At 71.4% G+C, this 113077-nt stretch carries 108 protein-coding genes, 2 tRNA genes and 1 pseudogene (1 of these 111 cut by a window edge); 65 read left to right on the forward strand and 46 right to left on the reverse strand.

The features are described 5' to 3' along the window. Positions 1-10: 10 nt before the first annotated feature. Positions 11-1075 (reverse strand): hypothetical protein, encoded by a 1065-nt coding sequence (locus tag BUE48_RS02145; protein WP_286988588.1) that lies wholly within the window; start codon positions 1073-1075, stop codon positions 11-13. Between the two features lie 605 nt (positions 1076-1680). Between BUE48_RS02145 and BUE48_RS02150 the strand changes: the two genes are divergently transcribed. Beyond that, positions 1681-1866, forward strand: a complete 186-nt coding sequence (locus tag BUE48_RS02150) for a hypothetical protein (RefSeq protein WP_012850815.1) — start codon at positions 1681-1683, stop codon at positions 1864-1866. Then, entirely contained in the window at positions 1863-2726 is an 864-nt protein-coding gene (locus BUE48_RS02155) for an oxygenase MpaB family protein (RefSeq protein ID WP_012850816.1), read from the forward strand. Before BUE48_RS02150 ends, BUE48_RS02155 begins: the two co-directional genes overlap by 4 nt. A gap of 168 nt (positions 2727-2894) precedes the next feature. Here BUE48_RS02155 and BUE48_RS02160 read toward each other — a convergent pair whose 3' ends face one another. After that, positions 2895-3125: an oxygenase MpaB family protein gene (locus BUE48_RS02160; RefSeq protein ID WP_148232896.1), complete on the reverse strand. Its 231-nt coding sequence runs from the start codon at positions 3123-3125 to the stop codon at positions 2895-2897. Between BUE48_RS02160 and BUE48_RS02165 the strand changes: the two genes are divergently transcribed. Further along, the gene (locus tag BUE48_RS02165; RefSeq protein WP_169312979.1) at positions 3112-3780 is read left to right on the forward strand and encodes a TetR/AcrR family transcriptional regulator; all 669 of its coding nucleotides are present in this window, start codon (positions 3112-3114) and stop codon (positions 3778-3780) included. The genes BUE48_RS02160 and BUE48_RS02165 overlap by 14 nt on opposite strands. A 17-nt stretch (positions 3781-3797) precedes the next feature. On the opposite strand, the gene BUE48_RS02170 is transcribed toward BUE48_RS02165, so the two are convergent. The 6 genes from BUE48_RS02170 to BUE48_RS02195 form a co-directional block, all read right to left on the reverse strand. After that, on the reverse strand, positions 3798-6038 hold the full coding sequence (locus BUE48_RS02170) for an ArnT family glycosyltransferase (protein ID WP_286988589.1): 2241 nt from the start codon (positions 6036-6038) through the stop codon (positions 3798-3800). Positions 6039-6074: 36 nt separating this feature from the next. Further along, positions 6075-8150, reverse strand: coding sequence for an ArnT family glycosyltransferase (locus tag BUE48_RS02175; RefSeq protein ID WP_286988590.1), 2076 nt, complete (start codon positions 8148-8150; stop codon positions 6075-6077). Then, a complete protein-coding gene (locus BUE48_RS02180) occupies positions 8147-9424 on the reverse strand; it encodes a bifunctional glycosyltransferase family 2/GtrA family protein (protein ID WP_012850821.1) in 1278 nt (425 codons plus the stop codon). The genes BUE48_RS02175 and BUE48_RS02180 overlap by 4 nt, the downstream gene beginning before the upstream one ends. 122 nt (positions 9425-9546) lie before the next feature. Further along, positions 9547-10779 carry a CaiB/BaiF CoA transferase family protein gene (locus tag BUE48_RS02185; protein WP_012850822.1) on the reverse strand — a complete coding sequence of 411 codons (1233 nt, stop codon included), beginning with the start codon at positions 10777-10779 and terminating at the stop codon, positions 9547-9549. Positions 10780-11786: 1007 nt separating this feature from the next. Further along, complete coding sequence (locus BUE48_RS02190) at positions 11787-11978, reverse strand: DUF397 domain-containing protein (RefSeq protein ID WP_012850823.1); 192 nt, start codon at positions 11976-11978, stop codon at positions 11787-11789. Beyond that, the gene (locus BUE48_RS02195) at positions 11975-12829 is read right to left on the reverse strand and encodes a helix-turn-helix domain-containing protein (protein WP_286988591.1); all 855 of its coding nucleotides are present in this window, start codon (positions 12827-12829) and stop codon (positions 11975-11977) included. Before BUE48_RS02195 ends, BUE48_RS02190 begins: the two co-directional genes overlap by 4 nt. A 217-nt stretch (positions 12830-13046) precedes the next feature. Between BUE48_RS02195 and BUE48_RS02200 the strand changes: the two genes are divergently transcribed. The 16 genes from BUE48_RS02200 (at position 13047) to BUE48_RS02275 (ending at position 34584) form a co-directional block, all read left to right on the forward strand. Next, positions 13047-14282, forward strand: a complete 1236-nt coding sequence (locus tag BUE48_RS02200; protein ID WP_286988592.1) for a metallophosphoesterase family protein — start codon at positions 13047-13049, stop codon at positions 14280-14282. Next, positions 14282-17731 carry a YhaN family protein gene (locus tag BUE48_RS02205; protein ID WP_286988593.1) on the forward strand — a complete coding sequence of 1150 codons (3450 nt, stop codon included), beginning with the start codon at positions 14282-14284 and terminating at the stop codon, positions 17729-17731. Before BUE48_RS02200 ends, BUE48_RS02205 begins: the two co-directional genes overlap by 1 nt. A 624-nt stretch (positions 17732-18355) precedes the next feature. Beyond that, positions 18356-18499: a hypothetical protein gene (locus BUE48_RS02210; RefSeq protein ID WP_169312980.1), complete on the forward strand. Its 144-nt coding sequence runs from the start codon at positions 18356-18358 to the stop codon at positions 18497-18499. A 266-nt stretch (positions 18500-18765) separates the two neighbouring features. Then, positions 18766-19701: a hypothetical protein gene (locus BUE48_RS02215; protein ID WP_012850827.1), complete on the forward strand. Its 936-nt coding sequence runs from the start codon at positions 18766-18768 to the stop codon at positions 19699-19701. Positions 19702-20601: 900 nt separating this feature from the next. After that, complete coding sequence (locus BUE48_RS02220; RefSeq protein ID WP_012850828.1) at positions 20602-21660, forward strand: ABC transporter substrate-binding protein; 1059 nt, start codon at positions 20602-20604, stop codon at positions 21658-21660. Beyond that, a complete protein-coding gene (locus BUE48_RS02225) occupies positions 21657-22562 on the forward strand; it encodes an ABC transporter permease (protein ID WP_012850829.1) in 906 nt (301 codons plus the stop codon). The genes BUE48_RS02220 and BUE48_RS02225 overlap by 4 nt, the downstream gene beginning before the upstream one ends. Further along, a complete protein-coding gene (locus tag BUE48_RS02230) occupies positions 22559-23386 on the forward strand; it encodes an ABC transporter permease (protein ID WP_012850830.1) in 828 nt (275 codons plus the stop codon). The genes BUE48_RS02225 and BUE48_RS02230 overlap by 4 nt, the downstream gene beginning before the upstream one ends. Position 23387: 1 nt before the next feature. After that, positions 23388-24488 carry an ABC transporter ATP-binding protein gene (locus BUE48_RS02235; protein ID WP_286988594.1) on the forward strand — a complete coding sequence of 367 codons (1101 nt, stop codon included), beginning with the start codon at positions 23388-23390 and terminating at the stop codon, positions 24486-24488. Positions 24489-24509: 21 nt separating this feature from the next. Beyond that, entirely contained in the window at positions 24510-26114 is a 1605-nt protein-coding gene (locus BUE48_RS02240) for a thiamine pyrophosphate-binding protein (protein WP_286988595.1), read from the forward strand. After that, on the forward strand, positions 26111-27076 hold the full coding sequence (locus BUE48_RS02245; protein ID WP_286988596.1) for a C-terminal binding protein: 966 nt from the start codon (positions 26111-26113) through the stop codon (positions 27074-27076). The genes BUE48_RS02240 and BUE48_RS02245 overlap by 4 nt, the downstream gene beginning before the upstream one ends. 85 nt (positions 27077-27161) lie before the next feature. Further along, a complete protein-coding gene (locus BUE48_RS02250; RefSeq protein ID WP_012850834.1) occupies positions 27162-27785 on the forward strand; it encodes a TetR/AcrR family transcriptional regulator in 624 nt (207 codons plus the stop codon). Between the two features lie 132 nt (positions 27786-27917). Continuing rightward, entirely contained in the window at positions 27918-29081 is a 1164-nt protein-coding gene (locus tag BUE48_RS02255) for an acyl-CoA dehydrogenase family protein (RefSeq protein WP_286988597.1), read from the forward strand. 11 nt (positions 29082-29092) lie between these two features. Next, positions 29093-31165, forward strand: coding sequence for an acetate--CoA ligase family protein (locus tag BUE48_RS02260; protein ID WP_286988599.1), 2073 nt, complete (start codon positions 29093-29095; stop codon positions 31163-31165). Positions 31166-31388: 223 nt separating this feature from the next. Then, positions 31389-32198 carry an SDR family oxidoreductase gene (locus BUE48_RS02265; RefSeq protein ID WP_012850837.1) on the forward strand — a complete coding sequence of 270 codons (810 nt, stop codon included), beginning with the start codon at positions 31389-31391 and terminating at the stop codon, positions 32196-32198. Next, positions 32195-33646 (forward strand): aldehyde dehydrogenase family protein, encoded by a 1452-nt coding sequence (locus tag BUE48_RS02270; RefSeq protein WP_286988601.1) that lies wholly within the window; start codon positions 32195-32197, stop codon positions 33644-33646. Before BUE48_RS02265 ends, BUE48_RS02270 begins: the two co-directional genes overlap by 4 nt. Next, positions 33643-34584 (forward strand): DMT family transporter, encoded by a 942-nt coding sequence (locus tag BUE48_RS02275; protein ID WP_286988602.1) that lies wholly within the window; start codon positions 33643-33645, stop codon positions 34582-34584. The genes BUE48_RS02270 and BUE48_RS02275 overlap by 4 nt, the downstream gene beginning before the upstream one ends. Positions 34585-35515: 931 nt before the next feature. On the opposite strand, the gene BUE48_RS02280 is transcribed toward BUE48_RS02275, so the two are convergent. Beyond that, positions 35516-37138 (reverse strand): tetratricopeptide repeat protein, encoded by a 1623-nt coding sequence (locus tag BUE48_RS02280; protein WP_286988604.1) that lies wholly within the window; start codon positions 37136-37138, stop codon positions 35516-35518. Between the two features lie 152 nt (positions 37139-37290). Then, positions 37291-37731, reverse strand: a complete 441-nt coding sequence (locus tag BUE48_RS02285; RefSeq protein WP_286988605.1) for a hypothetical protein — start codon at positions 37729-37731, stop codon at positions 37291-37293. Between the two features lie 354 nt (positions 37732-38085). On the opposite strand from BUE48_RS02285, the gene BUE48_RS02290 reads away from it, so the two are divergent. Next, a complete protein-coding gene (locus BUE48_RS02290) occupies positions 38086-38835 on the forward strand; it encodes a site-specific integrase (RefSeq protein ID WP_286988606.1) in 750 nt (249 codons plus the stop codon). A 107-nt stretch (positions 38836-38942) separates the two neighbouring features. On the opposite strand, the gene BUE48_RS02295 is transcribed toward BUE48_RS02290, so the two are convergent. The 4 genes from BUE48_RS02295 to BUE48_RS02310 form a co-directional block, all read right to left on the reverse strand. After that, positions 38943-39016 (reverse strand) — tRNA-Phe (locus BUE48_RS02295). Positions 39017-39029: 13 nt separating this feature from the next. Then, positions 39030-39107, reverse strand: a tRNA-Asp gene (locus BUE48_RS02300). Between the two features lie 133 nt (positions 39108-39240). After that, a complete protein-coding gene (locus BUE48_RS02305) occupies positions 39241-40602 on the reverse strand; it encodes a sensor histidine kinase (RefSeq protein WP_286988607.1) in 1362 nt (453 codons plus the stop codon). 139 nt (positions 40603-40741) lie between these two features. Then, positions 40742-40900 carry a hypothetical protein gene (locus BUE48_RS02310; protein WP_286988608.1) on the reverse strand — a complete coding sequence of 53 codons (159 nt, stop codon included), beginning with the start codon at positions 40898-40900 and terminating at the stop codon, positions 40742-40744. 925 nt (positions 40901-41825) lie between these two features. Here BUE48_RS02310 and BUE48_RS02315 point away from each other — a divergent pair. The 6 genes from BUE48_RS02315 (at position 41826) to BUE48_RS02335 (ending at position 46413) form a co-directional block, all read left to right on the forward strand. Continuing rightward, on the forward strand, positions 41826-42065 hold the full coding sequence (locus tag BUE48_RS02315) for an EF-hand domain-containing protein (RefSeq protein WP_012850844.1): 240 nt from the start codon (positions 41826-41828) through the stop codon (positions 42063-42065). Between the two features lie 521 nt (positions 42066-42586). Next, positions 42587-42667, forward strand: a complete 81-nt coding sequence (locus tag BUE48_RS24440) for a putative leader peptide (protein ID WP_353745268.1) — start codon at positions 42587-42589, stop codon at positions 42665-42667. A 47-nt stretch (positions 42668-42714) separates the two neighbouring features. Beyond that, the gene (locus BUE48_RS02320) at positions 42715-43536 is read left to right on the forward strand and encodes an ABC transporter permease (protein ID WP_012850845.1); all 822 of its coding nucleotides are present in this window, start codon (positions 42715-42717) and stop codon (positions 43534-43536) included. Beyond that, positions 43512-44246 carry an ABC transporter ATP-binding protein gene (locus BUE48_RS02325; RefSeq protein WP_286988609.1) on the forward strand — a complete coding sequence of 245 codons (735 nt, stop codon included), beginning with the start codon at positions 43512-43514 and terminating at the stop codon, positions 44244-44246. The genes BUE48_RS02320 and BUE48_RS02325 overlap by 25 nt, the downstream gene beginning before the upstream one ends. Further along, positions 44243-45235, forward strand: a complete 993-nt coding sequence (locus tag BUE48_RS02330; protein WP_286988610.1) for an ABC transporter substrate-binding protein — start codon at positions 44243-44245, stop codon at positions 45233-45235. Before BUE48_RS02325 ends, BUE48_RS02330 begins: the two co-directional genes overlap by 4 nt. Positions 45236-45249: 14 nt before the next feature. After that, positions 45250-46413 (forward strand): LLM class flavin-dependent oxidoreductase, encoded by a 1164-nt coding sequence (locus BUE48_RS02335; protein ID WP_012850848.1) that lies wholly within the window; start codon positions 45250-45252, stop codon positions 46411-46413. 123 nt (positions 46414-46536) lie between these two features. On the opposite strand, the gene BUE48_RS02340 is transcribed toward BUE48_RS02335, so the two are convergent. The 7 genes from BUE48_RS02340 to BUE48_RS24445 form a co-directional block, all read right to left on the reverse strand. Further along, positions 46537-47241 carry a dienelactone hydrolase family protein gene (locus tag BUE48_RS02340; protein ID WP_012850849.1) on the reverse strand — a complete coding sequence of 235 codons (705 nt, stop codon included), beginning with the start codon at positions 47239-47241 and terminating at the stop codon, positions 46537-46539. A gap of 73 nt (positions 47242-47314) precedes the next feature. Beyond that, a complete protein-coding gene (locus BUE48_RS02345) occupies positions 47315-47599 on the reverse strand; it encodes a putative quinol monooxygenase (RefSeq protein ID WP_286988612.1) in 285 nt (94 codons plus the stop codon). A 242-nt stretch (positions 47600-47841) separates the two neighbouring features. Further along, the gene (locus BUE48_RS02350) at positions 47842-48354 is read right to left on the reverse strand and encodes a flavin reductase family protein (protein ID WP_012850851.1); all 513 of its coding nucleotides are present in this window, start codon (positions 48352-48354) and stop codon (positions 47842-47844) included. Next, positions 48351-48863, reverse strand: a complete 513-nt coding sequence (locus BUE48_RS02355; protein WP_012850852.1) for an NADPH-dependent FMN reductase — start codon at positions 48861-48863, stop codon at positions 48351-48353. Before BUE48_RS02355 ends, BUE48_RS02350 begins: the two co-directional genes overlap by 4 nt. After that, positions 48860-49351 (reverse strand): rhodanese-like domain-containing protein, encoded by a 492-nt coding sequence (locus tag BUE48_RS02360; protein WP_012850853.1) that lies wholly within the window; start codon positions 49349-49351, stop codon positions 48860-48862. The genes BUE48_RS02355 and BUE48_RS02360 overlap by 4 nt, the downstream gene beginning before the upstream one ends. Beyond that, the gene (locus tag BUE48_RS02365) at positions 49345-49803 is read right to left on the reverse strand and encodes a cysteine dioxygenase (RefSeq protein ID WP_012850854.1); all 459 of its coding nucleotides are present in this window, start codon (positions 49801-49803) and stop codon (positions 49345-49347) included. The genes BUE48_RS02360 and BUE48_RS02365 overlap by 7 nt, the downstream gene beginning before the upstream one ends. After that, the gene (locus tag BUE48_RS24445) at positions 49800-49940 is read right to left on the reverse strand and encodes a putative leader peptide (RefSeq protein WP_353745266.1); all 141 of its coding nucleotides are present in this window, start codon (positions 49938-49940) and stop codon (positions 49800-49802) included. Before BUE48_RS24445 ends, BUE48_RS02365 begins: the two co-directional genes overlap by 4 nt. A 111-nt stretch (positions 49941-50051) precedes the next feature. Between BUE48_RS24445 and BUE48_RS02370 the strand changes: the two genes are divergently transcribed. The 5 genes from BUE48_RS02370 (at position 50052) to BUE48_RS02390 (ending at position 55025) form a co-directional block, all read left to right on the forward strand. Continuing rightward, positions 50052-51311 carry an ABC transporter substrate-binding protein gene (locus BUE48_RS02370; protein WP_286988618.1) on the forward strand — a complete coding sequence of 420 codons (1260 nt, stop codon included), beginning with the start codon at positions 50052-50054 and terminating at the stop codon, positions 51309-51311. Then, positions 51311-52219 carry a carbohydrate ABC transporter permease gene (locus BUE48_RS02375; protein ID WP_286988619.1) on the forward strand — a complete coding sequence of 303 codons (909 nt, stop codon included), beginning with the start codon at positions 51311-51313 and terminating at the stop codon, positions 52217-52219. The genes BUE48_RS02370 and BUE48_RS02375 overlap by 1 nt, the downstream gene beginning before the upstream one ends. Continuing rightward, the gene (locus BUE48_RS02380; RefSeq protein WP_286988621.1) at positions 52219-53049 is read left to right on the forward strand and encodes a carbohydrate ABC transporter permease; all 831 of its coding nucleotides are present in this window, start codon (positions 52219-52221) and stop codon (positions 53047-53049) included. The genes BUE48_RS02375 and BUE48_RS02380 overlap by 1 nt, the downstream gene beginning before the upstream one ends. A 7-nt stretch (positions 53050-53056) precedes the next feature. After that, a complete protein-coding gene (locus BUE48_RS02385; RefSeq protein ID WP_286988623.1) occupies positions 53057-54277 on the forward strand; it encodes an ABC transporter ATP-binding protein in 1221 nt (406 codons plus the stop codon). Between the two features lie 295 nt (positions 54278-54572). Further along, on the forward strand, positions 54573-55025 hold the full coding sequence (locus BUE48_RS02390) for an SUKH-3 domain-containing protein (protein ID WP_286988625.1): 453 nt from the start codon (positions 54573-54575) through the stop codon (positions 55023-55025). A gap of 249 nt (positions 55026-55274) precedes the next feature. Here BUE48_RS02390 and BUE48_RS02395 read toward each other — a convergent pair whose 3' ends face one another. Then, positions 55275-55427: a hypothetical protein gene (locus BUE48_RS02395; protein ID WP_286988627.1), complete on the reverse strand. Its 153-nt coding sequence runs from the start codon at positions 55425-55427 to the stop codon at positions 55275-55277. 553 nt (positions 55428-55980) lie between these two features. Between BUE48_RS02395 and BUE48_RS02400 the strand changes: the two genes are divergently transcribed. Further along, entirely contained in the window at positions 55981-56409 is a 429-nt protein-coding gene (locus BUE48_RS02400; RefSeq protein WP_286988629.1) for a hypothetical protein, read from the forward strand. Positions 56410-56517: 108 nt separating this feature from the next. Here the strand turns inward: BUE48_RS02400 and tnpA are convergent, their stop codons facing one another. After that, complete coding sequence (gene tnpA / locus BUE48_RS02405) at positions 56518-56934, reverse strand: IS200/IS605 family transposase (protein ID WP_286988631.1); 417 nt, start codon at positions 56932-56934, stop codon at positions 56518-56520. Between the two features lie 22 nt (positions 56935-56956). Here tnpA and BUE48_RS02410 point away from each other — a divergent pair, with 22 nt between their 5' ends. Beyond that, positions 56957-58108: an RNA-guided endonuclease InsQ/TnpB family protein gene (locus BUE48_RS02410; protein ID WP_286988633.1), complete on the forward strand. Its 1152-nt coding sequence runs from the start codon at positions 56957-56959 to the stop codon at positions 58106-58108. Between the two features lie 462 nt (positions 58109-58570). Here the strand turns inward: BUE48_RS02410 and BUE48_RS02415 are convergent, their stop codons facing one another. The 3 genes from BUE48_RS02415 to BUE48_RS02425 are packed head-to-tail and all read right to left on the reverse strand — an operon-like array spanning position 58571 to position 59784. Beyond that, entirely contained in the window at positions 58571-58768 is a 198-nt protein-coding gene (locus BUE48_RS02415) for a DUF397 domain-containing protein (protein ID WP_286988635.1), read from the reverse strand. 48 nt (positions 58769-58816) lie between these two features. Next, positions 58817-59008 carry a DUF397 domain-containing protein gene (locus BUE48_RS02420; RefSeq protein WP_286988636.1) on the reverse strand — a complete coding sequence of 64 codons (192 nt, stop codon included), beginning with the start codon at positions 59006-59008 and terminating at the stop codon, positions 58817-58819. Beyond that, complete coding sequence (locus BUE48_RS02425; protein WP_286988637.1) at positions 58996-59784, reverse strand: helix-turn-helix domain-containing protein; 789 nt, start codon at positions 59782-59784, stop codon at positions 58996-58998. The genes BUE48_RS02420 and BUE48_RS02425 overlap by 13 nt, the downstream gene beginning before the upstream one ends. Before the next feature lie 524 nt (positions 59785-60308). Here BUE48_RS02425 and BUE48_RS02430 point away from each other — a divergent pair. Next, complete coding sequence (locus BUE48_RS02430) at positions 60309-60488, forward strand: ATP-binding protein (protein ID WP_286988638.1); 180 nt, start codon at positions 60309-60311, stop codon at positions 60486-60488. Continuing rightward, entirely contained in the window at positions 60485-60736 is a 252-nt protein-coding gene (locus BUE48_RS02435) for a hypothetical protein (protein WP_286988639.1), read from the forward strand. Before BUE48_RS02430 ends, BUE48_RS02435 begins: the two co-directional genes overlap by 4 nt. 21 nt (positions 60737-60757) lie before the next feature. Here the strand turns inward: BUE48_RS02435 and BUE48_RS02440 are convergent, their stop codons facing one another. Both BUE48_RS02440 and BUE48_RS02445 read right to left on the reverse strand, forming a co-directional pair. Next, positions 60758-61822, reverse strand: coding sequence for a rod shape-determining protein (locus BUE48_RS02440; RefSeq protein WP_012850872.1), 1065 nt, complete (start codon positions 61820-61822; stop codon positions 60758-60760). Between the two features lie 184 nt (positions 61823-62006). Continuing rightward, the gene (locus BUE48_RS02445) at positions 62007-63050 is read right to left on the reverse strand and encodes an effector-associated domain 2-containing protein (protein WP_012850873.1); all 1044 of its coding nucleotides are present in this window, start codon (positions 63048-63050) and stop codon (positions 62007-62009) included. Positions 63051-63384: 334 nt separating this feature from the next. On the opposite strand from BUE48_RS02445, the gene BUE48_RS02450 reads away from it, so the two are divergent. Next, complete coding sequence (locus BUE48_RS02450; RefSeq protein WP_286988641.1) at positions 63385-63741, forward strand: DUF488 domain-containing protein; 357 nt, start codon at positions 63385-63387, stop codon at positions 63739-63741. 6 nt (positions 63742-63747) lie between these two features. On the opposite strand, the gene BUE48_RS02455 is transcribed toward BUE48_RS02450, so the two are convergent. Both BUE48_RS02455 and BUE48_RS02460 read right to left on the reverse strand, forming a co-directional pair. Then, the gene (locus tag BUE48_RS02455) at positions 63748-65949 is read right to left on the reverse strand and encodes a tetratricopeptide repeat protein (protein WP_286988643.1); all 2202 of its coding nucleotides are present in this window, start codon (positions 65947-65949) and stop codon (positions 63748-63750) included. A gap of 8 nt (positions 65950-65957) precedes the next feature. Beyond that, complete coding sequence (locus BUE48_RS02460) at positions 65958-67814, reverse strand: HSP90 family protein (RefSeq protein WP_353745267.1); 1857 nt, start codon at positions 67812-67814, stop codon at positions 65958-65960. 115 nt (positions 67815-67929) lie between these two features. On the opposite strand from BUE48_RS02460, the gene BUE48_RS02465 reads away from it, so the two are divergent. Further along, positions 67930-69801, forward strand: coding sequence for a CASTOR/POLLUX-related putative ion channel (locus tag BUE48_RS02465; RefSeq protein WP_286988646.1), 1872 nt, complete (start codon positions 67930-67932; stop codon positions 69799-69801). Between the two features lie 225 nt (positions 69802-70026). Then, positions 70027-70866: a metallophosphoesterase family protein gene (locus BUE48_RS02470; protein WP_286988648.1), complete on the forward strand. Its 840-nt coding sequence runs from the start codon at positions 70027-70029 to the stop codon at positions 70864-70866. On the opposite strand, the gene BUE48_RS02475 is transcribed toward BUE48_RS02470, so the two are convergent. The 3 genes from BUE48_RS02475 to BUE48_RS02485 form a co-directional block, all read right to left on the reverse strand. Continuing rightward, positions 70867-71388 carry a pyridoxamine 5'-phosphate oxidase family protein gene (locus BUE48_RS02475; protein ID WP_083789749.1) on the reverse strand — a complete coding sequence of 174 codons (522 nt, stop codon included), beginning with the start codon at positions 71386-71388 and terminating at the stop codon, positions 70867-70869. 95 nt (positions 71389-71483) lie between these two features. After that, positions 71484-71912 carry a pyridoxamine 5'-phosphate oxidase family protein gene (locus BUE48_RS02480; RefSeq protein ID WP_012850880.1) on the reverse strand — a complete coding sequence of 143 codons (429 nt, stop codon included), beginning with the start codon at positions 71910-71912 and terminating at the stop codon, positions 71484-71486. 88 nt (positions 71913-72000) lie between these two features. Next, entirely contained in the window at positions 72001-72681 is a 681-nt protein-coding gene (locus tag BUE48_RS02485) for a response regulator (RefSeq protein ID WP_286988650.1), read from the reverse strand. 156 nt (positions 72682-72837) lie between these two features. Here BUE48_RS02485 and BUE48_RS02490 point away from each other — a divergent pair, with 156 nt between their 5' ends. The 3 genes from BUE48_RS02490 to BUE48_RS02500 all read left to right on the forward strand — a co-directional run bounded on the left by BUE48_RS02490 (position 72838) and on the right by BUE48_RS02500 (position 75910). Beyond that, complete coding sequence (locus BUE48_RS02490) at positions 72838-74553, forward strand: sensor histidine kinase (protein ID WP_012850882.1); 1716 nt, start codon at positions 72838-72840, stop codon at positions 74551-74553. Between the two features lie 179 nt (positions 74554-74732). After that, positions 74733-75308: a membrane protein gene (locus tag BUE48_RS02495; protein ID WP_012850883.1), complete on the forward strand. Its 576-nt coding sequence runs from the start codon at positions 74733-74735 to the stop codon at positions 75306-75308. Between the two features lie 152 nt (positions 75309-75460). After that, positions 75461-75910 (forward strand): hypothetical protein, encoded by a 450-nt coding sequence (locus BUE48_RS02500; protein ID WP_012850884.1) that lies wholly within the window; start codon positions 75461-75463, stop codon positions 75908-75910. A 193-nt stretch (positions 75911-76103) separates the two neighbouring features. Here the strand turns inward: BUE48_RS02500 and BUE48_RS02505 are convergent, their stop codons facing one another. Further along, entirely contained in the window at positions 76104-77498 is a 1395-nt protein-coding gene (locus BUE48_RS02505; protein WP_286988654.1) for a WS/DGAT/MGAT family O-acyltransferase, read from the reverse strand. 132 nt (positions 77499-77630) lie between these two features. On the opposite strand from BUE48_RS02505, the gene BUE48_RS02510 reads away from it, so the two are divergent. From BUE48_RS02510 to BUE48_RS02520, 3 genes are all read left to right on the forward strand, one after another. Continuing rightward, positions 77631-80294 carry a bifunctional acetate--CoA ligase family protein/GNAT family N-acetyltransferase gene (locus BUE48_RS02510; RefSeq protein WP_012850886.1) on the forward strand — a complete coding sequence of 888 codons (2664 nt, stop codon included), beginning with the start codon at positions 77631-77633 and terminating at the stop codon, positions 80292-80294. Between the two features lie 87 nt (positions 80295-80381). Then, positions 80382-81359 carry a CapA family protein gene (locus BUE48_RS02515; protein WP_012850887.1) on the forward strand — a complete coding sequence of 326 codons (978 nt, stop codon included), beginning with the start codon at positions 80382-80384 and terminating at the stop codon, positions 81357-81359. Between the two features lie 139 nt (positions 81360-81498). Continuing rightward, on the forward strand, positions 81499-82404 hold the full coding sequence (locus tag BUE48_RS02520) for an LLM class F420-dependent oxidoreductase (protein ID WP_286988656.1): 906 nt from the start codon (positions 81499-81501) through the stop codon (positions 82402-82404). 58 nt (positions 82405-82462) lie between these two features. Here the strand turns inward: BUE48_RS02520 and erm are convergent. Then, positions 82463-83266 (reverse strand): annotated as a pseudogene (gene erm, locus BUE48_RS02525) (ErmE/ErmH/ErmO/ErmR family 23S rRNA (adenine(2058)-N(6))-methyltransferase); the annotation flags it as partial. Positions 83267-84051: 785 nt separating this feature from the next. On the opposite strand from erm, the gene BUE48_RS02530 reads away from it, so the two are divergent. Together BUE48_RS02530 and BUE48_RS02535 are read left to right on the forward strand one after the other, a co-directional pair. Continuing rightward, entirely contained in the window at positions 84052-84915 is an 864-nt protein-coding gene (locus tag BUE48_RS02530; RefSeq protein WP_012850890.1) for a L,D-transpeptidase, read from the forward strand. 75 nt (positions 84916-84990) lie between these two features. Further along, positions 84991-85656, forward strand: a complete 666-nt coding sequence (locus tag BUE48_RS02535) for a choice-of-anchor P family protein (protein WP_012850891.1) — start codon at positions 84991-84993, stop codon at positions 85654-85656. Positions 85657-85732: 76 nt separating this feature from the next. Here the strand turns inward: BUE48_RS02535 and BUE48_RS02540 are convergent, their stop codons facing one another. The 10 genes from BUE48_RS02540 to BUE48_RS02585 all read right to left on the reverse strand — a co-directional run bounded on the left by BUE48_RS02540 (position 85733) and on the right by BUE48_RS02585 (position 95692). Next, positions 85733-86410, reverse strand: coding sequence for a TetR/AcrR family transcriptional regulator (locus tag BUE48_RS02540; RefSeq protein WP_012850892.1), 678 nt, complete (start codon positions 86408-86410; stop codon positions 85733-85735). A 292-nt stretch (positions 86411-86702) separates the two neighbouring features. Further along, a complete protein-coding gene (locus BUE48_RS02545; RefSeq protein ID WP_012850893.1) occupies positions 86703-87575 on the reverse strand; it encodes a hypothetical protein in 873 nt (290 codons plus the stop codon). A gap of 16 nt (positions 87576-87591) precedes the next feature. After that, positions 87592-88884 carry an MlaD family protein gene (locus BUE48_RS02550; RefSeq protein ID WP_286988658.1) on the reverse strand — a complete coding sequence of 431 codons (1293 nt, stop codon included), beginning with the start codon at positions 88882-88884 and terminating at the stop codon, positions 87592-87594. Beyond that, the gene (locus BUE48_RS02555) at positions 88881-89903 is read right to left on the reverse strand and encodes an MCE family protein (protein WP_012850895.1); all 1023 of its coding nucleotides are present in this window, start codon (positions 89901-89903) and stop codon (positions 88881-88883) included. The genes BUE48_RS02550 and BUE48_RS02555 overlap by 4 nt, the downstream gene beginning before the upstream one ends. Next, positions 89900-90928: an MCE family protein gene (locus BUE48_RS02560; RefSeq protein ID WP_012850896.1), complete on the reverse strand. Its 1029-nt coding sequence runs from the start codon at positions 90926-90928 to the stop codon at positions 89900-89902. The genes BUE48_RS02555 and BUE48_RS02560 overlap by 4 nt, the downstream gene beginning before the upstream one ends. Next, positions 90925-91962 carry an MlaD family protein gene (locus BUE48_RS02565; protein WP_286988661.1) on the reverse strand — a complete coding sequence of 346 codons (1038 nt, stop codon included), beginning with the start codon at positions 91960-91962 and terminating at the stop codon, positions 90925-90927. The genes BUE48_RS02560 and BUE48_RS02565 overlap by 4 nt, the downstream gene beginning before the upstream one ends. Continuing rightward, entirely contained in the window at positions 91962-93029 is a 1068-nt protein-coding gene (locus BUE48_RS02570) for an MCE family protein (RefSeq protein WP_286988663.1), read from the reverse strand. Before BUE48_RS02570 ends, BUE48_RS02565 begins: the two co-directional genes overlap by 1 nt. A 1-nt stretch (position 93030) precedes the next feature. Then, on the reverse strand, positions 93031-94044 hold the full coding sequence (locus BUE48_RS02575; protein WP_286988665.1) for an MCE family protein: 1014 nt from the start codon (positions 94042-94044) through the stop codon (positions 93031-93033). After that, positions 94041-94907, reverse strand: a complete 867-nt coding sequence (locus BUE48_RS02580) for an ABC transporter permease (protein ID WP_012850900.1) — start codon at positions 94905-94907, stop codon at positions 94041-94043. The genes BUE48_RS02575 and BUE48_RS02580 overlap by 4 nt, the downstream gene beginning before the upstream one ends. Continuing rightward, a complete protein-coding gene (locus tag BUE48_RS02585; RefSeq protein ID WP_012850901.1) occupies positions 94904-95692 on the reverse strand; it encodes an MlaE family ABC transporter permease in 789 nt (262 codons plus the stop codon). Before BUE48_RS02585 ends, BUE48_RS02580 begins: the two co-directional genes overlap by 4 nt. A gap of 528 nt (positions 95693-96220) precedes the next feature. On the opposite strand from BUE48_RS02585, the gene BUE48_RS02590 reads away from it, so the two are divergent. The 11 genes from BUE48_RS02590 (at position 96221) to BUE48_RS02640 (ending at position 105310) form a co-directional block, all read left to right on the forward strand. After that, a complete protein-coding gene (locus BUE48_RS02590) occupies positions 96221-96424 on the forward strand; it encodes a cold-shock protein (protein WP_012850902.1) in 204 nt (67 codons plus the stop codon). Positions 96425-96592: 168 nt separating this feature from the next. Beyond that, the gene (locus BUE48_RS02595) at positions 96593-98281 is read left to right on the forward strand and encodes a DEAD/DEAH box helicase (protein WP_012850903.1); all 1689 of its coding nucleotides are present in this window, start codon (positions 96593-96595) and stop codon (positions 98279-98281) included. 136 nt (positions 98282-98417) lie between these two features. Then, on the forward strand, positions 98418-98846 hold the full coding sequence (locus BUE48_RS02600; RefSeq protein WP_012850904.1) for a hypothetical protein: 429 nt from the start codon (positions 98418-98420) through the stop codon (positions 98844-98846). 11 nt (positions 98847-98857) lie between these two features. Further along, a complete protein-coding gene (locus BUE48_RS02605) occupies positions 98858-99886 on the forward strand; it encodes a ferritin family protein (RefSeq protein WP_012850905.1) in 1029 nt (342 codons plus the stop codon). Continuing rightward, entirely contained in the window at positions 99883-100188 is a 306-nt protein-coding gene (locus tag BUE48_RS02610; RefSeq protein WP_012850906.1) for an MmoB/DmpM family protein, read from the forward strand. The genes BUE48_RS02605 and BUE48_RS02610 overlap by 4 nt, the downstream gene beginning before the upstream one ends. A gap of 5 nt (positions 100189-100193) precedes the next feature. Continuing rightward, positions 100194-101702 (forward strand): YHS domain-containing protein, encoded by a 1509-nt coding sequence (locus BUE48_RS02615; RefSeq protein WP_012850907.1) that lies wholly within the window; start codon positions 100194-100196, stop codon positions 101700-101702. Positions 101703-101705: 3 nt separating this feature from the next. Continuing rightward, positions 101706-102029: a phenol hydroxylase subunit P4 gene (locus tag BUE48_RS02620; RefSeq protein WP_012850908.1), complete on the forward strand. Its 324-nt coding sequence runs from the start codon at positions 101706-101708 to the stop codon at positions 102027-102029. A 1-nt stretch (position 102030) separates the two neighbouring features. Continuing rightward, entirely contained in the window at positions 102031-102378 is a 348-nt protein-coding gene (locus tag BUE48_RS02625) for a 2Fe-2S iron-sulfur cluster-binding protein (protein WP_012850909.1), read from the forward strand. After that, the gene (locus tag BUE48_RS02630; protein WP_012850910.1) at positions 102378-103292 is read left to right on the forward strand and encodes a catechol 2,3-dioxygenase; all 915 of its coding nucleotides are present in this window, start codon (positions 102378-102380) and stop codon (positions 103290-103292) included. The genes BUE48_RS02625 and BUE48_RS02630 overlap by 1 nt, the downstream gene beginning before the upstream one ends. Positions 103293-103424: 132 nt before the next feature. Next, complete coding sequence (locus BUE48_RS02635) at positions 103425-104483, forward strand: NADH:ubiquinone reductase (Na(+)-transporting) subunit F (protein ID WP_286988669.1); 1059 nt, start codon at positions 103425-103427, stop codon at positions 104481-104483. A gap of 5 nt (positions 104484-104488) precedes the next feature. Then, entirely contained in the window at positions 104489-105310 is an 822-nt protein-coding gene (locus tag BUE48_RS02640) for an alpha/beta fold hydrolase (protein WP_012850912.1), read from the forward strand. A 49-nt stretch (positions 105311-105359) separates the two neighbouring features. Here the strand turns inward: BUE48_RS02640 and BUE48_RS02645 are convergent, their stop codons facing one another. Continuing rightward, positions 105360-106121 (reverse strand): IclR family transcriptional regulator, encoded by a 762-nt coding sequence (locus BUE48_RS02645; RefSeq protein ID WP_286988670.1) that lies wholly within the window; start codon positions 106119-106121, stop codon positions 105360-105362. 94 nt (positions 106122-106215) lie between these two features. Between BUE48_RS02645 and BUE48_RS02650 the strand changes: the two genes are divergently transcribed. From BUE48_RS02650 to BUE48_RS02685, 8 genes are all read left to right on the forward strand, one after another. Further along, positions 106216-107016 carry an IclR family transcriptional regulator gene (locus tag BUE48_RS02650; RefSeq protein ID WP_148232904.1) on the forward strand — a complete coding sequence of 267 codons (801 nt, stop codon included), beginning with the start codon at positions 106216-106218 and terminating at the stop codon, positions 107014-107016. A 108-nt stretch (positions 107017-107124) separates the two neighbouring features. Continuing rightward, positions 107125-107928: a 2-keto-4-pentenoate hydratase gene (locus BUE48_RS02655; RefSeq protein ID WP_012850915.1), complete on the forward strand. Its 804-nt coding sequence runs from the start codon at positions 107125-107127 to the stop codon at positions 107926-107928. Continuing rightward, positions 107928-108839 carry an acetaldehyde dehydrogenase (acetylating) gene (locus BUE48_RS02660; protein WP_012850916.1) on the forward strand — a complete coding sequence of 304 codons (912 nt, stop codon included), beginning with the start codon at positions 107928-107930 and terminating at the stop codon, positions 108837-108839. Before BUE48_RS02655 ends, BUE48_RS02660 begins: the two co-directional genes overlap by 1 nt. A gap of 20 nt (positions 108840-108859) precedes the next feature. Next, positions 108860-109927 carry a 4-hydroxy-2-oxovalerate aldolase gene (dmpG, locus tag BUE48_RS02665; protein ID WP_012850917.1) on the forward strand — a complete coding sequence of 356 codons (1068 nt, stop codon included), beginning with the start codon at positions 108860-108862 and terminating at the stop codon, positions 109925-109927. Then, on the forward strand, positions 109924-110706 hold the full coding sequence (locus tag BUE48_RS02670; RefSeq protein WP_012850918.1) for a 2-keto-4-pentenoate hydratase: 783 nt from the start codon (positions 109924-109926) through the stop codon (positions 110704-110706). The genes dmpG and BUE48_RS02670 overlap by 4 nt, the downstream gene beginning before the upstream one ends. A gap of 1 nt (position 110707) precedes the next feature. Further along, positions 110708-110941 carry a tautomerase family protein gene (locus tag BUE48_RS02675; RefSeq protein ID WP_012850919.1) on the forward strand — a complete coding sequence of 78 codons (234 nt, stop codon included), beginning with the start codon at positions 110708-110710 and terminating at the stop codon, positions 110939-110941. A 3-nt stretch (positions 110942-110944) separates the two neighbouring features. Then, on the forward strand, positions 110945-112381 hold the full coding sequence (locus BUE48_RS02680; RefSeq protein WP_286988676.1) for an aldehyde dehydrogenase: 1437 nt from the start codon (positions 110945-110947) through the stop codon (positions 112379-112381). Positions 112382-112454: 73 nt separating this feature from the next. Then, a protein-coding gene (locus BUE48_RS02685) for a PEP-utilizing enzyme (RefSeq protein ID WP_286988678.1) crosses the window boundary here: on the forward strand, positions 112455-113077 show its start. Its footprint extends 1054 nt past the window's final position; 623 of the gene's 1677 nt are visible here — the first part of the coding sequence; the start codon lies at positions 112455-112457; the stop codon falls past the right edge of the window.

Raw genomic sequence — 113077 nt, forward strand, 5'->3', positions numbered from 1 at the left:
AAAGGTCCGCTCAGTTCCGTGAGCGTACGTTCTCGCCGTCCGGCTTCGGGCTTCTTGGGGTGAAGGCGAATTTCTCGTATCCGATGTGCGAGGAGCCCGCGGAGGGAGCCGACGCCTGCCCGGCCAGGGAGTACTTGGGGACGATGCGCCGGGGCTCCCGCTGCACGGGGCCGTTGGTGGGAGGGGGCGGAGGCTCCTGCTTGGGCTTGGGAGGGTCGTAGTAGGGAGGGACGGCGGCCAGCGCTGCCGCCGACAGGGCCAGGCCGGTCACCAGGAGGAGCACGGACCGGCCGCCGGGCCAGCCGTAGCCGTACAGGATCAGGGAGACGGTCAGCAGGTAGGTCTTGGCGGTCACCGTGGCGATGACGCCGATCATGGCGAGCCGGCAGCGCTGCAGGCTGATCTGCAACTGGGCGATCCCCAGGGCGCCGGCCAGGACGAGCAGGTAGGGGTAGGGGGTGGCCATGATCGGGGTGCCGGCGTCGTGGAAGAGGGCGATGCCCGCCAAGGCCAGCTCGGCGGTGCCGATCAGGATGCCGATGCTCAGGCCGTAGGCCACGCCGGTGGGCCGGCGGGCGTGCACGCCGATGGGGGAGAGCTCACCGAAGTTGAACATGGCCACCGGCAGGGAGAGCGCGGGCAGCGTCAGCGCGACGACCACCCATGGCGAGGGCGGCTGTCCGGCCGAACCGAAGCCCGTTGAGGACAGGGCGACCAGGAGGGTGGCCAGAGCCGCCAGCGCGACGCAGCCCCATTCACGGGGGGTGAGGCGCTCACCGAGCAGGACGGTGGCAAACAGCAGCAGCGGCACCAGCCCCGAGACGAACGCCGGCTGAGCGGCAGGCAGGGACAGCGACGACATGGCGATCCACTGCAGGGCCAGGCCCGCTGCGGCGAGGAAGCCCCCGGCGTACCAGATGGGGGTGATGAGCATCTGCCGGGCCAGCTTGAAGGGGTGGGACCCGTGCAGCGGCTCCATGCGGTTGGCCGCCACCTTGAACAACGCGACGCCGAGCAGGTAGGCCCCGCTGGAGAGCATGGCGACGACGGTCGCCGCGAGTGCGCCCAGGTCCATGGCGACTCCGGTTCCGCTTCTGGCGGCCTGGCTGCTCCACGGGGAGGAACGGGGTGATCCAGGCCACCTCATGATCAATCACCAGTAACGGTAAATGATTGTTGGCGATTCGCCAATAGCTCTTGGCGTATCGCTAATTAGCTTCTATGGTTCGGGTAGCCGAGGAAGCGGGGGGCGGCGTCCGGGATCCACCTCCGAAGGCACGAGCATGACCGAGCAGAAGAGTTGCAGGCGCCCTCCGGGCAAAGCGGCGGCCGCCGCAGCGCCACTTCCCGCCCGGCGGGGGGACACCGGACGGACGACGGCGACCGCACCGCGACTGGCCGGACGCGGCTTCGGCACAGCCGTCCACGGACACCGGGCACTGAACGTTTTTCAACGCAAGGCCTGGGGTGTCGGCAGCGGGAACCTCGGCGGCACCCGACTGCCGGCCCTTGCCGGACCCCGTCTCGACGCAGGGGAACGGCGTGTTGAGAAAAGTTCACCTGGCCGCAAGGCAGGCGCCCTCGACCAGTGATCCGCCCCCGACCGGCATCGGTCGTGCCCGGGTACTCCCCTCCGGCGGGCACGACCGATGCCGCACCACCCGTCGCAGGGAGACCACGGTGCTCCACGAACCTTTCGTCCCGCGGCCTTGGGGCGAGCCGTCATCTGAGACGGCCGGCCCCTCGCTGGCCAGAATCTTGCTGCCGCTGTCGGACCAGGACCTTGCCACCGGCGCCCGGATCCTCAACGGCGCCGACCCGGGACCGCCGGAGCCGCCGGCGCGCCGGGCGGAGCACAGGCCATGACGGCGCCGGAAGAGCCCGTGCCCCCGGCCCCGCTCGGGCCAGGCTCGTTCCTGTGGGACTACAGCGGCCTGCGCCTGGCGGCGATCACCGACATCAGCGCGTTCGTGCTGCAGGCCATGCACCCGGCCATCGGCGCCGCCGCCGAGCGGCTGACCGACCTGGACACCCGCCGGCTGAGCCGGGCCGTGCACGACTTCGTCTCCATACGGCCCTGGGTGTACGGGGAGCAGGGGACGCGTCATCTCCTGCCCGCCGGTCCTTTGGCCTGGGCGCACCTTGCGACCTTCTACGTCACGGTCACCGCGGCGCGGTACTTTTCCGCCGAACCGATGACTTTGGACCGGGAGCAGCGGATCTTCGAGGAGTTCCTCCTGCTGGGACGGCTTCGGGGAGTGCCGGCGCGGATGCTGCCGTCCACGATGGCCGACTACTGGGCCTACTTCGAGGACATGCTGACCCACACCCTGGTACCGCACCCGGTGGCGCATCGGGTGCTGGACCGGCTGGGCGGCTTCTCCTCGACTGTCCCGGTGACGCTGCGCCCGCTGCTCGTCCCGTTCGGCCTGAGGGGCGGCTGGTTCACCCACCTGGTCACCGTCGGCACCCTTCCGCAGGCGGCCCGCACCAAGCTCGGCCTGACCTGGACGGCAGACGACGAACACCGGCTGCGCGCTGTTGGAACGCTCTTTACCCGCGTCCTTCCCCACCTGCCCGAACGCCTCCGCTACGCCCCTTCCGCCTACCAGGCCCGCCGCACCTCCCGGATGCAGCGGAGCCCACGGGGACCTCGGCATCTGCGGCTTACCGACACATGCCCGGTGGTGGCCGGGTGCCGGGGCGTCCGGCGAGCGGTGCGCTGAGAGGGACCGCAGCGGACGCAGGCGGTGCGCAGCGTGCACTGTCCCAGGCAAACCCTGCGCCCCGCCCCGATCTGGGGGCGCGGTGGGTCAGCACGGGGCACAGGGCCACTGGTCGGCAAAGGAGCAGGTCTGCGCGACCGGCGGTGGCCGCATGCGGCGGGCGGGATGTCACATCGGGCGTTCGGCCAGGGCCTTCTCCAGGCGCTGGGCGGCACGGGCGGCGACACGGGCGCGGTAGGCGATCGGCATGTAGCGCAGCCGTTCGGGCAGGGCGCTTTGGCCGCGGCCCAGCAGCCGCAGCCGGCGCTCGTCGGTGTCGCTCCAGGAGATACCGAGTTTTTCGCGGGCGGCCGGCGGCAGCATGCCGATGATCAGGAAGAACCGGGTGCGTGACGTCACCTGCGCGCCCCTGCCGCGGGGCCTCAGCGGAGGACGACGCGCCCGCCGCCGGGCCGCGCTGCTGGAGGCGGGGCTGGAACTGTTCGGCACCCGAGGATGTGCCGGCACCACTGTGCGCGGCGTCTGCACACTGGCCGTCCTCAACGACCGCTACTTCTATGAAAACTTCCCCGACCTGGACGCCCTGCTGGTGGCGGTGTTCGACGAGGTGGCCCGGCGGGGCGAAGAAGCCATCTTGGCCGCGGTCCGCTCAGCCCCCCGCGACCTGCCGCTGCGGGTGCGCGCCGTGGCGAACGCCGGCCCCGGCTTCCTGATCGCCGACCCCCGCCACGCCCGGCTGCTGACCCACGAAATCCAGGTCGAACCGGCGTTGCGGGGACGCCGCAACGCGCTGATCCGCCGCCTGGCCGGTATCTTCACCGCCCAGGCCCACGAGCTGGCCGAGGACATGCCGCTGTCAGACACTGACGTGGAGATGACCGTCCTCACCCTGGTCGGCGGGGCGATGGAACTGGTCTCCACCTGGCTGCGCGGCGAACTGGCCGTGGATCGCGAGCACTTGATCGACTTCCTGGTCGCCCTCATCGTCACTTCCGACGGCCTGCCGGCGTCCCCGGCCAGAAAGTCCCAGGCCGTCCGCCGCGCACCCGCCTGACCACCGGGGCCGGCCGATCATCGCGCGGCGGTCAGATCGTAGAGCGTTACTCCGTCGATCACCTGGGCGGTGAAGTTCTCCTGCACCCACTCGGCGATCCGCTGGGCGGCGTCGCTGCCGCTGCCCGCCCGGCCCGGCATGCCGCCGCCGATGAAATAGTGGATCTTCTTCTCGCGCACGTACCGCTGGAACTGTTCCAACGTCGGCGCCGGATCGGTGCCGTTGAAACCACCGACCGCCATCACCGGTTTCCCGGTGGCCAGCTGGTAGCCCGCCGCCCGGTTGGACCCCACCGCCGCCGCCACCCATGTGTAGGCGGAGGCATCGGCCTTGAGCAGGGCGGTCAGCTCGGCACTGGGCGTGGACGCGTTCAGCAGACCCCCGGCCCCGCCCATACCGCCGCCGGGACCGAACCCACCGAAACGTGGACCGAACCCGCCGGGCCGCCGGCCCGGCCCGAACCAGCCGAACCCGCCGCCCGGGCCGAATCCGCCGGGCCATCCGCCCGAGCCGTCACCCGGGCTGAGCCCATCGGATCGGCCATCCGAACCGGAATTGCCGGAGTCGTTGTCTGAACCGGACCTGTCGGAACGGCTGCTCGAACCGGGGCCGCCGAGACCAGCGTCCGGACCGGAGCCACCGGTTCGACCGGCTGAGCCGGAGCTGCTCGAACCGTTGCCCGGGCCGAATCCGCCGGGGGCGCTGTTTGGAGCCGGGCGGCGCGCTTGCGGTGGCCGGATGCCGTCGGGGAGGGACGGCGGGCGCCGGAACCGGTCGCCGGGGAAGCCCGGGCCTCGTGACACCTGCGGGCCTGCGATGGGGATCGCCCCCTGGTGCGGGGTGGAGGCCGTCTCCACCGCGTACGCCGCCGGTCCCGCCAGCGACGCCAGGACGGCCAGTGCCGCCCCGCCGCCCAGCAGCCGCGGCGCCGAGCGGCCCGGCGCCATCAGCGCCACCGCCGCGACCCCGGCCGCCACGATCGCCCACCGCAGCCACGGCACGAAATCCGGTGTCCGCTCCAGCAGCGCATACGACCACAGGGCCGTCACCGCGACCGTGCCGGCCAGTACCGCCGTCCCGGCGGGCCGCCGCCACAGCACCCCGGTGCCAAGGCCCACCAGCGCGCCGATCGCCGGGGCCAGCGCCACCGTGTAGTACTCGTGGAAGATCCCCCGCATGTGGCTGAAGACCAGCACGTGCACGGCCAGCCACCCGCCCCACAGCAGCAGCGCCGCCCGCACCGCGTCGGTCCGCGCCCTGCGGCGGGTCGCCCACAGCCCCGCCGCAGGCAGGATCAGCGCCGCCGGCAGCAGCCAGGAGACCTGGCCGCCGATCACCCGGCCGAACATCCGGCCCCAGCCGGCGTCCTGGTCGGTGTTGCCCAGCCCGCCGACCTCATCGCCGTTCAGCCGGCCCAGCCCGTTGTAGCCCAGCGTCAGCTCCAGCACGCTGTTGTGCTGCGAACCGCCGATATAGGGGCGCGAGTCGGCCGGGATCAGCGTGACGATCGCGACCCACCAGCCCGCCGCGACCGCCATCACCGCGCCCGCCGCCAGCAGGTGCCCGATCCGCCGCCGCACCGTCGCCGGCGCCGCCACCAGGTACACCAGGGCGAAGGCCGGGACGACCAGGAACGCCTGCAGCATCTTGGCCAAAAAGCCCAGCCCCACGCAGCCGCCCGCCACCAGCAGCCACCGCAGGCCCCCGGGCTCCAGGGAACGCACCATCGCGTACGCGCCGAGCGTCAGCAGCAGCACCAGCAGCGCATCGGGGTTGTTGAACCGGAACATCAGCGCCGCCACCGGCGTCGTCGCCGGCACCAGCCCCGCCAGCAGCCCGCAGGCCGCCGCCACCTGCGGCCCGGCCTCCGCCGCCAGCGACCGCCGCACCGCCGCGTGCAGCACCCCGACGGCGGCCACCCCCATCAGCGCCTGCGGCACCAGGATGCTCCAGGAGTTCACCCCGAACACCCGGGCCGACAGCGCCATCGGCCACAGCGCCCCCGGCGTCTTGTCCACGGTGATCGCCCCGGCCGCGTCCGAGGCGCCGAAGAAGAACGCCTTCCAGCTGACCGAACCGGCCTGCGCCGCCGCCGAGTAATAGGCGTTGGCCCAGCCCGATGCGCCCAGCCCCCACAGGTAGAGCACGGCGGTGGCCGCCAGCAGCACCAGCAGCCCCGGCCCGGCCCAGCGCGGATCTTCGGGACGTCCCAGCAGCGGCCGCCGCACCGGGCGGGACGGTGAGTCGATCGTCGTCATCGGTTCGCCGACCTTGTCGTTGCGCGTGTTTGTTCGTCAGGCGAGCCGGTACAACTGCCCCGAGCCGCCGAAGGGGTCGCCGTACTCACCGGCGTCCACCGGGGTGGCGTGCTGCCGCACCCACTCCGCCACCTCGGCGCCGCCTCCGCGCCCGCCGAGGAGGATGAAGCGCAGCCTGCCTTCCTTGACGTACCGCTGCAGCTTGGCGACGGTCATCGCCGGGTCGCTCCCGGTGAACCCGCCCATCGCGATCACCGGCGCCCCGGTGCGCAGCATCAGGGACGAGGCCTGCTGGGCGCTGCCCACGGCCACCAGCCAGGTCGCCTTCCCCCGGTTCTGCACCAGGTAGGCCGCCATCGCGTCGCTGACCCGGCCGCCGCCCGGCCCGCCGAACATGCGCCCGCCGAAACCTCCGCCGGGAGGCTGCCCGCCGAACATGCCGCCCCCAGGTCCCCGGCCGCCGCGCCGCATGCCCGGCGGTGGACCGCCCGGGTCGCGGCCGGGACCCCCGCCCAGGCCGCCGCCGGCAGGAGGCCCGCCGAACATGCCGCCCCCAGGTCCCCGGCCGCCGCGCGGCACACTCGGCGGAGGACCGCCCGGGCCACGGCCCATGCCACCGAAACCCGTCGCCGGACCGGCCAGCGGATTGGTGCCGTTGACCGGCGAGCCGGCCGCGTCCACCGCGTACGCCGCCGGACCGGCCAGCCCGGCGACCAGGCCCGCTGCCGTCGCGACCACGGCGGCGCCCCGCGTCCCCCGCCGCAGCGCCACCAGCGCCGCCACCGCGGCCACCGTCGCGGCGGCCACCGCCCAGCGCAGCCAGGGAAGCCACTGCGGGGTGCGCTCCAGCAGCTGAAACGACCACGCCCCGGTCACCGCGACCCCCGCCGGCAGCACCCACGCCCAGGCCGCCGACCGCCGCTGCGCCTCCGCCATGAGCACCACGCCGCCGCCGACCAGCCCGGCGATCCCCGGCGCCATCGCCGTGGTGTAGTACGGGTGGAAACCACCGGCGGAGTAGCTGAACACCACAAAGTGCACCGCCGCCCAGCCGCCGAACAGCAGCACCCCCGCCCGCCGCACATCGGTGCGGGGCCGCCGCCACAACCACACCAGCGCGGCCGCCAGCAGCAGCCCCGCCGGCGGAAGCAGCCAGGAGATCTGCCCGCCCAAGATGTCGTTGAACATCCGGCCGCCGCCCGGCTCGCCGCCGAAGTTGGCGCCGCCCCCGCGGCCGAACCCGCCCGGCCCGTCCCCGCCGAAGATGCGGCCCAGCCCGTTGTAGCCGATCACCAGGTCCCAGGCCGTGTTGTCGGTGCTGCCGCCGATGTAGGGACGGCGGTCTTCGGGGATCGCATCGACCAGCAGCACCCACCACAGGCTGGAGGCCACCAGCACCGCCCCGGCCGCCAGCAGGTGCGCCACCCGCCGCGGCCACGACGGCCGGGCCGCCACCAGGTACACCAGCGCCAGCGCCGGCACCACCACCCACGCCTGCAGCATCTTGGTGTTGAAGCCGCAGCCGACGAAGAACGCCGCCGCCGACAGCCACCCCAGCCCGGCCCGCCCGCTGCGCGCCTGGACCGCCCGCAGCGTCGCCCACCCGGCCAGCACCATCCACAGCACCAGCAGCGTGTCGGGGTTGTTGTCCCGGTTGATCGCCACCGTGATGGGGGTCAGCGCCAGCACCAGCGCGCTCAGCAGCCCGGCCACCGGCCCGAACGCCCGGCGCGCCGTCGCATGCACCACGCCCACCGCCGCCGTGCCCGCCAGGGCCTGCGGCAGCAGCATGCTCCACGTCCCGAACCCGAGCACCCGCCCCGACAGCGCCATCAGCCACAGCGCCATCGGCGGCTTGTCCACCGTGATGAACGAGCCCGCATCCAGCGACCCGAAGAAGAACGCCTTCCAGTCCTGCGTCCCCGCCTGCACCGCCGCGGCGTAGTACTCGTTGGCGTAGCCGTTGTCCGGCAGCTTCCACACGTGCAGCGCCAGCGACAGCACCAGCACCCCGTACAGGGCGGGCCGGACCCAGCGCGGGTCCTCGGGCCCGCCCCACAGCAGCCGCCTCGCCGCACCGGCGGCCTGGGCGGGGATCGTGGCCGCGCTCACGGCGTCTGCTCCTGCGCATCGATCGACGCCGCATCGACGGGGGTGCTCGTCCCGGACCGGGCGGGGCCGCGCAGCCGCCGCGGGTGGAACACCCAGGCCCGCATGGCCACGAAACGCAGCACGGTCGCCGTGCTGTTGGCGGCGATGAGCGCGGCCGCCTCCAGGGCGCGCGAGGCGTCCGGCACCAGCGCGTGCACCAGGGCCAGCCCGCCGCTGCTGAGCCCCAGCCCCAGCAGGAACACCGCGAAACCCTCCAGGTGGTGGCGGGCCATCCCCTGCCGGCCGCGCACCCCGAAGGTGAAGCGCCGGTTGGCGGCGGTGTTGCCCACCGTGGCCACCACCAGCGAGACCGCGTTGGCGGCCAGCGGCCCCATCACCGTGCGCAGCAGCAGGAACAACACCAGCTGGACGACCGTGCTCACCCCGCCGACCAGGGCGAACCGCGGCAGCTGGCGGGCCATGCCCGGCGGCGGGCCGCTGCGGGCGCGGCCGGGCACCGGGGCGGCGAACCCGCCGGTCAGCATCCGCCGCGCCACCCGGGCCATGCCGCGCAGGTCGTCCAGGGCGGTCCGCCACACCTCCACCCGGCTGTCGGGGTCGTCCACCCAGTCCACCGGCACCTCATGGATCCGCAGCCCGTTGCGCTCGGCCAGCAGCAGCAGTTCGGTGTCGAAGAACCACGCCTCGTCCTCCACCTCGGGCAGCAACGCCCAGGCGATCTCGGTCCGCACCGCCTTGAAGCCGCACTGGGCGTCGGAGAAGCGCGCCGCCAGCGCGGTGCGCAGCAGCAGGTTGTAACAGCGGGAGATCACCTCCCGCTTCACGCCGCGGGCCACCGCCGCCCCCCGGGTCAGCCGGCTGCCGATCGCCAGGTCCGAATGCCCGGAGATCAGCGGCGCCACCAGCGGCAGGAACGCGTCCAGGTCGGTGGACAGGTCCACGTCCATGTAGGCGACGACGTCGGCGTCGCTGCGGCTCCACACGTGCCGCAGCGCCCGTCCCCGCCCTTTCCGGTCCAGGCGCACCGCCGTCACGTGCGGCAGTTCCGCGCACAGCGCCCTGGCGACCCGCCAGGTGCGGTCGGTGCTGGCGTTGTCGGCGATGGTGATCCGGAAACGGTAGGGGAAGGTCGCCGTCAGGTAGCCGTGCAGCCGGCGCACGCTGGCGGCCAGCACGTGCTCTTCGTTGTGGACCGGGATGACCACCTCGACCAGGAACCGGCACCCGGCGTGCCCGGCCGGGGACGGAGGCATCCGCGTGGTCGCCTGACTCATGGCGACCACGGTCGGCGGTGATCCTGGGAGCTCCCTGAGCCCTTCCTGAAAGAATCATGAAAGCCCGTGCCGGAACCGGCCCGGCTCCGGGAGCCGGTTCCCGGCGCCCGGCGGGTCCGGGCTCAGATGACGCCGTCCTCGGCGAGTTCGCGGATGTGCTCTTCGGAGTAGCCCAGCAACCCGCCGTAGACCTCGGCGTTGTGCTCGCCCAGGTCCGGCGCCGGGGTCTCCAGCCGCGCCCGCGCCGCCGAGAACCGGATCGGCACACCGGTCCCGTACAGCTCCCCGGCGTGCTCGTAGCGGGGGTGCGACAGCGGCACGACCTCTTCCCGTTCCAGGACGAGCGGGTCGCGCACGGCCGTCGCCGGGTCGCGCACCGGCGCCGCCGGCACCCCGTGCTCGGTGAGCAGGTCGAGGATCTCCCGCAGCGGACGCGCCGACGACCACTCGGCGACCAGCTCGTGCAGCCGGTCGGCGCGCTCCACCCGCCGGTCCCGGGTGCGGAACTCCTCGATCAGGTCCTCTCGTCCCATCGCCTTCAGCAGGCCGTGGGCGAACCCGTCGGTCGGCGCGCACACCGCGAACCACCCGTCGGCGGCCGGGAAGATCCCGAACGGGGCGAGCCGGGGCATCACCGGCCCGGTGCGCGCCGGCAGCCCGACCGCCTCCAGGGCGTCGAACGGCTCGCAGGCCACCAGCGAGGTCAGCGCCCCCAGCATGGACACGTCCACATGCTGGCCGCGTCCGGTCCGCTCGGCCTGCATCAACGCCGCGAGCGTGCCGACCACCGCAAAAAGCGGGGCGGTCAGGTCGGCCAGCGGCAGCCCCGACCGCACCGGCGGCCCGCCCGGGTCCCCGGAGGTGGCCATCAGCCCGCTGAGCGCCTGCACGATGGTGTCCATCGCCTTGCCGGAGCCCGGACCGCCCTGCGCCCCGAACCCGCTGATCGAGGTGTAGACGATCTTCGGGTTGAGCCGCGCGGCGAAGTCGTAGCCGATGCCGAGCCGGTCGGCGACCCCGGCGCTGAAGTTCTCCACCACCACATCGGCCCGCCGGACCAGATCGCCGAAGACCTCCCGCCCCCTGGGGTGCTTGAGGTTCAGCGTCACGCTCTGCTTGCCCCGCCCCCGCACCAGCATGGACACCGACATGTCCCGCGGGCTGCGCCGCGTCAGCGTCAGCCCGTCCTCGCTCAGATACGGCGCGTTCCCCCGCGCCTGATCGCCCCCGTTCAGCGGGTTCTCCACCTTGATGACCCGCGCCCCCAGCCCGGCCAGCAGGAGGGTCGCATACGGCCCGGCCAGCGCGCTGGTCAGGTCGATGACGACCCTGCCCGCCAGCGGACTGTCGGCCAAGTCGGCCCCCTCCCCCCGGGGACGCCCACCCGCGGTCACGCCCCGCACGATCGGTGACTTTTCGGACGTCACGATAACTGACCCCTTTCGGGCCCCGGCTGCGGGAGGCAGGGGTGGGGCTCAGCGGGGCGGACCTTGGGGCCGGTGCCGTCCCCGGCTGTGAGGTGCCCGCTTTGAGCTGCGAGAACGCCGGGCACAGGTGGGCCAGTGAGATCTTTTCGGAACGCGGCTTCGGCACCGCGCTTTGCGGGCCGTGCCGTCGCGGCGGCACCGGCGCGACGCTGAAGGGAGCACCGGAAGCGGCTCCCGTGGCCGTCCCCGCAGGTGTGCTGTGCGACGGCCTTGCTCATCGCCTGCGAAGACGGCGAGCCGGAAGGGTTCTTTGCCGCACCGGTGCCCTCGGCCGCGCAGGTCCTGCGCTGACGAGAGGTGCCGGTTCTTCTCGACGCGCCGTGCACGCAGACCGGGCGAGCTGCACGGCGGGTCGGGACGATGCGCAGGACGAGAGCCCTGATCTTGGAAAACCGCCCTGGGGTTCGGCGTGTCCCAAGGCCGCCGAAGACGGTGCGTTCACCGTGGGCGCCGACCGCCGAAGCCGAACCTTTTCTGCACGGTCAAGGCGGTCATTGATCGACGGGACGAAGAATCCAACCGTGGATCAACGCTGAATCACCTCTGTGCCCGCTGAACCGGGCTGCTCGGATTCGAGAGACGGCCGGCCCGCACCGTCACTGGGCGATCGGGCGTGAATCAGGAAGTCGTTGCCGAAGACCTGCGGCATCGGGCGTTGCCGAGACCCCGGCCCTTGAAGCGGTGCGGTGAGAAGACGTATGAGCAGATGAGCGAGCGCCCGGAAACCCCGGACGATCGGTTGCGTGCCGATCTTTCGCCTTCATCGCATGCGGAACGCCTCAGTGAACCTCCCGGCGGCCGTCTGATCGTCTCCTGGCCCATGAATATGCGGACCCCCGGACGAGCCGTCCAGGGGTCGATGCCCGCCGATCGAGTCAGGCGCTGCGGCGGGCGGCCTCGAGCATGCGGGCCAGGCCGTGGCGGCTCACCTGCAGGATGGGGCCGTTGGGGTTCTTGCTGTCGCGGATGCCGACGGCCGTGCCGAGGTCGGCGAGTTCGACGCAGTCATTGCCGGTCGCCGCTGATCGGCTGCTCTTGCGCCACTGTGGTTGTGAAAAGTGTGTCACTCCAGCTCCTTGCGGATGCGGGCGAGGAACTTCGCCGTCTCTTCCGTGGATAGTGCCACACGCGCAATCTGATCGAAACGTCTGCGGCACTCTCGTATACTCGCGACGTCCTCGACGTACCAGCCGCCATTCATTGCTTCGAAATAAGCGACTGATAGGTCGAGGCCGGCTTCAGAGACTTGGAACATGGTCAGGCCACCGCGGCCCTGACCAGGGAAAGCACCGGCTTCGAGCGGTACGATCCGGATCGACACATTCGGCCGTTCAAGGTCACGCAATAGCGCGGTGACCTGCTGTCGCATCACTGGCCGGCCACCCACCATCCTCCGCAGCACCTCTTCGGTGAGCATGACGTCGAGGATGGGCGCGTCGCTGCGTTCGAGCCGGGCGCGGCGCGTTGCACGCGCCTGCACTCTTCGTTCGATTTCAGTGGGGTCGTCGATCTCAGCGGTGATGAGCTCGCGTGTGTAGGCAGGGGCTTGGAGAAGTCCCGGCACAGTTTCCGGTTGCCATATTCGGATGGTTGTGGCGGCGTCCTCAAGCTCGGCGAAGCCGCCGTCAAGCACGTCATCGAACGCGACCCACCAGCCGCGCTTGCGGACGTTGCGTGCGAGCTCTACCAGGGCCAGGCCGAGGGCGCTGTTACGTCCGCCGTAGGCGGCGAGGATCGCCTCAACGTCAGCAACCGTGGGTATCTGCCGGGCAGTTTCGATCTTGGTGAGTTTGCTGCGAGGCCGGCCCAGGTTTCCGGCGGCCACCTCAGCGGTGAGCCCGGCGGCTTCACGCAGCTTACGCAGTTCGGACGCGAGCCGGCGCTGTCGGACGGGTGGCCCGTGTCCTGTGGGCGTCACCGGGCATCCGTCAGCCCGTGCGGTCGCTTGGCGAGGCGGTGGGAACCGCTCTCCGCCGTGCGCGTGATGGGCGGCGTTCTCGGTGGACCGGCCTGTTGCGGCCGTCCGGCTCGTATCCTCGGTGGACGTCACGGAAGTCCTCTACTCTCACAAACTGTCCACAGGCTCCGGCCGTCACACCCGTCGCAGCCGCTCCCCCGAGCGAAGGAACCCGCCGGTGAAACTGCTGCACGCCGCAGACCTCCACATCGACAGCCCGCTGCGCGGTCTGGCCTCTTACGAGGGCGCGCCGGCGCAGGAGCTGCGCACCGCTTCGCGGCGGGCACTGGAGAACCTGGTCGAGCTGGCCCGCACCGAGGATGTGGACGCGGTGCTGCTGGCCGGCGACATCTATGACGGGGACTGGCTGGACTACCAGACCGGGCTGTTCTTCGCCCGGCAGATGTCGGCGCTGGGCAAGGCCGGAATCGACGTCTACTTGATCTCCGGCAACCACGACGCGCAAAGCTCGATCACCCGGCGGCTGCGGCTGCCCGGCAACGTCCGCGTCTTCGACACCGCGCAGCCGCAGACCTTCCGCGACGAACGGCTCGGCCTGGCCGTGCACGGGCAGGGCTTCGCCCGGCGCGAGGTCAAAGACAACCTGGCGGTGCGGTATCCGGCCCCGTTGAGCGGGCTGTTCAACGTCGGCCTGCTGCACACCGCGCTGACCGGACGGGAAGGGCACGAGGAATACGCCCCGTGCAAGGTCGGTGAGCTGCAGGCCAAGGGCTACCAGTACTGGGCGCTGGGCCACGTCCACACCCGTGAAGTGGTCTGCGAAGACCCCTGGATCGTCTTCCCCGGCAACATCCAGGGCAGGCACGCCCGCGAGACCGGCCCCAAGGGCTGCACCCTGGTGACGGTCGACGACCTGCAGGTGACCGGGGTGGAGCACCGGGACCTGGACGTGGCCCGCTGGGAGCACCTGCGGGTGGACGTCACCGGCGCCGAGGACCTGGACGAGGCCGCCACGCTGGTGGCCAAGCGCCTGCGGGACCTGCCGGCGGAGCGGTTGCACGCCGTCCGCGTCAGCCTCACCGGCCGCACCCCCGCCCATCTGGAGCTCAACCGGGAACGGGAACGGCTGGTCAACCAGATCCGCCTCATCGCCACCGACCTGGGCGCGCTCTGGGTGGAAAAAGTGCGGGTGGAGACCCGGCCGCCGGACACCCCGGGCGAAGGGACGGCCGGGCTGCTGGCCGACCTGCAGCGCACCGCGCGGGAGCTGCGCCTGGACCACGGCCGGCTGCACGACCTGGTCGCCCGCAGCGAGCTGCTGCGCAAAGGACTGCCCGCCGACGTCGCCGAGCGGGGCGGCATCGACCCCGGCGACCCGCAGTGGCTGACCCGCATCGCCGAGGAGGCCATGGACCTGCTGGCCGCCATGGTCGCCGAGTCCCGGGAGACCTGATGCGCATCCTGCGCTACGACCTGACCGCCTTCGGGCCCTTCACCGGGCTGTCGCTGGACCTGGCGGCGCCCGGGGTGCACCTGGTGGTCGGCCCCAACGAGGCGGGCAAGTCCACCGCCCGGCACGCGCTCGGCCAGCTGCTGTACGGCATCGACGAGCGCACCCCGTATGACTTCGTGCACGCCAAGCGGGACCTGCGGCTGGGCGCGCTGATCGGCCGCCGCGACGGCGGCACGCTGGAGATCGTCCGGGTCAAATCCCGCAAGGCGCCGCTGCGCACCCCGGACGGCGACCCGATCGACCAGTCCGTGCTCTCGGCCGTCCTCGGCGGGATCGACCGGCAGACCTTCACCGCCGAGTTCGCCCTCAGCAGCACCGAGTTGCGCGAAGGCGGCAAAGCCCTGGTGGCCGGCAAAGGGGAGCTGAGCCAGGCGCTGGCCGCCTCCCGCTCCGGGCTGCGCCTGACCCGCGTCCAGGAGGCCATCAAGGCCCGCATGGAGGAGCTGTACAAGCCGCGCGGCACCAGACCGGCCATCAACACCAAGCTCAGGGAGCTGAAGGAGACCAACGCCCGCAAAAGAAAGGCGTCGCTGCGCCCCGACGACTACCTCGCCCGGGAACGGGAGGTCGAACGGGCCCGGCAGGAACTGGAGCGGCTGAAGAAGGAACTGCTGGATCTTCGTGCCGACCATCTGCGGCTGGAACGGCTCGACCAGGCCCTGCCCCAGCTGAATCGCCGCCGCCATCTGCTGGAAGAACTCGACCGGATCCGCGCCGAGGGCCCACTGGCCCCGCCGGATGCGGCCGAACGTTTCCCGCACCTGATGGAGGAGCTGCGCCAGGCCCGCCGCAGCGAAGAACAGGCCGGGACCCGGATCGAGAACATCGACCGGCAGCTGGCGGAACTGCACGTCGATGAGACGCTGGCGGCGCACGCCGACGCCATCGAGGCCCTCTTGCAGGACATGGGCGCCGCCCAGGAGGCCGCCGAACGGCTGGAGCACCTGGCCGGGAGGGCCGCCGAGCGGCGGGAGGAGGCCGCCGCCCTGCTGGCCCGGGTGCACCCGGACGCCGCCCTCGCCGACGAGCGGCGCTACCGCATCCCCCAGGCCGTCCGGGAGCAGGCCCGGGAACTGAGCGAAAGGCGCACGGCCCTCGACGCGGAGCTGCGGGAGCGGCGGCAGGCCCGCGACGACCGGCACCGCAAGCTGCAGCAGGCCCGGCGGCGCCTGGCCGGGCTGCCGCCCGTCCCCGACGACCGGCCGTTGCGCTCGGCCCTGGACGCCGTCCCCGACGACCTGCTCCACCGCCTGACCACCACCGCCGCAGAGGTCAACCGGCACCGCAACCGGGCGGCCGCGATCCGGGAGCGGCTGGGGCTGCCCGAGGACGGGGCCGTGGCCGTCCCCTCCCGCGAGCAGGTCGATGCCCACCGGCAGGAGGCCGACCGGATCGCAAACGACCGGCGCAACCTCGCCGACCGCATCGCCGAGCTGACCGAACGCCTGGAAGAACAGCGGCTGGAACTGGAGGGCCTGCGCGCCCACGACCCGCCGCCCACCCCCGAGGACCTGGCCGCGGCCCGCACCCGGCGCGATGAGCTCTGGGACGGCCTCCCCGGCACCGAGTCGGAGTACCTGCGGGCCGTCCGCCACGCCGACGAGATCGCCGACCGGATGTTCCGGGAGGCCGAACGGGTCAACCGGCTCCGCGAGACGCGCCTGGCGATCGAACGGGACGAGCGGAGACTGGCCCGCCTCCAGGCCGACCACGACGCCCTGGCCTCCCGGGAAGCGGAGCTGGAGGCCGCCTGGCGGCGCCTGTGGGAGGGCTACGCCGGCCCCGTCCCCCCGCCCGAGGCCGCCGCGGACACCTTGGAGGAGGTGCGGCGGCTGCAGGAGACGCAGCGGGAGGGGGACGACGCCGCAGCCCTCTTCGAGGCGCTCGCCGACCGGGCCGCCCGCCATGCGGCCCGGCTGCGGGACCTGCTCGACCATCCCGCCGGCTCCGACGACCCCTGGACCGAGCTGCCGGAACTGCAACGGCTCGGCCGGCAGCGGCTGGAGGAGTGGCAGGAGACGGCCGCCGCCTGCGCCGCCGCCGAGGAGAAGGTCGCCGCCGAAGAGCACGAGCTGGAAGAGGCCGAGGCCGCCTGCGCCCACTGCGAGCGGCGGCTGGAGGAGTGGCGGGAACGCTGGGAGCGCCTGCTCGGTGAGGCCGGGCTGCCCGCCGGCCGCGAGCCCGTCGGCGCGCTGGCCGACCTGGACCTGCTGGCCAGGGCCGAAGAGGCGCTGGCCGACGCCGACCGGATCGACCGGGAGGCGCAGGAGGCCGAACGGAAGGTCGCGCGCTTCCACGAAGAGCTGACCCGCCTGGCCGACCGGTGCGGCAGGGAGGTCCCCGCCGACCCGGCCGAGCGCCGCCTGCTGGTCCGCGCCCTCCACCAGGACGCCAAGGACAACCGGGACCGCGCCGCAGAACGCGACCGGCTGCGGCGGGACCGGGAGGAGCACCGCGCAGAACGCGACCAGGCCGCCCAGGCCGTGGCGCTGCTCCAGGCCGAGCTGGAAGAACTGATGCGCGCCACCGGGGCCTGTTCGGTGGAGGAACTGGACGCCGCCGTCCGCCGCCGCGACCGCCACACCGAGCAGGAGCGCAAGCTCAAGGAGCTCACCGAGACCATCGTCTGCGGCCCCCACTCCCTGGAGGAGCTCATGGCGGAGGCCGCGGAGACCGACCCCGTCCGGCTCCGGGCCGACCTGGAGGAGCTGTCGGGACGCATCGAGGAACTGGAGAGCCTGCGCACCCGGCTCCAGGACACCTTCACCCGCAGCAAGGCCGAGCTGGACCGGCTGGACGGCTCCGCCGAGGCGGCCCAGGCCGCGGCCGAGGCCGAGACGCTGGGCGCCGCCCTGGTCGAGGAGGCCGAAGAGTACCTGCGGCTGGAGATCGCCCACGCGATCCTGCTGGAGTGCGCCGAAACCTACCGCAGCGCCCAGCAGGACCCGGTGCTGGAACGGGCCGGGCACCTGTTCGGCGAGCTGACCCGCGGCCGTTTCAGCGGCGTCGAACTCGACCCGGACGAAGACCCTCCGGTCATCGTGGCCCGCCGCAGCGGCGGTGAGCTGCTGCGCGTCCACCAGCTCAGCGAGGCCACCGCCGACCAGCTCTACCTGGCGCTGCGCCTGGCCTCCCTGGAACGCTACGCGCAAGAGGACCGGGCCCTGCCGTTCACGGTCGACGACATCTTCATGACCTTCGACGACGCCCGCACCCGTGCCGCCCTGCGGGTGCTGGACGGCATGGCCGACCGCTTCCAGGTGATCGTGTTCACCCACCACGAGCACCTCGCCGCCCTCGCCCGCCAGGCCCTGCCGCCCGGCCGCGTCCACGTCCACACCCTGCCGGAGTACCGGCCCGGGGAGCTCGCACCGGCGGCGGGGGCCTGAGGCCTTCCCGCCGCGCCGGGACGAAACGGGCCCGGCCGTCGGGGTGCCGTGCGACCCCGCGGCGTCCGGCGGGAACACCGGGCGGCAAAGGCGGCTTCGGCTCACCGAACCGCAGACGGATGTGCTCTTCGCCCCCGGGCCGCCGCGCCACGGCGGGCCCGACCAGCAGGGTCAGCGCCGGGCCGGGCGCGGTGAGCAGATCCCGCGCGGCGCTCGCCACCTCTTCGTCGACCACCCGGCTCATCAGCCAGAACGCGACCGCTCCGGACGGGAAGAGGGCGGCGAAGAACAGCAGCGGCGCATCCCGCCACAGGCTTCCGGCGTGCACGCCGAACGGCCCTGCCTTTGCCGCGACGGCCTTCCCCGGTGGTCGCCGCCTGTGTGCGCGATCTCGGCCGAGTGCCGCTTCCCCTGCGCGTCGGTCCACGATCCATGGCACGTCCAGCCGGAACGCGAGTGCGAGCATCTTTCGATCGTCACGCGCACCTCCTGGCCCAGGAGGTGGGTGTGGACCGCCGTCCCCGCCCACAGGAAGGGAACGGCCAGGAGGATGCCCCTCCGGCGCAGGGCCGACCCGATCAACCGGCCGGGGGCCGCCGCGTAAGGGCGGGGTCGATGTCACGCATGAACACCATGGTCGAAAAGCGCGGTGCGCTTGGGAAGACCGCCGGTGACGGCCGTTTGCCCAAAGCCGTGGGCCGTCGCCGTTCCGGCATGCCGTTCTGGCAGGTCAAAACGGGTTCACCGCAGCCGGAGAAAACGCCGTGAGCTGGAGATACGCCATCCAGGGCGCTGCGTGCCGAAGCAGGAGCCATATCTTGAAGAAGACCTGGTCTCGATGAGATGCCGATATGTGCCGGGAAGTTCGGATTCAGGGGTTCCCGGCCGCGCGTCCCCTCAAGTTAAGGGATACATCCCCTCATGTTCGGGGTGGTTTCCCGATGTGCCCCCCATGTACCGATCTGCACCCTGGGGGTGCGAACACAGCAGATCGGCACGGGGTTTTCCGCCCCGGAAAAGACGAAGGAAGAACCATGAGGGGGAAGACGATCCGCTCTCTTGCGGTGGCGGCGCTGGGCCTGGGGGGCCTGGCGGCACTGGCCGGCACCGCCGAGGCGGCCCGGGCCGGTGCCCTGGCGGCACCGAAGATCACCGGGGTGGTGCGGGTGCCGGCCGAGTCGGCCGATCCGGAGTCGGACAAGAAGACCGCCGTGGCCACCTGCCCGGCGGGTAAGCGCGTCATCAGCGGCGGCGGCTGGGTGAGCGCGGAGCAGAGCGGGGACGTCGCGAAGCTCGCGCTGATCGAGCTGAGGCCCTTCTACAGCTCTCAGGTCGGGTCGAGCGGGTACCACGCCTCCGCCGTGGAGACCTCGGTCGTGCCCAGCGCCAAGTGGAAGGTCCACGCATACGCGGTGTGCGCCGACATCTCCTCGCTGAAGGGCTGGGACCTCAGGCTCGACTACACCGACACGACCGACCGGCCCAAGCACAGCAAGGAGGTCGGCTGCGCGGATCCCGCCAAGCAGCGGGTGGTCGGCACGGGCGCCGTGGCCGTGACCGCCCGGGGGCAAGAGGACAAGGTCACCCTGCAGATCGCGCGGCCCTCGGCGAACGGCGACATCGCCCGGGCCCAGTCGCAGAAGGTCGACCCCGCCTACACCGGCCTTCACCGGCTGGACGTTTACGCGATCTGCGTGGACAAGCCCCAGGGCTACGAGGTGAAGGTCGCCCCGTCCCCGCAGAAGGACTCTGAGAGCATCAAGGTCGCTTCGGCGAACTGCAGCAGCGGCCGGCGGCCGCTGGGCGCCGGCGGCGGGATCTCCAACGTCGCCCCGCCCCACATCTCGCTCAAGCGGATCATCCCGAGCAACCCCGACGAGGGCTACGCGCAGGTGATCGCGGGTGAGCACACCCCGACCAACGCGAACTGGGACTTCATCACCGCCTACGCCATCTGCGCCGCCAAGTGAACCCCGTCCCGGGCCAGTGGCTCATGACCTGACCCGGTGAAACGGCCACCGGGCCCTTCCCGGCAGTCCACGAGGACGACCGGGTACGGGCCCGGTGGTCTCCTGTTTTCATGGCGCGGTCCCCGCCGTGCCGGCTCAGGCGAAGCGCCGTCTCCGCCGCGCCCACGGCCTTTCGTTCCAGGACGGGTCCCTGACCTTGACTGGGGACCTGTCTGCAAGACCTGAGACACATTACGTCTCGGCTCTCAAGAAGCCGGGTGGCCTTCCTGCGGGCGCTTTCGAGCCGCAGACCTCAACCATGGTCGAGGTCGACTTTCCGGAACCGGGATCGCGACGGTGCCCACCGCACATGCCGGCCTCCCGGATGAGCGGTGGAAGCGCGCATCGTGCAGAGATGATGTGAACCTTTTTCAATCCATTGCTCCGAAACCTCGGGCAAGAGCCCTGGACAACGAATAGAACCTTTTTCAGTGCCCGGCCTTCGGCGCCGAGGACGAGTTCCGGCGGCGCCCGGTTCCGCGCCGTCCCGGCTCGCCGCATCGCTCCTGGCGACGCCCTTTCGGCCTCGAAAGACGGGCGGCCCCGCGCCGGACCGTGGTGTCTCCACATGACGCCGGGGCGAGATCCGCAGGCGCCGGTCCTGCCCGGTCGGCCGGCCGCCGGCGGCCCCACGTCCGGAGCCGCCGCCCGGCCGTCCGGGCCGGGAAGCCGCCCGCCCCGGACGGCCCTCCCAGAGCCCTCCAGCCCCGATGGGATCGGCCTTGGAGAGCCGTGAGCTGGGGCGATGCGGGAGGACTTCGGCAAAGAAGTCGCTGGTGACCCCCTTGACATCGGACGTGTCATACGTCACGGTGTACGCACTTAACTGACGCATCAGTCAAAGAACTGGCGGGAGGGTCGATGAAGACCAAGTTGCTGGCCATCGCCTCGGTGACGGGTCTGGCCGTCGCGCTCAGCGGCTGCGGCGGCGGTGACTCGGGCGGGTCCGACTCGACGCTCACGGTGACCATGTGGGGCGGCGCTGCACAGAAGGCCCACGTCGACTCCTACTTCACCCCGTGGGCCGAGGCCAACGGCGTCACCATCAAGCAGGACTCGCCGACCGACTACGCCAAGATCAAGGCGCAGGTGGAGGCGGGCAAGGTCACCTGGGGCCTCACCGAGGTGGAGCCGAACTTCGCCAACACCGCCTGCGAGTCGGGCCTGCTGGAGAAGCTCCCGCAGGACATCATCGACAAGGCCAAGGCCTCGGGCGTCGCCGAAGAGCAGATCGGCGAGTGCGCCATCCCGATCCTGCAGTACTCCTTCACGATCGCCTACAACACCAAGACCTTCTCCGGCGATCACCCCAAGACCTGGGCCGAGTTCTTCGACACCCGGCGCTTCCCCGGCAAGCGGGGCTTTTGGAAGTACGCCACCGGCGGCATGTTCGAGGCCGCGCTGCTGGCCGACGGCGTCAAGCCCGACGAGCTCTACCCGCTCGACATCGACCGGGCCTTCAAGAAGCTGGAGACGATCAAAAAGGACATCGTCTTCTACGACACCGGCGACCAGATGACCCAGATGCTGGCCAGCGGCGAGGCCCCGCTGGTGCAGGCCTGGAGCGGCCGGATCTACCAGGCCCGGCAGGAAGGGGAGAAGGTCGCCAACGAGTGGAACGAGAACCTGGTCTCCTACGACCAGATCGCCGTTCCCAAGGGCTACCCGAACAAGGAACTGGCCTTCCAGTGGATGCGCTGGTTCCTGGACAACCCCAAGGCCCAGGCCGCCGATGCCGACGCCTCGATCTACGGCCCGGCCAGTGAGAACGCCCTCCAGTACGTCTCCGCCGACGTCCGCAAGGAACTGCCCGGCCACCCGGCCAACGCCGAGAAGGCCATCGGCCTGGTGAACTACGACTACTGGGCCGAGCACTACGACAGCGTCACCGAGCGTCTGAACGCCTGGATCGCCCAATGACCACTGTGGCCACCGATTCGTCGATGGACACGATGCAGGGCCGGCCCCGCCCGTTGCGGCTGCCCCAATGGCTGCGCTTCGACGGGTGGGGCGCCCTGGTCCTGCCGCTGCTGCTGTTCCTGATCCTGATCTTCGTGGCGCCGCTGGTCGTCATGCTGTCGCGCAGCCTGACGGACCCGAGCCTCGGGCTGCAGAACTACCGCGACCTGTTCGCCAACTCCGTCTACCTGCGGGTGCTGGGCAACACGTTCCTCATCGCGACGATCGTCACGGCGGTGACGCTGGCGCTGGCCTACCCGTACGCCTACCTGATGACGCTCGTCGGCCCCACCTGGCGGATGATCATGCTGGGGCTGGTGCTGGTGCCGTTTTGGACCAGCATCCTGGTGCGCAGCTTCGCCCTCGTGCTGTTCCTGCGGGACACCGGCGCCTTCAACGCCACCCTCCAGTCGCTCGGCGTCATCGACGAGCCGATCCCGCTGATCCGCACACTCCCCGGCGTGGTGTTCGGCATGGTCCAGGTCGCGCTGCCGTTCGCGGTGCTGCCCATCTTCGCGACCATGCAGAACATCGACCGGCGGCTGCTGCTGGCGGCCGAGTCGTTGGGCGCCCGGCCCTCCGGCGCCTTCTGGCGGATCTTCGTCCCGCTCAGCGCGCCCGGCGTCGCGGCGGGACTGCTGCTGACCTTCATCCAGGCGCTCGGGTACTACATCACCCCGGCGCTGCTCGGCGGCCCGAAGAACATGATGATCGGCGAGCTGATCGTGCAGCAGGTCAGCAGCGTGCTCCGCTTCGGCTTCGCCGCCGCCCTGGCGACCCTGCTCCTGGTGACCACCCTCCTGCTGCTTTTGGTGGCGAGCAGGTTCGTGGACCTTCAAAAACACCTGATGCGGCAGACATGACCAAGATCCTCACCCGTACCGGGCTGGCCGTCCTCGCCGCCCTGATCGGCGTCTACCTCATCCTGCCGATCCTCATCGTCGTCCCGATGTCCTTCTCCGACAGCTCCTTCCTGTCGTTCCCGCCGGAGAAGCTGTCGCTGCGGTGGTTCCGCAACCTCGTCGACGACCCGGTCTGGCTGGAGTCGGCCTGGGCGAGCCTGAAGGTGGCGCTGGCGTCGTCGGTGTGCTCGGTGGTGTTGGGCGTGCTGGCCGCTCTCGCCCTGGTGCGCGGACGCATCCCGTTCCGCAACACGATCATCGCGGTGCTGCTGGCCCCGCTCATCGTGCCCTACGTCATCATCGGCCTGGCCGCCTACATCGCCTTCCTCCAGCTCGGCCTCACCCAGACCACGCTCGGCTTCGTGCTGGTCCACACCTGCCTGGCCGTCCCCTATGTCGTCATCAACGTGGTGGCGGGGCTGGTCGCGGTGGACCGAAGGCTGGAGATGGCCGCGATGAGCCTGGGCGCGGGCCCGGTCACCACCTTCTTCCAGGTGACCCTCCCGCTCATCCTGCCCAGCGTGCTGGCCGGCGGGCTGTTCGCCTTCTTCACCAGCTGGGACGAGGTGGTGACCGCGATCTTCCTGTCCGGCCCGGAGGTGACGACGCTGCCGGTGCAGATGTGGTCGGGCATCCGGGTCCAGATCGACCCCACCGTCGCGGCCATCTCCACGCTGGTGCTGCTGGTCGTCTTCGGCTCGTTCCTCATCCTCGGCCTGACCCGGCTGATCCGCCGCCTCGCCCGCCGCCGGGTGACGGGTCCCGCAACGAACACAGGTGCATGACATGACCGCAACGCTCCAGACAGCCTCTCCCCGGAAGTCGACCGGAGCGTCGATCTCCATCGACGCGGTGAGCAAGAAGTACGGCGACAACACCGTGCTCGAGGCGGTCGACCTCGACATCCGGGCGGGGGAGTTCCTCACCCTGCTCGGCGCCTCCGGCTCGGGCAAGTCCACCCTGCTGAACATCATCGCCGGCTTCATCCGGCCCAACTCCGGAACCGTCAAGGTGGACGGCCGGGACATCACCTCGCTGCCGCCCCACAAGCGCGGTTTCGGGATGGTGTTCCAGCACTACGCGCTCTTCCCGCACATGTCGGTCGCCGACAATGTCGCCTTCCCGCTCAAGCGGCAGAAGGTCGCAAAAAACGAAATCCGCACCAGGGTCGCCGAGGCCCTGGAAATGGTCGAGCTCGGCCATCTCGGCAACCGGCGGCCTGCGGAGCTTTCCGGCGGCCAGCAGCAGCGGGTGGCGCTCGCCCGGGCCATCGTCTTCCGCCCCCGCGTGCTGCTCATGGACGAGCCGCTGGGCGCCCTGGACAAGCTGCTGCGCGAGCAGCTCCAGCTGGAGATCCGGCGGCTCCACCAGGAAATGGGCATCACCTTCGTGTTCGTGACGCACGACCAGGACGAGGCGCTGATGATGTCCGACCGCATCGCCCTGCTGCGGAACGGGCGCATCGTCCAGCTCGGCACGCCCGAGCAGCTTTACGCCGAGCCGAACTGCCGCTACAGCGCGGAATTCGTCGGCGCCTCGAACATCTTCACCGGAACGATCCAGGCAAACGGCTTCATCGACGACGCCGACGGTCAGCACTACCGGATTCCCGAAGGCGCCGACCGCGACGGCAGGTCGCTCATGATCCGCCCCGAGCGCCTCCACATCGCCACCGAGACCGCCTTCGTCCCCGAGAGCATGAACCGGGTCGAGGCGATCGTGGAGGACTGCATCTACCTCGGCAGCAGCCGCACCGTGCAGCTGCGCACCCCCGCGGGCCGGCGGCTGCTGGCGCGCACCGACGTCCCCCGCGTCCCGGACGGGGTCGTCCCCGGCGCCCGGGTGCACGCCTACTGGGACGTTCACGACTCCCGCGTCCTCGACTGACCTGGAAGGACTCAAAGCGGCATGGCGACGATGACGGGCGGCGAGGCGCTGATCGCGGCACTGGCCGCCCACGGCGTGGACACGATCTTCGGGATTCCCGGCACGCACAACCTCTCGGCCTACGCGGCCATGAAGCGGCACGGGATCCGGCACATCTCCCCGCGGCACGAGCAGGGCGCCGGGTACGCCGCCGACGGGTACGCCCGCTCCTCCGGGCGGCCGGGCGTCTGCCTGACCACCACCGGCCCGGCGATCCTGAACGCGGCCTCGGCCGCGCTGCAGGCCTACTCGGACTCGGTACCGGTCCTGTTCGTCTCCCCGGGCATGCCGCTGCGTCACCCCGGCCGGGGCAACGGCCTGCTCCATGAGGTCAAGGACCAAAGCGGAGCCATGGCCGCGATCCTCGGCCGAAGCCACCGGGTGACCAGCGTGGCGGAGATCCCGCTCGCGGTGGCGCAGGCGTGGACCGACCTGACCGGCGGCCGGCCCCGCCCCGTCCACCTGGAGATCCCGCTCGACCTGCTGGAGGAGCGGGCGGAGGTGACCGTGGTCGATCCCGTCCCGGCCACCGCGTGCACCCCCGCGCCGGAGTCGGTCACCGCCGGCGCGGCGGCCTGCGCCGGTGCCCGCCGCCCGGTGCTCGTGGTCGGCGGGGGAGCCAGGCGGGCCGGCGCGGAGGTGATCGCCCTGGCGGAGGCCGTGGGGGCCCCGATCCTCGCCACCTCCAACGGCAAGGGGATCGTCCCCGAGGACCACCCGCTCTTCGTGGGCGCGGGGCTGCAGCACCGCTGCGTCCTGGACCTGATGGACGACAGCGACCTGGTCATCGCGGTGGGCACCGAGTTCGCCCCCTCCGACTGGTGGATCGGGCTGCCCGACCTGTCCGGCAAGGTGCTGCGCATCGACGTCGACCCCGCGGGGATCGTCACCAACGTCGTCCCGGCGGTGCCGGTGGTGGGGGACGCCGCGGTCGCGCTGCGCGCCCTGCGCGCGGAACTGGACCGCCCGGCCCCGGCCGGGGCGGCGCAGCGGGCCGCGCAGTGGCGGGACCGGCACCGGCAGGCCGCCCGCGCCGAGGGCGAGCCCTGGCTGCCGATCGTCTCCGCGATCGCCGAGGCGCTGCCCCGCGACGCGATCGTGGCCGCCGACAGCGCCATGGCCTGTTATTACGGCGCGCTGTCGAACCTGCCGCTGCACCGGCCGGGCGCCTTCCTCTACCCGACCGGGGCCGGCACGCTCGGGTTCGGCCTGCCGGCGGGCATCGGCGCCAAGATCGCCGACCCGGACGCCGCGGTGCTCGTCCTGCAGGGCGACGGCGGCACCATGTTCACCGTCGCCGAGCTGGCCGCCGCGGCCGAGCTGGGCATCGCGCTGCCGGTCGTCGTCGTCGACAACGGCGGCTACGGCGAGATCCGCAACGAGATGGCGGACCGGGGCGAACCGGTCCACGCCGTGGCGCTGGGCCGCCCCGACTTCCCCGCGCTCGCCCGGTCGCTGGGCTGCCATGGCGTCCGGGCCGCCGACCCCGCCGAGCTGACCGGGGCGGTCAAGGCCGCCCTGGAGGCGGACCGGCCCACGCTGATCCACGTCCGTGAGGAAAGCCGCGCCGCCAGGGGCATGGCATGAGGAAACCCGTCGCGGTCTACACCGACGTGGTGGACACCGACCCGGCCCCCGGGGTGAAACTGCTGGAGGAGGCCGGGTTCACGGTGCGGTTCGCCGCCTCCGCGGCGCCCGCCGACATCGTGGCCGCCGCCGCGGACGCCGACGCGCTCCTGCTCGGCTACGCCGAGATCGACCGGCCGCTCCTGGAGGCCCTGCCGGCGGTGCGCATCGTCGCCACGCAGTCGGTGGGCTATGACATGGTCGACCTGGACGCCTGCCGGGAGCGCGGCATCTGGGTCACCAACGTTCCCGGCGCCGCGACCGAGGAGGTCGCCTCCCACGCGCTGGCCATGACGCTCGCGCTCCTGCGGGGACTGCCCTACCTGGATCGCGACGTCCGGGCCGGGATATGGGACGGCACCCGGCACGATCTGCGGCGGCTTTCGGAGGTGACCGTCGGCGTCGTCGGGCTCGGCCGCATCGGGCGGCGCTATGCGGAGTACGTCCGCCCGCTCGTCGGCCGTGTCGTCGGCTACGACCCCGCCGTCACCGCCATGCACGGCGTCCAGTGGCTGGCCCTGGACGAGCTGCTGGCCTGCAGCGACGTCGTGAGCCTGCACCTGCCGCTCACCGCACAGACCCGGGGGCTGCTGGATGCGCGGCGGCTCGGTCTGATGCGCGAGGGCGCGTCGCTGGTGAACGTGTCGCGCGCCGGTCTCATCGACCACCGTGCGCTTGTGCGGTGCCTGGACGAGGGGCGCCTGTCGGGTGCGGCGCTCGATGTGCTGCCGCAGGAGCCCCCGGAGCCCGGCGACCCGATCCTCGCCCATCCCCGGGTGCTCCTCACGCCGCACGCCGCCTACCTGTCGGCGGCCAGCAGCCGCGATTACGTCCTCCAGCAGGCCGAGAACGTCGTTCTTTGGCATGCCCGGGGCAGGCCCGTCTCCGTCGTCGTGGAGGGACGTCCGATGGCACCGAGATGATCTTCGCGCCGAATGCCGGCCGGCGCTGGACCGAGCCGTGATCGTCTGACAACCTGACCCATACAGCCACACGAGGTGAGAACGGATGCCACGCCCGAGCGTTGAAGCCGAGCGCCGCGAGCAGATTCTCAAAGCGGCGTGCAGGGTCATCAGTGAAAAGGGCTACAAGGCGCTGCGTGTGACTGATGTGGCCAGGTACGCCAAGCTCAGCGCCGCACTGGTCCACTACTACTTCGAGACCAAGCGCGACCTGGTGCACGCCGCGTTCGAGTGGAACTTCTCCCGTTCGCTGGAGCGGCGCAAGTCGATACTGGACCGGCACTCCAACGCCCGGGACCGGCTGCGCGCCTTCATCGACTCCTATCTGCCGCGCGATGAGGAGACCGAGGCCGCCTGGCGGGTGTGGGCCGAAACGTGGGTGGAGGCCCTGCACGACCCCGACCTGCGCAAGCTGAACGAGCGGATCTACGGCGAGTGGCGGAGCATCATCACCGAGATCATCCGCCTCGGCCAGGCAGAAGGGCTGATCGTGCCGGGAGATCCGGTGCTGCTGGCCAACGTGCTGGTCAGCACGATCGACGGGCTGGCGATCCAGGCCCTGGTCGGCTCGGAGCACATGACGATCGCCCGCATGCAAAGCGTCTGCGACCACTTGGTGAAGACGATGTCCGTGCAGTCCGCCGAGCCGGTTCAGGCCGCCCTCGGCTGATCGCGCCCCCTGACCGGGGCACCCGCGCGGACCTGCGGCGATTCCCCTCTTGACAGCGCACCGAGCGCTGTCCCACGATCATCAAAACATAACTGACGGATCAGTCAAATATTCGGAGCAGGAGCCCCTTCCGTGTTCTACGAGCTCACCGACGGGATCGAACTGACCGACGAGCAGCGCGAGTTCGTCGCCCTCGCCCGCGACTTCGCCCGCAACGAGATCCGCCCCCGCGCGCGCGAGGTCGACGAGGCCGACACCGAGGCGCCCATGGACCTGTGGTACAAGGCCGCCGAGGTCGGGCTGACCTCCTACATGCTGCCCGCCGAGTACGGCGGCGGCGGCGTGACCGACCTGGTCACCCAGTGCCTGGTCCAAGAAGAGCTGTGCCACGGCGACATCGGCATCGCCAACTTCCTCACCTCCAGCTCCTTCTTCGCCGACCCGATCCTGGAGCTGGGCACCGAGGAGCAGAAGAAGAAGTGGATCACCCCGCTCACCGGCTCTGAACCCCCCGTCACCAGCGTCGCCGTCACCGAGCCGGGCGTGGGCTCGGACGCGGCCGGCCTGCAGACCCGCGCCGTCCGCGACGGCGACCACTACGTCCTCAACGGGGTGAAGACCTGGATCTCCAACGCCCCGCTGTCGCAGTACTTCGTGGTGTTCGCCACCGTCGACCCCAGCAAGCGCGCCCGCGGGGTCACCGCCTTCCTCGTCGAACGCGACCGCGAGGGCGTCACCGTCGGCGCCCCCATGAAGAAGTACGGCCAGCGCGGCACCCTCAACGCCGAGGTCTTCCTGGAGAACGTCCGCGTCCCCGTGGAAAACCGGCTCGGCGAAGAAGGCAAGGGCTTCTACGGCCTGATGCGCACCTTCGACGCCTCCCGCATCCTCATCGGCGCCGCCGCCACCGGCCTGTCCCGGGCGATCCTGGAGGACGCCGTCCAGTACGCCAAGGAGCGCACCCAGTTCGGCAAGCCGATCATCGAGCACCAGGCGGTGGCCTTCCGGCTGGCCGACATGGCCGCCAAGACCGACATCTCCCACCTGGTCACCATGCGGGCCGCCCGGCTGTTCGACGCCGGCAAGCAGGTCACCGCCGCCTCCGCCATCGCCAAGGTCGTCGCCTCGGAGAACACCACCTGGGTGGCCAACGCCGGGCTGCTCACCCACGGCGGCTGGGGCTACTCGCGGGAGTTCATGGTCGAAAAGTGGCTGCGGGACGCCAAGCTCGAAGAGCTCGAGGAAGGCACCTCCGACATCCAGCGCCTCATCATCTCCCGGTCCCTGGCGAAGTGAGCGGAGCCCCCGTGTCCCTGTCGGTCTTCTCCGACCCGGCATCCGTCGCCGTCGTCGGCGCCTCGGCCGATCCCGCCAAATGGGGCTACTGGATCGCCCGCGGCGCCCTGCGCGGCGCCCACCGCCGGGAAGTGCACCTGGTCAACGCCAAAGGCGCGGTCATCGAGGGCGTCCAGTCGGCGCGGTCGCTGTCGGAACTGCCCTCGGTGCCGGAACTGGTGGTGCTGACCGCCCCCGCCCGCACGATCCCCGCCGTGATCGACGAGGCCCTGGCCCTCGGCGTCAAGGGCTTTCTGGGGATCACCGCCCACATCGACGCCGCCAACGGCGAAGCGGGCCTGGAACGGCGGCTGGCCGAACGCATCCGGCGGGCCGGCGCCCGCATCGTCGGCCCCAACTGCCTGGGCCTGTACGACGCCGGCAGCGAGCTGGAGCTGGCCTGGGGCACCTTCGTCCCCGGCAGCATCGCGATCGTCTCCCAGTCCGGCCAGCTCGGGCTGGAGCTCGCCGGGCTCGCCGCCCACGCCGGGCTGGGGGTCTCCCGCTTCGTCTCCATCGGCAACCAGGTCGACGTCACCGCGGCCGAGCTGCTGGAAGACCTGATCTCCCACGAGACGACCCGCACGGTCGTGCTCTACCTGGAGAACTTCGGCGCCGGCCGGGAGCTGGCGGCGGTCATGGCGCGGCTGCGGCAGGCGGGCAAGCACGTCATCGTGCTCACCGTGGGCGCCAGCGACGCCGGCCGGGCCGCGGCCCGCTCCCACACCGGCGCCATGACCGCCGCCACCGACGTGGTCGCCGCGGCCTGCCGGGCCGCCGGCGCGGCCTTCGTGGAGACCCCCGCCCAGGCGATCGACCTGGCGCACCTGCTCATCGACGGCCCGCTGCCGGCCGGCGACCGGGTCGCGATCGTCAGCGACAGCGGCGGCCAGGGCGCCATCGCCGCCGACACCCTCAGCCGCCACCGCCTCACCGTGCCGGCCCTCTCCGAAGGCACCCGGGCCGCCGTCGCCGCCCTGCTGCCGGAGGGCGCCGGGACGGCCAACCCCATCGACCTGGCCGGGGCCGGGGAACAGGACCTGGCCACCTACGCCCGCCTGGTGGACGTGCTGCTGGGCAGCGGCGAGGTCGACACGGTGGTGCTGTCGGGCTACTTCGGCTGCTACGGCGCCGACACCCCGTCCCTGGTGGACCGGGAACTGCAGGTGGCCGACGCCATCGCCGCCTCCGCCGCCCGGCACGGCCGCCCGGTGATCGTCCACAGCATGAGCCACGACTCCCAGGCGGTGCGGCGGCTCCGCTCCCGCGCCGTCCCCACCCTGTTCACCATCGACGCGGTGGCCAGGTCACTGGGGATCGCGGCCGAGTTGGCGCGCTCGGCGCCGGCGGACCCCGCCCGCCTGGCCGCCCCCGCCGCCCCGCTCGGCGACACCGGCAAGGCCCTGCCCTACCTGGCGGGACGGGACCTGCTCGCCAAGGCGGGCCTGAGCTACCCGCGCGCCATCGCGGTCTGGACCCCCGAGGAGGCCGGCACCGTGGCGCGCTCCATGACCGGGCCCTTCGTCCTCAAAGCCGGGTGGCTGGAGCACAAGACCGAACTCGGCGGCGTGGCCGTCGGGCTGCCCGACGCCGACGCCGTCCGCGCCGCCCTCGCCGACATGATCTCCCGGCTGGGGGAGGGCGACTACGTCCTGGAGGAGATGGACACCCGCACCGGCGCCGTGGAGCTCATCGTCGGCGCCCGGCGGGATCCGGCCTTCGGACCGGTCGTCCTGGTCGGCCTGGGCGGGGTCACGGCCGAGCTGTACCGGGACGTGGCGCTCGCCCTCGCCCCGGTGGACGTGGCCGAGGCCCGCCGCCTGCTGGAATCGCTCGCCGGGCTGCCGCTGCTCACCGGGTTCCGCGGCCGCCCGGCCGTCGACGTGGACGCGGTCGCCGAGAGCGTGGTGGCCGTGTCCCGCCTCATCGCCGAGGACGGTCGCGTCCTGGAGTGTGAGGTCAACCCGCTGCGGGTCGGTCCCGACGGGGCGATCGCCGTCGACGCCCTCGTCGTGGCCGCCGCAGGGGACCAACCCGATTGGTGAACCCCTTTCCATCACCTGGTCCCGGGGGCCGGGGCGGGCGCGTCGCGACGGCATCGAACGCCGCCGGCCCCCGGGACCGCCCGGTGAGCCCTCCCGGAAGCGGCCTTGTCAGACCCCGGGGCCGGGGCCGGCCACGTCCCCGGGCCGGTCCAGCGGCCCCGGCCCCGGCCCCACCTCGCGTGAACAGGCGTGCCGAAACGGCACGGTAAGGAGACATCAACCCATGACCGAGAAATCTCCGCTCGCGGAGTTCGACGGGCGGCTCGCCATCGTCACCGGCGGCGGATCGGGCATCGGCCGCGCCATCGCGCTGCGCTATGCCGCCGGGGGAGGCGACATCGTCGTCATCGGACGGCGGCCCGAACCCCTGGAGGAGACCGCCCGCATGGCCGAGCGCTTCGGCGTGAGGGCCTCCGTCATCCCCTGCGACGTGCGCGACGCCGACGCCCTCACCGAGGCGATCGACGGCGTGGCGGCCGAGCACGGCCGCATCGACGCGCTGGTGAACAACGCCGCCGGCAACTTCGTCTGCCCCGCCGAGAACCTCTCGCCCGGCGGCTGGCGCGCCGTGGTCGACATCGTCCTCAACGGCACCTTCTACGCCACCCGCGCCGCCGCCCGCCACATGCTCGCGTCTGGGGGCGGCGCCATCCTCAACGTCATCGCCAGCTACGCCTGGCACGGGCACCCCGGAACCGTCCACAGCGCCGCGGCCAAGGGCGGCGTCCTCGCCATGACCCGCACCCTCGCCTCCGAATGGGGCGGCCGCGGCATCCGCGTCAACTGCATCTCCCCGGGCCCCACCGAGACGGAGGGCGCCGGGGCCGCGCTGTGGCCGACCGACGAAGACCGGCGCCGCGTGCTCGCCAGCGTCCCGGCGAACCGGTTCACCACCCCTAAGGAGGTGGCCGAATCGGCGGCGTTCCTGCTCGACCCGCAGCGCGCCGCCTACATCAACGGCGCCGTGCTCTCGGTGGACGGCGGCCAGTGGCTCGGCAAGGTCATCTACTCCGACTCCTCGGCACGTTCATGAGCGACCCGAAGACAGCCGGCGGCCTTCGCCCCGAGTGGGCGCGCTCGCAGGTGTACATCGGCGGCCGGTGGCGCGAACCGGCCGCCGGGCGGATCACGCCGGTCGAGAACCCGGCGACCGAAACGGTGATCGGGACCGCCGCGGACGCCGACGCCGCGGACGTCCAGACCGCGGTGTCCGCGGCGGCGGCCGCCTTCCCCGCCTGGTCGAGCCTGCCGCCGGCCGGGCGGCTGGAGGCGCTGGAGCGGTTCCACGCCGCCCTGGAGCGCCGCCGGCACCTGCTGGTGGAGACCACGGTCGCCGAGGTCGGCGCGCCGGTGCGGGTGGCGCGGGAGGCGCACGTGGACACCGGGCTGGCCGTGCTGCGCGCCTACCTGGACGCCGCCGCGGAGGTGGCCTGGGAGGAGCGGGTCGGCAACTCCCTGGTGGTGCGCGAGGGCATCGGCGTCGCCGCCTGCATCACCCCGTGGAACTACCCCTTCTACCAGGTCCTCGCCAAGATCGGCGGGGCGCTGGCGGCCGGTGCCGCGGTGGTGCTCAAACCGGCCGAGCTGACGCCGCTGTCGGCGTACCTGATCGCCGATGCCGCCGACGAGGCGGGCCTGCCCCCGGGGGTGTTCAATCTCGTTCCCGGGACGGGACCGATCGTGGGGGAGGCGCTGGTGGCCCACCCGGCCGTCGACGCGGTGTCCTTCACCGGGTCCACCCGGGTCGGCTCCCACGTCGCGGCCCTTGCCGCCGCCACCGTCAAACGCGTCAGCCTGGAGCTGGGCGGCAAGTCCGCCAGCATCATCCTCCCCGGCGCCGACCTCGAACCGGCCGTCCGGGCGTCCGTCGAGGCGGCCATGCTCAACTCCGGCCAGACCTGCACGGCGTGGACCCGGCTCCTGGTGCCGCGCGCCGCCTTCGAAGCGGCGCTCCGGCTCGCCGCGGCGCGCGCCGAAGAGTTCACGGTCGGCGACCCGACCCGGCCCGAGACGGACCTCGGCCCTCTCGTCTCCGCGGCCCAGCGCCGCACCGTCACCGGGTTCATCGAACGGGCCGCCGCCGGCGGCGCCCGCATCGTCACCGGGGGCCCGCAGCGCCCCGCGGGCCTTGTACGCGGCCACTACGTGCAGCCGACCGTCGTCACCGACGTCGCCCCCGACGCCGAGATCGTCCAAGAGGAGGTGTTCGGCCCCGTCCTGACCGTCCAGCCCTATGAGGACGTCGACGAGGCGATCACCCTCGCCAACGGCACCCCCTACGGCCTGGCCGGCGCGGTATGGGGAGACCGGGACGCGGCCGTGGCGGTCGCCCGCCGCCTGCGCACCGGCCAGGTCGACATCAACGGCGGCGCCTTCAACCCGGCCGCCCCCTTCGGCGGCTACCGGCGTTCCGGAAACGGCCGCGAACTGGGACGGTGGGGGATCGAAGAGTTCCTGGAGACCAAGGCCCTGCAACTGTGACGCCGATACCCGCCCGACACGACCTCCGCGGGGCGCTGGCCATCGGCGCGCTCGTGGCCATCACCGCGATATGGGGCTCCACCTTCCCCATCTCCAAGGACCTGCTCACCCGCCTGCCGGTCCCGGACTTTCTGGCGCTGCGGTTCCTAACGGCCGCACTGGTCGTCGGTCTCGTCCGCCCACGGGCGCTGCCGCGCGCCGGATGGCGGGTGATCGGCGTGGGCGCCGCGCTGGGGCTGCTGTACTTCATCGGCCAGTACCTGCAGTTCGTCGGCCTGCAGCACACCGCCCCCACGGTGTCGGCGTTCGTGGTGTCGATGTACGTGGTGTTCACGCCTCTGCTGGCCGCCCTGCTCACCCGGAAACCACCCTCACGGCGCACCGTCGTCGCCACGCTCCTCGCGACCACGGGCGTCGCCGCCATGTCCCTGCGCGGCTTCGCCCTCGGCTGGGGCGAGATGCTCACCCTTTTCGCCGCCTCGCTGTATGCCGCCCACATCCTCGCCCTGGAACGCTGGTCACGAGCCCAGATCGCCTACACCCTCACCGTGGTCCAACTGGGCACCATGGGCCTGGCCTTCCTGGCCGTCGCCTCCATCGACGGCTTGCAACTACCGGCGACCCGGGACGTCCCGGTCTTCCTCTACCTGGCACTCCTGGCCGGCGGCCTCGCCCTGCTCGGCCAGACCTGGGCCCAGGCCCACCTGCCGGCCCCAACGGTCTCGATCACTTTGGTCCTCGAACCGGTATGGGCCGGCATCATCAGCGTCCTTTTCTTCAACGAACGCCTGGACGCCCGGATCATCATCGGCGCAGCCCTCATCCTCTGCGCCCTGCTCGTCATCACCGGCCGCGCCCGGAACGCACCTCAAGACGGCCTCCGCCGCCCTCAACGGCGAAAAGTCCCACGGGTGCCGCTCCTCAGACGATCACGCTGACGGCCGGAGCCCTGGTGAGACGCGCGGCGGCACGGCTGGGACGGAACGCGCTGAGTCGCTGTCCGGACGGCGATGCGTTCCCGCACAGAGGGCTCATGTCGGATCACCGGTCTTTCACCGGCGGCGCGGTCCCACCGCTGCCCGGGTGGGCCATCGCGCGCCCCGGCTGCTGGAACGTCTGCACAAAGGCGCTGGCGGGCCGCCGCGGACGCGTTCGTGTCCCGGCTGCAGCTCCCCTGGCCGTGGTGATCGACAGCCTGCGCGCGGAGCAGGCCGGCTTCGCGACCGGTCTGCTCGAACGCGCCGGCCCCGGACTGCACCTGATCATCACCGCCCGCGGGCGCCGCAGCTTGGTGTTTTGGGCGGCGAAGGAACCGCTCTTCCAGCCGGTGCAACTCCCTCCTCGACCAAAGCCTGCACTCCCGGCGCAGGGGCGAGACCATCAACGGCGACGGTTTCAGCCTCGCAGAGAACCTCAAAACACGTCGGCTCTCATGACGTGTGGGACACTTCGCCGAGTGCTGGTGCCTGAGTGAGAAGCAGCCGGACGGCAGCGTGTTTTCCGAGTATCGGCGATCCGGCGGCGCTTGCTGAGGAGCGCTTTACCTCACGCGCTGCGTGCACCGCTTGATCGGCCTCGGGAATTGGCCGGCACTCGTGCCTTTGACAGCCGAACGGCTTGCAGGACGCCAAAGCGGAAACACTGTGGCGGGGTCGAACCGCCGATCTTCCGCTTTTCAAAAGTGATGATCCCGCACTCCAGCCACGTCAGCCGTGCGCACAGGACTGCCGGGGTGTGCCGCAGGTCGGCGATGGCTGTGTACGTTGCCGTCACCAGCATCCGCGTAATTTGGTGACAAGCCGACCGCGAGCGCAGCGAAGCGAGCACCGGCAGCGGCGCATCCTCCTTGAGCCTCAGCCATCGCGACAGCTAGGCTTTCCGTTTGATGCGTTGGTAAGCCGTGGAGCATTGGTTGGCCTGCTCGGTGAAGCCAATTTCTGTGTAGAGCGTTGCGGCGGATTGGTAGGCCTGGGCTGCGCTCTGGGGCTGTCCCTGGCCTTCGGCCAGTAGCGCAAGTCCCAGATGGGCGTTGGCTTGGCCGAGTCGGTCGTCGATGTCCTGGTAGATCTGTAGAGCTTGGTGGTGGTAGTCGGCTGCCCGCCCATACTCGTTCTGCAATCGGGCGGTAATTCCTAGGCCTTGGAGGGCGTTGGCTTGGCCGCGCTGGTCGCCGGTGGTTTGGGCTGTGGTGTGCAGGGCGGTGTAGAGACCGGCGGCTTGCTCGTACCTGTCATCCAGTCTCAGCCAGCGGGCGACGTGGTGGGCGAGGGTGGGGGCTTGGGACCAGTGGTCGGTGAGGGCGGTATAAGCGGCGGTGGTGAGTTCACCGGTGGCGGCACTCAGCCAGGTGCGGGCTTGGGTGGGAGTGGCGAAGGCGTTGCCTGTGTGGTTGGTGCTCTTGGTGGTGAGAGTGCTGATGGCGGTGTCGGTTGTGGCGGTCAAGTGCTGGTAGAGCCGGTGACGAGCCTGCCGCACCCCAGGGTCATCAGCGCTGTAACCGGTGTGGTGGCGGGCATAGCCAAGGAACAAGTCATGAAAGGTGTAGCGGCCATGAGGCAGACCGATGAGCATATTGCGCTGCAGCAACTCAGCCAGGCGTACCGCTGCTAGCGGGCGCGGTTTGGCGGTGAGCGCGGCCAGGGAGCCGGCGTCAAAGTCCGGTCCCGGATGCCAGGCACAAGCCCCAAGCACCTCCCGCAGCGCGGGGGAGAGGGCTTGGTAGGAGACGGTGAAGGCGGTACGGGCGGCCCGATCGGCCTCGTCCAAATAGTGCAGGGGGTGGTCGGCTGCGCGCATCACCTCAATCAACTCCGCAGCGCTCAGCCGGGCCAGCAGCGCTCCCACCGGCCGCAACGCCAGCGGCAGATACCCGCACAACCGGGCCAGCTCAGCCAACTCCTCACCGGTAGCGCGTATCTCCGCTCGGGACCGGCCAGCCGCTTCCACCAGCAGCGCCGCCGCATCTTGTGGGGGCAGGGTGTCCACCCGGATACGAGCGGCAGCATCCAGCTCGGTGAGCTGGTTGCGGCTGGTCACCACCACCAAACACCCCCCGGCCGCCCCTACTCCCGGCAGCAGCGGCTGAACCTGGGCGGCATCCCGGGCGTTGTCCAAGATCAGCAACACGCGGCGGGAGGCCAGCCAGCTCCGCCACAACCCCACCTTGGCCTGAGGGTGGGCGGGGATGTCGGCCGGATCAAACCCCACCTGGGCCAGCAGCTCACCCAGCACCTCACCCGGATCCCGCGGCTCGTGCCCAGGGGTGAAGCCGAACAGATCGACCTCGATCCGCCCATCGGGATAATCGGCGGCGACCTCGGCCGCCAACGCGCGAGCCAACGCGGTCTTACCAGCCCCGCCCATCCCATGCACGGCCGAGAGCACCACCGGCCGCCCGGCTGCTTGCGCCTGCCGGCGGGCTTGGCGCAACCGGTCCAGCTCTTCCTCCCGGCCCACCCAAATGGCCGGTGGCGGCACCAGCGTGTCCGCCACCACCTCAGGCCTGACAGCCCGGACTCTGGACTCGCCACCGACGTAGAAGTGATTGTGCTGGATCCCTTGGCCAAGGTTCGCCTGCTGAGCCTGGTCAGACGCCTGCGCCTTGACCCTGCCGCCGGGTGGGGGCGGGGAAGGAGCCTGATCGGTCACTGTGCCTGCGGGGAGCCGAAGGTGTTGTTCTGCACCCCTTGGCCCAGGTTCGCCTGCTGTGCGTGACCGGAAGCCTGAGCGTTGACCTGCACCGCCCCCGCCGCAGCAGCAGGAGCAGCATGCTTGGCCAAGAACGCCACCAACTCCCGCACCTGAGCTTCTGCCTGGGGTGTGTCTTCCAACAGGTCGGCGAACCGGGTCCGCCACGCCTCACCCTGGCGTCGCCGCACCTCCTCGGCCTGCCCCTCTGGGGCCTGGAGCACCTCTCGGCGAGCCCGCTCCAGCCGCTCCTGCTGCCGCTCCTCCTCCCGGGCATCTCCGCGGCCCAGCACTCTGGCCGCCCGGGTGCGGACCTGCTGCCACACATCGGTGGTCATCGCGGTGACCAGTCCCGTGCCCGCCGCCCCCGCCAACGCGGCCAACGCCTCAGTCAGCATTCACCAACACCCCCTGCCACGGAACAGTAAACCCACAGTATTACCTGCGGTGCTCCAGCAGTAAGGCAAAACCACGCATCCTCAAAAACCACTGATAAGGGCAGCGGTGAATGATGGAAGTGTATTAACCGATACTCGTCGCAGATGAGCAGGCGAGTGTAGGGGGACCGGCCGGAACAGGCCGCACGCCCGCCGCACCGACCCGCTCACCCGGCGGCCCGCGTCAGCGGGCCGCCCTTGATCATCCGCTTTCGCTCGCTGTGCTTGTGTTGCAAGCACGGGGTGGACGCCGCCCGTCCGGTGCCGCGTTGCTGTGCTCGCAAGGGCGGGGAGTGCTGCCGGTCCCATCTGTCCATGCGGATGGTCCAGTTCATTCATGCTGTGCTGCGGAACGCCCTGGAAAACGCGGTGCGTGAGGAGATCATCCCGCGCAACGTCGCCAAGCTGGTCCGGGTCGGCGCACCGAAGTACAAGGTCAATCGCGGCCTCACCGTCGATCAGGCCCGCGCGGTTCTCCAGGCGGCCAGAGGCGAACGGCTGTATGTCCTCTACGTCCTGGCGCTGTGTCTGGGCCTGCGGTGCGGGGAGCTGCTCGGCCTGCGCCGGCAGGACATCACCCTCGTCCCCTGCCGGGCCTGCGATGGGGAGGACGGCGAGATCGGCGGTGCCGACTGCGAGGTCTGCGCCGGCAACGGAGTGGAAAGCGGCACGCTTGAAGTGGTTCAGACCCTGCAGCGGGTCGGGGGAGCGCTGCGGTTCGTCCGTCCGAAGACCGAAGGCTCGGAGCGGACCATTCCGCTGCCCGCTCTGTGCATCACGGCGCTATGCGAACACAGGATCCGCCAGCAGGCCGAACGGGCGGACGCCTGGCCGGACTGGCAGGATCACGGGCTGGTTTTCCCCCGCGTCGGCACCCCCATGGAGCCGGACAACCTTCGCCGGAGCTGGGGGCGTATCCGCCGCGCCGCTGGCCTGGAGGGGGTGCGTTTTCACGACATGAGGCACACGTGTGTGTCCCTGCGCTTCACCTGGGTGTCGCGCCGGATGTCGTCCGCCAGATCGCCGGGCACAGCGATCTCTCTACACTCACACGTCCCTGGATGAGAAATGGGCGGCGCTGGGGAAGCTGGGGGTGTTCTCAGCTGAAGACGTTGCCGTCAAAAACGCCCCGGGCCCGGTGGCTTCGGGGCGTTTGTGCTGGTGGATGGGTGTGGGCAGGGGCGGGGTCGAACCGCCGACCTTCCGCTTTTCAGGCGGACGCTCGTACCAACTGAGCTACCTGCCCAAGGCTTGCGCCTTGGCGGTCCTGACGGGATTTGAACCCGCGACCTCCACCTTGACAGGGTGGCGAGCACTCCTAACTGCTCCACAGGACCTTGGGTTTTGCCGAGGCTGTGTCTCGAGGGGTGTTCCCCGAACGAGTGGTGCTGCCGGGCAACGATCGAGAGCATACGCGATGGCCGGGACATGCGCCAAATCGATATTGCGGGGGCGTGAGGGGAGCGGAGATCAGCGCGGCCGGTCGTGGGTTGCCAGCAGGGGCAGGCGCAGGACCAGGCGGGCGCCCTGCGGGCTGTCCTCGGCGGCCAGGGTGCCGCCGTGGGCGGCGGCGGTCTGGCGGGCGATGGGCAGGCCCAGGCCGGTGCCGCCGGCGTCGCGGTTGCGGGCGGCGTCCAGGCGGGCGAAGCGCTGGAAGACGGTTTCGCGGTGTTCGGGGGGGATGCCCGCGCCGTCGTCCAGGACCTCCATGACGGCCGTGCCGTTTTCGGCGCGCAAGGTGACCCGGATCTCGGAGTTGGCGTGGCGTTCGGCGTTGTCCAGCAGGTTGACCAGCAGGCGGGTCAGGCGCAGCGGGTCGCCGCGGACCATCACCTCGGGGGCCAGGTCGGTGTGCACGGGGACCCGGCGGGGCTGGCGGGCGATCTCGGAGGCGATCAGGCCGGTCAGGTTCACCTCCTCGCCGACGTGCTCGGGTTTGGAGTCCAGGGCGGCCAGCTCCAGCAGGTCGGTCACGATGGCCTGCAGGCGGTTCAGGCTTTCCAGGACGTCGGTGGCCATCGCCGGCCAGTCGGTCTCGTCCGGGTACAGCAGCGCCTCCTCGACCCGGGCGCGGGCGGCGGCGATGGGGGTGCGCAGGTCGTGGGAGGCGTCGGCGGTGAAGCGCCGCATCTGGACGAGCGCGGCGTCCAGGCGTTGCAGGGTGGCGTTGACGGTCTGGGCGAGCAGCCTGATCTCGTCGCGGCTTTCCGGGACGGGGACGCGGCGGCCGGCGTCGGAGGCGGTGATCTCGGCGAGCTCGGCCCGGATCGCCTCCACCGGCGCCAGCGTCCGGTTGATCGTGCGGGAGGTGACGGCCATGACGAGCAGGATCAGCAGCAGGGACAGCGCCACCAGGAAGGCCACCAGCGCCCCGCTCACATACCAGGGGACGGTCCGGTTCGCCGCGTACACCGTCCGTTCGCCGCTCGGCGTGTAGACCTGGAAGCCGACGACGTCCATGCACGCGTCCATGCCTCGCGGCGGGCACAGTTCCCGGTGGGCGACGGCGCTGGTGCCGGTGGGCCGGAAGTCGGCCATCGGCGGCTTGCCGGCCAGTTGCCCGGTGGCCGAGATCACCCGGCCGGAGGGGTCGACCACTTGGATGGCGGTGCCGTCCGGCTGGGCGGGCAGGACGCGGGGCGGGTCCTCGCGCTGGAGGTGGCGGGTCACCGACAGCGCCGTCTCGAAGGTCTGGGCGCGCTGCTGGTCCGCGGCCTCGCCGCGGATGCCCATGATGACCAGCAGGCCGGCCAGCAGGCACATCAGCGCCATGCTGCCGCCGGCCATCAGCGGCAGCCGCGCTCGCAGCGGCCATCCCTTCGTCGTGATCACCAGCGCCTCCCGTGGATGGCTCACGTCCACCCTTATCGGCTGGGGTGACCGGAGGAACGCCCCCAAAGACCATGAACGGGCAAATAATTCGGCGTCGGGGCCACGGCGGGAGGCGCAAGGCGATCATGAGGTGGAGGGGTCAGCGGGTGCGGCGCAGGGCGGCGTATTGCACCGCCGCGAAGCCCGCGACCACCGCGGCCTGGAGCGGCGCCCACACCCGGCCCGCCGGGTTCGGTGCCGGCCATCCGGCGGCGGCCGCCGTGACGCTGAGGACCGTCCACAGCAGGTTGATCTCCACGACGGCCGGGGCGGCGCCGCGCCTGATCCGGGGGCGGGCGTGGACACCGCCCCCATGGCGACCGCATAGAGCAGCAGGAACGCCCCGACGGCCCGGGGGCCGGTCCCAGCAGGTCCTCCAGCGGCCCGGCCAGTGCCAGGTAGGCCGGCCCGTTGACCCCGGTGATCAGGGCGGCGGCCCGCGGCAGCCTGCGGCCGTCGGTGAACAGGCCTCCGGCGGCGGGACGGAGGGTGCTCATGACGTTCTCCTTCCGGCGGGTTCGCTGCGACGCCATGGACGCGCCGTGAGGGCCGCGATTACCCGCCGGGTCATCGGTGGACGTCGCGGCGGGGGCGCCTGCGAGCCGGCCGGCGGGGCGGCAGGCGCCCGAGGGCCGTGGGGGCTGTGCGAGGAGGCGGTGTCCTTGCCGCTTGGGGGCACGGTGCGGCACCGGGCCTTTTCAGCACGCCGTTTCCGCAGCTCAGTACGGGTGCGTCGCGGTCAGGGAGGAGGCGGTGACCGGCACCGTGCGTGGTTGGGGCTCCCGCCCAGCCGCCTGAGGCCGCGTGTTGAAAAGGGCCACCGCGTCGAGGCGCGTCGGTGTTTCGTCAGGGCCGCCGGTAGGAACGGGTCGGCTCATCGGGCGCCGCGCCCGGCGCCCGCGGATCCGAACCGGCGGGCAGCGGCGTTGACGCTCTGACACGGCCGTCATCCCGCCGGTCCGCGCCGTGACGTTGTGCGCCGTCACAGCCTTGCCGCCCCCGGCGGCTGCCGTATGACGGATTCGGCTTCGAAACGAGCACGGAACGTCATCGCGGTCCCGCACGTCATAGCCGTAAACGTCGTCCGTGTGCAGTCCGTTGGGGGGATATGAACGTGTTGCCGCTGGTACGCCCGCTCAATGTGTCATGATGCCGAGAATTACCCGGACACAGTGAGGAGTGATATGACCGCCGAATCGATCGAGGGTGGCCTCAGCAACGCGTTCCGGCGGGTTGACGTGGACGGCGACGGCAAGCTGGACCTGATGGGCTTCACGCTGGTCCTGGAAGAGCTGGGCCTGTCGTGGTCCAGGGCCGAGACCCAGGAGCGCTTTGAGCGGGCCGACAGCAACCGCGACGGCTTGATCTCCCTGGACGAGCTGCGCGCCATGCTGGCCTCCTACAACCTGACCGGCGCCGCCTGACCGGCCCGAACCGGCGCCATGGCCCGGTCGCGCAGCTGCGGAGAGCGGATGCGTCCAGTTGCCGGGGACGCATCCCTTCCGCACCGCTCTCACGGCGTTCCCAAGAGCATCCGGCTGGGGCGCCGGGGAGAGCGGACGGCCGGGACCGACTGCGGCGCATCGAGGCGTCCTGGCCGTTGCCGGACGAAAACGATACGCCATCGCCCCGTACCGGCGTCACCGGGGGTGGATGCTCCGTCCCTCGGCACGGGTGCCGGACGTGCCCGCCGTGGGGACGGAGACTTCCCCGGGAGCCCATCGGCCCGGTTCGAACGCCGGGACCGGGCCGGGGCGCAAGGCGCTGCCTGACGGGTAGCGGGCCGGCGTCGCCGGCCTTTTGAACCGCTCTCCGCCCAGAGAAGCCCGTGATGGGGGATTTTCAAAGTATCTCTATTGATTTGGTAGGAAAAGTTGGGCATTCTGGTGGAGTGCGTACCACCCAGCACCCCCCGTCCGGCCCCTCGGCGGCGGCCGGGTCCGGCATGACCTTCGCGGCCTTGCGGCTTGTCGCGCGCCTGCACGTCGACCTGCGGCGGCAGGCCAGCGCGCTGTGTCCGCGCTGAACCGTCCCGACGTCCCCTGACCGGCTCATCGGAAGGCTTGCTCGACCATGTCCGCACCCTCGATCGACCTGGCCCGCCCGGCCGGCCGCGTTCGGAACGTTCCGATCCGGCTGCCGCGCGGAGCCCTGCTGCGCGCGGCCAGCCCGCTGGCGCTGCTGGTGCTCTGGCAGCTCGCCAGCTCCACCGGCCTGCTGTCGGACCGGCTGCTGGCCGCCCCGTCCACCATCGCCGCCACCGCCCTCGACCTGCTGCAGGACGGCACGCTGACCGGCGCGATCGGCGTCTCGCTGCGGCGGGCCGCGCTCGGCTTCGCGCTCGGCGCCATCGCCGGCATCGGGCTGGCCCTGATCGCCGGGCTCAGCCGGCTCGGCGAACACGCCGTCGACCCGCCCATGCAGATGCTGCGCGCCCTGCCGCTGTTCGGGCTGATCCCGCTGTTCATCCTGTGGTTCGGCATCGGGGAGACGCCCAAGATCGCCCTGGTCGCCTTCGGCGTCGCCTTCCCCCTGTACCTGAACACCTACGCCGGCATCCGCGGGGTGGACGCCAAGCTCGCCGAGCTGGGCAAGGTGCTGCGGCTGAGCCGCGCCGCCCTGATCCGGCACATCGTGCTGCCCGGCGCGCTGCCGCAGACCCTGGTGGGGCTGCGGCAGAGCCTGGGCGTGGCCTGGCTGGCCCTGATCGTCGCCGAGCAGATCAACGCCAACCAGGGCCTGGGCTTCATGATCAACGACGCCCGGGAGTTCCTGCGCACCGACATCGTCGTGGTCGGCCTGCTCACCTACGCGGCGCTCGGCCTGCTCACCGACGCCTTCGTGCGGCTGCTGGAAAGGAGGGCGCTGTCGTGGCGACGTCAGTTCCTGGGGTGACCACGCAGCCGGCCGCCCGGGTGTCCGGGCTGGTCAAGCGGTTCGGCGACCGCACCGTCCTGGACGGGGTGGACCTGCGGATCGAACGCGGGGAGTTCGTCGCCCTGCTGGGCCGCAGCGGCTCGGGCAAGTCCACCCTGCTGCGCGCCCTGGCCGGGCTGGAGCCGATCTCCGGCGGCGAGCTGGAGGTCCCCGGCACGGTCTCGGTGGCCTTCCAAGAGCCCCGCCTGGTGCCCTGGAAGCGGGTGGCCGCCAACGTCGCGCTCGGCCTGGACGTCCCCGACCCGCGCAAGGCGGCCGAGGAGGCGCTCGCCGAGGTCGGGCTGCGCGGCCACCGCGACGCCTGGCCGCTGACGCTGTCCGGCGGCGAGGCCCAGCGGGTCTCGCTGGCCCGCGCCCTGGTGCGCAACCCCAGCCTGCTGCTGCTGGACGAGCCGTTCAGCGCCCTGGACGCGCTGACCCGCATCAACGTCCACCGCCTGGTGCTGGACCTGTGGGAGCGGCACCGCCCGGGCGTGCTGCTGGTCACCCACGACGTGGACGAGGCGCTGCTGCTGGCCGACCGCGTCCTGGTGCTGGAAAGCGGGCGGATCGGCCACGAGACCGCCGTCGGCCTGGAACGCCCCCGCCACCGCGACAACACCGAACTGATCAGACTGCGCGCCGTGCTGCTGGAGCGGCTCGGCGTCAACCCTGAAGGAACCGCATGAAAAGGCGCATCATCGCCCTGCTGGCCGCACTGTCCCTCACCGTGACGGCGGTCTCGGCCTGCGGCGGCTCCGACGAGGAGGCCGCCTCCGGCACCGGTGACCCCTCCAAGGTGACGCTGACCATCGGCGACCAGAAGGGCGCCAGCCTGCAGTCCCTGCTGAAGGCCGCCGGCCAGCTCGATGACACCCCCTACAAGGTGAACTGGTCGCTGTTCACCTCCGGGCCGCCGATCCTGGAGGCCATCAACGCCGGCTCGGTGGACTTCGGCCTGGTCGGCAACGCCCCGCCGGTGTTCGCCGCGGCCGCCCGCTCCAAGATCGTGATCATCGGCGCCACCGAGATCTCCCTGGAGGGCCAGGCCGTGGTGGTGCCCGGCGACTCGGCCATCAAGACCCCCGCCGAGTTGCGCGGCAAGAAGGTCGCCGTGGCCAAGGGCAGCTCCGCCCACTACCACCTGGTGCAGGTGCTGAAGAAGAACGGCCTGTCCTACGGCGACATCCAGCCGCAGTACCTGCAGCCCGCCGACGCCCTGGCCGCGCTGTCGGGCGGACGGGTGGACGCCTGGGCCATCTGGGAGCCCTACACCGCCCAGGCCGAGGCCCAGGAGGGAGTGCGGATCATCGCCGACGGCAACGGCTACGTCAACGGCTACAACTTCCAGATCACCTCCGAGGCGGCCCTCAAGGACGCCGACAAGACCGCGGCCCTGAAGGACTTCCTCGGCCGCTACCACAAGGCGGTGCTGTGGGCCAACGACCACCCCAAGGAGTGGGCCGAGCTGTGGGCCGCCGACACCGGCCTGCCCGTGGACGTCGCCGAGCAGGCCCACCGCCGGCGGCTGGCCACGATCCTGCGCATCGACGACGAGGTGGTCACCGAGGAGCAGCGGGTGGCCGACGCGTTCAGTGAGCTGAAGCTGATCCCCGGCAAGGTCGAGATCGCCGACTTCTTCGATCGCCGCTTCAACGACATCGTCGAGGCCAAGTAAAGGACACACACCCCATGACGCTGAAATTCCACTGGTTCCTGCCCACCTTCGGCGACGGCCGCACCCTCAACGGCGGCGGCGGGCACAACGTCCCCCGCGACGCATCGGGGCTCGCCGCGCGCCCCGGCACCGCCGACCGCGAGCGCCGTCCCACCCTGGAGTACCTGGCCCAGATCGCCCGTGCGGCCGAGAACCTCGGCTTCGACGCCGTCCTCACCCCCACCGGCACCTGGTGCGAGGACGCCTGGATCACCGCCTCGGCGCTGATCTCCGAGACCCGCCGGCTGCGTTTCCTGGTGGCCTTCCGCCCCGGCCTCACCTCGCCCACCCTGGCCGCCCAGATGGCCGCCACCTACCAGCGGATGTCGGGCGGGCGGCTGCTGATGAACGTGGTCACCGGCGGGGAGAAGACCGAGCAGGCCCGCTTCGGCGACCACCTCTCCCACGCCGAGCGCTACGCCCGCACCGACGAGTTCCTGACCGTGGTGCGCGGCGCCTGGAGCGGCGAGCCGTTCGACTTCAGCGGCAAGTACTACCAGGTGGAGGGCGCCACCGTCGCCGGCGGCGTCGACCCGGTCCCCGAGCTGTACTTCGGCGGCTCCTCCAAGCCCGCCGGCCCCGTGGCCGCCCGGCATGTGGACGTCTACCTGACCTGGGGCGAGCCGCCGGAGCAGGTCGCCGAGAAGATCGCCTGGATCCGCAAGCTGGCCGCCCAGGAGGGCCGCATCCTGCGCTTCGGCATCCGGCTGCACGCCATCACCCGCGACACCTCCGAGGAGGCCTGGAAGGAGGCCGACCGGCTGCTGAAGGCCATCGACCCGGCCACCTTCGCCAAGGCGCAAAAGGCCCTGGCCGCCAGCGAGTCGGTCGGCCAGCAGCGGATGCTCGCCCTGCACGAGAACTTCCGGGCCTTCGGCGGCTCCACCCGCGACCTGGAGATCTACCCCAACCTGTGGGCGGGCATCGGCCTGGTGCGCGGCGGCGCCGGCACCGCCCTGGTCGGCAGCCACTCGGAGGTCGCCGACCGCATCGAGGAGTACGCCGAGCTGGGCATCACCGAGTTCATCATGTCCGGCTACCCGCACCTGGAGGAGGCCTACTGGTTCGGTGAGGGCGTCCTGCCCGAGCTTCAGCGTCGCGGCTTCCTGGCCTCCGAACCCTTGAAGGCCACCGCCTGACCGGGACGATCCGCGCCCGGGTCGGGCGATCCTCCTCACGGGCGCCGAAGTATCGCCCGACCCGACGATTGAGCGCCGCCCCCGCTTCTGGGGGGCGGCGCTCGCCCGTTTTCCGCGTCCCGTTCAGCAGGGCAGGTGGCGCTCCAGGAAGCGCTCGGTGAGCGACCAGGCCCGTTCGGCGTGCTCCGGCTGGTGGAACATGGGGGCCTCCCAGTTGTGGAAGGCGTGCCCGGCCTCTTCCTGGACGTGGATCTCGACGTTCGGCATCGGCGCCACCGCCTCCTCCACCGCGGCGATCTGCTCGCGCGGGATGTAGGGGTCGGAGCCGCCGAAGTGGAACTGCAGCGGGCAGGTGATCCGCCCGGCCAGCTCCAGGGCGGAGGGCACGCCCGAGCCGTAGAAGGAGACCGCGGCGGCCAGCTCCGACCGCCGCGCCGCCAGGTGGTAGGCCATCGTCCCGCCCAGGCAGAACCCGAGCACGCCCGCGGCCCCGGTCACCTCCGGCAGCTCCCGCAGGCGGTCGAACGCGGCGCTCAGGTCGGCCACCCCTGCCTCGAGCTGGAAACGGGAGGCGAGCTTCAGCGACTGCTGCAGCCCTTCCTCGTCGTGCTCGGCGGCCCACCCCGGCTGCAGCCGCCAGAACAGGTCGGGCGCGCCGACCACGTACCCGCGCGCGGCCAGCTTCTCGGCCACCCCGCGGATGTACTTGCCCACCCCGTAGATCTCCTGGATGAGCAGCAGCCCCGGCCCGCGCCCCCGCTCGGGCACCCACAGGTGCATGTCGAACGCGCCGTCGTCCACGGCCACCGATTCGGTCCGGGTCTGCATGGGGGGCTCCTCGAGGTCGGCTCTCACTTTGTGGATCTTCGATGGTACGGACGGGCGGCCGCCCGCGGGGCGCTCACGCCGGTTCCACGGCGGCGATCCGGTACCTGTTGACCTGGGCGTCCCTGATGGCTGAGGTCTGGTCCTCGTCCGGCCCCGTGCCGCGGAAGGCCTCCAGGGCGGCGTCGGACTCCCAGCGTTCGAACACGTTGATCCGCTCGGGGTCGATGGGGTCCGCGGACAGCGTGAAATCCAGGCAGCCGGGCGCCGAGCGCGCCGCCTCGATCACCGGGCGGCACCCGGCCAGGTAGTCCTCCCGCGCCCCGGCCCGGAGGCGTATCCAGCCGGCCACGATGATCATGCGTCCTCCCTCGGGCCGCGACGGCGCAGGACGCCGCTGCGCTTTTGGGGCGCATGCTCTCATAAGCCCATGACAGCGGCCTTCGGCGCTGCAGGCGTCCCGGGCCGACCGCGATGTACCCGCCCCGAGCCGCACGAGCGGCGCATTGAAAGCCGCCCGCACGCGCTTCGGCCCGGTCACCCAAGCCATGACCGGGCCGAAGCAGGAGACACCGCGGCGTCCACCCCCGCCGCGGTGGGCCTTTAAGGGTGCGGGATGAAGCGTCCGAAGCGGCCGTGGTGGTACAGCAGCGGGGTGCCGCCGTGGCCGGTGCGGGCGCCGATGACCAGGCCGACCATCAGGCAGTGGTCGCCGATCTCGGTGACGCTGTGGGGGACGGCCAGCAGGTGGGCGGTGACCTCCTCCAGCAGGGGGACGCCGCCGGGGCCGGGCCGCCAGGCCGTGGGGACGCCGAAGCGGTCCACGTCGTCGCGGGTGAAGCGGGTGGCGATCGGTGCCTGGTGGCCGGCCAGCAGGTTGACCGCGAGCAGCTCGGCCTCGGCCAGGCCGGGCCAGGCCGGCGAGGAGCGCTCGATGCAGAAGGACACCAGCGGCGGGTCCAGGCTGACGGAGGAGAAGGAGGTCGCGGTCTGCCCGATGGGGTGCCCGTGGGCGTCCCGGGCGGTGACCACGACGACCCCGGAGGCGTGCTTGGCGATCGTGCGGCGGAACCGGCGGGTGCTCACCGGCGGGTGGCGGGTCAGCGTCCTGGTCATGACGCCGCCTCCCGGGGGATCTGCGGGGCGGTCCGCTCGGCCCACTCGCCCAGCACCTTCTCCAGCTCGGGCAGCTGGGATTCCAGCAGGGCCAGGCCGGGGGTGGGCACGTGGGCGCCCAGCTCCACCAGCAGCGGGCGCAGGTGGACCTCCACCGCCAGGGCGTGCTGCGGGGCGCCCATCACCAGCAACGGCAGCGCGGTCGTCCCCGCCAGCGCCCCGGAGGGCAGCAGGTCCAGGAACGACTTGAGCAGGCCCGTGTAGGTGCCCTTGTAGGTGGGGCTGGCGACCACCAGCACGTGGGCGTCGGCGACGGTCTTGAGCGCGGCGTCCAGGTCGGCGGTGGGGTCGGAGGCGTACAGCTGGGCAGCGAGCGCGGACAGGTCGATGACCTCCCGCGGGCCGTCCCAGCCGATGCGGTCGGCGATGGCGCCGGCGGCCGCGGTGGCGGCCCGGTGGGTGCGGGAGGCCGCGCGGGGGTTGCCGACCAGCGTGACCAGACTGCTCATCGCGACCTCCGTGCGGGACGGGCGTTCATCACAGGCTCCGGGGGAAGGGTCGGGTAGGTGGGGTCGGGGGCGGCCGCATGGGGCGCGCCGGTGGTGGGCAGCCCGGCGGCCCGCCAGGCGCGGTAGCCGCCGATCACGTCGGTGGCGCGGGTCAGGCCCAGCTCGTGCAGGGACGCGGCGGCCAGGCTGGAGGTGTAGCCCTCGGCGCACAGCACGATGACGCGCACGTCGTAGCCGGTCGCCTGGGGCAACCGGGCCGGGCTGGCCGGGTCGAACCGCCACTCCAGCACGTTGCGCTCGATGATCAGCGAGCCGGGCACCTCGCCTTCGGCGGCGCGGTGGGCCTGCGGGCGGATGTCCACCAGCAGCGCCTGGCCCCGGCTGAACTCCCGGTGGGCCTCGGCGGGCTCCAGCCGGTCCAGGCGCCGCCGCGCCGCCTGGAGGATCTCTTCGATGGAGCGCGCTTGCGGCGGACGGACGGTCACCATTGGTCGGCCCGTTCCACGGCGAGGCGCACCAGCCGGCCGGCGGGGGTGAGGTCGTAGCGGTTCATCGAGGTCAGCGGCGGCGAGTAGACGTGCACGCTGACCGCCGGGGCCTGGGTGGTGTTGGCGACCTCGTGGATGTGGTCGGCGCCGAACTCGCGGAACTGGCCCACGGTGAGGGTGCGCCGGGTGTGCAGGTCGTATTCGTCCAGGCTGCCGAGGGCCACCGCGAAGGCGCCGCGGGAGCCGCCGTGGTCGTGCAGGCCGGTGGACTGGCCGGGCATCCAGCTCAGCAGCCAGACCTCGTGGTGCTCGTCGTGGTGCAGGCGTTCGTACCAGCGTTCGGGGATGTTGAGCCGGACCCGGTGGATCCATTCCTGCGGGGCGGCGGCCAGGGTGCGGGCGATCTCGGCCGGGCGCAGGTGGGCGGGTGCGATCGGAGTGCTCAAGGTCATGCGTTTCCTGTCGGTGCGTGGTGTCGGCGGTCGTGGGGGACGGCCGGTCGACACAGCGCGCTCGCCTGCCGGCACAGGTCGACGTGGCGGCGCAGCCATCGAAGGACACCGGAACGCATGTCCTCACCATCCCACATATTCCCTAGTTAGTCAATGGGAAAAGTCGTATATCTCGTTCGGGATTGCCCGCCGCCCAGCGGGTATGCCCAGCTCACCACCTGTGAGCTGCACGGTCGGGGGAACGGCTCATGCGAGGGGCTGCCTGCCGCGAAAGAAAGGCCAAGGCGCTCGCCGCCGCCCTGACGCTGGCCGCGGTCACGGCCGGCTGCGGCCGGGCCGCCTCCGGCACGCCGGTCATCAACCTCTACAACGCCCCGCAGGAGAACCTCGGCGCCATCGTCGAACGCTGCAACCGCCTGGCCGGCGGCCGCTACCGCATCGCCCTCAACACCCTGCCCCGCGACGCCGACGGCCAGCGCGAGCAGATCGTGCGGCGCCTGGCGGCCGGCGACAGCGGCCTGGACGTGCTCGGCCTGGACGTCACCTGGACCGCCGAACTCGCCGAGGCCGGCTGGATCCGCCCCTGGAGAGGCCGGTACGCACGCCAGGCCCGCCAAGGCACCCTGCGCGCGCCCCTGGCGACCGCCACCTGGAAGGGACGGCTGTACGCGGCGCCCTACAACACCAACGTCCAGCTGCTGTGGTACCGCTCCGACCTCATCCCCGACCCGCCGTCCACCTGGGACGGGCTGATCCGCGAATCGGCCCGGCTGGCCGCGGCGGGCAAACCCCACTACGGCGAGGTCACCGGCGCCCCGTACGAGGGCATCGTGGTGTGGTTCAACAGCCTGGTCGCCTCGGCGGGCGGCGCCGTCCTCAACCCGGCCGGCGACGCCGTCGCCCTCGGCGAGCCCGCCCTGCAGGCCCTACGGACCATGCGCGCCTTCGGCCGATCAGCGGCGGCCGACCCGTCCCTGCCGAACATGCGGGAGGACGACGTGCGGCTGGCCATGGAGAGCGGCCGGGCCGCCTACCAGATCAACTGGCCGTTCGTGTATGCGTCCATGGCCGCCAACCGCCCCGACATGCTGCCCCACTTCAAATGGGCCCCCTACCCGGGCATCACCGGCCCGGGCAAGGCCCCGCTGGGCGGCGCCAACTTCGCCGTCAGCGCCTACTCCCGCCACCCCGGCCGCGCCTTCCAGGCCGCGCTGTGCCTGCGCGACGCCGAAAGCCAGAAGATCGCCGCGATCCGCGACGGCCTGCCGCCGACGCTGCGCTCGCTTTATGACGACCCGGAGCTGGCCCGGGCCTACCCGATGCGCCAGGCGATCCTGGACGCCCTGGCCGACCCGGCGATCCGCCCGCAGACCCCGACCTACCAGAACGTCTCGACCGTCACCTCCAACGTCCTGTCGCCCCCCGCCGCGATCGACCCGCCGCGGACGCTGAAGGAGCTGCGGGAACTGATCTCCAAGGCCCTGGAGAGCAAGGGAGTGCTGCCGTGATGTCCTTACCACGCGAGCGGCGGCCCATCAGCGACGAGAAAGCCGCCGAGCGGAGGCTGGCGCTGTGGCTGTGCGCCCCGGCGGCCCTGGTGATGCTGGTGGTCACCGCCTGGCCGATCCTGTACGCGGTGCTGCTGTCGCTGCAGCGCTACGACCTGCGCTTCCCCGACGAACGCGGCTGGGTGGGACTGGCCAACTACGGGGCGGTCCTCACCGACCGGTTCTGGTGGAACGCCTTCTTCGTCACCGTCTTCATCACCGCGGTCAGCGTCGCCATCGAACTGGTGCTGGGCATGCTGCTGGCGCTGGCCATGTACCGGACGCTCATCGCCCGCGGCGCGATCCGCACCCTGGTGCTGATCCCCTACGGCATCGTCACCGTGGTCGCCGCCTACGGCTGGAAGTACGCCTGGACGCCCGGCACCGGCTGGCTGGCCGGCCTGCTGCCCGAAGGGGCCGCGCCGCTGACCGAACGGCCCTCCGCACTGGCGATCATCATCCTGGCCGAGGTGTGGAAGACCACCCCGTTCATGGCGCTGCTGCTGATGGCCGGGCTGGCGCTGGTGCCCGAAGACCTCCTCAAGGCCGCCTCGCTGGACGGCGCCTCACCCTGGCAGCGGTTCTTCCATGTGACGCTGCCGCTGATGAAACCGGCGATCCTGGTGGCGCTGCTGTTCCGCACCCTGGACGCCTTCCGGATCTTCGACAACATCTACATCCTCACCGGTGGCGCCACCGGCACCGGCTCGGTCTCGGTGATCGCCTACCGCAACCTGATCGGCGGGCTGAACCTGGGCATCGGCTCCACCATGTCGGTGCTGATCTTCCTGACCGTCGCGATCATCTCGTTCCTGTTCATCAAGGCGTTCGGCATCAGCTCGCCGGGCACCCAGGAGGCGAAGCGGTGATGCGCGGCGGCAGGGGAGTGCTCACCCGGTGGCTGATCGTCGACCTGCTGGTCGCGGCGTACGCGCTGATCCCGGTGCTGTGGATCGTCTCGCTGTCGCTGAAGACCCCCGACACCTTCACCGACGGCTCCTTCATCCCCCGCCGGTGGACGCTGGAGAACTACCGGGGCGTCTTCGACAACCCCGACTTCGTGCGCGGCCTGATCAACTCCATCGGCATCGGGCTGATCGCCACGCTGATCGCGCTGGTGCTGGGCACCATGGCCGCCTACGCCATCGCCCGCCTGGACTTCCCCGGCAAGAACCTGCTGGTCGGCGCGTCCTTGCTGGTGGCGATGTTCCCGCAGATCTCGCTGGTCAGCCCGCTGTTTCAGATCGAGCGGACGCTGGGGCTGTTCGACACCTGGCCGGGCCTGATCATCCCCTACATCACCTTCGCGCTGCCGCTGACGATCTTCACGCTGTCGTCGTTCCTGCGGGAGATCCCCTGGGAGCTGGAACAGGCCGCCAAGATGGACGGCGCCACCCCGTTCCAGGCGTTCTGGCAGGTCATCGCGCCGCTGGCGGCCCCCGGCATGGTCACCGCCGCGATCTTGACGTTCATCTTCTGCTGGAACGACTTCCTGTTCGCGATCTCGCTGACCTCCTCGGACCGGGCCCGCACCGCCCCGGCGACCATCTCCTTCTTCACCGGCAGCAGCCAGTTCGAAGACCCCACCGGCTCGATCGCCGCCGCCGCGGTGATCATCACCGTCCCGATCATCGTGTTCGTGCTGCTCTTCCAGCGCCGGATCGTCTCCGGCCTGACCTCCGGAGCCGTGAAGGGGTGAACCGGCCATGGCCGAGATCGTCCTGGACCATGTGACCAAGCGGTTCGGCGACACCGTGGCCGTCGCCGACGTCAACCTGACGATCGCCGACGGGGAGTTCGTCATCCTGGTGGGCCCGTCGGGTTCGGGCAAATCCACCCTGCTGAACATGATCGCCGGCCTGGAGGAGATCACCGAGGGCGAACTGCGCATCGACGGCGAACGCATGAACGAACGCGCCCCGCGCGACCGCGACATCGCGATGATCTTCCAGTCGTACGCGCTGTACCCGCACATGACCGTCCGCCAGAACATCGGCTTCCCGCTCAAGCTCGCCAAGGTGGACAAGCCCACCATCAACGAGAAGGTCGAACGGGTGGCCGCCCTCCTCGGCTTGACCCCCTACCTGGACCGCAAACCCTCCCAGCTGTCCGGCGGCCAGCGCCAGCGCGTGGCGATGGGCCGGGCGATCGTCCGCAACCCCAAGGCGTTCCTGATGGACGAGCCGCTGTCGAACCTGGACGCCAAACTGCGGGTGCAGATGCGCACCACCATCTCCCGCCTGCAAAAAGAACTGGGCACCACCACCGTCTACGTCACCCACGACCAGGTCGAGGCGATGACCCTCGGCGACCGCATCGTGATCATGCGGGACGGCGTGGTGCAGCAGGTCGGCCCCCCGCAGGACCTTTATGACCACCCCCGCAACCTCTTCGTGGCCGGCTTCATCGGCTCACCTCCCATGAACTTCCTGCCCGCCAAGATCACCCCGGACGGCCTGCGCTCCCCGCTGGGCACCATCCCGCCGTCCGACCGGCTGCGCCGCGCCACGAGCGGCCCGAACACCCCCGATGAGGTGATCTTGGGCATCCGCCCCGAGGCGTTCGAGGACGCCGAACTGGTCCCCGACGCCGACCCGTCCACAACCTTCACCGGGACTGTGGACATCCTCGAGTCCCTGGGCGCGGAGAAGTACGCCTTCTTCGACCTGGGCACCGAGGGCATGGCCCGCTCCGAGCACCTGGAGGCCCTGGCCCGCGACCGCGGCACCCAGGACATGACCGGCACCGTCCAGATCACCACCCGCCTGGACCCCCGCTCCACGGCCACCGAGGGCCGCCCCCTGAAGGTCTGGTTCAACCCGTCCGCCATCCACCTGTTCGACCCGGCCAGCGGCATCAACCTCACCGAACAACCCCGCCCCGAGACGCCCTCCGCCGACCACGGCCGGCCGAGCCGGTCTCCGTGAAGAGCATGCGCCCCTGGGAAGCGGGACGACGTTCGCTGGATCTCGGGCGTAGCTGGGGGAGATAGACGGCTTGAAGCGGCTGGACGAGACCGTGGGGCGATGTGAGGAGCCCCGCCGCGCGGCACACGGTGGACGAGCCCGAGCACATGTCCACAGGCTCTGCACGTGACCGGGCCATCAAGTGGGTATGGCCCGATCATCCGCGATCACTCGCTTGGTGGACGAGGCTCCGTCCGCTCGAACCTCCCGGAAGATTGTGACGATGACCCGTCGAACACGCTCTGGGGAAAACGGCGTGAGCGCCGAAACACACCATTGGCCGCCCGAGGTCACCGCCCACATGGTCGTGGCCGGCTGGTCGCCGGGGCGGCGGGTCGATGTGAGCGGGTGGGAGGAAGAACTCAGGCAAAACAGCGGGTTCCGCATGCACGATGCCGCGGGCCGCTTCCTGGCCGAGTTCGGAGGGCTCAAGGTGCCCGCGGGGCCTAACAGGCCGGGGCAGCAGGTGGCATCGGACGAGTTCGAACTGGACCCGCTGCAGGGCGAGAAGATGAGGCCTTATTTTCAGCGGGTCGGCCGTGCCGCGGCCGGAGAGCTCTATCCGCTGGGGAGCGTCGCGGGCGGCCATGCGGTTCTCGCCATCGATGAAGCGGAAACCGTCTTCATGCTGTTCGGTGACCACTGCCGGCGCATAGGCGTTGGAAGGGAAGCGATCGCCAACCTCATCCTCGGCCGGCGGCCCCGGTGACGCGCTCCCAGCGATCGGCGTGCGGCGCTCTTGGGGCGGGTTGTCCACATCCTGTGGACGTTCATCTTCTGGGCATGCCGACGAGGCCGTGAGCGGACGCGGTCGCCGACTGCTCGTCGGCGTCGATTCCGACACGCCGTCTCCGCAGGTCAGCACAAGAGCGCCGCAGTCTGTGACCTTCCAACGCCGCGGCACCGTAGATCCTCGGGGCTCCCGTCCCGACGCCTTGGACCACGTGCTGGAAAAGGATCAGTGGTCACCCGCTGTGATGAAGCCGTGTTCGCGCAGGAAATCCGACCAGCGATCCTGGCCCCCGATCAGCTGCAGGTAGCCCTCGCCGAGAAGGAAGTGGTCGATGAAGTCATCGATACCGTCGGCGAGCTGCTCGAAGCGGGTGGCCATGAAGCTGTATTCCAGCCAGGTTTCGGGAAACCACCAGATTGTGCCCGCCGTCCGCTCGATGACCAGCGGGAAATCGTTGTTGAGTCGTCTATGTAGAACTGGTTGCGGTCCAGCTCCCGGTAAGAGAAGATCGCCACCTCTCCGGCATTGAGCCCGTCTACGAGCGTCAGCAGGTCTCGCAGCCCTTCCGGAAGGTCTGGCATGGGCTCGCGTGAACCCGGCTGAAAATTGGCGAGCATGTATGAATCAGGCGTGGCGTCCAGTGCCGCCATTACCGCCTCGATCTTCCGCTGTACCTGCTGTCTCATCCGGAGATCCTGATCGTCGTGTCGTCTGGGGGGCTGATCTGCTGCTAGATCCGTGGTCCTATACCAGGCCGGGCATGTCGTCAAGGCCGTCCTCGCCCTGCAGGCCGACGAGAGCCACGCTTACTGAAGAGGCTCGTTGAGAAGACCGCAATGAAATCCGCTTGATCAAATAGTTGAATGGTCATTGGAGTTCGGGTTCCGGCGGGGTCACAAAGCGTGGAGTGCGAGCGGCGCGGTTGGCCGGCGTGAACCGGGAGGACCTCGCGGTGGAGGGAATGGTTGAGCGTGACGTTCCGGTGCTCTCTTCTGACGGCAGTGAGGAGGTATGGCGTCTGTCTTTTGCCATGGATCCGCCGTGGACCGTTGCGCTGAAGGGCCCTCGTACCGGTGAGGAGCGGCGTGCCACGGGAGAGGATCTGTATGAATCGCTGACGCAGATCTGCAGGGACCTCGAAAAGGTCGGGAAGCTCCTGTGCATCAATGCCTCCAGAGTGGACGCCAGACCCTCTCCGATGCTGCGTCAGGCGACCGGCGGAGGAGCGGTTTACCTGCTGAGCTCGCGCAGGCCGGCGCGGAGGGTCTTCCCCACTCGCGTCCGGCACAAGGCCGTCGATGCTTTCGAACCGGCCCCGCGGAACAAAGTGGCGAGCATCGATGAGCAGGAGCGCTACTAGGGTCGTCCGCAGTGCTCCGGCCTTCAGGCCGGGGGTGAAGCGGACCGTCCCGCGTAGCAGGGTAGGGAAAGCCGATCCGCCGCCAGGCGGGTCGGTGTCCGGGTGGGTTCAGACGGGGTGGTTCTGCTGCTCGATGTACTGGCGCAGGACGCTGATCGGAGCGCCGCCCACACTGCCGGTGAAGTAGGAGCCGGCCCACAACTTGTTCGCCCGATAGTAGTGGCGGGCCGGTTCGGGGAACTCCTGTCGCAGCCGCCGGGAGGACGCCCCTTTCAGCGAGTTGACCAGGCGGGACAGGGCGACCTTCGGGGGGAAGTTCACCAGCAGGTGGACGTGGTTGCTCTCGCCGTTGAACTCCGCCGGCTCGCACTCGAAGTCGGCGCACACGTCCCGCATGATCTGCTCCATGCGCTCCAGGTGGGTGCCGGTGAACACCGGGTGCCGGAACTTGGTCACGAAGACCAAGTGGGCGTGTAGGGCGAGAACGCAGTGTCTACCTGTTCTGATGTCTCCGTGCTCGACCATAAACCAACGGCAGGATCATGGTGTGCAGCTCCGGTATAACTTCCGCCTCTACCCGACTCCGGGTCAGTGCGCCGCGCTGGCGAAGGCGTTCGGGTGCGCCCGGGTGGTGTACAACGACGGGCTGCGGCTGCGGCAGGAAGCCCGCGCTGCCGGTCTGCCGTACATCTCGGACGCAGAGCTGTCCAAGCGGATCATCACGCAGGCGAAGAAGACTCCGGAGCGCGCCTGGCTGAGCGAGGTGTCCGCCGTCGTGCTCCAGCAGGCGCCGGCCGACCTGAACACCGCCTACCGGAACTTCTTTGTGTCGGCGTCCGGGAAGCGGAAAGGGCCGAAGGTCGCCCCACCTCGGTTCCGGCCCAAAAGGGACAATCGGCAGGCGATCCGCTTCACCCGCAACGCCCGCTTCCAGATCACGGCGGGTGGGAGGCTGCGCCTGCCGAAGGTCGGCGATGTGACGGTGAAGTGGTCGCGCCGCCTGCCGTCCGAGCCCTCCAGCGTGACGGTGGTCAAGGATGCGGCGGGCCGGTACTTCGCCTCGTTCGGGATCGAGGCGGGCGAGGAACCGTTGCCGGAGACGGCCGCCGAGGTCGGGATCGATCTGGGGCTGACGCACTTTGCGGTCCTGTCGGACGGCCGGAAGATCGACGACCCCCGGTTTCTCCGCCGCGCCGAGCGACGCCTGCGCAAGGCGCAGCAGGCCCTGTCCCGCAAGGCGAAGGGGTCGGCGAACCGGAGGAAGGCTGTGGTCAAGGCCGCCGGGGCGCACGCTCGGGTGGCCGACGCGCGCCGGGACTTCGCGCACAAGCTCTCCACGCAGATCATCCGCGAGAACCAAGCGGTGATGGTGGAGAATCTGGCGGTGAAGGGCCTGGCCCGCACGAAACCGGCCAGGTCCGTGCACGACGCCGGATGGTCGGCGTTCGTGAACATGCTGGAGTACAAGGCAGCCCGGTACGGCCGGACCCTGGTGAAGATCGACCGCTGGTTCCCCGGCTCGAAGCTGTGCTCGGCCTGCGGGGCGGCCGCGGAGTCCGTGCCGCTGAACGTCCGGTCATGGGCCTGCCCGTGCGGGGCGGTCCACGACCGGGACGTCAACGCCGCCAAGAACATCCTCGCCGCCGGACGGGCGGAGAGGCTGAACGCCTGCGGAGGGACCGTAAGACCCGCCGCCTAGCGGAGGGCAGGACCCGGTGAAACAGGAAGCCACAAAGGTGCCGCACGCGCGGCACGGGCTGAATCCCCGGCCTTCAGGCCGGGGAGCGCGTCAATTCCGCGAGTACCTGGGAAGGTGACGCACAGGGCTGCGCCTGGTGCCGGGGGAGAGCAAGAGACCACTCACGCCAGGCTTGCGGCCGGTTGAGCTGGCATTGGCGACGGCGGAGCGGTGAGAACGTCCGGCCGATTGGCGCGCGGCGGCAAGGGCTTGGACGAGCCGACACCTGCTTTAAGCAGTGTCGGCGCGCCCAGCCCTACGGTTGGGGCCCAGGCCGGTTCGGAGCCCAGTTCCTGGAGGGCGCAGGCAGGGTGTCACCGAGCCGGCCGCAGGACCGTGCAGCTTGTGGCCGGCCGTGGAGAGAGGCCGGCCGGTGCTGGCGCCCGGACGATGGCACCGTCGTGGAGAGCTCAACGCCCTCCTTCAGGCGTGCGCTTCATCACGCTTGATGCGGTGGGTCAGGGTGCGGAAGGCGTTGGGTGTGATGGTGAGGTGGCCGTGGTGGGGGTTCTTGCTGTCTCGGATGCCGATGGCATGAGGGAGCCTGGTCACTTCGACGCATTCTCCGCCCTGGTTCATGCTGCGGCTGCTCTTGCGCCAGGTGAGGACCGTGTTGCTCATCGATCGGCCGCTTTCATGGTGAGCTTTGTGACGCCTGGGACGTGGGCTTCAGCGGGGCAGTTCGTCGTGCTTGATGCGGTGGGTCAGGGCGTGGAAGGCGTTGGGTGTGATGGTGAGGTGGCCGTGGTGGGGGTTCTTGCTGTCTCGGATGCCGATGGCATAGGGGAGGCGGGCGACCTCGACACAGTCACCGCCGTTGATGTTGCTTCTGGAGCTCTTGCGCCACTTCAGGATGTCCATTGGTCTGCCACTTCCTTCATCAACCGGAGTGATTCTGGGCGCGATAGCGCCTCGGCCCGTAGCGACTCCCATCGGTGTTTGATGATCGCTACCTCCTCCGGATCTTCTGCGATATGGCCACGGAGCGTGGTGTCGAGGTAGGCGACTTCATCCCCGTCGAGAGTCGCCAGGTTGAAAGGTCCGCCGATGCCAGCGTACGCCCCTACCGCGAACGGGACCACCTGCACCACGATGTGGGGGCGTTCGCACAGCTTGATGAGGTGCAGGAGCTGCTCGCGCATGACCTTGGCGCCGCCTATCGCCCTCCGGATGACGCCCTCGTCCAGGATGGCTACGAACATTGGCGGGTGGTCGCTCATCAGCGGGGCCTGGCGTTCGATGCGCGCCGTCACCTTGGCCTCGATCTCCTCGGGGGGAGCGGTCGGCAGCCCGATCTGGAGCACGGCCCGGGCGTAGTCGGGGGTTTGCAGCAGGCCTGGGACGACTTCGAGCTGGAATGTGTTGATCACGGTGGCCTGTTCCTCGACGCTGCGCCAGCGGTCGAGGTAGTCGGGTATCACCTCGCGACTGACCAGTTCCTTGTACAGGCGCATGAGCGCCCCGCCGGTTTCCAGCGCGTCGTCGCAGCGCTGGATGAAGTCCGGTTTGGCCTTCCGCTGGCAGGTTTCGACCATGGCCACCAGAGATGACGAGAATGTGATGGCCTTGGCCAGTTGCTCCTGAGTCATCCCGCGGAATTCCCGCCAGGCGACGAGTTCCTTGGCGAAGTACTCCATCCACGTTCGGGGGGTAGGGCTCACCGTCCTTACACCTTCCTCACATGCCCAGGTCAGGGCGCTCACGATTACTCGTGGACGTCGAACATGTACCGAGCGTACTGCGATCGGGGTAGAAAAGGAAGGGTAATCACAATGGCAATCGGGGCGCAGGGGCGGGATTTCTCCGCCGGCTCCGGAGTGCACAGAAGACGTCCATCTCCAAGGAAGATCAATATGCCCGAGACGACTCCCCGGCCGGCTGCTCTTGCGCAACTTCCGAAACTTCGCAGCCCGGCAGACGAAAAACCCCAGGTGACCGGCGGATTCTGTGTTTCCGGCGACACGGAATCCGAAACTCCGTCACCTTCTGACGCTTTCCAATTCGTCAAATGGGAAGTGCCCGTCACCGATCAGGCCCCCGCCCTGGTGCGCCGACGGGCGGTCGCCGTGCTGGACGGCTGGGGCATGGCGGAGGTGGCCCGGGACGCCGCCACCGTGCTGACCGAGCTGGTCACCAACGCCCGCCAGGCGGGTAGGTGTGCGTGTGGGACGACGCGCCCGGCGTGCCGTGCAAGCAGGAACCGGACCCGTGCTCCGAACGCGGCCGGGGGCTGCTCATGGTCGAGGCCCTGGCCGTCGCCTGGGGGCACCATCCCTTGAGCCTGGATGCCGAACATCCCGGAAAAGTGGTGTGGGCGGCGCTCGCCAGGAGCGGCAAGTGAACATCCAGCAGATCGCCCAGGCTCTGGAGCGCGCCCATCCGGGGTGGGTCGTCATTCCCGGCTACTACAGCGGTCACTTCACCGCCATTCCCGGGGCGTTCTACCGGTACCGCGACAGCGGCATGATCATCGCCGATGATCCCGATGAGCTGGAACGCCGCATCAGGCTCGTCGAAAAATCCGCAGTTCAGAACGGTGCCGGGCAGCCCTCGTCCGTGCGCCGGGACGTCGCGTCGCCGGATCGGTGACGTGGGCGGCGACAACCCGGCTCACAGGTAGCGGGGAGCGGTCAGGAAGCCGTGGCGGCGGTCGCGGCGGGAGAGCCAGCGGTGGCCGGCGGGGCGGGCGCGCTCCAGTTGGCGGGCCGCGCCCAGGACGGTGGCCTCGGACGGGGCGTCGGCGACGCGGGCGGGCAGGCCGGTGCGGGTCCACAGCAGCGTGGTCAGGCCCGACAGGCGGGCGCCGCTGCCGGTCAACGTGATGCCGTTGGTGGTCAGGTCGCGGACGATCTCCGGGGGGCAGCCGGCCAGCGTCTCCCTGATCGCGCGGATCACCGACTCCATCGGGCCGGAGATGGCCGCGGCGATGTCGGCGGGGGCCAGCATGACCGGGCGGGGCAGGCCGTTGTCGGGGTCGCGGCCGGTCAGCATGAGAGGGGGGCGGCCATAGCCCCACTGGCCGTCGGCGCCCATGCGGCTTTTGGCCGTGGCGGCGTGCTCGATGCTCACCAGGGCGCTGCGGTTCCGGCGCACATAGGAGACGATCGCCTGGTCCAAGGACTCCCCGCCCACCCGTACCGTGCGGGCGGTCACCAGCGTGCCCATCGAGATCACGGCGATGTCGGTGATCACCGCGCCCAGGTCGACGATCATCACGGCGGGCGGCTCGTCCACCGGCAGCCCGGCGCCCAGGGCGGCGGCCAGCGGGGTCGGCACCAAGGTCAGCTTGCGGGCCCCGGCGCCGGCGGCGGCCACGGCCAGCGCGCGCTGCTGCACGTCGGTGATCTGGCTGGGCACGGCTATCGCCAGGCGCGGGGTGGTCAGAAAACGGCGGCCGTGGGCCACGCGCAGCAGGTGCCGCAGCATCAGCCGGGTGGCCTCCAGGTCGCCCGGCACCCCGCCTTCGAAGGGGCGGACGAACCGCACCCCGCGCGGGGCCTCGGCGTGCAGGGCCAGCGCGTGGCCGCCCGCCGCCAGGCATTGCCCGGTCCGCTCGCACAGGGCCAGCAGTGACGGGACGACCGCCACCACTCCGCGTCCCCGCACATGCACCCGGGAGGTCCGGCTGCCGGGATCGATGGCGGTGTCGCGGCAGGGGAAATCGCGGAGCGGCATGCTCGGCTTCCCTTCCGGGCGGGGGACGCGCGGTCCTGAGAGAGGAGCCGGAGCCCGGCGGCGGGCACCGGCAGGCCGTTACCTACCCGGCGGCTCGCCGATAATCGTCAAGCAGTAGGAAAGAACCCTTCTTCGGTCAACAACCCCCAGAAGTAAATTCCACGGGGCAAAACGCCCTGCTGCTTCAGTTCGTCCAGCCCATCCGGGCCACCAGCTCCCGCAGCGCCATCATCTGCGCGGTGTCGCCGGTGTACTCGTGGATCAGGCCGATCAGCTCCTCCAGGCCGTCGGGGTACTCGGCGCAGGTGCGCACGATCGACAGCCAGTCGGTCTGCGGCCTGGAGCGCCGGGCGATCCGGATGCGGATGTCCTGGCGCAGCGAGTCCACCACGTCGTCCCGGCCCTCGCTGGTGCGCATGTGGGGGATCGCCAGGATCCGGTTGACCAGCTCGAACTGCCCCGCCACCTCCGGCCGCAGGGCCGGTTCCCCGTTCGGGCCGGGGATGTGCACCTCGGCCCGCGGCTCCTGGGAGGGACGCCGCCCGGCCTGCACCAGCTCCTGGGAGGACCCGTTGGGGCTCGGGGGCGAGGGCCCGCCGCCGGCGCGGACGCCGCCCAGGCCGCGCCGGTCGCCGGGGATGCGCAGCCAGCCCGTGGCGTGGGTGGTCTTGACGTGGACCTCCACCGGGCGGAACTCCTCCGGGTCGATCAGCCCGCGGGCGTCCCGGATCACCGCGTCGTACATCTCCTGCGAGACCAGCACCCCCAGCACCGCGCCGGACTCGGCCATCTCCTCCTTGAAGGGCGGGGCGTCCAGCAGGCGGCGCAGGTGGTTGACGTCGCTGCCGACGATGCCCTTGGCGTTGGCCTTGGCCCGTCCGATGTGCAGGGCCACCCGCAGCCGGATCTGCGCGACGTCCGCCGACAGCTCGTTGTGGTCCAGCACCTTGCCGCGCAGCAGGCCGATCAGCGGATGCACCAGCAGGGACGGATCCAGCTCCGGCGGCAGCAGCACCAAGGCGCCGTCCCCCCGGTCCTCCTGGTAGCAGGACTCCGGGGGCAGCCCGGACTCCGCGAAGGCGCTCTCCAGAATGGAATACAGCTTCTGGTGCAGGTGCTCGCGGGCGCGGTCGGACCGGAGCGGGTCGGAAAAACCCACGATGTCGCAGGCGAACAGGCTGCAGTTGCCCGCCGGCCGCCAGCCGTCCCGGCCGCCGAAGCTTCCCATGACCCTTAGGTTCCCCTCAGCTTCATTGGACGCCGATTCAACCGTTCATTCGATATTTCACGCCATGGACAAGGCCGGGAATATGCCATCAGACGCAGAATCGAACCCTCGATGTGATTTACGGTGCGTTCTTCACGGCGGTGCGGGACGCGGCCGGGGCCGGTGCGCCGAACTTTCTCAACGCCCGGCCCAAGGCACCGCGAACGGGGGCCTCGATGGTGCCAAGCCCCAGGTCGCGGCATCCCCGTCCCGGCCTGGGGAGGCCGAGGAGACCGAGGACGATGCGCAGGCGGGGCACCGGAGAGTTCCGTGGATGCCCGGGCGGTGTGCGGGTATGCCTGCCGGTGTGATCGAGATCCGCCGGGTCTACGACGGGCCGCCCGACCATGGCGCGGTGTTCCTGGTCGACCGGGTGTGGCCGCGCGGGGTGCGCAAAGAAGAACTGCGTCTGGACGGCTGGGCGCGCGAGGCCGCCCCCTCCACCGAGCTGCGCCGCTGGTTCGGGCACCGGCCCGAACGCTTCGCGCAGTTCGCCGACCGCTACCGGCGCGAACTGGACGCCCGCCCCGATGCGGTGCGGCCCCTGCTGGAGGCGGCCCGCCGCGGCCCGCTCACCCTGCTGTACTCGGCCAGGGACACCGAGCACAACCAGGCCGTCGTGCTGCGCGACTACCTGAACGACCACCTATAGAGAAGGTCACTCGGACATCGCGAAGGCGTTCTCGACCCGGGCGGCCTCCTCCGGGCGGCCCAGGTCGCGCAGCACCTCGGCCAGCAACCGGGCGGCGCTCTCCTGCTCGTTCCGGTGCTCTTCGTCGGCGGCGGGTTCGGCGAGCGCGCGGCGCAGCACCCCCGCCGCCTCCTCCAGCCGTCCCAGCGCGCCCAGCAGCTCCCCGGTCAGCGTCGCGGCGCGGGTGGCCATGGCGGGAAGACCCAGCTCGCGGAGCGCCGCCGAGGCCCGCTCGGCGCTTTGCAGGCCCTCCTCCAGGCGGCCGACGGCGGACAGCACCCGGGCGGTGTCGAAATCCGTGAACGCCCGCTGCTCGGCGGCGTGCGGATCGCCGGCGGGCAGGCCGCCGGCCACGGCGCGGGCCCGGCCGATGAGGTCGGCGGCCCGTTCGGGCCGGTCCGACCAGACCGCGGTGAGGGCCGCCCGGCGCAGGCAGGACAGCTGCGCCGGCACATCGCCCAGGGCGGCGTAACCGTCGGCGGCGGACTCAAGCAGCGCCGAGGCCTCCTCGTCGCGGTCCAGGTCGCTGAGGATCTGGGCCTCCTCCCGGTCCAGCCGCGGCAGCCGCACCGGCTCGGGAGCGCCCTCGCTTTGCAGGCGGCGCATCTCCGCCACCATCTTCAGGGCGTCCTCGTGCTGGCCCAGCGCCGGGTAGGCGCGCACCAGCACCCAGCGGCACTGCAGCCCGGTGTACTCCCGCTGCCGGTCCTCGGGGACGTCCGGCAGGGCCTCCTCGGCGACCTCGGCGGCATCCAGCATGCGACCCGCCGACAGGTAGGCGGTGGCCAGGTCCACCCGGGCGTAGGTCGCCAGCCGCCGGTTGCCCAGCGCGGTGAACCGGGCGACGGCCTCGATGAACTCCGGGATCGCCGCGTCGAACCGGCCCTCCTCCGACAGGGCCGCGCCGCGCCGGGCGTGCGCCACGGCCTCCTCATAAGCCCGGCGCAGCGCCTGCTCATCCGGTGCGCTCGGCCCGGAACCGCCGGCGGGCGCCGCGGCCCGCCCCTGCGCCCCGGCCGGCGGGACGGACGGCCGGTGGGCGGCCAGCGGGGACAGCGGCAGATGCGCCACCGACGGCCCGGCGGCGATGACGGCCCGGACCCGGTCACCGGCGAGGGTGCTGCCGGTGCTCCGGTCGAGACGCTCGGCGAACTCCAGGGCGTCCTTGCGGAACTCCTCCAGCAGCTCCCGGTAGGTCCACTCCTCGTCCTCGGTCTCCCCCAGCTCGGGGTTGGCCGGCCAGATCAGGACCTCCTCGCCGCGCCCGGCCTCGACCATGGCCCGGCACATCAGCGCCGCCGACGCCGCCAGGTCCATGTCGTGCTCGGTGAGCGGCGCGTTCTCCAGCATCTCCAGGTTGCGTTTGAACAGGGTGAGGGCCTGTTCGAGGTTGCCGGTCACCACGCAGAAGTGCAGCAGCCGCGCCAGGTCGGCCTGCGGGAGCTTGTGCCGCACCGCCATCCGGTAGGCGTCCCGGGCCTCCTCCAGGCGGCCGGTCCGCAGGTACGGCAGCGTCAGCAGGGCGAGGGTGCGGTGCGGCTGGTCGTCGGTCAGGCAGGGCAGCAGCCCGGCCAGCAGCGGCTCGGCGGCGGCGATGGCCTCCTCGTCCCGGCCGGTCCGCTCCAGGTAGCGGACCTGCATCATGTGCATGCAGGCCGGGCAGGTGTAGTCGGGGGCCTGCAGGTGCCGCAGTTCCGCCAGGCTCCGGTCGCCCAGCTCGGTGTCGCCGGTCGCCTCGGCCAGCATCACCCGCAGGGAGCAGATCATGTACCGGTCGTCGCGGTCCGGCCGGCAGTGCCGTTCCATGTCGTCCAGCAGCCTGCGCACCGTGGCGGGGGAGTAGTCCGGCAGCCCGGTCATCACCAGGCCCAGCACCCCGAACTGCCACCACAGCCGGTCCTGTTGATCCTCGTCGAAGGCGCCGGGATCGGCCACGTGCAGCGCCACCGTCTGAGCGAAGGCGGTCAGGGCGTCGTTGACCTCGGAGACGTCCCGGGCGTCGGCGGCGATCATCGCGTCCACCAGGCCGAGCCGGGCGTCGATCAGCAGGTCGGTCATCCCGGCGGCCGCGGCGTGCCCGACCGCCTTGCGGAAGGCGGTGACCTGCGCCTGGCTGGGCGGCAGCTCCTCGGCCTCCGCCAGCAACGCCGTCAGCCGCCTGCGGGACATTCGCACTGTCAGCCCTCCGAGGTGTTGTGCATGGCCCATTCGACGAGGCCGAGGAACGACCGGTTGAGCACCGCGGTGTCGGCCGGGCGCATCGGGCGGCGGCTTTGCAGCAGCGCGTGCCCGTACAGGGCCTCCACCGTCAGCCGCACCAGCAGCGGGTCGCCGACCCCGGTCATCCGCCGCACCAGCGGGTTGTTGTAGTTGAACACCAGTTGGGGACGGGCCTGCCGGGCCGGGCGGTCCTCCTCGCCGGCGATGTCGTCCAGCAGGTCCGCCCACGCCCCCACGGCCGACTCGAGGGCCGAGCGGTGCTCGGCCCGGCGTTCGGCCTGCCGGCTCTCCAGCAGCAGCACCGGCAGCCCCACCGGCTGGTAGGCCCGGATCACCGGCTCGCAGCCCAGCCGCTCCAAAGCGGTGCGGGCCACCTCCAGGAAGTCCCGCACCACCAGTTCGGTCTGCGGGTCCAGGACGTCCATGCGAGTGGTCAGCTCGGCCGGGTCCAGCGGGGCCACGTCGATGTCGGGGTCCAGCAGCGGCAGCCGGTTCAAGATCTCGGCCTCGTAGGTGTAACCGCCGTTGATCAGGCCCACGCCCTGCGCCGCGGCCACCGCCGCCAGCTGGGCGAACTCCTCGGCGTCGGTGGTGTAGCGGATCCGGCCGTGGCGGCGGCGGAACTCCGCGGCCGTCATGTCCCCGTCGCTGGTCTCCAGCTCCAGCCACCGGTCCACCAGGCGCAGCATCTCGATGTCGTGCACGGCCATCGCCTTGACGCCCAGGTGGTGCACCTGCAGGAACCGCCGCAGCCGGGCCGGGGAGGTCGCCGCCAGCCGCACCAGCCAGGCCCGGATCTGCTCGCCCAGCGCCTGCCGGGTCTCCTCCAGCAGGTCGTCCTCATACAGCTGCTCGCGGTCGGCGGTGGGGCGCAGCTCGGTGGCGTTCACCACGCAGCGCACGAAGAACGCCCAGTCCGGCAGCAGCCGCTCCACCCGGTCGCCCAGCAGCATCCGCTTCAGGTAGACCCGGTGGGCGGGGCGGGCGCTGGGGCTGACGGCCTCCGGCAGCACGAAGGCGACCCCGCTCAGCCCGGCCGCCGGCACCGACAGCTCCACCACGTCCAGCGGCTGCATGCCCAGCGCGCGGTCGGCGTACCGCAGCAGCGCCTCCCGCCGCGCCCGCGGGTCGGGATGGGAGACCAGCCAGGGCGGCTCGCCCTCGGTCACCGTCCGGCCGGCGACCTGGACCGGATAGGGCAGGAACCGGCCGAACTCGCAGGCCAGCTCGGTGACGGTCTCCTCCGACAGCCACTGCGCCGCGCCGGGACGGGCCCGCAGCGTCACCGTGGTGCCCGGCTCGGGGCGCGGCCCGGCGGGCTCGACCGTGTAGTGGCCGTCGCAGTGGCCCAGCCAGCGCACCGTGGCGGCGTCCGGTACGGCGGCGCTGCGGGTGACCACCTCCACCTCGTCGGCGACCAGGAAGCACGACAGCAGCCCGATGCCGAACTGCCCCAAAAACTCCTGCCGGGCGAAACCCAGCTCGTCCCGCTTGGCGGAACGGCCGATGGTGGCCAGCAGTTCGTGCACCTGCTCTTCGGTCAGGCCCACGCCGTTGTCGTGCACCCGCAGCGTGCCGTCCCCGGTCACCGAGGGCGGTTCGATGCGCACCATCGGGTCGGCGGGGGTGTGCGCGCTCAGCGCGTCCACCGCGTTCTGCAGCAATTCCCGCAGATAGGCGCGTGGGCTGCGGTACAGGTGGCGGCTGAGCAAATCGACCACGCCTCGCACATCGACGCTGAAGGAATGGCGCACCGGCCGGTACCTCCGTCGGCACAACTGGTGAAAGGACAGGGAAACCCTGCCGCACCGCACGGGCGCCCGGCATCCGATTTGCCGGACCTGGCCGTTTGGGGGTGATCTTTGCGGTAATCGCTGTTGGGCTCTGAAGTGCACTGATAACGTGCGGCCGGGGAAAACGGAGGTGCGGGTGGCGCGGATCAGGTGGCGGGACCGGGTGCGCTACTGGTTCGACAACACCATGTCCAAAGGCACCCCGGCGCTGATCGGGTGGCTCGGCATGGCCTCCGCCGTGCTGATCGTCACGGTGGCGACGCTGGCGGTGTGGATCACCCCCCGCGACGCCGACGACAACGGCCACTGGGCCGGGGTGCTGTGGCGCAGCCTGCTGCGGACGCTGGACGCCGGGACGATGGGCGACGACACCGGCAGCGCCCCCTACCTGGCGCTGATGCTGACGGCCACCTTCGGCGGGCTGCTGATCGTCAGCGCCTTCATCGGCGTGCTCACCACCGGGCTGGAGGCCAAGCTCACCGAGCTGCGCAAGGGCCGCTCCCGGATCGTCGAAAGCGGCCACACGGTGATCCTGGGCTGGTCGGACCAGGTGTTCACGGTGCTGTCGGAGCTGGCCGAGGCCAACCAGGGCCGCCGCCGCACCACCGTGGCGATCCTGGCCGACTGCGACAAGGTCGAGATGGAGGACGCCATCCGCGCCCGCGTCGGCGACACCGGCCGCATCCGCGTGGTGTGCCGGCACGGCAACCCGCTGAAGGTGGGCGACCTGGAGCTGGTCAGCCCGTCCACGGCCCGTTCCATCATGGTGCTGGCGCCGCCGGGCGGCGACCCCGACACCTATGTGATCAAGGTGCTGCTGTCGCTGAACACCCGGTCCTGGGACGAGCCGCGGCCGCACGTGGTGGCCGCCGTTCAGGACTCGGCCAACCTGCCCGCCGCCCGCCTGGCCGGCGGCCCGGCCGCCCAGGTGATCGACGCCGACGACATCGCCATCCGGCTCATCGTGCAGTCGCACCGCCAGTCCGGCCTGTCGCAGGTGTGCACCGACCTGCTGGACTTCAAGGGCCACGAGTTCTACATGCGGGCCGAGCCGAGCCTGGTGGGCACCACCTACGGGGAGGCGCTGCTGGCCTATGAGCTGGGCATCCCCGTGGGGCTGCGGCGCGACGGCAAATCCCAGCTCAACCCGCCGATGGACACCGTGATCGCCCCCGGCGACGAGGTGATCGTGCTGGCCGAGGACGACCTGCTGATCAAACTGGCCGCCGCCCGTCCGCCGGTGGTGGAGGAGGCGATCGAGACCGCCCGCGCCCACCCGGCCGCGCCCAGCCGCACGCTGATGCTGGGCTGGAACCACCGCGCCCCCAAGATCATCCGGCTGCTGGACGAGTTCGTGGAGGCCGGTTCGGAACTGACCGTCGCCGGGCTGTGCGCCGACCCCCGCGCGCACTTGGCCGACCTGCGCAACCTGCGGATCGGCTTCGTCTACGGCGACGACACCTCCCGCACGTTCCTGGACTCCCTCGACGTCGGCTCCTACCAGCACGTGGTGGTGCTGTCGGACGAGGCGTTCGAACCGCCCCTGGCCGATGCCCGCACCCTGGTCACCTTGCTGCACCTGCGCGACATGGAAGAGGAGCTGGGCGACCCCTACTCCATCGTCAGCGAGATCAACGACGACGCCGACCGGGAGGTCGCCCAGGTCACCAAGGCCGACGACTTCGTGGTCAGCGACAAGCTGATCAGCTTGATGCTCACCCAGCTCAGCGAGAACCGGCACCTGCACGAGGTCTTCTTCGACCTTTTGGACCCGGCCGGCTCGGAGATCTACCTCAAACCCGCCGCGGACTACCTGACGCCGGGCGTGGAGGCGAACTTCGCCACGGTGATCGAGGCGGCCCGGCGCCGCGGCCAGACCGCCATCGGCTACCGGCGGTGGGAGGACTTCCACGAGCCGCCGACCTACGGCATCGTCCTCAACCCCGACAAGACCGCCCCGCTGACCCTCTCGGCCGACGACCGCGTCATCGTCATCGCCGAAGACTGAACCTTTTCCACCACGTGCTCCAGGGCACCGGGGACGGGAGCCCGGGTGGTCTCCGGTGCCGCGACGTTGCAGGTCACAGCATTGCCCCTGACCGCGAGGCTCCCGTTCCGGCCTGCGGAAACGGCGTGTTGAAAAAGTCTCATCGAAACCGCTTCCGCGTCGGCGAAAGCCCACGGGTTACGCTTCGCCCGAGGGATCCGCGCAGCGTCCGGCCGAGGTGATCACATGAGTTCCGCCGCGCCCGTGCTCTTTGCCGCCAGCGACCTGCACGTCGGGCACCGGGAGAACCGGGCGCTGGTGGAGGCGGTCCGGCCGTCCTCGCCGGACGACTGGCTGATCGTCGCCGGGGACGTGGGGGAGAAGATCGCCGACATCGAGTGGGCGCTGCGCACCCTGGCCGGCCGGTTCGCCAAAGTGATCTGGACGCCGGGCAACCACGAGCTGTGGACGGCGCCCGGCGAGGACCAGGAGCTGCGCGGCGAGAAACGCTACCGGTACCTGGTGGAGATGTGCCGCACCCTGGGCGTCCTCACCCCCGAGGACCCTTATGCGGTCTGGGAGGGGCCGGGCGGGCCGGTCACGATCGCCCCGCTGTTCCTGCTCTACGACTACACCTTCCGCCCCGACGGCGCGTCCACCAAGGAAGAAGGACTGGCCATCGCCTATGAGACCGGGGTGGTGTGCACCGACGAGATGCTGCTGCACCCCGACCCCTACCCCGACCGGGAGAGCTGGTGCGCCGCCAGGATCGCCGAGACCGAGCGGCGGCTGGCCCAGCGCCCGCAAGGGCTGCCCACGGTGCTGGTCAACCACTTCCCGCTGATCCGGGAACCGACCCGGGTGCTGCGCTATCCCCAGTTCGCCCAATGGTGCGGCACCGAACGCACCGACGATTGGCATGTGCGCTATGAGGCGTCCGTCGTGGTGTACGGGCACCTGCACATCCCGCGGACGATCTGGCGGGACGGCGTGCGCTTTGAGGAGGTCTCGCTGGGCTACCCGCGCGAATGGCGCCACCGCGGCACCCCGCCCGTCCTGCGGAAGGTCTTCCCGGACGTCTCGTGATCAAGGGGTGGCGTTTTTGCGCACCCGGCGGCCGGTGATGCGGTGGGTGCGGATGCGGATGAAGTGGTGCAGCGGCTCCGGCGACCACGGGTAAAGCGGCAGCCGCAGCAGCCGGACGACCTGACCGGGATCGCGGACGGCCTCGGCCTGCCCGACGAGCGTGACGGTCCACCCGGCCCCGGTCTCAGGGTCGAGGTCGTCGGCCTCGAAGGCGACGACGGCCCGGCGGGTGGCGGCGGCCAGCTTGGTCCCCGGGCGGGTGCGGATGATGATGTCCTCGCCGTCCAGGGCGAAGTTGACCGGCTGGATCGCCGGCAGGGCGCGGTCGGTGAAGACGATCCGGCCGATCGACGCGGTGCGCAGCAGGGCCAGGCACTCTTGAGGAGACAACGACGCGACCTGCCCCCCGTCCCCCGGTGGATGCCGGGTGCCCGGAGCCGGGAGCGGAGCCGGCGGGTCCTGCGGCCCGGGATGCTCCAGGACCTCCTGCCGGTCCCGGAACCAGTGCTGGTCGATGTTCATGTGTCCAGGTTCGGTGCGCGGCGGCCGATCGATCAGGGGCGAACGTCCCCGGCTCAAGGTCCCGGCCCGCCGGACGACGGACACGGGCCGTGACCTCAGGAGGGGGGAGGAGCGGAGTGCTCCGGGATGCGCCGTCCGGAGATCAACGTCGGCCGGATGCGGATGAAATGCTCCCGCCTGCCCGGCGCCCAGGGCCGCAACGGCAGCTCCTGAAGCCTGGCCACCTCCTTGGGGTCCGACACCACCCGGGCCGGCCCGACGATGACCACCGACCAGCCGGTGCGCGAGGCCTCATCGAAATCGTCCACCTCGAAGGCCACGATGGCGTTACGGGCGGCGGCGGCCAGCTTGGTGCCCTGCGCGGCGCGGATGATCACATCACCGTTGTCGACGGTGAAGTTGACCGGCTGGATGGCCGGCAGTGCGCGTTGGGTGAACACGATGCGGCCCAGCGGCGCCTTGGCGAGGAGGGCCCGGCACTCGTCCTCGTCCAGAATTTCCAGGCCCCCGGAGTCATACGGCATGCCTCCAGTCTCGCCCCGGGCATACGCAGCCCGTTAGGGACGAAGGTCCCTTCCTGGGGCCTGCCTGGGACAACGCCGCGGAGCGCGCTCAGCGGGACAGGCTGCCCCGGTCGGCCTTGAGCTGGGCGGCCAGCGCGGCGGCCTGGGTGCGGCGGCGCATGTCGAGCTTGGTGAAGAGATTCGAAACGTAGTTCTTGACGGTTTTTTCGGCCAAGAACATGCGCTCGCCGATCTGCCGGTTGGTCAGCCCTTCGCCGATCAGTTCCAGAATCTGCCGCTCCTGATCCGTCAACGAGGCCAGCGGGTCCTTGCGGGCGGCGCGCTCGCGCACCCGCTGCAGCATCTTGGCGGTGCTCTGCGGGTCCAGCAGCGACTGGCCGGAGGCCACCGTGCGGATGGCGCCGACCAGGTCCGAGCCGTGGATCTGCTTGAGCACATAGCCGGCCGCGCCCGCCATGACCGCGTCGAAAAGAGCCTCCTCATCCTCGAACGAGGTCAGCATCAGGCAGGCGACCTCGGGCATCCGGGAGCGGATCTCCCGGCACACGCTCACCCCGTCGCCGTCGGGCAGCCGCACATCCAGCACGGCCACGTCGGGACGGGCCGCCGGAATGCGGGCCAGCGCCTGTTCGGCGGTCCCGGCCTCGCCGACGATCTCGATGTCGTCCTCGGCGGACAGCAACGCGGCCACACCCCGCCGCACGACCTCGTGGTCGTCCAGCAGGAACACCCGGATGGTCCGTTGATCCTGCGACTGCTCGGCGCTCATGATGCTTCCTCACTCGTCGATCCGGACCGGCCCTTGTGGGGCGCGATGCTGACGTTAATCGCCGTACCCGATGCGGGGAGAACTCGAACGTCCCGAATATAGGGGGACCAAGGTCCCGAATCCGGCAGTAGAGGGGGTGCTACCTACAATGAAGCCGTGGCTCCGGAACAGGGTGCAGGCGAGGACCGGGCGAGACTGCTACTTCCACAACTGAAACTGGACGATCTTCTGACGGAGCTGCAAGCGCGTCTGGAGACCGTCCGCTCCACCCGTGACCGCGTGCACGCGCTGCTGGAAGCCGTGGTCTCGATCGGCGGGGACCTGGACCTGGAGACGGTGCTGCGCCGGATCACCGAGGCGGCCACCACGCTGGTGGACGCCCGCTACGGCGCGCTGGGGGTGATCGGCGAAGAAGGCGAACGGCTGGTGCAGTTCGTCAGCGTCGGGGTCACCCAGGAGGAGATCGACGCCATCGGCCACTGGCCGCACGGCCACGGCATCCTGGGCCTGCTGATCAAAGACCCCCGGCCGCTGCGGCTGCACGACCTGACCAAGCACCCCGAGGCCTACGGCTTCCCGCCCGGGCACCCGGTGATGAAGCGGTTCCTGGGCGTGCCGATCCGGGTCCGCGACGAGGTGTTCGGCAACCTGTACCTGACCGAGAAGGTCGGCGGCGGCGACTTCGAGGAAGAAGACGAGATCGTGCTGACCGCGCTGGCCACCGCGGCCGGCGTGGCGATCGAGAACGCCCGGCTGTATGAGGCCGGCCGGCAGCGCGAGCGGTGGCTGGCGGCCTCCGGCGAGGTCACCACCGCGCTGCTGTCGGGCCGGGAACGTTCCGATGTGATCGCTTTGGTGGCCGAGCGGGCCCGGCAGATCTGCGACGCGGAGCTGGCGATGGTGGCGCTGGCCGACGAGGACGCCGGGGAGTTCGTGATCGAGGCCGCCGCCGGGGAGGACGCCGAGCGCTTCACCGGCCGGCGCGTGCCCATGGAGCAGCCGGCGGAGGCGCTGCAGGTCTACCGCTCCGGGGAGCCGTCCTCGCTGGTGGAGGGGCAGCCGCTGGTGGAGGACCCGCAGCTGCGGGTCGGCCCGGTGCTGATCGTCCCGCTGGGCACCGGCAGCACCGCCCGCGGCGTGATCTGGGTGGCCGACAAGCCGCAGTCGCTGCCGTTCCGCGAGGACGCCCGGCGGCTGCTGGAGGCGTTCGCCGGCCCGGTCACCGTGGCGCTGGAGCTGGCCGAGCGGCGCCGCGACGCCGAACGGCTCACCCTGCTGGAAGACCGCGACCGGATCGCCAAGGACCTGCACGACACCGTCATCCAGCGGCTGTTCGCCACCGCGATGACGCTGATGAGCGCCGCCAAGCTGATCGACCGCCCCGACGCCCAGGCGCGGGTGCGCCGCGCCGTGGACGACCTGGACGACACCATCCGGCAGATCCGCTCCACCATCTTCGCCCTGCAGACCCCGCCCGATGAGGAAAGCCTGCGCAGCCGGCTGCACCACGTGGTGGACGCCGCCGCCGAGAACCTGGGCTTCGCCCCCTCGGTCCGCCTGGACGGCCTGCTGGACACCGCGGTGGACGAGAGCATCGGCGAGCACCTGCTGGCGGTGACCCACGAGGCGCTGTCCAACGTCGCCCGCCACGCCCACGCCAGCGAGGCGTCGGTGAGCGTGGACGTCGGCGACAGCGACCTGACCTTGCGGGTGGAGGACAACGGCGTCGGCATCCCCGAGGGCGGCCGCCGCAGCGGCCTGCGCAACATGGCCGAACGCGCCCAGCGCCTGGGCGGCACCTTCACCGTCCAGAACCGTCCCGAAGGCGGCGCCCGGCTGGTGTGGACCGTGCCGCTGGCCGCCGATTCCTGACCTGCGGATACTGTTTTCCGGCCGAATCGGGTCGCCGGTGAAACGGGCCGATGTGCCCGCAGAAATCAGGGCTAAAGACCCTCCGGCGGGGTCCGTTGTGCCCTCCTGTCTTTTAGTGCGGAGGGATTGACTGAGGGCGTCGAAAGCAGACGGACACCGACCCCGAGAAGGTGACTGCAATGGCCGTCCTGGAAGGAAAAGCCGGCGACAAAACTCGCGGTGAGCATCGCGGATTCCCCCGTCCGCACCTGGCCGCCCCGCTGACCGAACCCCCTGCCGCCCGGTACGTGTGGGCGGCGGCCCGGCTGGGACTGGCCTGGATCTTCCTGTGGGCGTTCTTGGACAAGACCTTCGGCCTGGGCCACGGCACCCCGGCGGCCAAGGCGTGGCTGGAGGGCGGCAGCCCGACCGAGGGATTCCTCAAGAACGCCGCGAGCGGCCCGTTCGCCGACTTCTACCACGGCCTGGCCGGCATGGCCTGGGTGGACTGGCTGTTCATGCTGGGCCTGCTCGGCATCGGCACCGCGCTGGCCCTCGGCATCGGCATGCGGATCGCCGCCGCCAGCGGCACGCTGCTGATGGTGATGATGTGGACCGCCGTGCTGCCCCCCGAAAACAACCCGATCCTGGACGACCACATCATCTACGCCCTCGTCCTGATCGGCCTGGCCCTGGTCAAGGCCGGAGACACCCTCGGCCTGGGCGCGATGTGGGAGCGCACCGCCCTGGTCCGCCGCTTCCCGATCCTGAAGTGAGCCGCCCAGGGTGACCTCTTCGACCCTCCACCCCCCACCCCCTCCCTGCCCCGCAGGGAGAGGGCTTTTGTGCAGGTCGATTGGACGAACGCCCCGGGCAGTGAGTGATGCGTTAGTGTTGCATTAATGCATCACTCGGTCAGCATGAGTGCATGAAGGCCTTCCCGTTCAGCACCCTCGCCCGCGACCGCAACGAGGTGTTCGCTGAGCTGGACGACGCCGATGTGCTGCTGGAACGCCGGGACGCCGAGAACGTCTGGCTGGTCCGTGACGAGCGTTACCGGGCCGCACGTGACGCGCTCGTCACCCTCGCCCGTTCCATGACGATCGTCGCCCGCGCCAACCGGGTCCTCGCCGAGAAGGCCCTCGCCGAGGACCTCCCCTGGCTCGTCTGGCTGCCGGAGGGCGAGCGTCGGCAGTGCGTGCGGGAACTGCTCGCTCACCTGCTCGCCGGCGCCGACACCGGAGAGCTGCTGCCCTATGCGCGTGCCCGCCGCTCCTGGATGTCCACCGCCTTGGCCTGGAGCGACCCGGAGACCGCCCGCGTCCTGTCCGACCCGTTCGACGGCACCGGCGGCCGGCCCCTCGATAACGGCGCATGAGCGGACGGGGCGAGGAGATCCGACGCCCCACGGGATGGACCGTTCGCGCAGCGAACGCCAAGGCCGGGGCCGTGTCTGGTACTTGATCGACGGCGCCGGGAAGACCATCTGGGTCACCCTCGTTGCAGCCGGTCATCCAAAGCGGTCGGAGCGGCGGAACCGGAACTGACCGCTCACAGGCCAACGGTGGGGGTCAGCGGCCGTTGGGGATGGCGGCGGCGAGTTCGTCCAGGCCGGTGGCGATGCCGTTGACGAAGGTCTGCAGGTCGGGGGTGGTGTCGAAGTCGCCGGTCACGCCGAAGCACAGGTGGCCCATGTAGGAGAAGATGCCGGTGGAGATGCCGGCGCCGGCGGCGATCGGGACGTAAGGGTAGAGGGCGGTCACCCGGCGGCCGGCGATGTACAGCGGGAACTGGGGGCCGGGAACGTTGGTGGTGACCGTCTGGAACATGGTGCGCATCACCGTGATCACCGCCCGGGAGGCCAGGGACAGCATGGTGGGGGCGGTGCCGGCCAGGCGTACCAGGGCGTCGGCGCCGGCGGCCTGATGGGTCTGCTTGAGCTGGGCCATCTGGCCGTGCAGCTGGGCCACCCGCACGATCGGGTCGCGTTCGCCGCAGGGCAGTTCGACCACCAGGGCCGAGACCCGGTTGCCGAGTTCGCCGGCCTGCCCGTCGGTGCGCACCGAGACCGGCACCAGGGAGCGGACGGTGGTGTCGTCCTCCAGTTCGCCCCGGGCGCCCAGCAGCTCCCGGAAACCGCAGGTGACCGCCGCGAGGATGATGTCGTTGACGGTGCAGCCCAGCTCGCGGCGGACGGCCTTGACCCGGTCCAGCTCGGTCTGCAGGGCGATCCAGCGGCGGTGCGGGCCGGTGGGGCCGCGCAGCGACGGCACCGGGGGTCGGGTGATGTGCTGGACGGTCTGCGGCAGTCCCTCGGTGAACTCGCGGGCCTCGCGCAGCCGGTCGGGCCGCCCCAGCGCCGGCAGCCGGGTCAGCCTGCGGGCCAGTGCGCCCGCCGGCACCGCCACGCTCTGCCCCAGCCCGTTGATCGCCAGGGCCAGCCGGGAAGGGGCCGACTCTTCTCCGGGACCCGGGGGACGGGCGGCGGCGGGGACGGGGAGCGGCTCCAGGTCGAACAAAGCGGTGAGCAGGTCGCTGCCGCCGACGCCGTCCACCACGCAGTGGTGCACCTTGGCGATCAGCGCCCACTGCCCGCCGGCCAGCCCTTCGACCACCCACATCTCCCACAGCGGCCGGGTGGGGTCCAGCCGCTGGCTCATGATCCGCCCGACCAGGTTCTGCAGCTCCTGCCGTCCCCCGGGGGACGGCAGGGCGGTGTGCCGCAGGTGGTAGGAGAGCCGGAAGCGGGGATCGTCCACCCATACCGGCAGGTCCAGGTTCAGCGGCACGGTGCGCACCCGCTGCCGGTAGCGCGGCACCTTGGGCAGCTTGGCGGTGAGGACGCCGAGCATCTCCTCGCGGGAGGGCGGCGGCCCCTCCAGCACCGTGATCGAGGCGATGTGCAAGGGCGCCTGCTCGCTGTCGGCGAAGTAGAACCCCGCATCCAGCGTGTTCATCCGCTCCATCGCACCCACCTTCCCGTCATTCCCATTTCCAGCCTCCTTGCGCGGCGTCCGGCGGGGAGGGGGCGAAAGTCCCGGCAGGCCGCGGGCTTTAGCCGCTGCTCGACCGGGCGGTAGGCGGCGCACGCTGGCGGTATGACCACCCAGGTGCACCTCGATGTCACTTCGGCCGAGCCGGTCAGCGCACTGCTGAAAGACGGCGTGCAGATCCAGATCCGCCCGTTGACCGGTGCGGACCGCGAGCAGGTGCGCGCCCTGCACGCGGGCCTGTCACCGGAGAGTCGGTATCTGCGGTTCTTCACCATCGACCCGGGCATGGCCGACCGGGCGGCGTGGCAGCTGTGCCGCCCGCCGGGACCCGACCACGCGGCGCTGGGGGCGTGGCTGCACGGCGAGCTGATCGGGGTGGCCGGCTATGAGCCCACGGAAGAGGACGGCGTGGCCGACCTGGCGGTCGTCGTGGCCGACTGGATGCGGCACCGGGGCGTGGGCACGCTGCTGCTGGAACACCTCGGCTCACTGGCCCGCTCCCGCGGCGTGCGGTGCTTTCGCGCCGACACCCTGGCCCGCAACGAGGCGATGCTGCGGGTGCTCGCCGACACCGGGATGTCGGTGCGCCGCACCGACCGCGCCGACCTGGTGGAGGTGGAGATCCCGCTGGAGCAGAGCGAGGAGTACCTGGAGGCGGTGGGACGCCGGGAGCGGCTGGCCACCGTGGAGAGCCTGTGGCCGCTGCTGCGTCCGGCCAGCGCGGTGGTGGTGGGCGCCAGCCGGCGGCGGCGTTCGGTCGGCAACGCGCTGCTGCGGCGGCTGCACGCGGCGGCCGCGTTCCCCGTCTACGCGGTCAACCCCCGCGCCGGGCGGGAGCTGGAGGGGGTGCGGTGCGTGCCGTCGGTCGCCGAGCTGCCCGAGCCGCCCGACCTGGCCGTCCTCACCGTCCCGGCCCACATCGTCCCGCAGGCCGCCGAGGAGTGCGGCAGGCGCGGGGCGCGGGCACTGGTGGTGATCTCCTCCGGCCTGACCGAGCCGCAGGCGCGGCGCCTGCTGGAGGCCTGCCACCGCTACGGCATGCGGCTGGTCGGCCCCAACTGCATCGGCGTCGCCGACCCGGGGGCGGGGCTGGACGCCACGTTCACGCCGCGCGACCCCCGGCCCGGGACGGCCGGGGTGGTGGTGCAGTCCGGCGGGGTGGGCATCGCGCTGCAGGACCACCTGTCGCGGCTGGGCATCGGGATCTCCTCCTTCGCCTCGGTCGGCGACAAGCTCGACGTCAGCGCCAACGACATGCTCATGTGGTGGGAGTCCGACGGGGTCACCCGGCTGGGCGTGCTGCACCTGGAGTCGTTCGGCAACCCGCGCAAGTTCGCCCGCACCGCCCGCCGGGTGGGCCGCAAGATGCCGCTGCTGACGGTGATCGCCGGGCGCTCCCAGGCGGGACGGCGGGCCGCCGCCTCCCACACCGCCGCCGTCGCCACCCCCGAGGTGACCCGCCGGGCGCTGTTCGCCCAGGCCGGGATCGTCGCCACCGACGACCTGGGGGAGCTGGTGGACGCCGCGGCGCTGCTGGCGCACCAGCCTTACCCGCGCGGCTCCAAAGTCGCCATCGTCACCAACGCCGGCGGCGCCGGGGTGCTGGCCGCCGACGCCTGCACCGAACGGGGGCTGATCGTCGCGGAGCTGTCGGCGTCCACCCGGCGGCGGCTGCGGCAGCTGCTGCCGGAGGGGGCGTCGCTGGACAATCCGGTGGACGCCACCGCCGCCGTCCCGCCGCGCGCCTTCCGCGCCGCCCTGGCGGCGGTCGCCGCCGACGAGGGCGTGGACGCGGTCATGGCGGTGGCCGTCCCCACGGCGGTCGGCAGGCCGGCCGCCGTCGCCGGGTGCGGCGGCAAGCCGCTGGTGGCGGTCACACTGGGGCAGGCCGAGACGGTGACGGTGAACCGGGACGGCGTGCCCTCTTACGCCTATCCGGAGAACGCCGCGGCGGCGCTGGCCCACGCCGCCTCCTATGGACGCCGGCGCAGCCGCCCCCAGGGGACGGAGCCGGTGTTCACCGACCTGGACCGCGAGCGGGCGGACCGGATCGTCGGCGGCTTCCTCAAGCGGTGCCCGGACGGCGGCTGGCTGCCCCCCGACCAGGCCATGGAGCTGCTGGAGGCCTACCGGCTGCCGATGGCGCCGTGGCGGTGGGCGCGCACCGAGGAGGAGGCCGTCGCCGCCGCCCGCAAGCTGGGCGGTTCGGTGGCGCTGAAGGCGCACGCCGCCGGTGTCGTCCACAAGACCGAGGCCGGGGCGCTGCGCCTCGGCCTGTCCGGGGAAGCGGAGGTGCGCCGCGCCCACCGGGAGCTGGCCGAGCGTTTCGGCGACGCCCTCGAAGGGGTGCTGGTGCAGGCCATGGTGGGCGAACGGGCCGATGACGGCGTCGAGGTGCTGGCCGGGGTGATTCAGGAGCAGATCTTCGGCCCGGTGGTGGTGCTCGGGCTCGGCGGGGTGGCCACCGAGGTGCTGGGCGACCGCTGCGCCCGGATGGCGCCGCTGACCGACGTGGACGCCGAGGAGCTGATCGACGGGCTGCGCGCCGCCCCGCTGCTGCGGGGGCACCGCGGCCGTCCGCCCGCCGACCTGCCCGCGCTGCGCGAGGCGCTGCTGCGGCTGTCCCGGCTGGCCGCCGACCGCCCCGAGATCGCCGAGCTGGATCTCAACCCGCTGATCGCCCGTCCGGACGGGGTCGTCGCGGTGGACGCCCGCATCCGGCTGGTGCCGAACCGCCCCTGGGATCCCTTCCTGCGCCGCCTGCGCTGACACCGCCCCGGCTGAATTGTGAAATTCCGGGTAAGTGACATGAAAACCCCTTTATGGGGAGTTGTGCCCGGAAATGGGGTGAACGGTATGTCGATCACGCTGGCGCTGGCGGGCGATGCGATGCTGGGCCGGGACGTGGCCAAGCGGCTCGGCGTGGCCGCCTCCCACGACCTGTTCTCCACGGCGGTGCGGGACTGGTTCGCCACCGCGGACCTGGCCGTCCTCAACTTGGAGTGCTGCATCTCCGAACGCGGCGCCCCCTGGCGGTCGCCGGGCAAGCTGTTCCACTTCCGCGCCCCGGCCAAGGCGGCCCAGGCCCTGGCCTGGCTGGGGATCGACTGCGTCACGCTGGCCAACAACCACGCCCTGGACTTCGGCCCCGACGCCCTGCTGGACACCTGCGAGCACCTGCAGAACGCCGGGATCGAGACGGTCGGCGCGGGCCCGGACGCCGAGCACGCCAGGGCCGGCGTGATCCTGCAGGCCCGCGGGATGCGGCTGGGGGTGCTCGGGCTCACCGACCACCCCGCGGACATGGCCGCCGGGCCGGACCGCCCCGGGGTGGCCTACGCCGACCTCTCCTGCGGCGTCCCGGACTGGGTGCGCGAGCGGATCGCCGACCTGCGCGCCCGCTGCGACGCCGTGCTGGTCACCCCGCACTGGGGGCCCAACATGACCGCCGAGCCCCTGCCGTATGTGCGCCGGGCGGCCCGGCAGCTGCTGGAGGCGGGGGCGACGCTGGTCGCCGGGCACTCGGCGCACGTCTTCCACGGCGTGGACGGCCCGATCCTGTACGACTTGGGCGACTTCATCGACGACTACGCCGTGGACGCCCAGCTGCACAACGACCTGGGCCTGCTGTGGCTGGTCACGCTGGACGCCGCGGGGCCGCGGGAGATCACCGCCGTCCCGCTGGCGCTGGACTACTGCCGCACCCGCCTGGCCGTCGAGCACGAACGGGCCTGGATCCGCGACCGGCTGCGGGCCGCCTCCGCCGAGTTCGGCACCCCGGTCGAAGAACGCGACGGCGTCTTGACCATGCGCGTGGCCGTCCCCGCCCGCTGAGCGCCCCGGCCCTCCCTCCGGCGAGGCACCCCGAAGGGAGGGCCGGCGGGCGGCCCGAAGACGCCTCGTCCGCAAAACCCCGCGATCGTCCCGGCCGCCGGGCGCGGCGTAGCATGACCGCGATCACAGGGAGGCGGCTTTGCGTATCGGAATCGTGTTGAACGAACCCAGCGGCCCGGACGCCCTGCACAGGCTCCGCGACGAGCTGCGGCGGGCGGCCGACGACGGCTTCGCCTCGGCGTGGGTGACGCAGATCTTCGGCGTGGACGCGCTGACCGCGCTGGCGGTGGCCGGCAGCCAGGTCCCCGGGATCGAGGTGGGCACCTCGGTGGTGCCCACCTACCCGCGTCACCCGGCGGTGCTCGCCCAGCAGGCGCTGACCGCGGCGCTGGCCCTGGACGGGCGGCTCACCCTCGGCATCGGCCTGTCCCACCAGGTCGTGATCGAGGCCATGTACGGCCTGGACTACTCCCGCCCGCTCAAGCACATGAGCGAGTACCTGTCGGTCCTGCTGCCGCTGCTGGACGGCGAACCGGCCCAGTTCACCGGGGAGACCCTGGCGGGGAACATCACGCTGTCCACCCCCCGCACCGGCCGGGTCCCGGTGGTGGTGGCCGCGCTCGGCCCCCGCATGCTCAAGCTGGCGGGCAGCCGCACCGACGGCACCGTGACCTGGATGACCGGCCCGGTCACCCTGCGGGACCACATCGTGCCGACCATCACCGCCGCCGCGCAGGAGGCCGGGCGTCCCGCGCCCCGGGTGGTCGCCATCCTGCCGGTGTGCGTCACCGACGACGTCGACGCCGCCCGGCAGCGCGCCGCCAAGGTCTACCAGGTGTACGGCACCCTGCCGTCCTATCGGGCCATGCTCGAGCGCGAGGGCGTGGCCGCCCCCGAGGACGTGGCCATCATCGGCGACGAGGACACCGTCGGCGCCCGCATCCGGGCCCTGGCCGACTACGGCGTCACCGACTTCGTCGCCGGCGACTTCTCCAAGGGCAAGGACAGCGAGCGCACCAGGGCGCTGCTGACCTCCCTGCTGTAAGCCCTTGCCGCAGGCCGTCCCCGGGAGCCGCCGGGGACGGCCTGCGGCCCGGCCCGCGCAGCGCCTTGAACAGCCGCACCCACTGGTCGGGGTGCACGTAGGCCACCACGGTGTCCCGGCCGAGCCCGGCCGCCTCGAACGCGGCGTCCACCCGGGAACGCGGGTAGGCGCCGCGCAGCGAGGCGTGCAGGGTTCCGCCGCGGCCGCCGAAGCCGATCTCCACGCACCGCCGGTAGCCCGCCGGCAGGCCGGGCGGCAGCAGCGGACGCTCCCGCCGCTCGATGCGCAAGATCGCCGAGTCCACCCGCGGGACGGGGCGGAAGGCGCGCCGGTCGATGCGCCCGGCCAGCCGCCAGGTGAACACCGGCCAGGTCAGCACGGTCAGCCGGCTCCAGCGCCGGTACCCGCCGGTGCGTTTGAGCGCGTACTCCAGCTGGGTGATCAAGGTGGCCGAGGCCAGGGACGGCGCGGCCAGCGCCCAGTCCATGATGCGGGAGGTCGCCGCATAGGGGATGCTGCCCGTCAGGTGGAACGGCCGGGCGGGCGGCCGGGCGCTCAGGAAATCACCCGGCACGCACCGCACGTTGCCGAGGGGACGGCAGGCCGCGTGCAGCCGTCCGGCCAGGACGGGATCGATCTCATAGGCGATGACGGCCCCGGCGTGTGCGGCGAGCGCCCGGGTGATGCGTCCATCGCCCGCTCCCACCTCCACGACCAGCGCCCCGCCGGGCAGATCACGGGTGACGACCCGGACGTAGCGGCCGATGGCGGCCGGGTCGGCCAGGAAGTTCTGCGAAAGGCTGCGGCGGGTCCAGTCCCGCCCGGTGCGCGCGCTTGTTCTGCTGCCTCTCCTGCGTTGCACGATCGCTGTCCTTCGCTGCCGGCACGGGCCGGCGACGGGGACGGACGGCGCACAGGGGTGGAGACGTCCGAACCGTCCGTCCACGGCGGTCAAGGGCGGCTGAAGCCCTCAGGCCCGCGCAGAAGCGACGGCACGCGAAAGAACGCAGCGAAAACGGCGACTTTCCCGGATATTTCACGGGTGCCCGGGAAGCCGTCCCTCACTCAGGTGGCGAGAAGAACCGTCGCGGTCGGCGATTCAGCGGCCGTGCGGGCCTGAGGCCGGCCTCGTGCGCAGCCGGCGAAACGCCGGCGCGCAGGCGGCCGGTGCGGCCGCACCGCCGGGAGGGGCAGCGCAGGTGTGCATGTCTGCCGACCCTAGAGCCTGCTCCGCCTGCGGGCCAACTGATTTTTCGCCCAGAATTGAAGCCTTTTTTGACCGGTGGCCTCAAAAGCCGCCGAGTGCCATATCGTCCCAGGTCACGGTGCCGATCCCGGCTGGGGAGAATCCGTCCCGGCTTCGGCGGCGGTGGGGTGAAAGCACCTGATGTTGCAGCAGGTTGCAAGTCCCGCTGCCACTTCGGGCAAATCCTCGCTTCCGTTTCCTGCCGGTCATCTGCGGCAAACGGCGATTGCGCAGGTCGCCGGCGTGCTCGGGGAGCGGCGGCGGAAAGTTTTCCCTTTCGTAATTCGGCTTCCCTGTGCAATGCGGCGGTCACTCATGGTAGACATCTGACTCCAGTGTGATTAACCGATCGCACTGGGTGATCAAATCTGCCGTCGGGAAGTCCCGGCTTGGAGTTTCTCGTGACCGAACGTTCCAGACGGCCGCGCCCGGCTGCGGTGCGGCCGAAGCGGCACGTCCGCCGATGGCGTGCCGTGCGGGCGGGGGCCGCCGCCCTGGCGGCCGTCACCGTGCTCGCGACCGGCGGCTGCGGGAGCGGCGGCGGAAGCGGCGGTGGAAGCGGCGGCGAGCAGCGGCCGCAGGCCGAGCCGAGCGTCGCCGTGGACCTTGCGAAGCTGCCGCGGGCCACGACGTTCACCACGTTGCGCGGGCTGCCGCAGGATCCGGCCCCGTCCGCGGCGACCGACGGCACGGTGGTGCGGCCGAACGCCGCGCTTCCGGTGTCGGCACAGCCGGGCGGGCCGCCGGTGGCGGCGCTGCCCGACCGGCAGCTGGACGGTCCCACCTGGGTTCCCGTGGTGGAGACCAGGGGCGAGTGGCTGCGGGTGCTGCTGCCCAGCCGCCCCAACGGGGTGACCGGATGGATCCGGCGGGACGAGAGCGCGCTGACCGTCGCGCACACCCCCTACCTGGTCACAGTGGACCGGCAGGAACGCCGGCTGACCCTGCTGCGCTCCGGCCGGCAGGTCGGCAGCTGGACGGTGGCGGTGGGCGCCGACGAGACGCCCACCCCGGCCGGCCGCACGTTCCTGCTGGCCCTGCTCAAACCGTCCCACGCCACCTACGGCCCGCTGGTCATTCCGGTCGGGGCGCACTCGCAGACCCTGGAGACCTTCGGGGGAGGGCCCGGCACGGTCGCCTTCCACGGCTGGCGCGATGCGTCGGTCTTCGGCAAGGCCGTCACCCACGGCTGCATCCGGGTGCCCGACGAGGCGCTGGACCGGCTGTCGAAGGTCCCGCTGGGCACTCCCGTCCTCGTCACCTGAAGGACCCGTCCACAGACCCCGCTCTCAACCTGATTCCGGGTACGACCGCCCATCTTTCAAGGAGGCAAAGTGCGTATGTCATCTGCGGCCAGGTCGGCCGTCATCACCGGGGTACTCGCGGCACCGCTGATCGTCGCGGCGGCACCGATCTCGTATGCCGACCCGGGCGGCCACGGCTCGGCTTACGGCCTGACCGCCGACGGTCTGGTGAACCTGCCGGCCACCCCGTCGGTGTCCTCGTCCGGCAACGGGCCCACCCGCCAGAGCGTCACCCGGCTGCCCGACAACCCCTTGGTGGACGCCTCGGCGCTGGAGACCTCGGCGCGGGGCCGGCACGGGCACGCCCGGGTCTCCGACCTGGAGGTCGCCAAGGCCCTGCTGCGGGCCGAGACGGTCAGCGCCAGGTGCCACGCCGGCAAGGGCTCGTCCTACCTGGGCAACGCCCGCATCGCCGGCCGGCCGCTGGCGGTCAGCCCGCCGCCCAACAGCACCCTGCGAGTGCCGATCAAGGGGGTCGGGGACGCCTCGCTCATCCTCAACCGCCAGGAGCGCACCGCCAACGGCGGGGTGACCGTCACGGCCATGCAGCTCAACCTGCCCGGCGTGCACGGCAAGGGGCAGCAGCTCAACGTCGCCTCGGTGACGTGCGAGCCCAAGCCCGCCAAGCCGCAGCCCAAGCCGGCCAAGCCCGAGGCGCCCAAGCCCACCCCGGTGCCGCGGGACCTGCCGGTCACCGGTTGAGCTGACCGAATCGGGGGCCTCGACGTCCTCCCTCGTACGCAGGCGGGGGAGGACGTCGGGTTTTTCCGGCCCGCCGTCACACCGAGGACGGGGAGGCCTCGGCGGCGGCCGGCCGGTCCGCCTCGGCCACCAGGCGGGGGATGAGGTGCTCGGTGAGGTGCAGGATGGTCTGCTCCAGCAGCATGTGCACCTGGGCGCGGGTCAGCCGGCCGTACTTGAGCCACTCGCGGCTGGTGTCCATGGCCATCCCGGCGAACCCCCGCAGCGCCGACAGCACCTCCGGGTGCTCGGCGGCCAGCGGGGTCAGCCCGACGATCTCGGTGACGCGGGCGACCGCCCGGTCGCGGGCCTCGTCCAGGATCCGGCCCAGCTCGCGGTCACCGCCGGAGGCCATCATGTCCAGCGCGGTGATCCACGTCCCCCGGTTGCGTTCCAGCAGCTCCAGCCAGGCGTCCAGGGCCTGGGCGACGCGGTCGCGCACGGTGGCGCCCGCCACGAACGCCGGCACCGGCGGCGGGGGCACGCTCAGCATCTGCCGCACGGCCGCCAGGTACAGCCCCCGCTTGGTGCCGAAGTAGTGGTTGAGCAGGCCGCGGCTGACCCCGGCGGCGTCGGCTATCTGGGCGCTGGAGACCGCCTCATAGGGGTGCTTGCTGAACAGTTCCCGGGCACACCGCAGAATCTGGTCGCGCCGCTCGTCCGGCTCCTTGCGCACCCTGCGCGCCCGGCCGCCGTCGGCGGTGGCTTTGCTCATCACAACTCCCCGAACGTGGAGGCCTCCACTGGCATGTGAGGGAAAGGACGCGGCATGAGGCCGCATGGAAGGCCGTGTCGGCGATGATCTTCGGTGACCGGGACCGGGCCGCCGGGAGGCGTGGTCTGTGGAGGCCGTGCAAGACCCGTCCTTGGGTTCGTCCCGTCAAACGGGAGGTTCCGGCCCGCGCGGACCGGAACCCCTCGGCTTCGGTCGTGGGAAAAAGTCAAAGCGTCCCCGTCATTGTCGGCGCTTCGCCCGGTGACCTGTCGACTCGCCGACCATACCCCGGTCACTGGCGGGGGGAGGCGGACGGTTCCGCTGCCCGGGACCGGTCGCCCTTGCCGGAGTCCTTTCCGCCGCCGGTGTCGGTCATCTGCTCGTCCAGCGCCCCGATGGACGACACGTCGGTGATCATCCACTCGCCCTTCTGCAGCACCAGGTCCATCTCCAGGTACGAGCCCACCACCCGGCGGGTGCCGGCCGAGCTGCGCACCTCCGAGTCCAGGACCACGATGGCCTTGGCGGTGGTGTCGGACAGCTCGCTGACGTAGACGTCGCTGACCGTGGCGGTGGCGTCGGCCTTCAGCTGGGTGATGACGCCCTCCAGGCCGCCGGTGAAGGCCACGTCGTAGGTCTTGGCGAAGTCCGCCGAGGCCATGGACATCACCTTCTCCCGGGCCGCCTTCAGGTCGTTGTGGCGGTAGCTGAGCAGCGCCACCCCGAACTGCCCGGCCCGCTCCCGGACCTGCCGGCGGGCCTCCTGCTCGGCGGCCAGCGTCTCCGCCCGGTGCCACTGCAGCCCCGCCGTGACGGTGGAGGCCACCAGCGCCACCGCCACCGCCGCCTTGAGCAGCATCCCGGCGGTGGGCCTGCGCCGCTTCCCGCCGCCGTCTGCGGCCCGCTTGGCCTGGACGGTCTTGACGGCGGGTTCGGCGTCGTCGGGCCCGGTGGCCTCGGGCGAGGCGGCGTCCGCGGCGGCGGAGCCGTCCTTGCCGGTGGACGGCGGCTTGCTCTGCCCGGCGCTCTCCTCGGCGGCGGGTTCGGCGGGGGTCTGCTCCGCGGCGTCCCCGGCGGGCCGCGCGGAGGCGGGCGCCGTGTCGTCGCCGAGCCAGGAGATCGACGGGTTCGGCTCCTGCTGCGGCGTGTCGGTCTTGGTGGTCATGAGCTCTCCCGAGGGTTCAGCGACCCGGCCGGCGGCGGATCACGGTACGCAGGAAACGGGCGGCGACCATGATGAGGATGAGCGCCGCCACCAGCGGAGGCAACAGGTGCGCGGTGCGCGCCGGCGGGGAGGGCTCGGCGCCCTGCTCCCCGGCGGTCTTGCGCAGCGCGGTGGCGCCCTGCTCGCTCAAGGAGCCGCCGGCGGTGCCCGCCTTGCCGCCGGCGGCGAAGGCCCCGGCCTGCCGGGAGGAGGCGCCGGGGGTGGCCGGGCAGACGTTCAGCGGCTCGGCCTTGGGCTTGGGGCGGGGCTTGGCGAACTCGGCGGCCTGGTCGGGACCGGCGATGGTGAGCACCGGCATGATCCTGGCCCACCGGGCGCCGCTTTCGACGACGGTGATGTCCGACACCAGCGCCCGCAGGGTCGGGACCATCGTCAGCACGTGGTGGATCTTGGTCTCGTTGGCCGGGGTGAACAAGGGCTCGCTGGGGGCGCCCGCCGCGGTCAGCAGGCAGCCCAGTCCCGGCCGGGCCTCTTCCAGCAGCCGGTGGACCTGCGTCAGGAAGTCGGGTCCCTCATCCAGCACCGTCTCCAGGTCCCGGCGGGAGCGGCGGATCTGGGTGGACACCAGCGCCAGGTCGTGCACTCCCGAGGCGATCTGGGAGCGGCGGCCGGCCAGTGTGCCGGTGAGCCGGGTGACCTGCGCCGACAGCGCGTCCAGCGTGCCGGCCTCACCGGCCAGCGCGCCGGTGAGGCGGTGGGTGTCGGCGATGGCGTCGCGCAGCGAGTCCTGGCGGCCCTCCAGCCCGGTGGCCAGCTCGTGGACCAGGGTCTGCGCATCGCGCGGGTCCACCGCCTTGAGGGTGTCGCCGAGCGTGCCGAACAGCTTCTGGTAATCGGCGGTGCCCGTGGTGCGGCTCAGCGGGATGTGGTCCCCGGCCCGCAGCGGGCGGGGCTCGGCCGACGAGGGCGGCGGCGCGGTCAGCTCGATGTGGGGCTCACCGATGGCCGACTTGCGCATCACCCGCGCGCCCACCGTGGACGGCACCCGCGCGTCCCGGTCCAGATCGATGCGGACGTGCACGCTGCCGGGCTTGAGACGCACCTCGCCGATCTTGCCGACCCGCACGCCCAGGTGGGTGACCTCCAGGTCGGGGCTCAGCCCGGGGGAGGAGTCGAACTCGGCGGTGACGGGCACCGGACGGCGCAGCGCGTCGATGTCGATGATGCTGGTGACCGCCCAGATCGCCAGCACCACGCCCAGCGCGGCGAAGAAGACCAGGTTGATGACGATACGGCGCTGGTGGTTCATGACCGCGGCTCCAGCAGGTCGCGCAGCGGGCCGCCGGAGTCGGCGCGGCCCTGGGAGGCGGAGGCGCCGCCGGCCGGCGGCAGGAAGCCCTTCAGCCAGACCATGACCAGCGCCTGCCCGCTGTAGGAGACCGAGGGGCCCTTCAGCAGCTTCAATATCGACAGGGTCAGCGCCTTGAGCTGCTCGCGGCCGCGGACGGCGGCGTCGATCAGTTCCTCGGCGCGCCGCAGCACCGCTTCCAGGCGCTTGCCGTGCCGCAGGTGGACGTTGTCATTGATCGACCGGGCCAGTTTGAGCAGTTCCTGCACCGACCGTTTGAGCTGGGCGCGTTCGTTCTTCAGCCGCTGGGTGGCCAGCTGCAGGTTGCCGGGCAGCTTGTCGAGCCGGTCGCGCCCGCCCTCCAGGGTGCCGCCCAGCTCGGCCAGCGCGTCCAGCGCCCGCGCCAGGTCGGCGTTGGCGGCGGCGTAGCTGTCGGTGACCTGGGCGGCCTTCTTGATCAGCGTGTTGAGCTGCTTGCCCTTGCCGGAGACGGCGGTGGCGCCCTCGGAGGTGATGGTCTGCAGGTTCTGCCCGCTGATGGCGGCCAGCAGCGGTCCCACCCGTTCGGTGATCTGCTCCAGGTCCGGCTGCACCGAGGTGGCCGACAGGTGGGCGCCGTCCGGCAGGAACGGGCCGGTGCTCAGGTCCCGTCCGGGCGGCGGGTCCAGCCGCACGTAGTTCTCGCCCAGCAGGGAGGTGCGGGAGATGGTGGCGGTGGTGCCGGTGGGGATGCGCCGGCCCTTCTCCAGCGACATGGTGACCAGGGCCCGGTAACCGCTCAGCTCGATCTTGGTGACGGTGCCGACCTTCACGTCGGAGATCTGCACGCTGTGCCCGGTGGTCAGGGTCTGCACGTCCTCGAACGTCGCACTCAGCGTCATGCCGCCCTTGGGGGCGCCGGCGGTCTGCACCGAGCAGCCGGTGCCTCCTGCGGCCAGCGTCACGGCCAGGGCGGTGGCGACGGCGGCGGAACGTCTCATGGCCCTTCCCCCTCGGTGCAGTTGCCCAGCTGCTTGTCCGGCAGGCAGGGGACGGTGCCCCAGCCCAGCGCGTCGAACAGGGGCTGCAGCCAGACCCGGACGGTGCCGTGCACCACGACGCGGACGGTGGCCACGTGGCGTTCCCTGTCCCAGGCCTGGACCGCCACGTCGGTGAACTCGGCGAGCGCCTCGATGGTCTGGTTGAGCGTCCCGGCGTTGGCCTTGAGGGTCATGATGATGTTGGACATGTCGGCGACCGTGCCGGGCAGCGTCTCCCGCAAGGACGTGATCAGCACGTCGCTCTTGCGGATGGCCTGGGCCAGCCCCACGATGAAACGCTGCAGTTCGGCCCGCTCCTCGGCGAGCTGGCGGCTGGTGGCCGAGAACGAGTCGATCAGCTCGGTGAGCCGCTTTTCCCGCTCGTTCAACGTGGTGGCCAGCGACCGCAGCTCCCGGGCCAGCTTGACCAGCCGCTCGTCCTGGGCGGCCAGGTCGGAGGTGAGCGTGGCGGTCGCCTGCAGCGCCCGGTTGATGTCCCCGCCCTTGCCGCGCAGGCCGTCGGCGCCACTGGCGATGGAATCTCCCAGGCTCTTGGGGTCGATGGAGTCGCCCAGCTTGCCGAAGGCGTCCAGCGCGTCGTCGATCTCCACCGGCAGCTCGGTGCGCTCGATGGGGATGACCGTGCCCGGCCGGGCCTTGGGCTCGCCCTTCTTCCAGGCCGGGTGGAGCTGGATGAAGCGTTCGCCCAGGGCGTTGGCCGACATGATGGTGGCGTGGACGCCGGCGGGCAGCGGCACCTCCTCGTCGATGTCCAGCTCGACCCGCACCCGGCCGCCTTCGTGCCGGATGTCGGTGATGGTGCCGGCGGGGATGCCCATCACCTTGACCTGCGACCGCTCATACAGCGAGGGGGCCTTGCTGAAGTAGACGGTCACCCGGTAGGTGCCGCCGCCGTCGATCACCGAGCACCCGCCGGTGGCGGCGGCCATGGTCAGCGCGGCCAGCGCCGCGATCACTCGTCTCATCGGGTGCCTCCCTGCTGCCGGGGCAGCCGGCGGGCCAGGTCGCCCAGGTCCTTGGGGGAGATCGGGCCGAGCCCGGTGGCCAGCAGCTCGATCCACGGGCCCTTGCCGCCGGCGGCGGCCAGCCCGCCGAGGGTGGGCCCGGCCCAGGCCAGCAGCTCGTTGAGCTCGTCGTTGGCGGGCCGCAGGCCCGCCAGCGTGACCTGCAGGTCCTCCATGATCTGGGTGAGCTTGGCCTGCTGCCGGTCGATCAGCGTGGTCATGGCGTTGACGGTGGCGTTGCCGCCGCCCAGGAAGGCCGACAGCTCGGCGCGGCGCAGCCGCAGCTCCTCCAGCAGCGCCCGCACGTTGTTCATCAGCGCGATGAGCTGCTGCTCCTTGGTGCGGGCCAGGTGCACCAGGCGTTCGCCGTTGTCCAGCAGCTCGCGGATGCGGGGACTGCTTTCGTTGACGGTCTCGGCCAGCTCGGTCAGGTTGGTCAGCGCCCGTGACAGCCGGTCGCGGTCGCGTTCGCCGATGCCGCCCAGCTCCTCGACGATGGTGCGGATGCTCTTGGTGTCCAGCTTGTTGATCGCCTCGGTGGAGCTTTTGAGCATGTCGTTGACGGTGTGGGGCACCGAGGTCCGCTCGATGGGGATGCGCCGCCGCTCCTCGGGCAGGTCGGCCATGCGCCTGGGACCCACCGGGCCCGACAGGCGCAGGTACCGGCCGCCCAGCACGTTGGAGACCTTGATCTCGGCGCGGGTGCCCACCCCCAGGTCCACGTCGGAGTCGACCTTCCAGGTCACGATCACCCGGCCGTTGTCATAGTCGGGTTTGACCTCGGTGACCTCGCCGACGTCCACCCCGGCGACCCGCACCTGGTCGCCGGCGCGCAGCCCGCCGCTGTCGGCGAACACCCCCGACATGGTGTACCGGCGCAGCAGCAGGCCCTCGGTGCCGATCAGGTACACCGACACCACCAGGGCGATGAGGGTGCCGGCGGACACCAGCCCGACGGCGATCCGGTTGCGGTCGCGGAAGGATTTCAGCGCCATCAGTCGCCTCCTCCGACCATCAGCCGCTGCAGCTTCGGCAAGGTGTCGACCTTGCCCACGCCCTCGCGCGGGCCGGGCAGCCGGGTGGGGTAGGGGCAGGGAGGCGCCACCAGCGTCAGGCAGGGAATGGCGACCTCCAGGTACTCGCCGTTGTCGGCGGCCGCGAAGATGCGCTCCAGCTTCGGCTTGGTCAGCTCCATGACCTGCTGGACGCTGCGGTAGTTGCGGCGCACGCCCGAGGAGAAGACCGCCAGCTTGGCGATGACCTGCTCCAGCTGCGCGGTGTTGCGGGCCAGCACCGCATCGGAGGTGCGCGCCATGGCGGCCAGCTCCACCAGCGTGTCGTCGATCAGCTTGCGGTTGTCGGTGAACGCCTCGCTGAGGGTGACCAGGTCGTCCACGACGGAGGCGATCTGCTTGTCGCGGCGGGCGATGATCTCGCTGACGGTGGCGTAGTCGTCGATCATCTGCTTGAGCGACTCGCGCCGCCGGCTCAGCGTGGCCGACAGCAGCTCGATGTCGCCGATCAGCCGGTCGATGTCGGCGGCGTTGCCGTCCACCGCCTGGGCCAGCGAGACCAGCAGTCGGTTGACCTGCTCGCCGCTCAGGCTTTCGGTGAGCGGGACGAGCTGGTTGACCAGCTCCCCGCCGTCCACCACCGACTTGGTGCGGCTGATGTGCGCCCCGGGCCGCATCATGGTCGTGCTGCTGCCGGGGATCAGGTACACCACCCGCTGGCCCATGGCGTCCCGCCAGCGGATCGCCGCGGTGCTGTCGGCGGGGATCTTGACCGAGTCCCGCACGGTCATCTTCACCCGGGCCTTGCCGTCGACGACCTTCACTTCGTCGACCCGGCCCACCGGGGCGCCGGCGATCTTCACCTGGTCGCCCCGGGCCAGCCCGCTGGCGTCGTCGAAGGTGGCGCTCAGCGACCAGCCGCCCGACAGGCTCACCTTGGCGATCTGGGCGCCGATGAACGCGGTGAGCAGCCCGGTCACCGCCACATAGACGACCAGTTTGATTAGCAGCGTGGAACGTCCGCGGATCTGGGAGGGAACGTCGGCCATCTCACCGTCCTCCCCGGCCGCACAGCCCGATGATCAGCTCACACGGGCTGCCGGGCAGCCAGCCGTGCGCGTTCAGGTAGTTCTTGCCGCCCACCCCGGGCACGCTGGTCAGCTCGCCGTAGGCGGGCAGGATCTGGTTGGCGGCGCGCACCCCGTCGCCGAGCAGGCCGAGCTGGGAGTACAGGATCGCCACCGCCCGCTCGCCGGAGCGGAACCCCTCGCCGAGCTGCCCGCTGCGCCGGTCGAACCCGCCCGCGGCCAGCGCCGACACCTGCGACAGCCCGTCGGCGAAGCGGCCCACCCGGTCCTCCCCGCCGGCGGCGGTCTCGCTGATCAGGGTGTTGGCGTCGGAGACGATGGTCAGCAGGTCGCCGCCGGAGGCGGCCGCGGTCTCGGCCAGGTCGGCGCCGTCGGCCAGGAAGCGGCGGGCGTTGGCGCGGTTGCGGTGGGCCACGTTCAGCAGCACGCCGGTGGAGTCGATGGTCTGGCGCAGTTTGCGGCCCTGCCCGTCCAGGCCCTGGGCGAGGGTGTTGATGATGGTGGCGACCTCGTCGGGGTCCACCGCGGCCAGCGTGGCGCCTGCGTCCCCCAGCAGGTCCGACAGGTCGCGCGGGTCGGCGGTGCGGGTGATGGTGGCGCCGGAGGCCAGGAACGGCCCGCTGTGTTCGTGCGGTCCGGGCTTGAGGTTGACGAATTTGGGCCCGAACACCGAGGTGGGCTCGATGGCGGCGGTGACCGTGTCGGGCACCCGCACCTTGCGGTCGATGTGCATGGTGACCCGGACCCGGCCGGCGGCGGTCAGCTCGACCTTGGTGACCTTCCCGACGTCCATGCCGCGGATCTTCACCGGGGCGTTGTCGCCGAGCCCCTGCCCGGCCCGTCCGAACTCGGCCACCAGGCGCGTCCCCGGGTCGGCGAAGGGCCGGGCCAGTAGTACGTGCAGCAGCGCCGCGGCGGTGGCGAGGGTGATCGCGGTGATCACCAGTTTGCGGCGCAGCGACATCTCGCCGTTCATCCGGTCAACCTCACCGTCTCGCCGTTGCCCCAGAACAGGTAGGACAGCAGCAGGTTCAAGGTGACGATCACGATGATCGACAGCCGGATGGCCCGCCCCGTGGCCCGGCCCACGCCCGCCGGCCCGCCGGTGGCGTAGTAGCCGTAGTAGCAGTGGATGGCGATCACCGCGAAGGCGAACACCGCCACCTTGATGGAGCTGTAGACCAGGTCGATCATCGGCAGGTACAGCTGGAAGTAGTAGTCGTAGACGCCCGGCGCCAGGCCGAAGAACTGGGTGGTGATCAGCCGGGTGGAAAAGAAGCTGGCGAACAGCGCGATCAGGTACAGCGGCACCAGCGCGATCAGCGCCGCCAGCACCCGGGTGCACACCAGGTAGGTGAAGGAGCTGATGCCCATCACCTCCAGGGCGTCGATCTCCTCGGAGATGCGCATGGCGCCCAGCTCGGCGGTGAAGGCCGAGCCGCACTGGGCGGCCAGCGCCACCGCGGCGATCACCGGGGTGATCTCGCGGACGTTGGCGAACGAGCCGACCAGCCCCATGAACGACTCGGCGCCGATGGAGCGCAGCCCGGTGTAGCCCTGCAGCCCGATCTCGGTGCCGACGAAGAACGACATGGTGAAGATCACGAAGACCATGCCGCCGCCGACCACGGTGGCCCCGGCGCCCACCACCACGTCGCTGACCTGACGGGCGACGACCTTGCCGTATTTGCGGCGCCAGATCAGGTCGACGGCGATGTGGACGATCACCCGGAGGATGAACACCGGCCAGCCGGCCAGGTCCGCCGTCCGGTGCACCGCGGTGCTCGCCATCCGCGCACCGCCGCGCACGGCGCGGGTGGGGGTGATGATTCCGCTCATCCGATCTTCGGGGGGTAGGCGATGAAGTAGACCGTGGTGATCACGTAGTTGAGGGCGAACACCAGCAGGAAGGCCACCACGATGGCCTGGTTGACCGCCCGGCCCACTCCCACGGGGGTGGAGGCGCAGTTCATGCCCATGTAGCAGGCCACGATCCCGGCGATCATGCCGAACAGCCAGGCCTTGAGCAGGGTGACCACCAGGTCGGAGGTCTGCAGCAGCGAGGTGGCGCCGTCGAAGTAGGCGCCGGGGGTGACGTCCTGCAGCAGCACGTTGAACACGAACCCGCCGGCCGCGCCCGACAGCACCACCAGCGACACCAGCAGGGTGGAGATCAGGCTGGCGGCCCACAGCCGCGGGGTGACCAGCCGGTGGATCGGGTTGATCGCCATGACCTCCATGGCGTCCAGCTCGTCGCGGATGCGGCGGGTGCCCATGTCGGCGGTCATCGCCGAGCCGCCGGCCCCCGCGATGATCATCGCCGCCGCGATCGGGGCGACCTCCCGGACCAGGCCCACGATCACCGCGCCGCCGGTGGCCGACTGGGCGCCCAGCTGCGCGGCGACCTGGCCGACCTGCAGCGCCACGGTGGCGCCCAGCGGCAGCGCCACCAAGATCACCGGGATGCTGGTGACCCGGGCCAGGAACCAGCACTGCTCGACGAATTCCCAGAACCAGGTCCGCACGTCCCAGGTGCGCCGCAGCCCTTCCAGGGCGACCACGAACAGCTCGCCGACCTGGTTGAGCAGCCCGTGGATCCGTACCGGGACCTGTGCCATGACCATCGCGTTCACCCCCTCCATGCCCTCGGGACGCCGCGGCGTCCGGCGCGGAGTTCAGCGGGGGTGATCACGGCCACGGCGCTGTGCGGGCACCCCCGTCCCACGTGTCCTGGATCACCCTAGAGACTTATTGGCGATCTGCCAATACTTATCGACAGATCGCCAAAAGGGTTACGGGTGCCCAGGGTGCGCACGAACGGGATGAAGAGAGCGAAGCGGGGAGGGCCGGGCTCTCCACGTGGTAAGTAAGAAGGTACTTCGTCGGGTGGAGCTCCGGGAGAGGGCGCGTGCAACGAGTTGATCGCAACACGCTCACCGCGCCCGATCGAGGCCGTGGGAATATCCACGGCTCCCCGGACGCTGTAGCCTGTGGTTGCAGTCGAAGTTTGCGAACGTGTAAGCGCCGCAGGGTTTGACGAGCGGGCGCTTCGCCGTTCGGGGGCCGATCAAGTCCTTCGATGGTGTGCGGCCGTAGGCCAAACCGGCACGTCCGTGCCGGTCCACAAGATCATCCACGAAGGAGACACCCGAATGGCTCAGGGAACCGTGAAGTGGTTCAACCCCGACAAGGGGTTCGGCTTCATCTCCCCCGATGACGGCTCCGCCGACATCTTCGTCCACCACTCGGCCATCCAGATGCGCGGCTTCCGCACCCTGGTGGAGGAACAGCGCGTCGAGTACACCGCCGTGCAGGGCCCCAAGGGGCTGCAGGCCGACGTGGTCCGCGCGCTCTGAGACGAGTCCGGCACCTTTGCGGCGCTCGCGGTCACCGAAGCGGCGCAGGCCGGAGAAAATGTGACATGCCTGCGAGGCAGGTCCGCACGCCGGGCCTGCCTCGCGGCTTTTCCCCCGAGCAGGTGGGAAGCGGCGCCTTGGCGGATGCGAGGCTGGACGAGGAGTTCAATGACCATCACGACGACCGGCGAGACCACCGGTTTCGCCGATCTGCAGTTGCGGCCCGAGCTGCTGACGGCGCTGGCGGGCCTGGGATACGAAGAGCCCACCCCCATCCAGCGCGAGGCGATCCCGCACCTGCTGGCCGGGCGCGACCTGCTCGGCCAGGCCGCCACCGGCACCGGCAAGACGGCCGCCTTCGCACTGCCGATCCTGCACCGCACCCCCCGGCCCGCTGACGAACCCGACCCCGGCGCGCTGGTCCTCGTCCCCACCCGCGAGCTGGCCGTGCAGGTCGCCGACGCCTTCCACCGCTACGGACGCGAAATGGGCGTGCGGGTGCTGCCGGTCTACGGCGGCGCCCCCATCGGACGGCAGATCCAGGTGCTCAAGCGCGGCGTGGACGTGGTGGTCGCCACCCCCGGACGGGCCCTGGACCTCATCGACCGCGACGTGCTGCGCCTGGCGCGGCTGCGCACCGTGGTGCTGGACGAGGCCGACGAGATGCTCGACATGGGCTTCGCCGAGGACATCGAGGCCATCCTCGCCCAGACCCCGCCCCAGCGGCAGACGGTGCTGTTCTCGGCCACCGTCCCGCCCCGCATCGACGGCATCGCCCGCCGCCACCTGCGCGAGCCCGTCCGCATCGAGATAGCGCGCCCCGAACGCGAGGTCGGCCGGCCCCCGCTGGTGCGCCAGCGCGCCTACGTGGTGGACCGCGCCCACAAGCCCGCCGCCCTCGGCCGGCTGCTGGACGTGGAGGCCCCCACCGCCGCCATCGTCTTCTGCCGCACCCGCGACCAGGTCGATGAGCTGACCGAGATGCTCAACGGCCGCGGCTACCGCGCCGAGGCCCTGCACGGCGGGATGAGCCAGGACCAGCGCGACCGGGTCATGGGCCGGCTGCGCGCCGGGACCGCCGAACTGCTCATCGCCACCGACGTGGCCGCCCGCGGCATCGACGTCGAACACCTGACCCACGTGGTCAACTACCACGTCCCCTCCGACCCGGACTCCTACGTGCACCGCATCGGCCGGGTCGGCCGGGCCGGACGCGAGGGCGTGGCCTTCACGCTGGCCGAGCCCCGCGAGCACCGCATGCTCAAGTCGATCGAACGCGCCACCGGCCACAAGATCACCATCGAGAAGATCCCCACCGTCGCCGACCTGCGCGCCCGCCGCCTGGAACTGACCCGCGCCGCGCTGCGCGAGAGCCTGCTGACCGACGACCTGGAGCCCTACCGGGTCGTGGTGGAGACCCTCAGCGACGAGTTCGACGTCATGGAAGTCGCCATGGCCGCCGTCAAGCTGGCCCAGGAAGCCGGCGGCGCGGCCGGCGACGAGGAGGAGATCCCCGAGGTCGCCCACCGCCCGCCCCGGGAGGGCCGCGACGGCGGCCCGCGCCGCGAGCGGCGCGCGGCGGGCCCGCCGCCGGAGGGCATGACCCGGCTGTTTCTGGGCGTCGGCCGGCGCGCCGGGGTCCGCCCGCAGGACCTGGTCGGCGCGATCGCCGGCGAGTCCAGCCTGCGCGGCCGCGACATCGGCGCCATCGAGATCGCCGACCGCTTCTCCCTGGTGGAGGTCCCCGAGCACGCCGCCGACGAGGTCATCGACGCGCTGCGCCGCACCACCATCAAGGGCCGCAAGACCATCGTCCGCCGCGAACGGCAGAACCCAGGTCAGCGCAGGCCCCGGTAGCGGGGTTCTCCCCGCGGGCCGCCCGGCGGCCCGCGGGGCCATGCTCCCGGCGGCGTTCCGATACCTTCGCGCCGCCGGTGTTCCGCAGTGAGGAACGGTTGCGGACACGGCCGAACCTGGACGTGATCGTGTTCACATGACGCCGTTCATGGTCGCGGTCGCGCAGACGTGCCAGGCCCCCGACGAGGCCGGCCGTCCCCGCACCGTACCCAGTGAGCCCCGCTCCGTCAGCGTGGGAACCGAACGTCAGGTCGCCGTGCGCTCCCTGGCCGAGCAACTGGTCTGCGAGGCCAACGCCGTGCTGGCCGACTTCGGCGAGCACATCGTCCTGGAGGACGACACCGGCGCCGGAGTCCTGGGGTTCGTGCTGAGCATCCGGGATCGCCGGGCGCAGGTGCGCACCACTTATGCCGACGGGGTCGCACGGGCCCGGCTGCACTGGTCCGTCCCCGGAGAGGCCGAGCAGGCCGGCCCGGCCATCGAGCTGGCCGGGCCCGATGACGTCGCAGACCTCATCCTGCGCCTGCTGGCGGGCGTGGCCGGACCGGACGCGCGCCACCCCTAAGGAGGTATCGAGTGCAGTACGAACTGCGGACCCAGGTGATCGAACCGGTCCGAGCGACCTACACCCCTCTGGTGGAGCGACGCGGCGACCGGCCCGCCTCCCGCTACGAGGAGGGCACGGTCGATCTGCAGGCGACCGAGCACTTCCACTACCGGCCGCTGTGGGACCCCGCCCACGAGCTGTACGACCCGGGCTACTCGGTGCTCAAGCTCACCGACCCCTACTCCTTCGCCGACCCCCGGCAGTACTACTACGCGCCCTACGTCACCGCCCGGGCCCAGATGTTCGACGCCTTCAGCCGCACCCTCGACTACATCGACGACCACGGGCTGTTCGGCCGGATGGCGCAGGAGTGGCGGGACCTGATGATCGCGGCGCTGCTGCCGATACGGCACTACGAGGGCGGGGCCCAGCTGATCTCCGCCGAGGGCGCCCGCTTCGCCTACGGCACCAGCGTGGAGCAGTGCCTGTCGTACGCCGCCTTCGACCGGATCGGCAACGCCCAGATGCTCAGCCGCGTCGGGCTGGCGCTCGGCGAGGGGGACACCGGCCCGCTGACCGAGGCCCGCCAAAGCTGGCTGGAGCGGGCCGAGCTGCAGCCGCTGCGCCGCTACGTGGAAGAGCTGCTGGTGGAGCGGGACTGGGCGGTCAGCGCGTTCGCCCTGGACCTGGCCGACCGGCTGCTGTACCCGCTGCTGTACCGGCACCTGGACAACGCCGCACTGGCCGCCGGGCAGAGCGCGCTGAGCCTGGTGGCCCAGCACCTGCACGCCTGGTTCACCGATCACCGCAAGTGGGTGGACGCCCTGGTGGCCGCCTGGACCGGCGACAGCGAACACGGCGCCGCCAACACCGAGGCGCTGGCCGCCATCGTCCGTCGCCGCCTGCCGCAGGCGGTGTCGGCCGTGGCGAACCTGGCCGCCGCCGCCGACGCGGCCGTCGACACCGGCGCCCGGGCCGCCGCCGAGGAACAGGCCGAGCGGCTGCGCGCGGACCTGGCCGCCGCCGGCATCCCCACCCAGCACAAGGAGCAGGCATGACCGGCACCGCCCCCGCCACCGGACGGCCCCGCACCGTGGGGGTCGACCTGCAGCAAAACAACGAGGAGACCCGCTACGTCGTCGAGGCGATCGCAAAGGACAACCCCGACGCCACCATCCGGCACCTGCCGGGCCTGATCAAGATCCAGACCCCCGGGACGCTGGTGATCCGCAGAGAGACGGTCGAGGAGCTGCTCGGCCGGCCCTGGGAGACCCACGAGTTCCAGCTGTCGATCGTCTCCTACTACGGCCATGTGGACGAGTGGGACGACGACCAGATCGTCATCAAGTGGAGCCACTGAGGACCATGGCGAAACGACTTCCGCTCAAGCAGCGCTATGCGGCGCTGACCCGCGACGTGCACTGGGAGCCCACCTACGTCCCCGCCGAGGAGGTCTTCCCCTACACCCGGTTCGAGGGCATCAAGATCCACGACTGGTCGCAGTGGGAGGACCCGTTCCGCCTCACCGTGGACGCCTACCACAAGTACCAGGCGGAAAAGGACCGGCGGCTGTATGCGGTGCTGGACGGCTTCGCCCAGAGCCAGGGCCACCTGAGCCTGTCGGACGCCCGCTACCTGAACTCGATGAAGCTCTTCCTGCAGGGCGTGACCCCGCTGGAGTACCAGGCGCACCGGCACTTCGCCTTCCTGGCCCGCTACCTGGACGGGGCAGGTCCCCGGTTCGCCGCCCTGTGCCAGAGCATCGACGAGCTGCGGCACGCGCAGACCCAGATCCACACGCTGTCGGGCTACAACCGGTACTACTCCGGTTTCCACAGCTTCGCCAAGATGCACGACCGGGTCTGGTACCTGTCGGTGCCCAAGTCGTTCTTTGACGACGCGCTGTCGGCCGGCCCGTTCGAATTCCTCATCGCGATCTCCTTCAGCTTCGAGTACCTGCTGACCAACCTGCTGTTCGTGCCGTTCATGAGCGGCGCCAGCTTCAACGGCGACCTGCCCTCGATGACCTTCGGCTTCTCGGCGCAAAGCGATGAGAGCCGGCACATGACGCTGGGCCTGGAGGCCATCAAGTTCCTGCTGGAGCAGGACGAGGGCAACGTGCCGATCATCCAGGACTGGATCGACAAGTGGTTCTGGCGGGGGTACCGGCTGGCCTCGCTGGTCGCCGCGATGATGGACTACATGCTCCCCCGGAAGGTGATGAGCTGGAAGGAGGCCTTCGAGCTCTACTTCGAGGAGCAGATGCTCGGCGGGCTCTTCCCCGACCTGGCCTACTACGGGATCCAGCCGCCCCGGCACGTCGGGCAGGCCGTGGAGGAAAAGGAGCTCATCTCCCACCAGGTCTACTGGGTGCTCTACCAGTTCTCCTTCGCCGCCGCCTTCACCACCACCGTGCCCGAGCCGGAAGAGATGCGGTGGCTGTCGGAGCAGTACCCCAAGACCTTCGACCGCTACTACGCCCCGCTGTGGGAGCGGGCCCGCAAGATCCAGCAGGAGGGCGGCCGGTTCTTCTTCCAGGGTCTGCCGCAACTGTGCCAGGTGTGCCAGATCCCGATGACCTTCACCGAGCCGGGCGACCCGACCCGCATCTGCCAGCGGCACAGCATCTACCGCGGGGAGCGCTTCGACTTCTGCTCCGACGGCTGCAAGTGGATCTTCGACCGGGAGCCGGAGAAGTACGTGCAGGCCTGGCTGCCGGTGCACCAGATCCACCAGGGCAACTGCGGGGGCCCCACCGTGCCGGAGGTGCTGGAGTGGTACGGCATCACCGACGGTGACAACGGCGAGTACCTCGGCTCCCGGGACCACGACAACTGGCTGCGGTGGCACGCCACTGCCGGAGCGAAGGGCTGACAGATGCCGGTACGCGCGATCACCGAGGACTACGACTTCCCCTCCCGTTCCCGGGCCGAGCTGTACGGCGACGACCAGCTCGTCCACGTGCTGTGGCGCGGCAACATGATGTTCTGCTCCGCCGCCTGCTTCCGCGCCCCCAAGGCGATGACCTGGGGAGACTTCCTCACCCAGATGGTGGACCCGTGGGCGTCCTCCGACCCGGACTACCTCCCCGGCTCCCCGCGCAAGTGGGTGCTGGACGGGCGCGAGTTCACCCCCGAGGCCGACCGGACGCTGGCCGAACTCGGCGTGGGGCATAAGAGCCTGCTCGAGTTCGAGGTCTGAGATGGCCGAGGTCACCGTACGGCCGGCCGGCATCCGGCTGGCCCTGCGACCCGGAGAGACCATCCTGGCCGGCCTGCACCGGGCGGGCTACACCTACCGGATCGGCTGCCGGCGCGGCGGCTGCGGAATCTGCAAGGCCGAGGTCGTCGACGGCGAGGTGACCCACCGGGGAGCCGTCGCCGACGAGGCCCTGCCGCCCGAACCGGAATGCCTGACCTGCCGGGCCGTCCCGGTCAGCGACGTGGTCATCCACCTGCCGGACGACGCGCGCCTGCGCTGCGTCGCCCCCCTGCTCGCCGGTATCGCCGGCGTTTCCACCACCCCCCCTTCCACCAAAGGAGAGCGCTGATGGGCGTCATGCGACTGGGCTACGTCCACGCGAAGGTCACCGACCTGGAGGAGGCCAAGGCCCACTACGGAGGGACGCTGGGCATGCGGCTGGTCCACGAGGAGGACGGCCGCGTGTACTACAAGGCGTGGGACGAGTACGACCACCACTCGGTGGTGCTGGAGGCCGGCGGCGTCGGCCTCACCAAGCTCGGCTACAAGGTCGCCCGCTCTGAGGACCTGGAGGACTTCGAGCGCCGCGCCCAGGCGTTCGGCTGCACCACCGAGCGGATGAGCAAAGGGGACAACCTGGCGGTGGGCGACGGCGTACGGATCTTCCTGCCGTCGGAGCACGTGCTGGAGCTGTACGCCGACATCGAGGTCACCGGCACCGAGACCGGCACGGTCAACCCCGACCCGTTCCCCGCCCACCTGGTGGGCGTCGGCGTGCCCCGCATCGACCACGCCCTGCTGACCTGCGAGGACGTGGGGCTGCTGGAGCGGTTCTTCACCGAGTGCCTGGACTTCGGCGTCGCCGAGCGGGCCGTCACCGAGCTGGGCGAGAACGGCAAGACCATCGGCACCTGGATGTTCTGCACCAACACCCCCCACGACATCGCCTTCATCGAGGGGGCCAACGGCAAGCTGCACCACTTCGCCTACTACCTCAACGACTGGAACGACATCCTGCACGCCGGCGACCTGTTCTCGATGAACGACGTGTCGGTGGACATCGGCCCGACCCGGCACGGCATCACCCGGGGCACCACCATCTACTTCTTCGACCCCGCCGGTAACCGCAACGAGGTCTTCTCCGGCGGCTACATCACCTACCCGGACTTCCCGACCATCACCTGGACGGCCGACCAGCTCGGCAAGGGCATCTTCTACATCGACCGCGAGCTCAACGACCGGTTCACCACGGTCGTGACCTGACCCCCCTCCCAGGCGGGGAACAGGGCCGGGCGCCTGCGCAGGCGCCCGGCCGGGCCCCGTCCGGGTCGCCAGGGGACCGCCCGGACGGGGCCGTCCCGCCCTGCACCGCGCCAGGTCACAGAGAGGAGAGCCATGCCGAAGACGCACCGCGTCACCGTCGAACCGGTCGGCCAGGAGCTGGAGTGCCGGGAGGACCAGACGATCCTGGACGCCTGCCTGCGCGCCGGGATCTGGCTGCCGCACGCCTGCACCCACGGCACCTGCGGCACCTGCAAGGCCGAGGTCCTGGAAGGGGAGGTCGATCACGGCGAGGCGTCGGCGTTCGCGCTGATGGATTTTGAACGCGACGAGGGCCGGACCCTGCTGTGCTGCGCCAGACCGCGCTCGGATGTGGTGATCGAGGGCGATGTGGATCTCGAACCCGGCGTCACCACCTACCCGGTGCAGGACTTCACCGGCACCGTCGCGGCCGTGGAGGACTGCGCGCTGGACACCCGCCGGGTGCTGATCGACCTGGATCGGCCCATCGCCTTCAACCCCGGCCAGTACATCTCGCTGCGCCTGCCGGACGGGCGGGGCGACCGCAGCTACTCGATGGCCAACCCGCCCTCTCGGCCCGACCGGATCGAGCTGAACATCCGCCGCACCCCCGGCGGCGCCGCCACCGACGGATGGGTGTTCAAAACCCTGCGCGCCGGAGATCAGGTCGCGCTGTCGGGCCCCTACGGGCGTTTCTTCTGGCGGCCCGAGCGCACCGAACCGGCCGTGCTGATCGCCGGCGGCACCGGGCTCGCCCCGCTCAAGTCGATGATCCGCCACGTGCTCGACAGCGGCGCCGAGCGAAGGATGGTGCTCTTTCACGGCGGCCGCACCCAGGCCCACATGTACGACGTGGAATATCTGCGGGCCTTGGAGAATGAGCACGCCGACCGGTTCCGCTACGTGCCGTGCCTGTCGGAGGAGTCGGCCCCCGGCTACCAGCACGGCCTGGTCACCGACGTCATGGCGGCCGACACCGACACCTACCGGGGGCATGTGGCCTATGTGTGCGGGCCGCCGCCGATGGTGGAGGCGGCGATCAAGACGCTGATGTCCAAGCGCCTGTTCCCCCGCGACATCTACCGCGAGGACTTCTACGACACCGCGGACAAGGCGGGACGCGGGGTGCGCAGCCCGCTGATGAGGAGGTGACGGCGGTGGAGGAGCCGGAGATCGGCCGGACGGTCGTGGCGAACGGGATCCGCACCAATTATCTGGAGGCCGGCTCGGGCGAACCGGTGATCCTGATCCACGGTTCCGGTCCCGGCGTCACCGCCTACGCCAACTGGCGTCTCACCCTGCCCGCACTCGGCGCCCGGCTGCGCGCGCTGGCCCCCGACATGGTCGGGTTCGGCCACACCGAGCGCCCGCCCGGGCAGCGCTACGGCGTGGAGGTGTGGGCCGACCAGATCCTCGGGTTCATGGACGCGCTGTCCCTGCCGAGGGCCTCGCTGGTGGGCAACAGCTTCGGCGGGGCCATCGCGCTGCGCGTGGCCGCCCGCCACCCCGACCGGGTGCACCGCCTGGTGTTGATGGGCAGCGCCGGGGTGCCCTTCCCCATCACGCCGGGACTGGACGCGGTGTGGGGGTATGAGCCCTCGCTGGAGGCCATGCGCCGGCTGCTGGACATCTTCGCCTACTCGCGTGAGCTGGTCACCGACGAGCTGGCCGAGGTCCGCTACCGGGCCAGCATCCGGCCGGGGTTCCAGGAGTCCTTCCGCGCGATGTTCCCGGCCCCCCGCCAGCGCTGGGTGGACGCTCTGGTCACCCCGGAAGAGGAGTTGAAGGCGCTGCCGCACCGCACCCTGCTGGTGCACGGCCGCGACGACCGGGTGATCCCGCTGGAGACCTCGCTGCGGCTGCTGCACCTGATCGAGGACTCCCGGCTGCATGTGTTCGGACGCTGCGGCCACTGGACGCAGATCGAGCACGCCGCCGAGTTCAACCGGCTGGTGCTGGAGTTTTTGACCGATGACTGAGGCGGGCCGTCACCGGCTCGCTCGGTGAGATAGGGCCGTAGGGAGGGGCTCAGCGCGACTCCCGCAGCTTGCGGGACAGCGCCAGGGCGGCGGTGCGCACCGCCGGGGCCACCCGGTCCAGGTTCATCCGGGCGCTCCACCCCGAGATCGACAGCGCGCCCGCCACCGTCCCGTCCGGGCCGAAGACGGGGCAGGCGGCGCACACCACCCCGTCGGCGGACTCCTCGCGGTCGAAGGCGCAGCCCTGCTGCCGGATGGTCTCCAGTTCCTGGCGCAGCAGGCCGGGCTGCACGATGGTGCGGCGGGTCAGCCGGCGCAGCCCGGCGGCGATCACCGCGTCCGTCACCTCCGGCGGCGAGAACGCCAGCGCCGCCTTGCCGACCCCGGTGGCGTGGGCGGGCAGCCGCCCGCCCACCCGGGACGGCGGTGCGGGGGCGTCCGGGCTGCGCAGGATCTCCAGGTAGACCATCTCGGTGCCGTCCAGCACGGCCAGGTGCACGATCTGGCGGGTGGCCTCGCGCAGGTCCTCCATGAACGGCAGCGCCGCCGAGCGCAAATCCCGCTGCCGCGGCACCCGCTGCCCCAGCTCGAACAACCGCAGGCCCAGCCGCAGGCCCGTGCCCGACCGTTCCAGCAGGCCGCTGCGCACCAGCTCCCGGGTCAGCCGGTACACGGTGGACTTGGCCAGCCCGGTGCGGCGGGCCAACTCCGACACGCCCAGCACGTCATCGCCCGGGCCGAAGGCCGACAGCAGCGCGGCCGCCCGGGCGATGACGGTCGGCTCGCTTTCGTTCCGCTGAGCGGCACACATGGCTTGTATGGTGGCCGGATTGCGGGTGAATGTCTATGGCGTTACGGCCGGGTGAAATGGGTGATCGAGCCCAGCACAGCGAGAGGTGGCGCCCATGATCAGGGCGGATGCTTCACACAGCGGGTCGGTACGGCCGGCGGGCCGGGACGGGGTGGACGGCGGGCTGCGATCGGTGCTGCGGGCCCTGGACCTGCTGGACTGCTTCCTCACCGAAGACGAGCTGGGAGTGGCCGACATCGCGCGCCGGCTGGGGGTGGCCAAATCCACCGCGCACCGGCTGCTGACCACCCTGTGCGCCCGCGGCTTCGCCGAACAGAACCCGCAGACCGGGCACTACCGGCTCGGCTTCCACCTCTATGAGCTGGGCCAGCTGGCGGTCAGCCGCACCGATCTGCACCAGGCCGCGCTGCCGCTGCTGGAGGAGCTGCGCGAGCGCACCGGCTGCACCATCCACCTGGCCGTGCCCGACGGGCCGGAGATCATCTACCTGGAACGGCTGCACAGCCTGCGGGGCATGCGGCTGTTCCACGGGGTCAGCCGCCGGCTGCCGGCGCACTGCACCAGCTCCGGCAAGGTGATCGCGGCCTTCGACCCGGCGGTGGCCCGCGCCCGCGCCGCCGCCGGATTCACCCGCCTGACCAGCCGCTCCATCCCGGACGCGGCGCGTTTCGACCGGGAGCTGGCCAAGGTGCGCCGGGTCGGGTACGCGGTCAACAGCGATGAGGCCAAGCACGGGCTGACCTCGGTGGCGGCCCCGGTGCGCGACCACACCGGGCGGGCCCGCGCGGCGATCTCGCTGGTCGGGCCGACCGCCGAGGTGCTCGGCTCGGTGGAGCGGCACGCCCGCCTGGCCGGCGCCGCCGCGCACCGGCTCTCCCGCATCCTGTGCCTGTGATCGTTCCGGAGTACGGAACGAATCCGCCGCAGCCCCCTCCCGCTTCCTAGCGTCTGCGGAGGGCGGGGAACACGCCCGTCCGGACCCCGGGAGCAGGGGAGGTGAGGGATGGACGCGACGACGCGGCGGCTGGTGGCCGAGGAACTGCTGACGGCCTACCGGACCGGTGTCCCGGTCGAGCCGCCGACGGAGAAGTTCCCCGACATGACCGTGCAGGACGCCTACGCCGTCCAGTTGCTTCAGGTGGAGCGGTGGCGGGCGGACGGCGCCCGCGTCAAGGGGCACAAGGTGGGGCTGTCGTCGGCGGCGATGCAGCGTCAGCTGGGCGTCGATCAGCCCGACTACGGCCACCTGATGGACTCGATGTTCCTGCTGGAGGGCACGCCGATCCCGGCCGGGCGGTTCCTGCAGCCCAAGGTGGAGCCGGAGGTGGCGTTCGTGCTGCGGGCGCCGCTGGCCGGCCCCGGCGTGACCGTCGCGGAGGCCGCCGCCGCGGTGGACTTCGTGCTGCCCGCGCTGGAGATCATCGACTCCCGCGTCCGCGACTGGCGGATCGCCCTGCCCGACACCATCGCCGACAACGCCTCCTCGGGCGGGGTGGTGCTCGGCGGGCGTCCCGTCCGGCTGGAGGAGCTGGACCTGCGGCTGGTGGGCTGCGTGCTGCAGCGCAACGGCGAAGTGGCGGCCACCGGGGCGGGCGGCGCGGTGCTGGGCTCGCCGCTGAACGCCCTGGTGTGGCTGGCCAACACGGTCGGCCCGCTGGGAGTGGTGCTGGAGGCCGGCCATGTGGTGCTGCCCGGCTCGGTGACCCCGGCGATCGAGGTGCGTCCCGGGCAGACCGTCACCGCCTCCTTCGGGTGCGGGCTGGGCAAGGTCACGGCGGTGTTCGCGGACGCGGAAGGGGAGCGGTGATGGGCAAGGCCGTGGCGGCGATCGTCGGCCCCGGGAACATCGGCACCGACCTGCTGATCAAGCTGCAGCGCAGCGAGCACATCGAGGTGCGCTACATGGTCGGGGTGGACCCGGCCTCAGAAGGCCTGGCCCGCGCCCGGAAACTGGGCGTGGAGGCCTCCGCCGAAGGCGTGGACTGGCTGCTTGAGCAGGACGAACTGCCCGACCTGGTGTTCGAGGCGACCTCGGCCAAGGCGCACCTGGCCAACGCCCCCCGCTACGCCGAGGCCGGGATCACCGCGATCGACCTGACCCCCGCGGCGGTCGGCCCGCTGGTGTGCCCGCCGGTGAACCTCACCGAGCACCTGGACGCCCCCAACGTCAACATGATCACCTGCGGTGGGCAGGCCACCATCCCGATCGTGCACGCGGTCTCCCGGGTGGTCCCGGTGGCCTACGCCGAGATCGTGGCGGCGATCGCCTCCCGGTCGGCCGGGCCGGGCACCCGCGCCAACATCGACGAGTTCACCGAGACCACCGCCGCCGCCATCGAGCAGGTGGGCGGGGCCGCCCGCGGCAAGGCGATCATCATCCTCAACCCGGTGGAACCACCGATGATCATGCGGGACACGGTGTACTGCGCCATCCCGCCCGACGCCGACACCGACGCGATCACCGCCTCCATCGAGGAGATGGTGGCCGAGGTGGCCCGGTACGTGCCCGGCTACACCCTGCGCACCGAACCCCAGTACGACCAGCCCCGCGACATCTGGAAGGGCATGGCCCGGGTCGCGGTGTTCCTGGAGGTGCGGGGCAACGGCGACTACCTGCCGCCATGGGCAGGCAACCTCGACATCATGACCGCCGCCGCCGCCCGGGTGGGCGAACTGCTCGCGCAGGCTCCGCGGCCGACCCGGGCGGGTGCGCGATGACCGGCCGGAGGGAAACCGACATGACAGACCAGGACGGCGCCACCGCCGCCCCCCGAGTGCGCATCACCGACTCCACCCTGCGGGACGGCTCGCACGCGATGGCCCACCAGTTCACCGAGGAACAGGTGCGCGCCACCGTGCACGCCCTCGACGCCGCCGGGGTGGAGGTGATCGAGGTCTCCCACGGCGACGGGCTGGGCGGCTCGTCCTTCAACTACGGCTTCTCCGCCGTCGATGAGATCGACCTGGTCGCGGCGGCGGTGGACGAGGCCGTCAACGCCAAGATCGCGGTGCTGTTGCTGCCGGGCGTGGGCACCGTGCGGGACCTGAAGCGGGCCCACGACGCGGGCGCCTCGGTGGCCCGGATCGCCACCCACTGCACCGAGGCCGACGTGTCCTGCCAGCACTTCGCCGCCGCCCGGGAGCTGGGCATGGAGACCGTCGGGTTCCTGATGCTGGCCCACCGCATCGGCCCCGAGGAGCTGGCCCGGCAGGCGCGCATCATGGTGGACGCCGGAGCGCAGTGCGTCTACGTGGTGGACTCCGCCGGGGCGCTGGTGCTCTCAGACGTCCAGGCCCGAGTGCAGGCCCTGGTGCGGGAGATCGGCCATGAGGCGCAGGTCGGCTTCCACGGCCACCAGAACCTGTCGCTGGGCGTCGCCAACTCCGTGCTGGCCTACCAGAACGGCGCCCGCCAGATCGACGGCGCGCTGTGCGCGCTGGGCGCCGGGGCGGGCAACAGCCCCACCGAGATCCTGGCCGCCACCTTCGAACGGCTGAACATCGAGACCGGGGTGAACGTGCAGGCCGCGCTGGCCGCCGCCGAGGAGGTCGTCCGCCCCTACCTGCCGCGGCTGCCGTGGGCCGACCGCGCCGCGATCGTGCAGGGGTACGCCGGGGTCTACTCCAGCTTCCTGCTGCACGCCGAACGGGCCGCCGAGCGCTACGGGGTGCCCGCCCACGAAATCCTGCAGCGGGTCGGCGAGGCCGGCTATGTCGGCGGCCAAGAAGACATGATCATCGACATCGCGGTGCAGTTGGCCGAGGAGCGCCACGGCCGCCCGGCACCGGCGGGAGGCCGGCGATGAGCGGCTGGGACGTGTACCGGGCCGCCGAGGAACTGCTGGCGGCCGAACGCCAGCGCCGCGACCGCGGCCCGATCACCGAGCAGTGGCCCGAGCTGGATCTGGCCACCGCCTACCGGGTGCAGGACGAACTGGTGCACCGCAAGGTGGCCGCGGGCGAACGCATCGTGGGCGTCAAACTGGGGCTGACCTCGCGCGCCAAGCAGCGCCGCATGGGCGTGCACTCCCCGCTCACCGCCTGGCTCACCGACGCCATGGTGCTGCCCGCCGGGGAGCCGGTGCCGCTGGGAGAGCTGATCCACCCCCGCGTCGAACCGGAGATCGTCTTCGTGCTGGGCGAGCGGCTGGCCGGCCCCGGGGTGACCGCGGCCTCGGCGCTGGCGGCGGTGCGTTCGGTGCACGCCGGGCTGGAGATCATCGACAGCCGCTACACCGACTTCCGTTTCACCCTGCCCGACGTGGTCGCCGACAACGCCTCCTCGGCCCGGCTGGTGGTCGGCGGACGCGCACTGGCCCCCGGCGAGCTGGACCTGGCCTTGGAGGCGTGCCTGCTGGAGGTGGACGGCCAGGTGGTCGATAGCGCCACCGGCGCCGCCGTGCAGGGGCACCCGGCCGAGGCCCTGGCGCTGGCCGCCAACTCGCTGGCCGAACGCGGCCTGGCCCTGGAGGCCGGCTGGCTGGTGCTCACCGGCGGGATGACCGACGCCGTCCCGCTCGGCCCGGGCACCTGCGTCAGCGGGCACTTCACCCACCTCGGCTCGGTCTCCGTGCAGGGGGGCTGAGATGCCGCTGGTGGAGATCACGCTGGTGGAAGGCCGCCCTCCCGAACGCATCCGGGAGCTGATCCACCGGGTGCACGAGGCGGTCCGCACCAGCCTGGACGCCCCCTCGCCCAGCATCCGCGTGCTGGTGAGGGAACTGCCGGCCGAGCACTGGGCGGCGGGCGATGTGACCATCGCCGAGCGCCGCGCCGCACAAGGCGATGCACCGCCTGCTCCGCAGGAAAGCGAGGGATGACCGATGGACTTCTACGGACATGTGATCGACGGCGAGGAGGTCCCCTCGGCCGATGGCGCCGAGTTCGACTCCATCGACCCCTACCGGCGGGAGCCGTGGGCGCGGGTGGCGCTCGGTTCGGCCGCCGATGTGGACCGGGCGGTCCGGGCGGCGCGGCGGGCCTTCGACGAGGGCCCCTGGCCGCGGATGGGCCTGGCCGAACGGGGCGCCGTGCTGCACCGGCTGGCCGGCCTGCTGGAGCGCAACGCCGAGGAGATGGGCCTGAGCGACACCCGCGACATGGGCAAGCCCATCACCCAGTCCCGGGACAACGACGTGTTCCGCGCCGCGGCCAACCTGCGGTTCTTCGCCGACCACGCCCGGCTGTCCACCGCCGAGACGCTGCCGATGGACTCCGGCCACCACGCCTACACCCGGTTCGAACCGGCCGGGGTGGTGGCCGCGATCGCCCCGTGGAACTACCCGCTGATGCTGGCCACCTGGAAGGTCGCCCCGGCGCTGGCCTGGGGCAACACGGTGGTGCTCAAGCCCGCCGAAGACAGCCCCGTCTCGGCGACCAAGCTGGCCCGGCTGGCGCTGGAGGCCGGGATGCCGCCCGGCGTGCTCAACGTGGTGCACGGCCGCGGCCCCGACTCGGCCGGCCAGGCCCTCACCGAGCACCCCGGCATCGACCGCATCACCTTCACCGGCGCCTCCAGCACCGGACGGGTGATCGCCCGGGCGGCCGCGGCCAACCTCGTCCCGGTCAGCCTGGAACTGGGCGGCAAGGGCGCCAATGTGGTCTTCGCCGACGCCGACCTGGCCAACGCGGTGGAGTGGTCGATCAAGGCGGTGTACACCAACACCGGCCAGGTGTGCCTGGCCGGCAGCCGGATCTACGTGCAGCGCCCCATCTACGAGGAGTTCCTGGCCCGCTTCGTGGCCGCCGCCGAGGCGATGGTGATCGGCGACCCGTGCGATGCGGCCACCCAGATCGGCCCGCTGGCCTCCGAGCAGCACTACCGCAAGGTGCGCGGCTATGTGGAGACGGTCGAGTCCGCCGGCGGCAAGATCCTCACCGGTGGCCTCGGCGACGGCTGGACGGTGCGTCCCACCGTCGTGGTGGACATGCCGCAGACCGCCCCGCACTGCACCGAGGAGATCTTCGGTCCGCTGGTGGTGATCAGCCCGTTCGACACCGAGCAGGAGGCCGTCGAACTGGCCAACAACACCCGCTACGGGCTCAACGCCATGGTGTTCACCGAGAACCTGCACCGGGCGCACCGGGTGTCGGCCCGGCTGCGCGCCGGGACGGTCTGGGTGAACTGCTTCTTCATCCGGGACCTGCGGGCCCCCTTCGGCGGCGTCGGCGACTCGGGCGTGGGCCGGGAGGGCGGCTCCTTCAGCCGCGAGTTCTTCACCGAGCCCAAGGCCGTGATCATCGATGTGAAGCGGGACTAGGGCGTTCGCCGGGGTACCGGTCGCAGGGCCGGGCGGATAATGTGCGGTCATCCCGCAGCAGATAGAGGACCGTATGGCCGCAGCACCCCCCGCCGATCGCGCCTCCGTCTTCCCGGCCGGTGAGCCGTGGTATCCGCACGCGCCACGGCCCACCGGTGCGGGACGGCGCGGCGGGGAGCCCCCGGCGGTGCTGCGCCCGGCGGACCTGGAGCGCTCCTGGCACCTGGACTTCCACTATCCGCGCGGAGTCGTCCCGCTGGGCACCGCGCTGGTCGGCGACGTGGTGGCCGGCGCCCAGCGGGCCGCCCGGCGGCTGCGGCTGGCCGAAAGCGGCGGCCTGGCCGTCCGCTTCGCCGGGCCGCACGTCTATATCGGGTCGGCCCCGGCCGTCGCCGTCCCGGAACGGGAACGTGCCAAGGCCCGCGCCCTGACCCGCCGCTACCCGGCGGTCTTCCCCGGCCGGTGGCGGGCCGCCCGCGCCGCGCTGGAACGGGAACTGGACGCCCTGCGGCGCAGCGACCCGGCCGGGCTTCCCCCCGCCGAGATCGGCGCCTACCTGCGGCGGGCCCGCGCCGTCCACGCCGCCGCCTGGCGGGTGCATTTTGCGTTCATGTACCGCCTGCTGTCGTGCCATGAGATGCTGCGCGCCGAACTGGCCGAGGCCGGGGTCGATGAGCACACCCTGATCGCGGTGCT

This window comes from Thermomonospora sp. CIF 1 (genome assembly GCF_001896795.1).
Classification (GTDB): domain Bacteria; phylum Actinomycetota; class Actinomycetes; order Streptosporangiales; family Streptosporangiaceae; genus Thermomonospora; species Thermomonospora curvata.

Coding starts and splice junctions, on each gene's coding strand:
- BUE48_RS02145 (WP_286988588.1), bottom strand. CDS start 1,075: ATGGACCTGGGCGCACTCGCGGCGACCGTCGTCGCCATGCTCTCCAGC.
- BUE48_RS02155 (WP_012850816.1), top strand. CDS start 1,863: ATGACGGCGCCGGAAGAGCCCGTGCCCCCGGCCCCGCTCGGGCCAGGC.
- BUE48_RS02170 (WP_286988589.1), bottom strand. CDS start 6,038: ATGACGACGATCGACTCACCGTCCCGCCCGGTGCGGCGGCCGCTGCTG.
- BUE48_RS02180 (WP_012850821.1), bottom strand. CDS start 9,424: ATGAGTCAGGCGACCACGCGGATGCCTCCGTCCCCGGCCGGGCACGCC.
- BUE48_RS02205 (WP_286988593.1), top strand. CDS start 14,282: ATGCGCATCCTGCGCTACGACCTGACCGCCTTCGGGCCCTTCACCGGG.
- BUE48_RS02210 (WP_169312980.1), top strand. CDS start 18,356: ATGAACACCATGGTCGAAAAGCGCGGTGCGCTTGGGAAGACCGCCGGT.
- BUE48_RS02215 (WP_012850827.1), top strand. CDS start 18,766: ATGAGGGGGAAGACGATCCGCTCTCTTGCGGTGGCGGCGCTGGGCCTG.
- BUE48_RS02220 (WP_012850828.1), top strand. CDS start 20,602: ATGAAGACCAAGTTGCTGGCCATCGCCTCGGTGACGGGTCTGGCCGTC.
- BUE48_RS02225 (WP_012850829.1), top strand. CDS start 21,657: ATGACCACTGTGGCCACCGATTCGTCGATGGACACGATGCAGGGCCGG.
- BUE48_RS02230 (WP_012850830.1), top strand. CDS start 22,559: ATGACCAAGATCCTCACCCGTACCGGGCTGGCCGTCCTCGCCGCCCTG.
- BUE48_RS02235 (WP_286988594.1), top strand. CDS start 23,388: ATGACCGCAACGCTCCAGACAGCCTCTCCCCGGAAGTCGACCGGAGCG.
- BUE48_RS02240 (WP_286988595.1), top strand. CDS start 24,510: ATGGCGACGATGACGGGCGGCGAGGCGCTGATCGCGGCACTGGCCGCC.
- BUE48_RS02245 (WP_286988596.1), top strand. CDS start 26,111: ATGAGGAAACCCGTCGCGGTCTACACCGACGTGGTGGACACCGACCCG.
- BUE48_RS02250 (WP_012850834.1), top strand. CDS start 27,162: ATGCCACGCCCGAGCGTTGAAGCCGAGCGCCGCGAGCAGATTCTCAAA.
- BUE48_RS02265 (WP_012850837.1), top strand. CDS start 31,389: ATGACCGAGAAATCTCCGCTCGCGGAGTTCGACGGGCGGCTCGCCATC.
- BUE48_RS02270 (WP_286988601.1), top strand. CDS start 32,195: ATGAGCGACCCGAAGACAGCCGGCGGCCTTCGCCCCGAGTGGGCGCGC.
- BUE48_RS02285 (WP_286988605.1), bottom strand. CDS start 37,731: ATGCTGACTGAGGCGTTGGCCGCGTTGGCGGGGGCGGCGGGCACGGGA.
- BUE48_RS02290 (WP_286988606.1), top strand. CDS start 38,086: ATGCGGATGGTCCAGTTCATTCATGCTGTGCTGCGGAACGCCCTGGAA.
- BUE48_RS02315 (WP_012850844.1), top strand. CDS start 41,826: ATGACCGCCGAATCGATCGAGGGTGGCCTCAGCAACGCGTTCCGGCGG.
- BUE48_RS24440 (WP_353745268.1), top strand. CDS start 42,587: ATGACCTTCGCGGCCTTGCGGCTTGTCGCGCGCCTGCACGTCGACCTG.
- BUE48_RS02320 (WP_012850845.1), top strand. CDS start 42,715: ATGTCCGCACCCTCGATCGACCTGGCCCGCCCGGCCGGCCGCGTTCGG.
- BUE48_RS02330 (WP_286988610.1), top strand. CDS start 44,243: ATGAAAAGGCGCATCATCGCCCTGCTGGCCGCACTGTCCCTCACCGTG.
- BUE48_RS02335 (WP_012850848.1), top strand. CDS start 45,250: ATGACGCTGAAATTCCACTGGTTCCTGCCCACCTTCGGCGACGGCCGC.
- BUE48_RS02340 (WP_012850849.1), bottom strand. CDS start 47,241: ATGCAGACCCGGACCGAATCGGTGGCCGTGGACGACGGCGCGTTCGAC.
- BUE48_RS02345 (WP_286988612.1), bottom strand. CDS start 47,599: ATGATCATCGTGGCCGGCTGGATACGCCTCCGGGCCGGGGCGCGGGAG.
- BUE48_RS02350 (WP_012850851.1), bottom strand. CDS start 48,354: ATGACCAGGACGCTGACCCGCCACCCGCCGGTGAGCACCCGCCGGTTC.
- BUE48_RS02355 (WP_012850852.1), bottom strand. CDS start 48,863: ATGAGCAGTCTGGTCACGCTGGTCGGCAACCCCCGCGCGGCCTCCCGC.
- BUE48_RS02360 (WP_012850853.1), bottom strand. CDS start 49,351: ATGGTGACCGTCCGTCCGCCGCAAGCGCGCTCCATCGAAGAGATCCTC.
- BUE48_RS02365 (WP_012850854.1), bottom strand. CDS start 49,803: ATGACCTTGAGCACTCCGATCGCACCCGCCCACCTGCGCCCGGCCGAG.
- BUE48_RS24445 (WP_353745266.1), bottom strand. CDS start 49,940: ATGTGGGATGGTGAGGACATGCGTTCCGGTGTCCTTCGATGGCTGCGC.
- BUE48_RS02370 (WP_286988618.1), top strand. CDS start 50,052: ATGCGAGGGGCTGCCTGCCGCGAAAGAAAGGCCAAGGCGCTCGCCGCC.
- BUE48_RS02375 (WP_286988619.1), top strand. CDS start 51,311: ATGTCCTTACCACGCGAGCGGCGGCCCATCAGCGACGAGAAAGCCGCC.
- BUE48_RS02380 (WP_286988621.1), top strand. CDS start 52,219: ATGCGCGGCGGCAGGGGAGTGCTCACCCGGTGGCTGATCGTCGACCTG.
- BUE48_RS02385 (WP_286988623.1), top strand. CDS start 53,057: ATGGCCGAGATCGTCCTGGACCATGTGACCAAGCGGTTCGGCGACACC.
- BUE48_RS02395 (WP_286988627.1), bottom strand. CDS start 55,427: ATGGCCACCCGCTTCGAGCAGCTCGCCGACGGTATCGATGACTTCATC.
- tnpA (WP_286988631.1), bottom strand. CDS start 56,934: ATGGTCGAGCACGGAGACATCAGAACAGGTAGACACTGCGTTCTCGCC.
- BUE48_RS02415 (WP_286988635.1), bottom strand. CDS start 58,768: ATGAGCAACACGGTCCTCACCTGGCGCAAGAGCAGCCGCAGCATGAAC.
- BUE48_RS02420 (WP_286988636.1), bottom strand. CDS start 59,008: ATGGACATCCTGAAGTGGCGCAAGAGCTCCAGAAGCAACATCAACGGC.
- BUE48_RS02425 (WP_286988637.1), bottom strand. CDS start 59,784: ATGGAGTACTTCGCCAAGGAACTCGTCGCCTGGCGGGAATTCCGCGGG.
- BUE48_RS02440 (WP_012850872.1), bottom strand. CDS start 61,822: ATGCCGCTCCGCGATTTCCCCTGCCGCGACACCGCCATCGATCCCGGC.
- BUE48_RS02445 (WP_012850873.1), bottom strand. CDS start 63,050: ATGGGAAGCTTCGGCGGCCGGGACGGCTGGCGGCCGGCGGGCAACTGC.
- BUE48_RS02450 (WP_286988641.1), top strand. CDS start 63,385: ATGCCTGCCGGTGTGATCGAGATCCGCCGGGTCTACGACGGGCCGCCC.
- BUE48_RS02455 (WP_286988643.1), bottom strand. CDS start 65,949: ATGTCCCGCAGGCGGCTGACGGCGTTGCTGGCGGAGGCCGAGGAGCTG.
- BUE48_RS02470 (WP_286988648.1), top strand. CDS start 70,027: ATGAGTTCCGCCGCGCCCGTGCTCTTTGCCGCCAGCGACCTGCACGTC.
- BUE48_RS02475 (WP_083789749.1), bottom strand. CDS start 71,388: ATGAACATCGACCAGCACTGGTTCCGGGACCGGCAGGAGGTCCTGGAG.
- BUE48_RS02480 (WP_012850880.1), bottom strand. CDS start 71,912: ATGCCGTATGACTCCGGGGGCCTGGAAATTCTGGACGAGGACGAGTGC.
- BUE48_RS02485 (WP_286988650.1), bottom strand. CDS start 72,681: ATGAGCGCCGAGCAGTCGCAGGATCAACGGACCATCCGGGTGTTCCTG.
- BUE48_RS02495 (WP_012850883.1), top strand. CDS start 74,733: ATGGCCGTCCTGGAAGGAAAAGCCGGCGACAAAACTCGCGGTGAGCAT.
- BUE48_RS02500 (WP_012850884.1), top strand. CDS start 75,461: ATGAAGGCCTTCCCGTTCAGCACCCTCGCCCGCGACCGCAACGAGGTG.
- BUE48_RS02505 (WP_286988654.1), bottom strand. CDS start 77,498: ATGGAGCGGATGAACACGCTGGATGCGGGGTTCTACTTCGCCGACAGC.
- BUE48_RS02510 (WP_012850886.1), top strand. CDS start 77,631: ATGACCACCCAGGTGCACCTCGATGTCACTTCGGCCGAGCCGGTCAGC.
- BUE48_RS02515 (WP_012850887.1), top strand. CDS start 80,382: ATGTCGATCACGCTGGCGCTGGCGGGCGATGCGATGCTGGGCCGGGAC.
- BUE48_RS02535 (WP_012850891.1), top strand. CDS start 84,991: ATGTCATCTGCGGCCAGGTCGGCCGTCATCACCGGGGTACTCGCGGCA.
- BUE48_RS02540 (WP_012850892.1), bottom strand. CDS start 86,410: ATGAGCAAAGCCACCGCCGACGGCGGCCGGGCGCGCAGGGTGCGCAAG.
- BUE48_RS02545 (WP_012850893.1), bottom strand. CDS start 87,575: ATGACCACCAAGACCGACACGCCGCAGCAGGAGCCGAACCCGTCGATC.
- BUE48_RS02550 (WP_286988658.1), bottom strand. CDS start 88,884: ATGAACCACCAGCGCCGTATCGTCATCAACCTGGTCTTCTTCGCCGCG.
- BUE48_RS02555 (WP_012850895.1), bottom strand. CDS start 89,903: ATGAGACGTTCCGCCGCCGTCGCCACCGCCCTGGCCGTGACGCTGGCC.
- BUE48_RS02560 (WP_012850896.1), bottom strand. CDS start 90,928: ATGAGACGAGTGATCGCGGCGCTGGCCGCGCTGACCATGGCCGCCGCC.
- BUE48_RS02565 (WP_286988661.1), bottom strand. CDS start 91,962: ATGGCGCTGAAATCCTTCCGCGACCGCAACCGGATCGCCGTCGGGCTG.
- BUE48_RS02570 (WP_286988663.1), bottom strand. CDS start 93,029: ATGGCCGACGTTCCCTCCCAGATCCGCGGACGTTCCACGCTGCTAATC.
- BUE48_RS02575 (WP_286988665.1), bottom strand. CDS start 94,044: ATGAACGGCGAGATGTCGCTGCGCCGCAAACTGGTGATCACCGCGATC.
- BUE48_RS02580 (WP_012850900.1), bottom strand. CDS start 94,907: ATGAGCGGAATCATCACCCCCACCCGCGCCGTGCGCGGCGGTGCGCGG.
- BUE48_RS02585 (WP_012850901.1), bottom strand. CDS start 95,692: ATGGTCATGGCACAGGTCCCGGTACGGATCCACGGGCTGCTCAACCAG.
- BUE48_RS02590 (WP_012850902.1), top strand. CDS start 96,221: ATGGCTCAGGGAACCGTGAAGTGGTTCAACCCCGACAAGGGGTTCGGC.
- BUE48_RS02595 (WP_012850903.1), top strand. CDS start 96,593: ATGACCATCACGACGACCGGCGAGACCACCGGTTTCGCCGATCTGCAG.
- BUE48_RS02600 (WP_012850904.1), top strand. CDS start 98,418: ATGACGCCGTTCATGGTCGCGGTCGCGCAGACGTGCCAGGCCCCCGAC.
- BUE48_RS02610 (WP_012850906.1), top strand. CDS start 99,883: ATGACCGGCACCGCCCCCGCCACCGGACGGCCCCGCACCGTGGGGGTC.
- BUE48_RS02615 (WP_012850907.1), top strand. CDS start 100,194: ATGGCGAAACGACTTCCGCTCAAGCAGCGCTATGCGGCGCTGACCCGC.
- BUE48_RS02620 (WP_012850908.1), top strand. CDS start 101,706: ATGCCGGTACGCGCGATCACCGAGGACTACGACTTCCCCTCCCGTTCC.
- BUE48_RS02625 (WP_012850909.1), top strand. CDS start 102,031: ATGGCCGAGGTCACCGTACGGCCGGCCGGCATCCGGCTGGCCCTGCGA.
- BUE48_RS02630 (WP_012850910.1), top strand. CDS start 102,378: ATGGGCGTCATGCGACTGGGCTACGTCCACGCGAAGGTCACCGACCTG.
- BUE48_RS02635 (WP_286988669.1), top strand. CDS start 103,425: ATGCCGAAGACGCACCGCGTCACCGTCGAACCGGTCGGCCAGGAGCTG.
- BUE48_RS02645 (WP_286988670.1), bottom strand. CDS start 106,121: ATGTGTGCCGCTCAGCGGAACGAAAGCGAGCCGACCGTCATCGCCCGG.
- BUE48_RS02650 (WP_148232904.1), top strand. CDS start 106,216: ATGATCAGGGCGGATGCTTCACACAGCGGGTCGGTACGGCCGGCGGGC.
- BUE48_RS02655 (WP_012850915.1), top strand. CDS start 107,125: ATGGACGCGACGACGCGGCGGCTGGTGGCCGAGGAACTGCTGACGGCC.
- BUE48_RS02660 (WP_012850916.1), top strand. CDS start 107,928: ATGGGCAAGGCCGTGGCGGCGATCGTCGGCCCCGGGAACATCGGCACC.
- dmpG (WP_012850917.1), top strand. CDS start 108,860: ATGACAGACCAGGACGGCGCCACCGCCGCCCCCCGAGTGCGCATCACC.
- BUE48_RS02670 (WP_012850918.1), top strand. CDS start 109,924: ATGAGCGGCTGGGACGTGTACCGGGCCGCCGAGGAACTGCTGGCGGCC.
- BUE48_RS02675 (WP_012850919.1), top strand. CDS start 110,708: ATGCCGCTGGTGGAGATCACGCTGGTGGAAGGCCGCCCTCCCGAACGC.
- BUE48_RS02680 (WP_286988676.1), top strand. CDS start 110,945: ATGGACTTCTACGGACATGTGATCGACGGCGAGGAGGTCCCCTCGGCC.